Here is a 115,343-nt window from a genome sequence, read left to right on the forward strand (position 1 = left end):
GTCGACGAACGGAATGACCGAACACAACGTGTTTATTGGCGACATCTACCGCTGGGGCGAGGCGTTGATCCAGGTCACTCAGCCGCGCTCTCCATGCTTTAAACTTAATTTCCACTTTGCCATCAGCGACATGGCCCTCCTTATGCAGAACAGCGGAAAAACCGGCTGGCTGTATCGGGTCATTGCGCCAGGTAAGGTCTCCAGCGATGCGCCGCTGGAACTGGCGTCGCGTCTGAGCGATGTCTCGGTTCATGAAGCGGGTGTTATCGCCTGGTCTATGCCGTTTGATGACGAACAATATCACCGGCTGTTGAGCGCCGCCGGGCTGTCGGCGAGCTGGAGCCGCACCATGCAAAAGCGTCGTTTGAGCGGCAAAATTGAAGATAGCGCCAGACGACTGTGGGGGGATAAAACTCCGCCAAAATGAAAGGAAGGATTATGACTGAAGCTGAAAATGCGGTGGCGATCGTAAAAGAATTTTTGGTGGCCTCGATGATTCCCGATGCTGAACGCGCCGCAACGTATATGCACCCGGAGGTGAAAATTACCTTCACCGGAGGCCGGGCGATGGCGGGCGCGGCAGATATCGCGCAGTTTAACGGCGCTCGCTACAAGTGGGTGAAGAAGGCGCTGGGCGAGTTTGATGCGGTGCAGCATGATCATTACGTTGTGATTTATTCCAACGGTACGCTGTATGGGGAATGGCCCGACGGTCGCCCGTTTGCCGGTAATCGCTTTATCGATCGTTTCGAAGTGCGCGATGGCAAAATTACCCGGATGGACGTGTGGAACGACAGCGCCGAGTGGATTCTGGCGCCGGAAATCTCCCGGTAAATCTCGACGGCGAGATAAAAAATCGGCCTGCATTCGCAGGCCGATGGTTTTTAGGTTCGCTTGTACAGCGGTAGCCACAGCGTGAGCCGCAACCCACCCAGCGGGCTATCGTCAGCCTTAACCCAGCCGCGGTGCTGCTGCATGGCGCTTTCGACAATCGCCAGCCCCAGTCCGGTGCCGCCAGACTCGCGGTCGCGCGCCTCATCAGTGCGATAGAACGGACGGAAGATCTGCTCGCGGTCTTCAGGGCTGACGCCCGGCCCGTCGTCATCGACCGTGATCGTAATACCGTCTTTATCCACCGAGAAGCCGACTTTAATCTTCGTATGTGAATAGCGCAGCGCATTACGAACTATATTTTCCAGCGCGCTTTCCAGCGCGTTTGGGTTGCCATAGAGCGGCCACGGCCCTGGCGGATAATTTACCGTTAACGACTTGCCCATCTGTTCGGCTTCAAAGGCGGCGTTATCCAGCACTTCGCCCCATAGCTGATTGGCTTTCATCGTTTCGCTGACCAGCGCGTTTTTCTGTTGGTTACGCGACATCACCAGCAGGTCATTGATCATGCTGTCCAGACGCTGCGCTTCGGTTTCAATACGCTCCAGCTCTTTGCTTTCGCCGCCACGACGACGCAGCAGCGCGGTACCCAGTTGCAGGCGCGTAAGGGGCGTTCGCAGCTCATGGGAGATGTCTGACAGCAAACGCTGCTGCGAGGTCATCATCCGTTCCAGCGCCGTCACCATCTGGTTAAAACTGGCGCCAGCGGCGAGGAACTCCTGCGGACCCGCCTCCAGCTCCGGATGCTGACGCAGGTTGCCTTGCGCCACTTCATCAGCCGCGTTTTTCAACTTACGCGCCGGTTTCGCCAGACTCCATGCCAGCCATAGCAAGAGCGGCGAACTGACCAGCATCGTGACAATGAGCAACAGAAGCGGGCGGTCAAACAGCAGATTAATAAAATCGGATTGCGAACTGCTGGCCGGTCGAATCAGGTAAAGCTGGTAATTATCCTCTCCGTCGCGAACGGAGAACGGCCCCACCATCTCTACGCGGCCATATTTTTTCTTCTGCGGATGATCGGCGTTATCCGCCTGACCAATGAAGTTACGAATGATCTGCATTTCGCTGCGTTCAGCGCCGATCACGCGTCCTTCAGAGGTCACCAGTAATAACCGCTGTCCAGGCGGCGCCCACTTATCGATCGCGCGGAACAGGCGACGCCACCACATCAGGTCGTTGGGCGGATCGTTCGCAAGTTCAGCTTCTACATGTTGCTCTATCATCAATCCCTGGCGCTGCTCGCTGTCCAGCAGCTCGGTCATCTGGCGTGAATCGAGCTTGGGCAACATCAGTACCAGCATTAGCACCAGCGCCAGCGTCAACCAGAAGATGGCGAAGATGCGCGCGGTTAAACTTCCTATCATGAAGCGGAAACCATCAGATAGCCGCGACCACGCAATGTTTTAAACCACGGGTGACCGTCTTTGCGTTCCGGCAGTTTGCGGCGCAGGTTAGAAATATGCATATCAATGGCGCGATCGAACGGCGTCAGGCGCTTACCCAGCACTTCCTGGCTTAAATGTTCACGGGAAACCACCTGGCCGAGGTGTTGCGCCAGCAAATAGAGCAGGGTGAATTCCGTACCGGTCAGCTCCAGCGTTTGGCCATCGAAACTGGCTTCCTGGCGGCCCGGATTAAGGCTTAGCGCATCGACTTCCAGCGTCGGCGAGCCGTTGTCGCTGCTCTGCTGCTGTTCGCTCCAGTGGGAACGGCGCAAAATAGCCCTGATGCGCGCTACCAGCTCGCGGTCGTTAAACGGTTTGGGCAAATAGTCGTCCGCGCCCAGCTCAAGGCCGAGAACGCGATCCAGCTCGCTGCCGCGCGCGGTCAGCATAATGACAGGCGTCTGGTGTGTCTGGCGAAGCGCTTTCAACGTATCGATACCGTTTTTCTTCGGCATCATGACGTCAAGCAAAAGTAAATCGATGCTGTCATCCAAAAGCTCAAGCGCCTGCTCGCCGTCGTGGGCCACCAGGACATTAAAACCTTCCATTTCGAGGAGCTCTTTTAACAGGGAAGTCAGCTCTCGGTCATCATCAACTAACAGGATTTTATTCATTGTTTACGTACCTCCGAGGCAGAAATTACGTCATCAGGCGTCGCTAATCCATGACTTTACGTTGTTTTACACCCCCTGACGCATGTTTGCAGCCCGAATCGTAAACTGTCTCTCGTTGAATCGCGACAGAAAAGATTTTGGGAGCAAGCGATGCGCAAAGTTACCGCTGCTGTTATGGCCTCAACGCTGGCATTCAGTTTTTTAAGCCACGCAGCTGAAGTTGTTACAAGCGATAACTGGCACCCCGGTGACGGGGCCACGCAGCGTAGCGCGCAAAATCATATGTTTGACGGCATAAGTTTAACCGAACATCAGCGTCAGCAGATGCGAGATCTTATGCAACAGGCAAGGCACGAACAGCCTCCTGTTAATGTTAGCGAAATGGAGACAATGCATCGGCTTGTCACCGCAGAAAAATTTGATGAAAGCGCTGTGCGCGCTCAGGCAGAAAAAATGGCGCAAGAGCAGGTTGCCCGCCAGGTCGAAATGGCCCGCGTGCGTAACCAGATGTATCGCCTGTTAACGCCGGAGCAGCAAGCGGTTTTGAATGAAAAGCATCAGCAACGAATGGAGCAACTGCGCGACGTGGCGCAATGGCAAAAAAGTTCATCGTTGAAATTATTGAGTAGTAGCAACTCACGTTCCCAGTAACAACCCTGTTTTCCTTGCCATAGACACCATCCCTGTCTTCCCCCACATGATGTGGGGGTTTTTTTTATCTCCAGTTTGTCATTCTGTTATTAGCTTACTGTTTTAAACCATCCGTTATACTACCGGCAGAAGATAGCGGGAGTATTTATGAATCAAACCTATGGACGGCTGGTTAGCCGGGCGGCTATCGCGGCAACAGCGATGGCATCAGCGTTACTTTTGATCAAAATTTTTGCGTGGTGGTATACGGGATCGGTGAGTATTCTGGCGGCGTTGGTGGACTCGCTGGTGGATATTGCCGCGTCATTGACGAATTTGTTGGTCGTGCGTTATTCGCTGCAACCCGCAGATGATGAACACACGTTTGGGCACGGTAAAGCGGAGTCGCTGGCGGCGCTGGCGCAAAGTATGTTTATTTCCGGTTCGGCGTTGTTTCTGTTTTTGACCAGTATTCAGAATCTGATTAAGCCGACGCCAATGAACGACCCCGGCGTGGGGATTGGCGTTACCGTCATCGCTCTGATATGCACTATTATACTGGTCACGTTTCAGCGCTGGGTGGTACGCAAGACCCAAAGTCAGGCGGTACGGGCGGATATGCTTCATTATCAGTCTGATGTTATGATGAACGGAGCGATTCTTATCGCGCTGGGGTTATCCTGGTACGGTTGGCATCGTGCGGATGCCCTGTTTGCGTTAGGTATCGGCATCTATATTTTGTATAGCGCGTTACGTATGGGGTATGAGGCGGTGCAGTCATTATTGGATCGCGCGCTGCCCGATGCGGAACGACAGGAAATTATTGATATCGTGACGTCATGGCCGGGAGTCAGCGGCGCGCACGATCTCCGCACGCGGCAGTCAGGGCCGACTCGCTTTATTCAGATTCATTTGGAAATGGAAGATAATCTGCCGCTCGTTCAGGCGCATTTTGTGGCTGACCAGGTAGAGCAGGCGATTTTACAGCGTTTTCCGGGTTCAGATGTCATTATTCATCAGGATCCCTGTTCAGTCGTTCCCAGGGAAGGCAGGAAGTTCGAGCTTGTATAATTGATTGTTAAAAAGTGAGCCAGGCCAGCATTTTGTGTATAAATTACCGCCATTTGGCCTGACCTGAATCAATTCAGCAGGAAGGGATTGTTATACTATCTGTATATTCGTTGGATCGTTTCGAAGTGCGAAATCGGCTTCCGGCAATAGATTTCATTTTGCATTCCAAAGTTCAGAGGTAGTCATGATTAAGAAAATCGGTGTGTTGACAAGCGGCGGTGATGCGCCGGGCATGAACGCGGCAATCCGCGGTGTTGTGCGCGCAGCGTTGACGGAAGGGCTGGAAGTCATGGGCATTTATGACGGCTATCTGGGCCTGTATGAAGATCGTATGGTTCAGCTTGACCGTTACAGCGTATCTGACATGATCAACCGTGGCGGTACTTTCCTCGGTTCTGCCCGTTTCCCGGAATTCCGTGACGAAAATATTCGCGCTGTCGCGATCGAAAACCTGAAAAAACGCGGTATCGATGCGCTGGTAGTTATTGGCGGCGACGGTTCTTATATGGGTGCAAAACGTCTGACTGAAATGGGCTTCCCGTGCATCGGTCTGCCAGGCACTATCGATAACGACATCAAAGGCACCGACTACACTATCGGCTATTTCACTGCTCTCGGCACTGTAGTGGAAGCGATTGACCGTCTGCGTGACACCTCCTCTTCTCACCAGCGTATCTCTATCGTTGAGGTGATGGGCCGTTATTGCGGCGACCTGACGTTGGCGGCGGCTATTGCTGGCGGCTGTGAGTTTATCGTGGTGCCGGAAGTTGAATTTAATCGCGAAGATCTGGTGGCCGAAATCAAAGCCGGGATCGCGAAAGGGAAAAAACACGCTATCGTCGCTATTACTGAGCATATGTGCGATGTTGACGAACTGGCGCACTTTATTGAAAAAGAAACGGGCCGTGAGACGCGTGCGACGGTGCTCGGCCACATTCAGCGCGGTGGTTCCCCGGTACCTTACGATCGCATTCTGGCTTCCCGTATGGGCGCGTATGCTATTGACCTGCTGCTGGAAGGCCATGGCGGTCGTTGTGTCGGTATCCAGAACGAGCAGCTTGTTCATCATGACATCATCGATGCGATTGAAAACATGAAGCGTCCGTTCAAAAGCGACTGGATGGAGTGCGCGAAAAAACTGTACTGATTGTTTTTGCGCGCCTGATGGCGCTACGCTTATCAGGCCTACAGGTTGCAGAAACGTGTAGGCCGGATTAGGCGCTAGCCGCCATCCGGCAATCCCTCAGATTTATTCCTCGAAGTTATAGCCAATCTTTTTTTATTCTTTAATGTTTGGATCTCTTTCTGGCACGCTTTGCTCATCACAACACAACATAAGCGAGTCGGGCGATGAAAAAGTGGGGCGTGGGGTTCACATTATTGCTGGCGTCAACCAGCATTCTGGCAAGGGATATTCAGTTACTTAACGTATCATACGATCCAACGCGTGAGCTGTACGAGCAGTACAACAAAGCGTTTAGCGCGCACTGGAAGCAGGAAACCGGCGACAACGTCGTGATCCGTCAATCGCACGGCGGTTCGGGTAAACAGGCGACTTCCGTTATTAACGGCATTGAAGCCGATGTCGTGACGCTGGCGCTGGCTTACGATGTGGACGCTATTGCGGAACGTGGTCGTATCGATAAAAACTGGATCAAGCGTCTGCCGGATAACTCAGCACCTTACACCTCCACCATCGTTTTCCTGGTCCGCAAAGGCAATCCAAAACAAATTCATGACTGGAATGATCTGATTAAACCCGGTGTGTCGGTGATTACGCCAAACCCGAAAAGCTCCGGCGGCGCACGCTGGAACTATCTGGCGGCATGGGGCTACGCCCTGCACCACAACAATAACGATCAGGCCAAAGCGCAGGACTTTGTCAAAGCCCTGTTTAAAAACGTTGAAGTGCTGGACTCCGGCGCGCGCGGCTCAACCAATACTTTCGTTGAACGCGGTATCGGTGATGTGCTGATTGCCTGGGAAAACGAAGCGCTACTGGCGACGAATGAACTGGGTAAAGATAAATTCGAGATAGTGACCCCGAGTGAATCTATTCTCGCAGAGCCGACCGTGTCCGTGGTGGATAAAGTCGTTGAGAAGAAAGGGACGAATGCGGTGGCGGAAGCGTATCTGAAGTATCTCTACTCGCCGGAAGGGCAGGAGATAGCAGCGAAAAACTTCTACCGTCCGCGCGATGCTGACGTGGCGAAAAAATACGACGATGCGTTTCCGAAGCTGAAGCTGTTCACCATTGACGAGGTGTTTGGCGGCTGGGCGAAGGCGCAAAAAGATCACTTCGCTAATGGCGGTACGTTCGACCAAATTAGCAAACGCTAAACCGTTTATAAACCCGGTAACGTATTATGTTACCGGGTTTTTTCTTTGCCACAATTTTGCGTTACTCTTCCCCGTCTATGGGTCACAGGGAACGCATATCATGAAAAAAACAGGCTACTTTTTACTGGCGGTGATAGTGATTGTCGCCGCGGCGGGCGTCGGTTACTGGAAATTTTCCGGCAATCCTGATGCATTACGGGAAATCGTGCTTGAACAATGCCTGCCCGATCAGTTACAGCATCAAAACCCAGCGCCTTGCGCGGAAGTCAAACCTCGCGCCGGCTATGTCGTCTTTAAAGATCGTCACGGTCCGTTGCAATATTTATTGATGCCCACCTACCGTATCAACGGTACAGAAAGCCCGCTATTGCTGGAACCCGCTACGCCCAACTTTTTCTGGCTGGCCTGGCAGGCTCGCGGCTATATGAGTAAAAAATACGGGCATGATATTCCGGATAGCGCGGTCTCGCTGGCGATTAATTCGCGGCTTGGTCGTTCACAGGACCATTTGCATATCCATATTTCTTGCATCCGTCCTGACGTTCGGGAACAACTGGATAACGATCTCACGCGCATCAGCACTCGCTGGCTTCCGCTGCCGGGTGGCCTGATGGGGCATGAATACCTGGCGCGCCGGGTAACTGAGAGCGAACTGGCGCAGCGTAGTCCGTTTATGATGCTGGCGGAAGAGGTGCCGGAAGCGCGCGATCATATGGGACGCTATGCGCTGGCGGTGGTACGCCAAAGCGACGACTCTTTTGTCCTGCTGGCGACCGAGCGTAACCTGCTGACGCTTAATCGCGCATCGGCGGAAGAGATTCAGGACCATAGTTGCGCCATTTTGTCTTCCCGCTGATTTTCGTTACACCCCCCTGCTCATTATCTTATTGATTCTTATCCCGGTTTAAAACTGGGGTAAGATCGTGTCTATAAAAATATGTGAAACCCATCAAAAGATATAAAGGTATACCTTTATATCTTTTGATGGTTCGTTACACTCTCTTCATAGCCTCCATAGATTGTCTGGTGGATGGCTTATATAAAAACGTTTTTATTTCATGTAGTGACATCATTAATTGTTCACCAGATTTGCGCTGCTAAGCGTAAAGGAATATCAACATGAAACTTTCTATTGTGGAAAAAATCGGCTTCGGCGCGGGAGATATGGCGATAAACGTTGTGATTATCGCCATGCAGCTGCTCCTCGCCTATTTCTATACCGATATCTACGGCCTGAGCGCCGCTGATGTTGGCGTACTGTTTGTGGTTGTGCGGATGATTGATGCCATTATCGATCCGGCCATGGGGGTTCTTACCGATAAACTGAACACGCGCTGGGGGCGTTATCGCCCGTGGCTGCTGTGGTTTGCTATTCCTTTTGGTTTCGCCGTGTATTTGATGTTTATTACGCCTGACATGGCTTATATGGCCAAGCTGGCGTGGGCCTATGGCACCTATATTCTTATGACCCTGGTCTATACTGCGATCACCATTCCCTATATTTCGATGATTGGCGTCATTACCAGCGACCCCGTCGAACGGTTAAGCGCCAACGGCTATCGTTTTGTGATGACCAAGATTGCCGCTTTCCTGGTGACTATCGTCGTACCGATGCTTGCCGTCTGGCTGGGGCAGGGCAACAAGGCGCTGGGTTACCAGTTTTCGATGGGGCTGATGGGGGCGATGGGCGCCTTGCTGTTTATCTTCTGTTTTCTTACCACGCGTGAACGCAGCGAGCCGGAAATTACGTCGTTATCGGTGGGGAAACAGTTTAAATATCTGTTACGCAACGATCAGTGGATTATTCTCGGCGTTGTTATTCTGCTGCTGATGTGCGGTTATGTTATTCGCGGTTCCGTTGCCGCTTATTACGCCAAGTATTATCTGAACGGCGGAGATAGTCTGATTTCACCCTTCCTGACTACCGGCGTCGTTGCCTCTATTTTAGCGATGATCGCTACCACCTGGATAACCAAGTTCTGGGACAAAATTAAGATGTTCCGCTACACCCAGATTATTACCTTTATCCTGAGCGCGCTGATGTATTTCTCCGTCGGGCGTGAAAATCTTATCCTGGCGTTTGCGTTCTATTTTCTTATTAATTTCTTCTGCGATATGCAAATGCCGGTGTTCTGGTCCTCTATCGCCGAAGCGGTGGATTACGGAGAAAAGAAAACCGGTCTGCGCGTTTCCGGGTTGGCGTTTGGCGGCATCCTCTTCTTCCAGAAGTTTGGGATGGGGATCGCGGGCGGGATACTCGGATTCCTGCTGAGCCACTTTGGCTATCAGGCCGATGTTGAACAGACCGCACGTTCGCTCACCGGTATTGCGCTGATGATGACGCTCATTCCTGCTCTGTTCCACCTTGCGGTTGGGCTGCTTATGAAAAAGTATCTGATTAACAACGAATATTATCGTGATATTCAGCTCGCCCTGGCGCAGAAACAGGCATAAGGAGGCGCAAATGAAGGCCATGAATAAGGTTTGGGTTATCGGCGATGCCTCCGTTGATCTGGTGCCGGAAAAACAGAACAGCTATCTGAAATGCCCCGGCGGAGCGTCGGCGAACGTGGGGGTATGCGTTGCCAGGCTGGGCGGAGAGTGCGGTTTTATTGGCTGTCTTGGCGACGATGACGCCGGTCGCTTCCTGCGCCAGGTTTTTCAGGATAACGGCGTGGATGTCACGTTTCTACGCATGGATCCGGCCCTGACCAGCGCGGTGCTGATCGTCAACCTGACGGCTGATGGGGAGCGCAGCTTTACCTATCTGGTACATCCGGGGGCTGATATCTACGTTTCGCCGCAGGACCTGCCGCCGTTCAGGCAGTACGAATGGTTTTACTTCAGTTCAATTGGCCTCACCGACAGTCCCGCTCGCGAAGCATGTCTGGAAGGGGCGAGACGCATGCGAGAAGCCGGTGGCTACGTGTTATTCGACGTCAACTTACGCAGCAAGATGTGGCGCAATACCGATGAAATCCCTGACCTGATCGCCCGGTCCGCCGCACTGGCTTCTATCTGCAAAGTCTCGGCAGATGAGCTGTGCCAGCTCAGCGGGGCCAGTCACTGGCAGGATGCGCGTTATTACCTGCGCGATCTAGGCTGTGACACCACGATCATTTCGCTGGGGGCCGATGGCGCGCTGTTGATTACCGCCGAGGGGGAGTTCCATTTTCCCGCATCACGCGTCGATGTCGTCGATACCACTGGGGCAGGCGATGCTTTTGTCGGCGGCCTGCTGTTCACCCTTTCCCGCGCAAATTGCTGGAACCATGCCCTGCTGGCGGAGGCTATCAGCAATGCCAACGCCTGCGGCGCCATGGCGGTAACGGCAAAGGGCGCAATGACCGCTTTACCGTTTCCCGACCAGCTAAACACTTTTCTTTCCAGCCATTCGCTGGCACAAGCCATGACCGTGAAATAAGGAGTCATCATGCACGTTGATCAAAACAAAATACTGGGATGCCTGGTGGGCGCCGCCGCCGCGGACGCGATGGGAGCCGCGACGGAAGTACGCACCCAGCAGCAAATAAAAGACTATTTTGGCGGCTGGGTGACGACCTTTCAAAAACCGCCAGCGGACACGTTTGGCCGCTGCAACGAAGCGGGGATGTGCACGGATGATTTTATTCAGGCGAAGTACATCATGGATGCGCTGCTGCGCCATCAACGCCAGGTCAGCGACGAGGCGATGCGCGAGGCTTTTCAGCAGTGGCTGGATTACCCGTACTACGCCAACTTTACCGGCCCGACGACGCGTGCGGCAATGAAGGCAATATTCAATGATAACCGCGCCTCTTTACAGGGTGAGCTGGAAGGCGAGAAACAGTCGGTACAGATTATTAATAAGGGTAACGCGGAGGCAACGAACGGCGCCGCCATGAAGATTTGGCCAGCGGCGGTGCTGCACCCGGGTGATATTGACGCGGCGATTGACTGCGCGCTGCAGATTTGCCGTTTTACGCATAATAACGTGCTGGCGATGTCCGGCGCAGCGGCGATGGCGGCGGCAACCAGCGAGGCGTTAAGAGCGCAGACCAATGCAGACAGCATTATTGCCGCCGGTATTTACGGTGCGCAAAGGGGCTATCTGCTGGCGCAGGAGCAAGGGGCGATGATGGTGGCAGGTCCTTCCGTTGCCCGACGCATTGAACTGGCCGTAGATATCGGTAAACGTCATCGCCATTGGGAAACGGCGGTGGTGGAACTTGCTGATATTATTGGCTCCGGGCTGCACGTGAGTGAAGCGGTGCCGGCGGCCTTTGGCCTGTTCGCGTGTTGTCCGAATTCTGCCGTAGATGCTATTATCTCCGGCGTTAATATCGGCAATGATACTGATACTGTCGCCACCATGGTCGGGGCGATTTCCGGCGCATTCCATGGCGTGGAGGCTTTTCCCGCCGATTATTTAACGACTTTGGATCGTATGAATCATTTCGATTTGGCAGAACTGGCCAGGCAAATCGCAGGGTAGCGACTTCACCCTGCCGGGGACGGTAAAACGTCCCCTGCTGGCGAAGACGTGAGGTGCGCAGCTTGCAGGTTGATAAAACGAGCTTTACTCCGCTTTATAAGCAACTATTTTTTATCATCTGTCAGCAGATCCAAAATGGATCCCTGCCTTTAGGCAGCCAGCTGCCGACGCAAAAAGAGATTGCCAGAGCCTACAACGTCTCGCTGATTGTGGTTAAACAGGCCTGGAGCGAATTAATCAATGCGGGTATTATTTCCTCCCAGCGCGGGAGTGGTTCGGTGGTGTGCTCGGTACCGGAAGGCGTGAGCTACGGGCACACGTTTCGCGGTATTACCCGCGATCTCCAGGACGCCAGCGTGGCGATTGAGAACCGTATTCTGGAAATCGCGCCGCGCCGCGCGCGCGACGCTCAGGCAGACGGCTTGAGCCTGCCCGCACAGCATCACTATCTCTATATTTCGCGTATTCGTTGCCTGAATAACCGTCCGTTTAACCATGAAAAGATCTATCTCGATCTTAGCTTCTTTCCCGATCTGCAACTTACACCGCAGGCGCTGGAGCATACGTCGCTTTATTCGTTATTAAACGTCACAAGCGACTCGGCGATAGAAAAAGTTGAGGCGATTTTACCTTCCGCTGACCTGTGCGAAAAATTGCAAATCGCCGCCAATAAACCGCTGTTATCCGTCGCCAGACAGACGTTTCAGGCCGGGAAGGACAGCCCTTTTGAGTATTGCCGCTATTACGTGCTGTCTGAATACTTTGGTGAAATTCATTATCACTGATCTGTCCACTTAATCCTGCGATAACCCCACTATATCTGGCGTTTACCTGCCTGACTGTCCGTCGTATTCTTGCTGAAAAAATCGTCAGGAGACAGGTATGTCGCTCTGGTTGTCCCATCCTCTGTTCCTCCCGTCCATCATCGTTGGCGTTACTATCCTTCTGTGGGCGACTTCGCTACTGCCGGAGTTTATGACCGCACTGCTATTTTTTGCTGCTGTGGTGGCGATGGGACCAGGGAAAGTTCCTGCGCGGGCGGGGATGCTGTGATGTATCGCGCTGGCGGTGGTACGCCAAAGCGATGGCTCTTTTGTCTTGCTGGCGACCGAGCGTAATTTACTGATCTTCAATCGCGCTTCTGCCGAGGAAATTCAGGATCATCAGTGTGATATCTTGAACCAACAGGTCATCAAATGACAGCTTGATATTGCATTAACGAATGCCGTTTGGAGGCCGGACAAGGCTCTTGTGGCGCTATCCGGCAAAATCTGGCGATGGCGCGGGCGTTACCAGGCCGGTGGATCTGCGGGGTGGCTGTCATTTTCCAGATGCGGCGATTTAATAAACACGCCTTTCCAGGGTTTATCGCCGTTATTAATGAGATAATGCGCCTCCCCAGGTTCGCACTGTAAAACATCTCCAGTTTGCAGGATATGAGGTGTTCCTTCCAGATACAGGCACACTTCACCGCTTAGGGTATAAAAAACCTCACAAGCGGTATTATGGCGATGGTTAGGGAATGACTGCCCTGGTTGTAGTATGACGACGCCCATATCGCAGCCCGGCCCACGGATTAAGTATTTAGGGCCATTATCGCCAAAGCGGTATTCATGATTCTTCTCATTCGTTTTTTGCATGCTTATTCTCCTGTTACAGGCCTGGCGCTTTCCAGAGGGATGTCGTTAAGCCACCATCGACCAGCGCGCGTTGATCCTGATAAACGGCCTGCCATTTTTCTCTGGCCTGCTGGTAGACAGCGAAATTTTCAGGATTAGGTTTATGCTCCCGATCCCAGCGCACTAGCTTTTCTCCCGTTTCCGCCAGCGATGGCCAGACACCCACGCCAACGCCTGCGGCAATAGCGCACCCTAGCGCGGTAGCTTCTTTGACGACAGGTACGTGAACGGTGAGTCCCGTAACGTCGGCAAGGATTTGGCTCCATAATTTGCCTTTAGATCCTCCGCCGGCAAAAACCAGCGAGTCGGCCTGTACGCCGGAAAACGCGGCAATTTGCTGTAAATTGCAGGCGGAAACAATGGCGGCATTCTCTTCCAGCGCGCGAAATAGGGTCGCTTTATTACACTTTTCAGGATCGATAGACAGATTGATAAACGACGGCGCGGCATGGTACCAGCGTTTAAAACGCATAACGTCAGAGAAGATGGGCATCACACCGTACGCGCCGGGAGGCACCCGGCTGGCCATATCTTCCAGCAGGGAATACGCATCAATACCTAACCTTTCAGCGATTAGTTTTTCCTCGGCGCAAAAGGCGTCGCGGAACCAACGCATCGTTAACCCAGTAAAAAAGCTAATAGACTCGGTTTGTACCATACCGGGGATCACATGAGGATTGATGCGAACGTTCATGTTTGGGTCGGTGACCGGCGCGGGAAGATTGACGACCTGTTGCCAGAAGGTTCCGCCCAGCACGGCCGTTTGCGCCGGGCGTACGACGCCCAGCCCCAGACAGCCTAACTGCACATCGCCGCCGCCAACGATGACCGGCGTACCCGCTTGCAGGTCGCACTGTTCAGCCGCTTTCTGTGAAATGTGACCGAGCAGCGTCCCGGTTTCTTTTACCGGCGAGAGAATGTCAGAACGCAGGCCCGCCATCTGTAACAGACTACGTTTCCAGTTGCGGGTCACCAGATCCAATAACCCCGTCGTGCCTGCGTTGGAGGGATCGACCGCCAGTTCGCCGCTGAGCATAAAGGCCATCCAGTCGCTGATCATAGTGACGGTTGACGCGCGATGATAAATATCCGGACGATGGTGGGCAAGCCAGAGCAGACGCGGAATAGCGCTGAGCGCCAGCGTTTGCCCGGAGCAACGATAAACTTCCTCCTCAAAGGTGTTATCGTGCAGCTCTTTTAATTCACTGACTTCGTGCGCCGCGCGGGCGTCAACATTAGCGCAGGCCCAAATTGGTTCGCCGTTACTGTCATAAATAACAATGCCTTCACGCATCGAGCAGGCCGATACGGCAGCGATAGCCGTTGCAGGGATGGCGGCTTTCTGTAGTGCCTGACGGATACACTGGCAAGCCAGTTGCCAGTTTTTGGCAAGATCAAACTCCATCGAACCAGGCACATCCGGCACGGCCAGATGCTGCCATTCCGCTTGACCGACAGCTATTTGCTTTCCTTGTAGATCAAAAATTACTGCTCTGACGCTACCGGTACCGGCGTCAAGAGCCATCAGGTAATGTCCTGATTCAGTATGGGTACAGAGTCGAGCCATTTTTTTACCCTCGGCTATTTTTACATCGTTACATAAAATCCTGTCAGTTATTGTTTATTGAATTGAGGTAAGTGTTATTTTATTTGTTATTTTTCAATAAGTTGAATTATTTTCCCTGCGGTTTTCTGATCGGTAACCAGCGCATTGATATAGTTACCGCGCATAGCGGCAATAATAGCTTCTGCTTTTTGTTCGCCGCCGGCGACGCCAATCACGGTTGGGATCGTGGAAAGTGAATTTAACTTCAGGCCAATTAATTCGTTATGGATTTTGATGTCTGGAATAATTTCGCCATGAGCATCAAAAAAATAGCCCAGAATATCGCCTACTGCGCCTTTGCGGCCAATCATGAGTTGTTCACCCTGAGTGATATAACCGGATTTTAAGATACTGGCTTGATCTTTCTGGTTAATTGCCCCAATCCCCACGATGGCGGCATCGGCAGCTTGCGCTGTGAGCATCACATCCCGCACGCTATTTTCATTGCGCAGCGTGCAGGCAATTTCCTGCGATGATGCGCGCAGCGGCGCGGGCATAATACTTACGCTACAAGCGGCATCAAGCTGGCCTATTCCGGTCATATACGGCCCCACGCCGCCGGATAACGTGACCAGTCGGGTTTGTTGCGCCGAGATAAATCCGCTGAGGCGTTTTAATGTGGTCATCGTGGCTTCGCCAAAGCCGACGGCCAGCAGTTGCTGTGGCCGCAGAGACTCCATCAACATATGGGCGGCGCCGATTCCTAAGCGCAGACCAATATCGGCATCGGGTAATGCCGGCAGCACGCGGATATTCTGCAATGCGAAGTGGTTGCGCAAGGCATTTTCATACTCAAGACACCCTTCAAAGCGGGAGTTGATTTGTACGCGAATAATACCGGACTGATGCCCTTTCTCCAGCAGACGAGAAACCTTTAGCCGGGTTAGCCCCAGACGCTCGCTGATTTCACTCTGCGTCAATCCATCGTGATAGTAGAACCAGGCAATACGCGCCACCTGCTCTTCTTCGCACATTCCATAATCAGATACCAACGTATTATCGCTCATTGTCATAACCTGGCTTTTACTTTGAACATTTCTAAATCATTAACACAATTGTTCAGTTATCACTCCGAAATAACCGTGATTAACGCCACAAAAACGCGCCAAATCTGAACATTTATCATCTAAAAATTCATTTATTCATAAAACGTGATCTGGATGAGAGTTTTTTAACCAAATAACTACTACCGTTTTGAACAATTTCTTTTTCAAAAAACATTTGTTCAGTCCCGTCAGTCAACATTGAGGGAGCGGAGGCAACATGCAAATCAGTCACAATACTGCATCCCCTCTGATTTGTGTGCAGAACATTTATAAAAGTTATTCCGGCGTCGAAGTACTAAAGGGAATTGACTTTACTCTGCATGCGGGAGAGGTGCACGCATTGCTTGGCGGCAATGGTGCGGGTAAATCAACATTAATGAAGATTATTGCCGGTATAGTCCCGCCAGATGGAGGGACTATCGATATTGCTGGTGTGCGTTGCAGTCATTTAACGCCTCTGAAGGCGCACCAGTATGGCATTTACCTGGTTCCCCAGGAGCCTCTGTTATTTCCGAGTTTATCTGTGCGGGAAAATATCTTGTTTGGCTTGCAGGGACGTCAGGCCTCCACGGAAAAAATGCAGCAGCTATTAAAGGCGATGGGATGCCAACTCGATCCGGCGAGCGCTGCGGGTACGCTTGATGTTGCAGACCGCCAGATCGTTGAAATTATGCGCGGCTTGATGCGCGACTCGCGAATCTTAATTCTTGATGAGCCCACGGCGTCGTTAACGCCAGCCGAAACTGACCGGTTATTTACGCGTCTGCAAGAGTTGCTGAAAAAGGGTGTCGGAATTGTATTTATTTCTCATAAGCTACCAGAAATTAGACAGTTAGCTCACTGCGTTAGCGTGATGCGTGACGGTAAAATCGCATTATTCGGAAAAACGCATGACCTTTCTACCGACGAGATTATTCAAGCTATCACCCCGGCAACGCAGGGCGTCAGTCTTTCCGCGAATCAAAAGTTGTGGCTGGAATTGCCTGGCAGCCGCCCGCAGAACGAACGTGGTGCGACGGTATTAGCGCTGGAGTCACTGACGGGCGAAGGTTTTATGAATATCAACCTTGAGGTGCGGGCAGGCGAAATCCTTGGTCTGGCCGGGTTGGTCGGCGCGGGACGCACAGAACTGGCTGAAACGCTGTACGGTATTAGACCGGTCAATGCGGGGCGGATGCTGTTCAATGGCGAAGAAATTAACGCCCTGACAACCCAACAGCGGTTGCAGCTCGGCCTGGTCTATTTGCCGGAAGATCGGCAGTCATCCGGGCTGTATCTTGACGCTTCCCTGGCATGGAATGTCTGTTCGCTGACCCACAACCAAAAAGGATTTTGGATAAAGCCCCAGCGGGATAACGCCACCCTTGAACGTTACCACCGCGCGTTAAATATCAAACTCAATAATGCCGAACAGGCGGCGCGTACTTTATCCGGCGGTAACCAGCAAAAAGTATTGATTGCCAAATGCCTGGAAGCCTCTCCGCAATTACTGATTGTCGATGAACCGACCCGCGGTGTCGATGTCTCCGCCCGCAGCGATATTTATCAGCTGTTGCGCAGTATCGCGCAACAAAATGTCGCGGTGCTGTTTATTTCCTCCGATCTGGAAGAGATAGAGCAGATGGCCGATCGCGTATATGTCATGCACCAGGGGGAACTGGGGGGGCCTGCGTTATGCGGCGAGGAAATTAACGTTGATACCATCATGCACGTTGCGTTTGGCGAACATGGTGCGTCGGAGGCAACATGTTGAAATTCATCCAAAATAACCGGGAAGCGACGGCACTGCTGGCAATAGTCTGTTTATTCGTGTTTCCTGGCGCGCTGGATAGCCAGTATTTGAGCGTGCAAACGCTGACAATGGTTTTCAGTAGCGCGCAAATTTTGATGCTGTTGGCGATTGGCGCGACGATGGTAATGCTCACCCGCAATATTGATGTATCGGTGGGCTCGACGACAGGCATGTGCGCGGTATTGCTGGGAGTGATGTTAAACGCCGGCTATAGCCTGCCGGTCGCCTGCCTGGCCACACTAATATTAGGAATTGTCGCCGGATTTTTTAATGGCGTACTGGTTGCCTGGTTGAAGATACCCGCCATTGTCGCCACGCTGGGAACGCTGGGCTTGTATCGTGGGATCATGCTGCTATGGACAGGGGGGAAATGGATTGAAGGATTACCCGCAGGCTTAAAGCAACTCTCTGCTCCGGTGTTTCTGGGAATTTCCGCAATCGGCTGGTTTACCCTGGTGTTAGCGCTGCTTATGGCCTGGCTCCTGGCGAAAACCGCCTTTGGCCGCAATTTTTACGCCACCGGCGATAACCTGCAGGGCGCCCGGCAATTGGGTGTCCGTACCGAGATGGTACGCATCATGGCATTTTCACTTAATGGCGGTATGGCGGCATTGGCTGGAATCGTGTTTGCCTCGCAGATTGGCTTCATTCCCAATCAAACCGGCACGGGGCTGGAAATGAAAGCCATCGCGGCCTGCGTATTGGGGGGAATTAGCCTGTTAGGCGGGTCAGGCACGGTCATCGGCGCTATTCTCGGCGCTTATTTTCTTACGCAAATCGATAGTGTGTTAGTGCTGCTGCGCATCCCCGCCTGGTGGAACGATTTTATTGCTGGCCTGGTATTGTTGGGCGTACTGGTATTCGATGGGCGGCTGCGTTGCGCATTACAACGCAATCTGCGCCGCCAGAAATATGCCCGTTTTATATCACCACCCACTCCACTACAGACGGAAGCAAAAACGCACGCACAACAGAATAAAAACAAAGAGGTGGCATGATGAATCCATGGCGACGCTATAGCTGGGAAATTGCGCTGGCAGCCTTATTGATCTTTGAAATTCTGGCTTTCGGTGTGATTAATCCACGTTTATTAGATATTAATGTCTTACTTTTTAGCACTAGCGATTTTATTTGTATCGGTATTGTCGCTTTGCCGCTAACAATGGTTATTGTCAGCGGTGGTATGGATATTTCATTTGGTTCTACAATCGGGCTATGCGCGATTACCCTAGGTGTGCTGTTTCAGCTCGGTATGCCGCTACCTTTAGCGATTATTATTACCCTACTACTCGGCGCAATATGTGGGCTGATAAATGCCGGACTTATTATTTATACCGGCGTAAACCCGTTGGTGATTACCCTGGGAACCATGTATTTATTTGGTGGTAGCGCATTATTGTTATCTGGTATGGCTGGCGCCACAGGTTATGAAGGTATTGGTGGATTTCCCACAGCGTTCACTGATTTTGCCAATATTTCATTTCTTGGTATTCCCATGCCGCTTATTTTTTTTCTTGTGTGCTGTCTGTTTTTCTGGCTGCTCATGCATCGCACGCATATGGGACGCAACGTTTTCCTGATTGGCCAGAGCGCCCGTGTCGCGCAGTACAGCGCGATCCCGGTGAATCGCACGTTGTATACCGTGTATGCCATGACCGGATGCGCCTCCGCTATCGCCGCCGTATTACTGGTTTCTTACTTTGGCTCCGCACGTTCGGATCTGGGCGCCTCTTTCCTGATGCCGGCCATTACGGCGGTTGTGCTGGGAGGCGCCAATATTTATGGCGGCTCCGGGTCGATTATGGGGTCCGCGTTGGCGGCGCTGCTGGTGGGATTTTTACAGCAGGGGCTACAGATGGCCGGAGTGCCGAATCAAATTTCCAGCGCATTGTCCGGTGCGCTTCTCATTGTTGTTGTCGTTGGTCGTTCCGTCAGTTTGCATCGTCACCAAATCCTTGAATGGTACTCACGCCGTCGCAATGCGCATCAGGCATGATTTCCTTTTGAAATTTATGGAGAAAAAAATGGCAAGACACAGCATTAAAATGATCGCCTTACTCACTGCGTTTGGTCTGACATCTGCGGTAATGACCGTACAGGCGGCAGAGCGGATTGCTTTTATTCCCAAACTGGTTGGCGTGGGCTTTTTTACCAGCGGCGGCAATGGCGCGCAGGAAGCGGGAAAAGCGCTGGGCATTGACGTAACTTACGATGGCCCTACAGAGCCCAGCGTCTCAGGCCAGGTTCAACTGGTGAATAACTTTGTCAATCAGGGGTATGACGCCATTATCGTTTCTGCCGTTTCGCCTGATGGCCTGTGCCCGGCGTTGAAGCGGGCAATGCAAAGAGGCGTGAAAATATTAACCTGGGATTCCGATACCAAGCCGGAGTGCCGTTCTTACTATATCAATCAAGGGACGCCAAAACAGCTCGGCAGCATGCTGGTAGAGATGGTCGCTCATCAGGTGGACAAAGAGAAAGCGAAAGTCGCTTTCTTCTATTCCAGTCCAACGGTGACCGACCAGAACCAGTGGGTAAAAGAAGCTAAAGCCAAAATTAGCCAGGAACATCCGGGGTGGGAGATAGTCACTACCCAGTTTGGCTATAACGATGCCACGAAATCGCTCCAGACGGCGGAAGGTATCATCAAAGCGTATCCCGATCTGGATGCCATCATCGCGCCTGACGCTAACGCTTTACCTGCTGCGGCACAGGCGGCGGAGAACCTTAAACGTAATAATCTCGCGATTGTTGGTTTTAGTACGCCGAATGTGATGCGCCCTTATGTTCAGCGCGGCACTGTTAAAGAGTTTGGCCTGTGGGATGTCGTCCAACAGGGAAAAATTTCCGTATATGTCGCCAACGCGTTGCTGAAAAATATGCCAATGAATGTCGGTGACTCACTGGATATTCCCGGCATCGGCAAAGTCACCGTTTCACCTAATAGTGAGCAGGGATATCACTATGAGGCAAAAGGTAACGGCATTGTGTTATTGCCGGAGCGTGTCATTTTCAACAAAGACAATATCGACAAATATGATTTCTGATAACTGTTATGTATCGACGGAGTAAAGAATGGCTGATTTAGATGATATTAAAGATGGCAAAGATTTTCACACCGATAAACCACAAACTAACACTTTGTTCGCATTAAAAGGCTGTGGCGCGCTGGATTGGGGAATGCAGTCCAGACTGGCGAGGATTTTTAACCCCAAAACCAGAAAAACGGTCATGCTGGCCTTTGACCATGGATATTTCCAGGGGCCGACAACCGGACTTGAGCGTATTGATATTAATATTGCGCCGCTCTTTGAATATGCTGATGTCTTAATGTGTACTCGCGGCATATTACGCAGTGTGGTACCTCCGGCAATCAATAAACCAGTCGTTTTACGTGCGTCCGGGGCGAATTCTATTCTCACTGAATTAAGCAATGAGGCGGTTGCGGTGGCGATGGATGACGCTGTGCGGTTGAATAGCTGTGCTGCTGCCGCACAGGTTTATATTGGTAGTGAGCATGAACATCAGTCGATTAAAAATATTATTCAACTGATTGATGCCGGGTTACGCGTCGGGATGCCAATAATGGCAGTGACCGGAGTGGGTAAAGATATGGCTCGCGACCAGCGTTATTTTTCACTGGCAACGCGTATCGCTGCGGAAATGGGGGCGCAAATTATCAAAACGTATTATGTCGATAAAGGTTTTGAGCGTATTGCGGCAGGTTGTCCGGTGCCGATTGTCATCGCCGGCGGTAAAAAACTGCCTGAACGTGAAGCATTGGAAATGTGCTATCAGGCGATTGACCAGGGGGCTTCTGGCGTAGATATGGGGCGTAATATATTCCAGTCAGAAGATCCGGTAGCCATGATTAAAGCGGTACATGCTGTCGTTCATCATAACGAAACAGCAGAGCGTGCTTATGAGCTGTTTTTGAGTGAGAAAGGTTAAATGAGATCGCTTCCCCATCTTTTACCGATGCGAGGAGATGGGGATGACTGTTATTTTATTTGGAATAATCAGGGGGGTAATGATGCATGTTACGCTGGTTGAAATTAACGTTCATGATGACAAGGTTGAACAATTTATCGATGTTTTTCGGCAGAATCATCTGGGCTCAATTAAAGAGCCGGGTAACTTGCGTTTTGATGTTCTGCAGGATCCGCAGGTGCCTACGCGATTTTATATTTATGAAGCCTACGTTGATGAACAGGCCGTCGCTTTTCACAAGACAACGCCACACTATAAAACTTGCGTGGAGCAGCTTGAACCGTTGATGACCGGTCCGCGGACAAAAAAAGTTTTTATGGGTTTGATGCCTTAAGGAGTGCTCATGAACAGCCAGTTTGCCGGATTAACGCGCGAAGCATGTGTGGCATTGTTAGCGTCATATCCGCTTAGTGTGGGTATTCTGGCAGGGCAGTGGATTGCGTTGCATCGCTATCTGCAACAGTTGGAAGCGTTAAACCAGCCGCTGTTGCATTTGGATTTGATGGATGGTCAATTTTGCCCGCAGTTTACCGTTGGGCCATGGGCAGTTGGGCAACTGCCGCAAACTTTTATCAAAGATGTTCATTTGATGGTAGCGGACCAATGGACGGCGGCGCAAGCCTGCGTGAAGGCGGGCGCACACTGCATCACGCTTCAGGCAGAAGGCGATATTCATCTGCATCATACGCTAAGCTGGCTTGGTCAGCAGACCGTGCCCGTTATTGGCGGTGAAATGCCGGTGATCCGGGGGATTAGTTTATGCCCGGCAACGCCTCTGGATGTCATTATCCCCATTCTGAGCGACGTTGAGGTTATTCAACTACTGGCAGTGAACCCTGGATACGGCAGTAAAATGCGCTCCAGTGATTTGCACGAGCGCGTGGCGCAGCTTCTCTGTCTACTTGGTGATAAACGCGAAGGTAAAATTATCGTTATTGATGGGTCGTTAACGCAGGATCAGTTGCCTTCGCTGATTGCACAGGGCATCAATCGTGTTGTTTCTGGTAGTGCGTTATTTCGTGATGATCGGCTGGTTGAGAATACGCGGAGCTGGAGGGCGATGTTTAAGGTTGCCGGGGATACTACTTTCTTACCCTCCACAGCATAAATGCCGGATGGCGGCTTTACCTTATCAGGCCTACATAAGCACTCGGCTGGTAGGCCTGATAAGCGCAGCGCCATCAGACATAGATTGGCAATTAAGCCTGTTTAGCAGCTTCTGCTGCTTTCACGATCACGGCGAAGGCGTCAGCTTTCAGAGAAGCGCCGCCTACCAGCGCGCCGTCGATGTCCGGCTGCGCGAACAGTTCGGCTGCGTTGGAGGCATTAACAGAACCGCCGTACTGGATAATGACCTGTTCAGCGATTTTCGCGTCAGCTTTAGCAATGTGGTCACGGATGAATTTGTGCACTGCCTGCGCCTGCGCAGGCGTTGCAGATTTACCGGTACCGATCGCCCATACGGGTTCGTAAGCGATAACCGCGCCTTCAAAGGCTGCCGCGCCCTGCGTTTTCAGTACCGCGTCGATCTGGCGTGCGCATACTTCTTCTGTTTTGCCCGCTTCGTTTTCCGCTTCGGTTTCACCGATGCACAGTACCGGCGTCAGACCTTGTTCTTTCAGTACGGCGAATTTTTTGGCGATCAGTTCGTCAGATTCTTTGTGATAAGTACGACGCTCGGAGTGGCCGATAATAATGTACTGCGCGCCGATATCTTTCAGCATTTCAGCCGAAGTTTCACCGGTGAATGCGCCAGACAGATTCAGATCAACGTTCTGCGCGCCCAGCATGATGTGGCTGCCGGCAGCAGCGCGTTTCGCCAGATCGATATACATTTCCGGCGGAGCGATTGCCACGTCGCAGCCTGCTACGCCCGCCAGTTCTTTACGCAGGTTAGCCACCAGTTCGTTTACCATGTGGCGGCTGCCGTTCAGTTTCCAGTTACCCATCACTAAAGGATGTCGCATTTCATTTCTCCACGCTTAGTCAGCGAATTAAGGAAGATGGCCGCTCGTCAGAGCAGCATGGTCTGTGAAACAGTATAGAGATTCATCCCCGGAAAGGCTTTGCTTTTTGTCATCAATTCGCCCCTTCCAGATTTTCAGATAACGCCAGCTTAATCGGTTCAACCGCGAAGGTCAGCCCCTTTTCGCCGTTATCTGCGACAACATAACGTACCGCGCCTTCTGTCTCGGCGTAATAGTGTTTACCTTTACCGGCGATAAGCATCTTTTGCAGTTTTTTCTGGCTTTGCTCTTTTGTCAGCAACGGGGCGACAGTACGAATAATGGCGGCCATATATTCCAGCGCTTTCGCTTTCGCCGCTTTCTGTTCCGGCCCCTGAATGGGCAGCCAGGTAATCTGCATACTTTTCACTTTGAGCGTACCGCGCTCCAACGCCGTGGAGGCATACAGATTTTCGTTAATCTTACTGGCGGCGCGGGTCAGATTCGCCTTATCGCGGCTATTCTCAATGGCGCGAAATTCATTGAGCGGCAGATCGGGATTCTGGCGGTTAAAGTTCTCACGAAACTGGCTAATAGAAAGATCAAAGGTTGGCGAGCCCGCCAGCAGATAGGGCGCTGTCGTGGTCGATGAAGAGAGCTGCGCGTGCGCCGTTATGCTGGCGGTGAGAGCAGAAAACAACAGTAAAAACAGAGTACATCCTGGCTTCATCAATCTTACCTTTCGTTAGGACTGCTCACGATTAAAACGATAACTGTCGGGCTTGTCAAAAGGGTAAACTGTAGCGGAAGGCAAAATATAAGGAACTTACATGACCATACAGCAATGGTTATTCTCATTTAAAGGGCGTATCGGACGCCGTGATTTCTGGATTTGGATCGGCCTCTGGTTTGCCGGGATGCTGGCGCTATTTTCGCTGGCGGGGAAAAATCTGCTTGATATCCAAACGGCGGCATTTTGCCTGGTGTGCCTGCTGTGGCCGACCGCCGCCGTCATGGTCAAACGTCTGCATGACCGGGGACGCTCCGGCGCGTGGGCGTTGCTGATGATTCTGGCGTGGATGCTGCTGGCCGGAAACTGGGCGATGCTGCCGGGGATGTGGCAGTGGGTCGTCGGGCGATTTATTCCGACGCTGATCCTGGTGATGATGCTTATCGATCTGGGCGCGTTTGTCGGTGTTCAGGGGGAAAATAAGTTTGGGAAAGCGACACAGGACGTGAAGTTTAAAGCAGAGCTGTAGCGGGCGGTAAACCGTAATTTGCCCGGTGGCGCTGACGCTTGCCGGGCCTACAGATTGGTGATGATTTGCAGGCCGGATAAGCCCCAGCCGCCATTCGGTAAAACATCACCAGTAATGTTCAGCCGTCATATGCCCCGGTCGGCGGCGCAGATGTTTAGTCATCTGTCGGGTCTCTTTCAGCAGTTGCTGCGTATCGCGCACCATCTGCGGGTTCCCGCACAGCATGACGTGGCTGGTCTCTTTATCCATCGGTAATCCAACGGCTTTTTCCAGCTCGCCGTTTTCAATGAGCGCTGGCACGCGTCCGGTGAGCGAGCCTGGCACGCTCTCCCGGCTGACCACCGTTTGGATGCGCAGCTTGCCTTCATAACGCTGTTGCAGTTCCAGCATTAGCGGCAGATAGCTTAAATCGGCGGCGAAGCGTGCGGCGTGGACCAAGACCAGATTTTTAAAGCGCGCGACATCCTGCCCATATTGCAGAATAGACAAATACGGGCCAATAGCGGTTCCGGTCGCCAGCATCCATAGCGTCTCGCAGTCAGGCACTTCATCCAGTACAAAGAAACCCGACGCGTCGCTGACCACTTGCACCTCATCGCCAGGTTTTAGCGCCGCCAGCCGCGGGCTGAGCTTTCCTTGCGGCACCGTCACCAGATAAAACTCTAAATTCGGATTGTCAGGCGCATTGACATAGGAATACGCGCGCTGAACGCGCTCGCCATCGATCTCCAGTCCGAGTTTGGTAAATTGGCCTGCAGTAAAAGGATTAATGGGGGCGTGAACGGTCAGGCTGAACAGTGCGTCAGTCCAGTTTTGCACCTTAGTGACTTTACCTGTTACCCAATCGGCCATGGTTTTCTCCTGTTCTGAATCGCTAACCTTATCTTCGTTCGTCAGGAGAAAGATTTCCAGCCCCGCGAGGCTGGAAGGCTCTAACTAACAAATGCGCTAGAGGATATGCGCCTGTACATCCGGATCTTTACGATCAAGATAGTGGATAGACTGAATGCGGCGGATGGTGCGTGATTTGCCGCGGATCAGCAGCGTTTCCGTCGTGGCAATATGGCCTTTCCGGCTAATTCCTTCCAGCAGATCGCCTTTCGTGATGCCGGTCGCGGAGAAAATAACGTTATCGCTACGCGCCATGTCGCCCAGGCATAACGCCTTGCCCGCTTCAATGCCCATTGCTTTGCAGCGCGCCAGTTCCTGTTCGCCAATGCGGCGGTTTTCTTCGCTGTCGCCTTTCACATCATGGCGCGCCAGCAGACGACCCTGCATATCGCCGTCCAGCGCGCGGATCACCGCTGCGGATACCACGCCTTCTGGTGCGCCGCCAATCCCGTACAGCACGTCGACTTCGCTATCTGGCATACAGGTCAGAATTGAGGCCGCGACGTCGCCGTCAGGAATGGCAAACACGCGTACGCCCAGTTTGGCCATCTCTGCGATGACCTCGTCATGACGCGGTTTTGCCAGAATGGTCACGGTCAGATCGCCAAGCGGTTTACCCAGCGCATCCGCGATGTTGCGTAGGTTATCCGCCAGCGGCAGATTGAGATCGATCGCCCCTTTGGCGCCCGGACCGACAATCAGTTTTTCCATATACATATCGGGCGCATTCAGGAAGCAGCCTTTATCGCCGACCGCCAGCACCGCCAGCGCGTTCGCCTGACCCATCGCCGTCATGCGCGTGCCCTCAATCGGATCGACGGCGATATCTACCGCATCGCCGTGGCCGGTACCGACTTTCTCGCCGATATAGAGCATCGGGGCTTCGTCGATTTCGCCTTCGCCAATCACGATGGTGCCGTCAATGTTGACCAGGTTGAGCATGATACGCATGGCGTTGACCGCCGCGCCGTCCGCGGTATTTTTATCGCCGCGTCCCAGCCATTTGTAGCCAGCCAGCGCCGCCGCTTCGGTCACACGGGAAAATTCGATGGCAAGTTCTCGTCTCATAACAAACTCGTAGCAAAAAGGAGTGGCGCGCAGTGTAGCACAGGGGAAGGAGGGAATAATTGATGTGTGTGCGGAGTTGCCTCCGCACAAAGATTTTGCCGGATGGCGACCTTACTTGTCGTGCTCTTCCCACGCCATTGCGCGTTTAACCGCTTTCTTCCAGCCGCTGTAACGGTAGTTACGCTCGGTGGTTTCAATGCCGGGGCGGAATTCTCGCTCAATGACGGCTTTTTCCTGCAGCTCGTCCAGGTTCTGCCAGTAACCGACGGCCAGGCCAGCCAGATAGGCGGCGCCCAGCGCGGTCACTTCGCGCACTTCCGGGCGTTCCACCCGCGTGCCGAGAATATCTGACTGGAACTGCATCAGGAAGTTGTTGGCCACTGCGCCGCCGTCCACACGCAGAGCGTGCAGGCGGATACCGGAGTCGGCCTGCATCGCTTCCAGTACGTCGCGGGTCTGGTAAGCGATGGATTCGAGCGTCGCGCGGATAATGTGATTAGAGTTCACGCCGCGGGTCAGGCCAAAAATGGCGCCGCGGGCATACGGGTCCCAGTACGGCGCGCCCAGACCGGTGAAGGCCGGAACCACGTAGACACCGTTGGTATCTTTCACTTTCGTGGCGAAATATTCGGAGTCGAACGCGTCGCTGATGAGCTTCATTTCATCACGCAGCCATTGAATGGACGCTCCCGCCATAAACACCGCGCCTTCCAGCGCATAGTTGACTTCGCCGCTTGGGCCGCAGGCGATGGTGGTCAGCAGGCCGTTTTCCGATTTTACCGCTTTCTCGCCGGTGTTCATCAGCATAAAGCAGCCGGTGCCGTAGGTATTCTTTGCCATTCCTTCCTTTACGCACAGTTGGCCGAATAGCGCGGCCTGCTGATCCCCGGCAATCCCGGCGATAGGAATACGTGTACCGCCTTTACCGCCAATATTGGTCTGGCCGTAGACTTCGGAGGACTTACGTACCTGGGGCAGCATCGCGCGTGGGATATCCAGCACGTCCAGCATCTTATCGTCCCAGTCCAAATCATGGATGTTGAACAGCATGGTTCGTGAGGCGTTGGTGTAATCCGTAACGTGGACGCGGCCCTGCGTCATCTTCCAGATAAGCCAGGTATCCACCGTACCGAACAGCAGCTCGCCACGCTTCGCGCGTTCGCGCGAACCTTCCACATGGTCAAGGATCCATTTCACTTTAGTGCCAGAGAAGTACGGGTCGACGACCAGACCGGTATTGTCGCGGATGTAATCTTCCAGGCCGTCGCGTTTAAGCTGTTCGCAAATATCGGCGGTACGACGGCACTGCCAGACAATAGCGTTGTATATCGGTTTGCCGGTTTCACGTTCCCAGACGATCGCGGTTTCACGTTGGTTGGTGATACCGATAGCGGCAATCTGATCGGAACTGATATCGGCCTTAGCCAGCACTTCTACCAGCGTTGAGCTTTGGGACGCCCAAATTTCCATCGGGTCGTGTTCTACCCAGCCTGGCTTAGGATAAATTTGCTCAAATTCACGCTGTGATACGCTGACGATATTCGCGTCATGATCCATAACGACCGCGCGGGAGCTGGTGGTACCCTGGTCGAGCGCAACGATATATTTTTTTTCAGTCATAATTTTGTCCCGTAATCAGATTACAGCGAAGCATTTTGTTGTGTGGTCGCGGTGGAGTCCTTCTCTTCCACGACGCAGGTATCGCACGGCAAATGACGGCCAATAAATTTGCGATAAGCAAACGCGCCCAGAATGGCGCCGACGATGGGGCCAAACAGTGGCACCAGGAAGTAAGGAATGTCTCTACCGCCGGTAAACGCAATTTCACCCCAGCCGGCAAGCCCGGCGAACATTTTGGGGCCAAAGTCACGCGCCGGATTCATCGCAAACCCGGTCAACGGCCCCATAGAGGCACCGATAACGGCGATCAGTAAACCAATGAGCAGTGGCGCAAGCGGACCGCGAGGTACGCCGTTTCCGTCGTCGGTCAGCGCCAGAATCAGCCCCATCAGAATAGCGGTAATCACCATTTCAACCGCGAAGGCCTGCACAAAATTGATATGAGGATTCGGGTAAGTTGAGAAAATGCCTGCGAGATCGAGACTTTCAACGCTGCCACGGACGATATGGTGGGTTTGTTCGAAGTCCACAAAAAGATTGTAATAAAGCCCGTAAACTAACGCCGCTGCGCAAAAGGCGCCGGCAACTTGAGAAATAATAAAAGGAACAACTTTACGTTTGTCGAAACAGGCAAATAGCCAGAGTGCGATGGTCACTGCCGGGTTCAGGTGTGCGCCAGAAACACCTGCCGTCAGGTAAATAGCCATCGCTACTCCCAGACCCCAGATGACGCTGATTTCCCACTGTCCAAAAGTAGCTCCGGCAACTTTAAGCGCAGCGACACAACCCACACCGAAAAAAATCAACAACCCGGTACCGAGGAATTCAGCAATGCACTGGCCTTTTAAGGTTGATGTTTGACTCATAATCGGATCCTGAAGAGTATGTAATGATTATTGGTATGCGAGGAGGTCATGGACATCCACGATGCCCTGTAGGCACACTGTTAATTTATCGTTAACGAGCAAAAACGAGAAATATCGAATTCAAAATGTGTGTACTGCGTCAATAAAATGAGCGTTATCGCGCCATGAGGCGCATTTTGAGACAGCAGAAGAGAGTGAATTGAATCATTTCATTAACCAATATGTTAACACTTTTAAGTTATTGAATGAATGTTACCAGGAGATGGATGAAAATTGCTGCAAACCGCGATCTACGCGGTATGTCGCTGGACAGCGAGAGCGGGGCTTCATACAATCGACACTATATATTGTGCGCGTTTACGTGAAGCGTCGCCTTGCAATTCAGGAGAGGTAAGATCATGTCTTTAGAAGTGTTTGAGAAACTGGAAGCAAAAGTACAGCAGGCGATTGACACCATCACCCTGTTACAGATGGAAATTGAAGAGCTGAAAGAAAAGAACAACAGCCTGACGCAGGAAGTGCAGTCTGCACAGCATCAGCGTGAAGAACTCGAGCGTGAAAATAATTCTCTGAAGGAACAGCAGAGCGGCTGGCAGGAACGTTTGCAGGCGCTGCTTGGTCGTATGGAAGAAGTCTAATCCTCGTCATATTTCACGTTATGGCGGCGTTGGCTGCGTGCGTTCACCCCAGTCACATAGTGGCCTATGCTCCTGGGGATTCACTTACTTGCCGCCTTGCCCTGACGCGAAATCTATAGAGGATTTAGAATGCGGATACCGGTGGGCCGGATAAGGCGTAAGCTGCCATCCGGCAATCAGCGACAACGCATAAAAAAGGCGCCTTACGGCGCCTTTTTTGATCACTCGATATCAAGCGGGTCTTCGGAAAGGATAATCCCGGTGTTGTCGGCATAGAGATGATCGCCGGAGAAGAACGTCACGCCGCCGAAATTGACGCGCACATCGCTTTCCCCAATGCCTTCACCTGCGGCGCCAACCGGAATGGCGGCGATCGCCTGAATGCCGATATCCAGCTCTTCCAGATCGTCCACCTGACGCACCGCGCCATAGATAACCAGCCCTTCCCATTCATTTTGCGTGGCCAGACGCGCCAGCTCCGCATCGACTAATGCACGACGGACAGAACCGCCGCCATCGACCAGCAGAACCCGACCACGGCCATTTTGTTCGAGCAGATCGTACAGCAACCCGTTGTCCTCGAAACATTTTACCGTGATGATTTGTCCGCCAAACGACGACCGCCCTCCAAAATTAGAGAACAGCGGTTCCACGACGTTGACATCTTCCTGATAGATGTCACAAAGCTCGGAAGTATCGTATTTCATAGGCTTAACGTTCAGTTGCTGCGAGAATTTTTAGTATATCGCGCTAAGTATACTGTTGGCAAAATCATCAATTGTTAATTGATATTTGTCAGTTAAACGGCCCACTGACTTAAGAGTATCCCAATCACAAATAACAGGTTGGTTAACAACGCGCCTTTAACGGTACGTTCAAGCATCGGGCGCATTGCCGCAGGCTCCCTTTCGCGCATTACGTAGCGCGCTTGTTTAATGAGCAAGGGCGCGGCCAGAATAAACAACCATCCCCACGGACTGTGTAGCGAGAGCAGATTAAACAGCGCCAGACAGAGCAGCGCGCCTAGCAACAGGCAGGCGTGATAACGACGCGCGTTGACATCGCCCAGTCGTACTACAAGGGTGTTTTTGCCGTTCTCTCTGTCGCTATTAATATCGCGCAGGTTATTAATATTCAGCACTGCCGTCGCCAGTAAACCGCAGGCGGTGGCCGGGAGAATCAGCGCCGGAATCAGCGTATGCGCCTGGAGATACCAGCTCCCCATGACACTTAGCCAGCCAAAGAATACCAGAACAGAGATATCACCCAGCCCGATATAGCCGTAGGGCCGATTACCCACGGTGTAGGTGATGGCGGCGATAATCGACAGCCCGCCCAAAATCAGGAAGCCGATAAAATCGGTTAACGTATGGCACGCGACCGCCACCAGCGCCAGTCCGGAGATACAGATCAGCACGACGGTAATGATTAACGCCCGCTTCATCTCCTGCCGGGTGATGACGCCTTTTTGCATCCCCCGCAGCGGCCCGATGCGATCCGGTTTATCGCTGCCTTTGACAGCGTCGCCATAATCGTTGGCGAGGTTGGATAAAATTTGCAGCAGCCCGGCGGTGATAAGGGCCAGCAGCGCGACCAGAGGATCGAAATAGCCTTGCCACCATGCCAGGGCCGTACCGACGATAATCGCTGCGAAGGCGAGGGGTAAGGTTTTGGGTCGTAAGCTTTCCAGCCAGGCCTGGGTGCGGCTAATTTGTTGTTGTTCAGTCATATTTAGCGCCAATAAAAATGGGGCTTTTCAGCCCCATCAACAGTGATGAAAATGCATTGGACGCGATTATAAGATAAAACGGCTTAGATCTTCATCTGCGACCAGCGCATCCAGATGTTTGCTCACATATTCCGCATCAATTGTGATGTTTTGGCCGTGCAGATCGCTGGCGTTATAGGAAATTTCTTCCATCAGACGCTCCAGTACGGTATGCAGACGGCGCGCGCCGATGTTTTCGGTGGTTTCGTTAACCTGCCAGGCGGCTTCGGCAATACGTTTAATACCGGAATCGGTGAACTCGATATTGACGCCTTCAGTTGCCATCAGCGCTTTATACTGCACGGTGACGGACGCGTTTGGCTCGGTCAAAATGCGTTCGAAATCGCTGGTGGTCAGCGCCTGAAGTTCAACGCGAATCGGCAGACGGCCCTGCAGTTCCGGGATCAGATCAGACGGCTTCGCCACCTGGAACGCGCCAGAGGCGATAAACAGAATATGATCCGTTTTGACCATCCCGTGTTTGGTCGAAACCGTGCAGCCTTCTACCAGCGGCAGTAAGTCGCGCTGTACGCCTTCGCGTGAAACATCCGGGCCGGAGGTTTCGCCACGCTTACAAATTTTGTCAATTTCATCGATAAACACGATGCCGTGCTGTTCAACCGCGTCGATAGCGTCCTGTTTCAGCTCTTCCGGGTTGACCAGCTTAGCAGCCTCTTCTTCAACCAACAGTTTCATCGCGTCTTTAATTTTCAGCTTACGCGGTTTCTGTTTCTGACCGCCCAGGTTCTGGAACATAGACTGCAACTGGCTGGTCATCTCTTCCATGCCCGGAGGCGCCATAATCTCTACGCCCATCGGTGCGGCGGCGAGGTTAATCTCGATCTCTTTATCGTCGAGCTGGCCTTCGCGCAGTTTTTTGCGGAACGTTTGGCGGGCGGCAGAAGGCTCCTGCTGCTGTTCGGCCTGGCCCCAGTTATTTTTTGCGGGTGGGATCAGTACGTCGAGAATACGTTCTTCCGCCAACTCTTCCGCACGATAGCGGTTTTTCTCGATAGCCTGTACGCGAACCATTTTCACAGCGGCATCGGTCAGATCGCGGATGATAGAGTCCACTTCTTTCCCGACGTAGCCCACTTCGGTGAATTTGGTGGCTTCGACTTTAATGAACGGTGCGTTGGCGAGTTTTGCCAGACGACGGGCGATTTCGGTTTTACCGACGCCGGTCGGGCCAATCATCAGAATATTTTTCGGCGTTACTTCGTGGCGCAGCTCTTCATCAAGCTGCATACGACGCCAGCGGTTACGCAATGCAATCGCCACGGAACGCTTTGCGTTATCCTGGCCGATAATGTGTTTGTTCAGTTCGCTGACAATTTCGCGTGGGGTCATTTCAGACATGAGGGGTCCTTACGCTTTGGCGGTCAATTCTTCAATGGTGTGGAAATGGTTGGTGTAAATGCAGATATCGCCTGCAATATCCAACGCCTTTTCAGCAATTTCGCGCGCGCCGAGCTCGGTATTTTCCAACAGAGCGCGAGCGGCAGCCTGGGCATAAGGACCGCCGGAGCCGATAGCAATTAAATCGTTTTCAGGTTGCACGACATCGCCGTTACCCGTGATGATGAGCGAAGCGGTTTCATCCGCGACGGCCAGCAACGCTTCCAGTTTGCGTAGCATGCGGTCGGTACGCCAGTCTTTCGCCAGTTCAACGGCGGCTTTGACCAGGTGCCCCTGATGCATTTCCAGTTTACGTTCAAACAGCTCGAACAGCGTGAATGCATCCGCAGTACCGCCCGCAAAGCCCGCAATGACCTTGTCGTTGTAGAGGCGGCGGACTTTCTTCACGTTGCCTTTCATTACTGTGTTACCCAGTGTGGCCTGACCATCACCGGCGATTACCACGTGGCCGTTACGGCGTACGCTTACTATTGTTGTCACGAGCAGACCCCTTGGTTACTAATGCTGAATTGCGGCCCCGTACGGCGTACGGGGCATAATGCAAGTATAGATGGGGGAGATTTTGAGGGTTTCAACCCCCGGTGGCGAGTCGAATGCAGTTTGTATGGCCCGCCATCTTCAGACGGTTAATGGTGCTGTCGGCATTTTCTTTACCTTTCACCGGCCCGATAACCACGCGATTCCAGCCGTTATTGGTGGTAATTTTGGAGTCAAAGCCTTCAAACGCCAGCTGAGCGCGGACGCTTTCTGCCTGCTCGGCGCCTTTGAATGAACCACATTGCACCATCCAGCGACGTTCATCTTTTTTCTCTGCTGTCGCCTTCGGCGCTTCAGGCGCGCGCGTAATGGGCGCGGCTTTTGGCGCTGCCGCGCTGGTATGCGCCGGCGTTTGCAGCAAATCCTGATAAGGTTGCTGCGAGGCCGTCTGCTTCGGCGGCTGACTTTGGCGCGCGGGTTGCGCCGGGGCGGACTGTACCGTGCGCGTTTGCGACTGTTCGTTTACCCGCGGCTGCGTACGTGGTTGCTGAACAGGCTGCGTTTGAGCCCACTGCTGCTGCTGCGCCTGACGCTGGCGCTGTAGCGTTTGCTGGCGTCGTTCTGGCGTCTGCTCGTTCCACGGCACTTCGTTAAGTTGCGTTGGCTGCTGACGCATATCCGCCTGCATCTGCTCCAGAAGTTGACGCTGCTCGCTGGTGAGCTGATTCGGGTTCATGACTTCACCGCCGGCGGACGGTTCCGTTGGCGTACGCACGCCTGGCTGGCGACTTTCCAGCTCTTTGATGTAACGCCAGCGCTCTTCCGGTTTTGGCGGAAGCCCATTGCCGGTGACTTTCTGGTTTTGTAGCGTTTCGGACTCTTCTTTCTTATGGTGAGTAATGAAGTACAGACCGCCGATAAAGGTCACAAGGACGGCTGCCGCAATCGCGACCATTGCCGGCGAGACGGCAGGCATGTTGCTTTGCTTCTTCCGTGAGTTCCGTGAGGTGCTCTTTTTGCGCCGCGAAGGAGCCGGTTGGCCGCGACGTACATAATCTCGTTGTGCCACTATCGTTTCGCTGTATTTATTCGTTCGTCAGCCCGTCATGTTACTGAAGCGGCGGGCCTTTGACCAGACAGGTGAGTCTTAAAGCTATTTACTTTAGGGTAAAGCGCGCGTAGAACCGCGAATAATCAGCTCGCAATCCATTAAACGCGAGCCGCTGCTCACATTTTGCCCCTGCATCTGATCGAGCAACAGCAGCATCGCTTCGCGACCAATGTCAAAACGCGGCTGCGCCACGGTTGTCAACGGAGGGTCGCAAAACTCGGCCAGCGCGATATTGTCAAAGCCGATAATCGACAGATCGTCAGGTACTTTCAGACCCTGGCGCTTGGCCCAGGAGAGGGCGCCCAGCGCCATTACGTCGCTATGACAAAAGACGGCGGTAGGCGGCAACGGTTGCTCAAGCAACTGCTTTAATGCGTTTGCCCCGGCTTCAAAGGTAAAGTCGCCACGGGCGATGTAATGCGGATCGACCACAATGCCACTGCGTCTTAATGCCTGTACGTAACCTTGTAAGCGATAGTGACAGAGCGGCATATCTTCCGGCCCCGCAATACAACCAATCCGCTTGTGGCCCAAATCTAACAGGTAATTCATGGCGTTGAACGCGGCGGTCAGGTTATCGATATGTACCGTCGGCAATTCAAGCTCCGGCGCGAACTCATTCGACATCACCATCGGAGGCAAATTGCGCTGCTCCTCAACGCTGGCGTCAAAGGGCAGTCGGGAACTGAGAAGTACCATGCCGTCGATCTGTTTGGTGATGATGAGATTAAGAAAGGTTTTTTCTTTCTGGTTTTGATGGGCGCAATCGCCAATCAGCACCAGATACCCCTGTTCTGCCGCGGTCACTTCGATACCGCGGATAATTTCACTGAAGAAGGGATCGCAAATATCCGGGACAATCACCAAAATCGTACGGGATTCATTGCGTTTTACATTTCGCCCCATCGACTGCGGGAAATAACCCACTTCAAGCGCGGCCTGTTCAACCCGGCTACGGGTCGACTGGGAGACTTTATCGGGGTTCATTAACGCGCGGGATACGGTTGCCGTAGAGACTTTCGCCTTCAACGCAACATCCTTCATCGTAGCGGCAGTAACCTGCTTGTTCGATTTCACTCTTTCTCCTCGCCTGGGAACTGCTGGCGCAGATCTATCCCTGGTAACACTCATCGAAAACATTTTTATCAGATAGTGCGTGGAAGCGGTTACAGAATTTTCATAAAAAGTGTGATGGATCTTTAATTTTACGATCCGCCTCGCATCGTGAGGACTATCCTTCAATCGGATCGACGTCCAGAACCCATTTAACTTTCCGCGCTTCCGGGAGCGTATTGATCAACGCCAGCGTGCCGCTGATGATGTGTTGCAGGCGAATCCGTGAAGGATGCTGAAGTAAAATTTGCCAGCGATAGCGGCCGCCGCGTTTTGGCGCGAGGGCCGGAACCGGACCTAAGATCCACAGCTTATCGTCTGATAGCGGGCTGGCCTGAATCAGATTACGCAACTGTTGGAGAAAGACGGGCGCCTGCTGATTGTTATGATCCTCTGCGCGAATAATGACGTGGCTGGTCCACGGCGGAAGCTGGAGCGTTTGCCGTTCCGCCAGCGCCTGCTCCGCAAACGCATCATAGCCTTTATACAGTAACGTTTGCAGCAGGGGATGCTCAGGATGGTGCGTTTGGAGCACCACTTCGCCCTGTTTGCCCGCGCGCCCGGCGCGGCCGGAAACCTGAGTGTAGAGCTGGGCGAAGCGTTCCGCCGAACGAAAATCTGCGGAAAAAAGCGCGCCATCGACATCCAGCAACGCCACCAGCGTGACATCCGGAAAGTGATGGCCTTTCGCCAGCATTTGTGTGCCTATCAGGATGCGTGCTCCGCCGCGGTGAACTTCCGCCAGATGCTGCTCCAGCGCGCCTTTACGACTGGTGGTATCACGGTCGATTCGTGAGATCGGCACGCCGGAGAAGAAGGGCGCCAGCACCTGCTCCAGCTGTTCCGTCCCTAACCCAACCGGTAACATATGTGTGGAGCCGCAGGAGGGGCACTGACGCGGTACCGGACGCTGGCTGTCGCAGTGATGACAGCGTAAATGATGCTGCGCCTGGTGCAGCGTGTAGTAGTGATCGCAACGCGGGCACTCTGCAATCCAGCCGCAGTCGTGGCAAAGCAGCGCGGGCGCGAATCCCCGGCGGTTAAGAAATAAAATTACCTGATTGTCGGCCTGGAGATGTTGGCGCATACGGGCGATAAGGGCGGGCGCCAGTCCCGCCTGAAGACGCTGGCCTTTTAAATCCAGCACATGCTGCAGGGCTGGGCGGGCGTTGCCTGCGCGCCGCGTCAGACGCAGCATCCGGTATTTTTTCTGCCGCACGTTGCATAGCGTTTCCAGGGCTGGGGTGGCGGAGCCGAGAATAATCGGGATCTGCTCGCTATGGGCGCGATACACTGCCAAATCGCGGGCATGGTAGCGCCACCCTTCCTGCTGTTTATAAGAGCTGTCGTGCTCTTCGTCGATGACAATCACGCCAAGATTTTTAAACGGCGTAAACAGCGAGGAGCGCGTGCCGATGACAATCGCCGCTTCGCCGTTTTTCGCTTTCAGCCATGCCGAAAGACGCTCGCTGTCGTTTAGCCCGGAATGCAGCACTTCCACCGGCGCGTTAAAACGTTCGCGAAAACGGGCGATCGTTTGCGGCGTCAGGCCGATTTCCGGCACCATCACCAGCGCCTGTTTGCCCTGGGCGAGGACGTTTTCCAGCACGCTCAGATACACTTCGGTCTTGCCGGAACCGGTTACGCCTGCCAGCAACCAGGCGGAGAAACCGTCCGACGCGCTGTGAATTGCGCCGACTGCTGTCGCCTGTTCGGTATTCAGCCGCAGGCGCTCTCCTGCGATGGCATAATGCTCCCGCCAGTCGGTAAACGCGGGCGCTTCACTGGCAAGCTCACAAAGCCCCTTACGCCGCAGCGTTTGCAGCGTGGCGTCAGTAAAATCAAGCTCGGCTACCTGATAGCGCCAGATCTTTCCTTGCCGTAGCGCCGCCAGCGCCTGTTGTTGTTTGGCGGAGCGTTTCAGGCTGTTGATGTCGACGGCTTGCCCCTCTTCGGTGGCGAACCAATACCATAGGGGCGCGTTGCTGGCTGGTTTTCCCTGACGCAGTAAAACCGGCAGAGCGTGAAACAGAACGTCGCCGAGGGGGTGGTGGTAGTAATCCGCCGCCCAGAGGAGTAAGCGCCAGATGGAGGGAGAAAAGATTGGTTCGTTATCCAGGATGTCAATGACCGATTTTAATTCATCGAGCGGCAATTCGCTGTGGTCGCTAACCGAGACGACAATGCCCACGCGCTCTTGCTGCTTGCCGAACGGCACACGCACGCGGCACCCGGCTTTGGCGACCCCGCCTTCCGGCAGCAGGTAATCAAAGGTTCGGGGAAGCGGAACGGGCAAGGCAACGTGCGCGACGGACATAGCATCTTCCTGACTTGAAATTTCGTCGGGTAGTATACACATTACGATAAGGGAGCGCGGATCAGTTTGCATACGGTGGTCAAATTCTGTATGATTCGCCGCCTTTGGTGCGTGTTGTGAGCATCAAACCCTTTACTATTAACTTCGCGTGGTGTCTGGCGTTAGGGCTGGAAGAGCGACGCGGCCTTACACTGAGGTTCCCCATGAAAAAAGGTATTCACCCGAATTACGTAGAAATTACTGCAACCTGTTCTTGCGGTAATGTTATCAAAACCCACTCTACCGTGGGGCACGACCTGAACCTGGACGTGTGCGGCAAATGCCACCCGTTCTTCACTGGTAAGCAGCGTGTTGTTGATACCGGTGGTCGTGTTGAGCGCTTCAACAAGCGCTTCAGCATCCCTGGCAGCAAATAAGTTACCGCCAGAAAAAAAGCGCCGCAGGGCGCTTTTTTTGTTTTCTAGGGATAACAGTATTTGTTCAGACACATTCTGTGATCCGTAATCGCTTTCATTACGCTTCCTGCCGTGAGTTTTAACGAAGGATTTATAGTTAGTCCCGCGCTTTCCAGCCCCTTCGCTGTCCATTTATTGCAGGTATTGAGTATGCCGTAGCGGCCATTCGCGGCGTAAAACTGGCTATCGCCGTAAATTCCTTGTTTTAACGGAATCAGATTACCCTCTTCGTCACGCGCAAAGCTGCGGCCCAGATAGCGCATCAGACTGTTACGCTGGTTTGTGTGCAGGAGCAGTGATTTTATCTCGCTACCGGCGAAATAGCGTTCTGGTTTACCGGAAAAGGCGACGATGTGCATAACCGCGCCGGATGACCAGAACATGGCCTGGAGCGTAAGCGCGGTGGTTATTTCTTGTGACTGATAAAAGCCCTTATCGCCCCAGCCGATTTCATACCACTGCGTCTCCTGAGCGAACCGTTTTTTAAGCTGTGGCAGAACGGTATTAACATCATGGGCCGGCGCAATAATTCCCGTGTGCCAGCCATGACTGACGATATAGATTTCCGTCGGGTAGGGCTGTCCGCCTGTCGTAGGTTTTACGGCTTGTGGAAAGGTTGTGCAGCCATATAGCAATAAACTTAACCAGGCGATAAAGAGATTTTTCATGACATATCACCAGCAAAGGCGCGATATGTTGTGGCGTTTGTCTAATGACGCTGCGCTTATCGGGTCGGTGCCGGATTGGTAATTCATTGATATTTTTGCATTCCTCTTCGAGGGCAATAAGGCGAATGTCATAACTACAATACGTTTTAACCATTCAGGCGGAAGTTAGCTTCCGCCTGTTTTACTTTTACTATCTCGCTTTATTTTTTAAACATCTGCTCTGGATCGATAATCAGCGCCCGATAACCCAGCATACCGGCACGGTTACTGTGTACTTTTAGCTCCAGCATCACATCCTGAGTACCGTCTTTGACTTCATCCAGAACGGAAACGATCGGTTTTGTACCGCTCATTCCCGCTGTGGCCGAGTACATGAACATCGTTTTGGTTTCCGGGCGATATTCCGTGACGGAAGTAATGGCGCTGTACCAGTCAAAACCGCGCTCTTTACCATATTCCCACATTTGGGAAACCGTCATATTTTTTTCGTCAATCTGATATTCCACGCCGCGGGAATATTTCATTGACGGCATGGCCGGTTGTTCCATGCCGCGCGCATCGCCGTTATCAAAGGCGGTCACGACGGTTTTACCTCCGGTGCTTTTGGATGGCACTAACCAACCGGTATGTTGTGTCCATGTCCAGTCAAATCCACCGTCGCAGTGGTGAGCTTCGCAGGTTAGCGGTTTACCGTTGCTGTCTACGGGTTTCAGCACTTTTTTCGCCAGTTCGCCTTTCCAGCCGGATGGATCGGAAAGTATCCATTTCACTTTTTTATCGCGGCCAATTTTGATGATGGCAGACTGGTGGCGCGAGCTAATGATAATGCTGTCGTCGCGAGGATCGTAGCTGACGGAGTTAACATGCGCCCAGTTGCGGCCCGGGCCGGAGCCCGCGATATCGCCGAAGGGTTGTTTTGCAAGCTGCTCTTTGGTCATGACCTGACCGGAATGTTCGGCATCGACGCTCAAACATACCGCTCCCTGATCCATCGCCAGAATAACGTCGTCACGATAGGGGTCGAGGATTTTTGGCAGATCCCAGTAATCGACGGTATCGCCGTTCTGGTCAACTTCAAGAATATGATCACGCACAGTATTGATGGTGTATTTACCATTTAATGGATAATTTTCTTTTGCGACACGCAGCAGGTAGGTGCCTTTCGGCGTTTCGGTAATGGCGTGCGAAAAATCAATAAATCCTTTTGGCAGTCGTTTATCAGAAATAACGCGGCCTAAGAAATCATATTTAAAGTAACGTTGACCCTGGCCAAAAATAAGATTGCCATCGTTAACCTGATGGAAGCTCATCATGGAACCAAAACGCGTTATATCATCCTGGTTACGGAATTTATCAATATTCATATAGCCACGAACATCGCCATTCGTATCGCTAATCCAGTTGATACCGGTATAATCCCAGTTCGCCGCGCCGCCTGCGACATGCATAATGTGGCCGGCTCTTGGCATCCCCGTTATATGGTTAAAAAGATATAAGCGATTTTTAAGCGAGCTATCGACTTTAACCGGTTCTACCGTAGGAAGAACGGCAGTTTGCCCGGTAGTAGAGGGTAATGATACCGGTGCGGCGTAAATGGACCACGTATAAGTTTGTTTTTTACCTTCTTCAGTCCAGTCAACTTTAACCTTATTGACATAATCTGGATACAAGCCAAATACAGGTATGCCGTCATGGGTATTTATAGCCTGCGGGCCGACATCATAACTGATCGGGATACCTTTTTCCCCTTTCCCTAAAACGGTAACCTTCACGTCCTGTACATTATGATTGGCTTTATTAATGATTGCTGTTAATGGGAAAACGCCGCCGTAGGGAGCGACATCGACCATACCTAATGGCCCCTCATGGACTGGAATGACATCTGCTGATGCGACCATTGGCCTGTTTGGGTCTAAAACGCCTGAGGCCAAAACGCTGCCGCTCAAACACAGGCAGCATAATACAGGTAAGACTTTCCTTGTAAATAACATATTTATTTCCCCATTCGATATTATCGATAAAATGAATATATATTAACCTTCTTATTTATCGGAGATGAAAAAACATTTAAAAAAGTAAAACAATCCGCGGAGGGGAATAATGATGTTGGTCACAAATATGAGGTGTCCATGGTCTTTTTAACAATACTCATCGTTATACTATTTGTTCAGTAAATATATGGCGCTGTATTATTATTCATATGCGCTTTGCTACGTGAAACATTAAATAAATATTAGAAGTTTAAATATAATAAAATTATATCGGTTATAACATGCCGGGAATTTTTTCCAGGAAAATAACGAAGAGAAACTTATCATGTCTGACAAATTTATCCACCGAGGGCTATTCGGGAAGATGAACATTTAGAACAATGTCGGAGATAGCCGTGTACAAGGGGAATCGTTAAAAAAGCGCGGCCAGAGGCGTTCTGACCGCATGCTTTGCTATCAGTATTCCCACGTTTCCGGATCAATCCCCATCTCACGCATGATCTCTTTTGCCGCTTCCGGGATTTCATCGCTGCGCTCTTTTCGCAGATCGGCATCATCCGGCAAGGGTTGCCCGGTAAAGGCGTGCAGAAATGCTTCACACAACAGCTCGCTGTTGGTGGCGTGGCGCAGGTTGTTCACCTGACGACGCGTACGTTCATCGGTGAGGATTTTTAACACCTTCAGAGGAATGGAAACCGTAATTTTTTTGACTTGCTCACTCTTCTTACCGTGCTCAGCGTATGGGCTGATATATTCGCCGCTCCATTCAGCCATGAGATACTTAATCCTCTTCGTCATTAATATTGAGGTCTGAACCTGAGCCCGGACCATAATCGCGCGTAGTTTACCGTAGTGGCGCGGCCCTGACACGAAGTTAGCGGTCGCAGATGTGCGCTAATGCATATAATTTTAACGGCTATTTGCGGTTTGCTCAATCTATACGCAAAGAAGTTTAGATGTCCAGATGTATTGACGTCTATTGTGGTAGTGGTTAATCTGTGGCCTGACTTTCACCGACTCAGCCAGGAATATCTTCATATGACGCGTAAACAGGCCACTATCGCAGTGCGTAGCGGATTAAACGATGACGAACAATACGGCTGCGTTGTGCCGCCAATCCATCTCTCCAGTACCTATAACTTTACCGGTTTCAATGAGCCGCGCGCGCATGATTATTCCCGCCGCGGTAATCCCACGCGTGATGTTGTTCAGCGCGCATTAGCGGAACTGGAAGGCGGCGCGGGCGCGGTATTGACGAATACCGGCATGTCGGCGATTCATCTGGTCACCACCGTTTTCCTCAAGCCGGGCGATCTGCTGGTCGCGCCGCATGATTGCTATGGCGGCAGTTATCGTCTGTTTGACAGTCTGGCGACACGCGGCTGTTATCGTGTGCGGTTTGTCGATCAGGGCGATGAACGCGCCTTACAGGCGGCGCTGGAAGAAAAACCGAAGCTGGTACTGGTAGAAAGTCCAAGTAATCCATTGTTACGCGTGGTGGATATTGCGAAAATCTGTCGGCTGGCGCGCGAGGCGGGCGCAGTGAGCGTCGTTGATAACACGTTTTTAAGCCCGGCGCTGCAAAATCCGCTGGCGTTGGGTGCCGATCTGGTGTTGCATTCATGCACGAAATATCTCAACGGTCATTCGGATGTCGTGGCCGGCGTGGTGATTGCGAAAGATCCGGAAGTGGTCACTGAACTGGCGTGGTGGGCGAATAATATTGGCGTGACCGGCGGGGCGTTTGATAGCTATCTGCTGCTGCGCGGTTTGCGAACTCTGGTGCCGCGTATGGAGCTGGCGCAGCGCAACGCGCAGGCGATTGTGAAATATCTGCAAACCCAGCCGTTGGTGAAAAAGCTGTATCACCCGTCGCTGCCGGAAAATCAGGGGCATGAAATTGCCGCGCGCCAGCAAAAAGGCTTTGGCGCAATGTTGAGTTTTGAACTGGATGGGGATGAGGAGACGCTGCGTCGTTTTCTGGGCGGGCTGTCGCTGTTTACGCTGGCGGAATCTTTAGGGGGAGTGGAAAGTTTGATCTCTCACGCCGCCACCATGACGCATGCCGGTATGTCGCCGCAGGCGCGTGCCGCCGCCGGGATCTCCGAAACGCTACTGCGTATCTCCACCGGTATTGAAGATGGCGAAGATTTAATTGCCGACCTGGAAAATGGCTTCCGGGCTGCAAACAAGGGGTAAACATGAGTGTGATTGCGCAGGCAGGGGCGAAAGGTCGTCAACTGCATAAATTTGGCGGCAGTAGTCTGGCGGATGTGAAGTGTTACCTGCGTGTCGCAGGCATTATGGCGGAGTATTCGCAGCCTGACGATATGATGGTAGTGTCCGCCGCAGGCAGTACCACCAACCAGTTGATTAGCTGGCTCAAGTTAAGCCAGACCGATCGCCTTTCTGCGCATCAGGTATTACAGACGTTACGCCGCTACCAGTGCGATCTGATTAGCGGGCTGCTTCCCGCCGACGCGGCAGATGACTTAACCAGCGCTTTTATCAGCGATCTGGAACGTCTTGCCGCCTTGCTCGACGGCGGCGTAACGGATGCCGTCTATGCTGAGATTGTCGGACACGGCGAAATTTGGTCGGCGAGATTGATGTCCGCCGTCCTGAATCAGCAGGGGCTGGATGCCGCCTGGCTGGACGCGCGCGCATTTTTACGCGCCGAACGCGCCGCACAGCCGCAGGTTGATGAAGGGCTATCTTATCCTTTATTGCAACAGCTACTGGCGCAGCATCCGGGCAAACGTCTGGTCGTGACCGGCTTTATCAGCCGCAATCATGACGGCGAAACGGTCCTGTTAGGCCGGAACGGTTCCGACTATTCCGCCACGCAAATCGGCGCGCTGGCGGGCGTTTCCCGCGTGACCATCTGGAGCGATGTCGCGGGCGTTTATAGTGCCGACCCGCGCAAAGTGAAAGATGCCTGCCTGCTGCCGTTGCTGCGTCTGGACGAAGCCAGCGAGCTGGCGCGTCTGGCGGCGCCTGTTCTGCACGCCCGTACGCTACAGCCAGTGTCCGGCAGCGATATCGATTTGCAGTTGCGCTGTAGCTACACGCCGGATCAAGGGTCAACCCGAATTGAACGAGTGCTGGCTTCCGGGACGGGCGCGCGTATCGTGACCAGTCACGATGATATCTGTCTGATTGAGTTTCAGGTGCCCGCCAGCCAGGATTTCAGGCTGGCGCATAAAGAGCTCGACCAAATTTTAAAACGGGCGCAGGCGCGTCCGCTGGCAGTGGGCGTGCATCGCGATCGCCAGCTATTGCAGTTCTGCTATACCGCCGAGGTAGCGGATAGCGTACTGAAACTCCTCGACGATGTCGGGCTGCCGGGCGAATTGCGCCTGCGGCAGGGGCTGGCGCTGGTGGCGATGGTCGGTGCGGGCGTTACTCGCAATCCGCTACACTGCCATCGCTTCTGGCAGCAGCTTAAAGGTCAGCCAGTGGAATTTACCTGGCAGTCGGAGGAGGGCATCAGTCTGGTGGCGGTGCTGCGTACCGGCCCAACTGAGAGCCTGATTCAGGGGCTGCATCAGTCGGTTTTCCGCGCCGAAAAACGCATTGGCCTGATGCTGTTCGGTAAGGGGAACATCGGCTCCCGTTGGCTGGAACTGTTTGCCCGTGAACAAAGCACGCTTTCCGCGCGTACTGGCTTTGAATTTGTGCTGGCGGGCGTGGTGGATAGCCGCCGTAGCCTGCTGAATTATGAAGGGCTGGATGCCAGCCGCGCGCTGGCATTCTTTGATGATGAAGCCGTTGAGCAGGACGAAGAGTCGCTATTCCTGTGGATGCGTGCGCATCCGTATGATGATTTAGTGGTGCTGGATGTGACAGCAAGCGAGCAACTGGCCGATCAGTATCTTGATTTCGCCAGCCACGGTTTTCATGTGATTAGCGCCAATAAACTGGCGGGCGCAAGCGCCAGCGATAAGTATCGCCAGATTCATGACGCGTTTGAAAAAACCGGGCGTTACTGGCTGTATAACGCCACCGTGGGCGCGGGATTGCCGATCAACCACACGGTGCGGGATCTGATTGACAGCGGCGATACGATTCTCTCGATCAGCGGGATCTTCTCCGGGACGCTATCCTGGCTGTTCCTGCAATTTGACGGCACGGTGCCGTTTACCGATCTGGTGGATCAGGCCTGGCAGCAGGGGCTGACCGAACCCGATCCGCGCGTCGATCTTTCCGGAAAAGATGTCATGCGTAAGCTGGTGATTCTGGCGCGCGAGGCGGGATACGACATCGAGCCGGATCAGGTGCGTGTAGAATCGTTGGTGCCGGCGCACTGTGAAGAAGGGTCTATCGATCACTTTTTCGAAAACGGCGACGCGCTGAATGAACAGATGGTGCAGCGTCTGGAGGCAGCCCGCGAACTGGGGCTGGTGTTGCGTTACGTGGCGCGTTTCGACGCCAATGGCAAAGCGCGCGTCGGCGTTGAAGCGGTGCGTCCGGAACATCCGCTGGCGGCGCTGCTGCCGTGCGATAATGTCTTTGCTATTGAAAGCCGCTGGTATCGCGATAACCCGCTGGTGATCCGTGGGCCGGGCGCGGGCCGCGATGTGACCGCCGGGGCGATTCAGTCGGATATCAACCGCCTGGCGCAGTTGCTGTAATAAAGGCAAGTTCGTGAGCGAAGCGCCGGGTTGCGCTTCGCTCCCTCATCAATACGTTATGCAGTCATTCTGTAGATACTGATATACGAAGCGCCATCCGATTGCTGACGAAACATTATGGCGTGATGCTTTTTACATTCTCAACCCGGACATCCATCCGGGGGTAAGGAATATTGATGCCGTTTTCATCCATCGCTTCCTTGATATTTTCCAGAAGATCGTAGTAAGTACTCCAGTACTGAGCGTTGGGCACCCATACGCGAACATAGAAATTCAGGCTAGAGGGCGCAAGTTCGCCCAGGCGGACCGCAATATCGCGGGTTTTATCAATGCGATGATCTTGTTCAATAATACGATGTATCACGCTTTTTACGTCAGCAATACGGCTTTGGTAATCCACGCCAATAATCAGATCAATACGTCGATAGGGGTGTCGTGAATAGTTGATAATATTATCAGCAATAATTTTACCATTCGGGATGACAACTTCTTTGCTATCCGCAGTGAGCAGAGTGGTGGAGAAAATATGGACCTTTTCTACTGTGCCGATAACCAGGCCAATTTGTACAATTTCCCCGGCGCGGAAAGGACGCAGGGAGACAAGCAGTACGCCTGCGGCAAAGTTGGAAAGTGCCCCTTGCAGCGCCAGACCAATGGCTAAACCCGCCGCGCCGATAACGGCAATAATTGAGGAGGTTTCTATACCGACACGGCCAAGAGCGGCTACTGCCGTGAAAGCTATCGTGATGTAGCGAACCAGCGCGGAGAAAAAGTGGACAATAGTGGCATCCACTTGCCGCCTGAGAAGTAATTTTTCCAGCCCCCTCGATAGTAAGCGAGCTATTAACTTACCGATGAAAAGTAGAATGATGGCGGCAACAACATTCCAGCCAAAATGAATTACCGAGTCACTGTGCTCGGCCATCCATTTGATCGCGCCTTTAATTTTTGGAAATAACTCAAAACCTTCCATGTTTATCCTCTGTCAGCAGTATCCGCGGTATTAGCGGTAATAAAACGGTTCATTTTTGCCTGGATAATCGCCGCGCCGACGGGTGGCAGCAGTAACGCCCAGAATAGTGTCCAGCCGGTTCGTATTCCGCCATCTTCGTTTTTATTCGCCAGCAGAGCGCGGATTTCGTCGCTAAGCGTCAGACACAATATGGCTGTGCCAAACGGCATAATGGCTGACAGCCATCCCGCGCCACATGCGGTCATGAGTCGGGGCGAAGGCGCCACAAATTGTATTTCCCGGTGAATTCTGAAGAACCAATAAATAATATAAAATGGAATGAAAAAGGCCAATAATGCGACGACAACGGGTTCTGCGCACTCAGGTCGCTGGGTTGATGAGAACCTTTTGGGCGGTGCAATATAGAAAAGTTCTTTTTTGAGCGGTAATAGTAGCAAAAGCGCGATAACCGCTAAAGTAATTACGGTTATTCCTATATAAGGAATTGAGTATATAAATATAGACAGATAGCCAGCGATGATAAATTTGAACAGTAAGCAGAGGCTAAATAAAATAACAAATGTCTGAGCACTGCCGATAGCGCTGAAAAGCAGCATGGGGACTAACAGCGTTACGATCCCCATACCCAGATTAATTAAAAACTGCGCTATGATAAGCCTGACTACGTCAGACGGGCCATTTATGCAGAAGGAACAGACCACGCCAATGATTAACAGGAGCGCAACAAAGTAGAAGGGGTAACAATTTTTTATACGGCAGACAAACCAGCTGGCAACCATACCCAGGAGGTATCCCAGTTGGCCGCAAACGAGAATAACACCAATACGATCGGCTGGAATAGACAGTGATTTACTCCAAAAATAAACACCATACGACGATCCCAGCGAACTGATAAAAGAGAGCACCAAAAAGAAAAAAGTGATCCCCCAGAATCGATAGCTACTCAGGAGATCGGCGCAGGTCCATTTTTTATCTGACATTGACGGTAAAGTAATTTCCATATTTATCCCTTGTTTTCCATAGAAAATAAGAATGTATAGAACTATTTAAATTGATAATAAATATTGATTATGTGAATAACGTTTATAGCCAATTTTAACTTAAAACGAAGGGCCATTTTATCAAATAGTTCTATTCTTTTTCAGCGTATAAAAGTAGGATGTGAGGTGATTAAATCTATAGCGCCTTCTGAATGATAATCTGTGATTTTTTATGCGTGGCATTACATCATTGGGTTAAATGTGATTCCATTGTGAGTTATATTTTTCCGTCAGCAAATACAGAATTTGCGTGACGCGTTTGGCGGAATAGTGGGCGCTTTGCTGGAATTCAGGCTGTTGCCATAGCCAGGTAACAAAGCGGCGACTAGCCGCCAGATTAACGGCGACACCTTGTTCTAAGTGGGAACCGGTTAACGAACAGACCATTTTGCGGTTGTGACCTTGCCCCCAGAGCTGCCACTGATTTTGCCACCATCCCTGCCATGTTTTGCCTAACAGTTGCCACTCTGCGCGGCAATCGTCATCGTTTATCTCTTCCTCAACGAACCACAGCGAGGAGAGACGCTGGCGAAACCGCTCCGCCCATGCCGTAATGACCGCGCCGCGCAAAAAACACTCATGGGCAATGATGTGTGTCGTGACATCAGGAAAACGGTTTTTCAGCACCCGAAAATGACCATGCGCCGTAATGACCGGGCGAAGTATTGTTCCTTGCGCGTTCCGTTTAAGCGCCGCCGGGCCATACTGAATCTCATCGAACTGGCTGCGCTGTAAAAATTGCCGTTCTTTAATGGCGATACGGTGAATAATATCGCCCTTCTAGCCCTCGGGCGGCGCAATTCCTTTCCAGTGGTAATGCAAACTTTTTCCGGCAGACAGTAACGTGAAATTGCTGGAAAGGTGAAGAATATTGCCGCGAACAGCGTCAAAACTGAATAAAAAGTACAATTGCTGGAAGGCATTCGCTCCCTGAAACGGTACGAGCAGCGGAATACTGCAAATCTGTTCCGGCGTTTCGGCGACATTCAGCGCGTGCTGTTTTGGCGTCCAGACTTTCTTACAGTACTGGCACTGAAGTCGCTGCGTTCCGCCGGGATTACGTCCATAACGAATCCATGTTTTTTGATAGCAATCGGGGCAAAAGTGACCATGCTCTTTGGCATATTGCGCGATATAAGCAGACGCCCAGCGGCGAAATTCCCCCTCGTTGAAGAGCGGCGGATAACTGCCGCAGGCTCGACAATGCAATGCCGGATAACCCAGGCGATAGTCCGGCCACACATAATCCGGCGAGTCAGGCAGCCCAAGATTGCGACAACCAGCGCTTTTGCAGGCATTAATGGTGAACAGAGGCGGCATTCATTTTACCAACGATTTTGGCAGGTCGTTGATTCTGCCTTCATAAAGCGGTACGCGGGTGTGAGGACTCTCACATAAAAAAACCTTTCAGAACGTAACGTAGCGAATCTTTATATGACTGAAAGGGACTTATTTATGAAAGTAAAACTGCTTGCTGCCGGTATTTTGTTCACGCTGCCGTTCTGGGCCTGCGCCAAAGATGTCACCATTATTTACACCAACGATCTACACGCCCATGTGGAGCCTTATAAAGTACCGTGGATTGCTGACGGTAAACGCGATATTGGCGGTTGGGCCAATATCACTACGCTGGTGAAGCAGGAAAAAGCCAAAAATAAGGCGACGTGGTTTTTTGATGCCGGAGATTACTTTACCGGACCGTATATCAGCAGCCTGACGAAGGGTAAAGCGATTATCGATATTTTGAATACCATGCAGTATGACGCTGCCACTATCGGTAATCATGAGTTCGATCATGGCTGGGACAATACATTGTTGCAACTGAGCCGAGCAAAATTCCCTATCGTGCAGGGCAATATTTTTTATGAGGACAGCAGTAAATCCTTCTGGGATAAGCCGTACACCATTGTTGAAAAAGATGGCGTCAAGATTGGCGTAATCGGCTTACACGGTGTCTTTGCTTTTAATGATACGGTATCCGCCGCGACGCGCGTGGGCATTGAGGCACGCGATGAGATTAAGTGGCTGCAACGTTACATTGATGAACTTAAAGGTAAAGTCGATCTGACCGTCGCGCTGATCCACGAAGGCACCCCGGCCCGCCAGTCCAGCATGGGGGATACCGATGTGCGACGCGCGCTGGATAAAGATATTCAGACCGCAAGTCAGGTAAAAGGGCTGGATATTTTGATTACCGGCCACGCGCATGTCGGTACGCCGGAACCGATTAAAGTCGGTAATACGCTGATTCTTTCAACGGACAGCGGCGGCATTGATGTCGGCAAATTGGTGCTGGACTACCAGGAAAAGCCGCATCAGTTTACCGTGAAGAACTTCGAGCTGAAGACCATTTTTGCTGATGAGTGGAAGCCAGATCCGCAAACGAAACAGGTGATCGACGGCTGGAACAAAAAGCTCGATAAAGTCGTGCAGCAAACGGTGGCGCAGTCGCCGGTTGAGCTGACCCGCGCGTATGGCGAATCGTCGTCGCTGGGGAATCTGGCGGCGGATGCGCTGCTTTTTACGGCGGGGAAAGACACCCAGTTAGCGCTTACTAACTCTGGCGGTATCCGCAACGAAATCCCGGCTGGCGCGGTGACGATGGGGGCGGTAATCAGTACCTTCCCGTTCCCTAATGAACTGGTCACGATGGATTTAACCGGTAAACAATTGCGCAGCCTGATGGAGCATGGCGCTGGCTTAAGCAACGGCGTATTGCAGGTGTCTAAAGGGCTGGAGATGAAGTATGACAGCAGCAAACCTGTCGGCCAGCGGGTTACCGTGCTGACGCTCAATGGCAAGCCGATTGATGATGCGGCGGTTTATCACATCGCTACCAACAGCTTCCTTGCCGACGGCGGCGACGGTTTTGCGGCATTCACGGAAGGCCAGGCGCGGAATACCTCCGGCGGCTACTATGTGTCGAATGCGATAGTCGATTACTTTAAGGCGGGCAACACCATCACGGATGAGCAGCTCAAAGGAATGCGCGTTGCGGATGTGAAGAAGTAAGGGGTTACTTGCCTGTGCGCAATGGCCTTTAGCGCATTCAGGCCGGACGGCGGTATGTCTGGCCTGGATCATTCGTGGACCGCGGATATCAACCGTCTGGCGTAGCGCCTGCAATTTTGCCGGGTTACGCGCTGTGTTCCCGGCATGTTCCTGCTGAAATTTACCCCTCTATCCGGTGGTCTGCGTCCTGCGTAAAAAGTGGCGGGGTGCGGGGGAAACTTTCCCTGCGAAAATCATCGCATGATGAATTTTCGGGGGAACTGCATGATAAACAACGATCCGCTTTTTGATCTGCTTAACAAAGAGCAACAGCGCCAGCAGCACTCGCTGGAACTGATTGCCTCGGAGAATTTCGCCAGCCCTGCCGTTCTTGCGGCACAAGAGTCGGTGTTAACCAATAAATACGCCGAAGGCTATTACCAGCACCGCTACTACGGCGGCTGTAAGTTCATTGATGAGGTTGAGATGCTGGCGATAACCCGCGCGCAGCAACTTTTCGGCGCGCGTTACGTTAACGTGCAGCCTCACTCCGGCAGCCAGGCGAATCAGGCGGTATATCTGGCGCTGCTGAAACCCGGCGACAAAATTCTGGGCATGAGCCTGCAATGCGGCGGCCATCTCACTCACGGTTCGCCGGTCAATCAATCCGGTAAATGGTTTAACGCCTTTCATTATGGCGTCGATGCGCATAGCGGTCTTATTGATATGGATGAGGTTGAGACGATCGCGAAGCGTGAGCGCCCGCGGCTGATTATCGCCGGGGGATCGGCCTACCCACGACACTATGATTTTGCCCGCTTTCGCCGCATTGCCGATGCCGTCGGCGCGATACTGCTGGTGGATATGGCGCATTTTGCCGGGCTGGTGGCGGGCGGCTGTTTCCCCTCGCCGCTGGCGTATGCCGATGTGATTACCACCACCACGCATAAAACGTTGCGCGGGCCGCGTGGCGGCATGATTCTGGCCAACGACGCCCGGCTGGCGAAAAAAATCGACAGCGCCATCTTTCCCGGCTTGCAGGGCGGGCCGTTGATGCACGTTATCGCGGCTAAAGCGGTGGCGCTTGGCGAAGCGCTACAGCCTGAATTTAAACGTTACGCCGGGCAGGTAATCGAAAATGCGCAAGCGATGTGTCAGCAACTGGCGCAGCGCGGCCTGACGCTGTTAACGGGCGGTACCGACTGCCATCTGGGCATTATCGACCTGCGCCCGCAGGGGTTAACCGGCGCCCAGGTGGAATACTTTCTCGAACTGGCGGGGATCACGGTCAATAAAAACACGCTGCCAGGCGATCCGCAGCCGCCGTCGATTACCTCCGGGATTCGCATTGGCAGCGCAGCCTGCGCCACCCGCGGAATGAATGCCGATGATTTTACGCTGATCGCGGACTGGATCAGTGAAATTATTTTTGCCATCAAGACGCCGAATATTACAGATATTTGCGCCGATATTCGGCAAAAAGTGACTAAATTAACCACCAACTATCCGTTGCCTTACCAATGATGAAACTTGCTGAAATTCAGGCGGCGTGCGGCGTTCTTTGTGTAGATCTCGCCGCTGTCGTTGACAATTATCAAACGCTGGCGCGCCATGTCGCCCCCGCGCAATGCGGCGCAGTACTGAAAGCCAATGGCTATGGTCTGGGGGCGGAGGCGATTGCGCCAGCCCTGTATGCGGCCAATTGCCGGATCTTTTTTGTCGCGCAACTTTCTGAAGGGGTGGCGCTACGTAAAATCCTGTCGGCTGACGCGATGGTGGTGTTGCTTAATGGCGTCATGCCGCAGGCGATGCCGCTTTGTTGCGCGCAACAGATCACGCCGTTGCTGAATTCTGTTGACCAGGTGATGGCGTGGCTGGCACTACAGGAGGCGCGGTCGCAGCGGCGTCCGGTTTTGATCCAGCTTGATTCCGGCATGTCGCGGCTGGGGGTGACGCCGGAGCAACTGGCGCGGCTGGCCGCGATTTTTCGCCAGCGTGGCTGGGCTGCGCCAGACTATATCATCAGCCATCTGGCGAACGCCGACAGGCCGGATCATGCGTTAAATGTCTATCAGCATACGCTACTCCAGCAGGCAAAAGAGGCATTCCCAACCAGCCGTTATTCGCTGGCAAATTCCTGCGGTATGTTTCTGCATCCGGCCTGGCGGGAAGATCTCTGCCGTCCGGGCGTTGCGCTGTTCGGCGTCGCCCAGCCGTGGTTTTCAACGCCGTTAAAACCGGCATTTACGCTGACGCTGAGCATTCTGCGTGTGCAAGACGTGCCAGTTGGGACGCCGATTGGCTACGGCAGTACGGTTACTACTACTCGCCCGCTGCGTATCGCCACGGTATCCGCCGGATACGCTGATGGGATTCCACGTAATTTGCGTCCTCCGGCGGGCGTGTGCTGGCGCGGGGTTCGGTTACCGGTATTGGGGCGGGTTTGCATGGACAGCTTTATGGTGGACGCCAGCGCCATCATGCCAACGCCTGGCGATGTTGTGGAGTTTATTGGCGTGAGCCAGACGCTGGAAGAGGTTGCCGCCGCCTGCGATACCATCCCTTATGAGATTATGACCCGGCTTGGCGGGCGTTTTCGGCGCATAATGCAGCCCGCAGAAGCTTGACTCCATTTTCAATCTCGTAGGGGGTAAACGCGGCGAATCCCAGCAGCCAGCCCGTGGGCGCGGGGTGCGTCAGCCAGAACTGGCGCATCCCGGCGATGTTTAACCCGGCCCGCCGCGCGGCGTTAAGGGTCTGTTGTTCGTCAATACCTTCATGCAGCCAGCAGGGCATTTGTAATCCTCCGGGCGTCACGACCGGCGTCACCCAGTCACTAAGATGCTGATTGATGGCCTGCGCCAGGCACGCCTGCCGCACCGCGTACATACTGCGCATGGTGCGGATATGGGCGGCAAAATGGCCGGATGCGATAAATCGCGCCAGCGTCAATTGGGTCAACGCGGGCGTTGCGCCATCAAGCAAATTGCGCGCAGCGGCAAAATGCGCGGCCAGCGACGCAGGCACCACCAGATAACCAATGCGCAGACCGGGGTAGAGCGTTTTGCTGAAGGTGCCGACATACAGGGTGCGCTGCTCGCGATCTAACCCCTGCATACAGGCGACGGGCGCGCCGTTGTAGTGAAATTCACTGTCGTAGTCATCTTCGATAATCCAGGTATTATGCGTCCGCGCCCAGTCAATCAGGGCATGACGCCGCGCCAGAGAGAGCAAATGACCGGAGGGAAACTGGTGCGACGGCGTAACGTAAACCAGCGGCGCAGGCGGCAGTTTATCCACCCGAATACCGTCTCTATCGACTTCAATGGGAAGAAGGTTGAGCTGTGCGGCAGAGAATGCCTGACGTGCGCCGGGATAGCCTGGATTTTCCATCACCACCGACTGTCCGGCCTCTGCCAGCAGTTGCCCGCATAGCCAGAATGCCTGACGCGCGCCACTGACAATCACAATCTGCTGCGCGTCGACCTTCGCGCCGCGTTCAAAATTGAGATAATGAGCAATTTGCTGGCGCAGTTCCGGCTCTCCCTGCGGATCGCCATGCAGCATTAGCGTATGCGCCCGCTCGCGCTGGATCTGGCGGGCAAAATTCTGCCAAATGATTTGCGGGAAGTTTCGCGTTTCCGCAAGGCCGAGCGTAAACGTCTGCACTCGGCGGGCATCGAAAGATACGGCGCGATCGGCAATCGTCTGCCAGCGGGCGCTAAGTGTGGGCGTCTGGCGAGGCGATGGCGGCAGGCTGTGCTGCCCCTGAATATGCGGAATCCCCTGGCGGCTGGCGAAACTCCCGGCCCCTTGCCTGCGGGTCATAAAGCCGTCGCGCTGAAGCTGGGAATAGGCATTTTCAACCGTATCTCTGGACAGGCGAAGCTGCTGCGCCAGCGCGCGAGCGGACGGCAGTTTTGCGCCATCGACCAGCGCGCCGGAAATGACCAACTGACGAAAAGCGTGGTACAGGCGCAGATGCAGCGGCAGGTTACGCCACACTTGCGCGTCGATCATGATATGTATCGACTCGAAATTCGCTGTGTTCATCTTCTGGTTCCCCCGTCCCTGCGTCGCCAAAGCCGTTGAATCATATCATTTACGCCTTATTTTTTATGTGTTGAAGAACACCCGGAACCGTATGAAGAAGGTATTGCTCAAGATGATGGAGAATGAAGTTTTTTCAACTTTGCTGAATATTCCTCATTCTTTAGCGTGATTTTTCAGTTGACGTCCTTCTGCTTTTCCGTCATTTTTACATCCGGACGTCTAAACGGATAGATGTTTACAACACAACAAATAATAACATGCGATTGATGAGGTAAGGTATGAGCTTTTTTCACGCCAACCAGCGGGAAGCCCTGAATCAGAGCCTGGCGGAAGTACAGGGTCAGATTAACGTTTCGTTTGAATTTTTCCCGCCGCGCACCAGTGAAATGGAGCAAACCCTGTGGAACTCCATCGATCGCCTGAGCAGTCTGAAACCGAAGTTTGTTTCGGTAACGTATGGCGCCAACTCCGGGGAGCGCGACCGCACTCATAGCGTTATTAAAGGCATTAAAGAGCGTACTGGGCTTGAGGCCGCGCCGCACCTTACCTGTATTGACGCCACCCGCGATGAACTGCGCACCATCGCCCGCGACTACTGGAATAACGGTATCCGCCACATTGTCGCTTTGCGCGGCGATTTGCCGCCGGACAGCGGTAAGCCGGAGATGTACGCCGCCGATCTGGTTGGTTTGCTCAAAGAGGTGGCCGATTTCGATATTTCAGTAGCAGCCTATCCGGAGGTACATCCGGAAGCGAAAAGCGCGCAGGCCGATCTGCTTAATCTGAAGCGTAAAGTGGATGCTGGCGCTAACCGCGCGATAACCCAATTTTTCTTCGATGTGGAAAGCTACCTGCGTTTTCGCGACCGCTGTGTTTCTGCCGGTATCGACGTAGAGATTATTCCCGGCATTTTACCGGTGTCTAACTTTAAACAGGCGAAAAAATTTGCCGATATGACCAATGTCCGCATTCCGTCCTGGATGTCACTGATGTTTGAGGGGCTGGATAATGACGCAGAAACCCGCAAGCTGGTGGGCGCTAACATTGCGATGGACATGGTGAAAATTTTAAGCCGTGAAGGAGTGAAGGATTTCCACTTCTACACGTTGAATCGTGCGGAAATGAGTTATGCCATTTGCCACACACTGGGCGTAAGACCGGGTTTATAACCTCCAGCTCCCTGCCGGGAGCTTTATTACACCTCATATTGATCTACATCTCTGTAACTAAAAATATAAAAGGTATTAGCTATCGAATCTGTGGATTAATTCAACTATATCTATTTGCTCCTGGTGTATATTGTAACGGTAACACTTTAAAAGGGAGCTGAGATATGAGCACGACCGACGATACCCATAACACGTTATCCACTGGAAAATGTCCTTTCCATCAGGGGGGGCATGACCGAAGCGCAGGCGCAGGGACTGCCAGCCGCGACTGGTGGCCGAACCAGCTTCGCGTGGATCTTTTGAATCAACATTCCAACCGTTCTAACCCGCTGGGTGAAGACTTTGACTACCGCAAAGAGTTTAGCAAGTTAGACTACTCCGCCCTGAAAGGGGATCTCAAGGCGCTGCTGACCGATTCACAACCGTGGTGGCCCGCCGACTGGGGCAGCTATGTCGGTTTGTTTATTCGTATGGCCTGGCATGGCGCTGGCACCTACCGTTCTATTGATGGTCGTGGCGGCGCGGGTCGTGGTCAACAGCGTTTTGCGCCGCTTAACTCCTGGCCGGATAACGTCAGCCTGGATAAGGCGCGTCGTTTGTTGTGGCCGATTAAGCAGAAATATGGCCAGAAAATTTCCTGGGCCGACCTGTTTATTCTGGCGGGTAACGTGGCGCTGGAAAACTCCGGCTTCCGTACCTTCGGTTTTGGCGCCGGGCGTGAAGATGTCTGGGAACCGGATCTGGATGTGAACTGGGGCGATGAAAAAGCCTGGTTGACTCACCGACACCCTGAAGCGCTGGCAAAAGCGCCGCTGGGCGCGACCGAGATGGGCCTTATCTACGTTAACCCGGAAGGGCCGGATCACAGCGGCGAACCACTTTCTGCCGCCGCCGCCATTCGCGCTACCTTTGGCAATATGGGGATGAACGACGAAGAAACCGTGGCGTTGATCGCTGGCGGGCATACCCTCGGTAAAACCCACGGCGCGGCAGCGGCATCCCATGTAGGGGCCGATCCGGAAGCCGCGCCGATTGAAGCGCAGGGCTTAGGTTGGGCCAGCAGCTATGGTAGCGGCGTTGGCGCGGATGCTATCACCTCCGGGCTGGAAGTGGTCTGGACGCAGACGCCGACCCAGTGGAGCAACTATTTCTTCGAGAACCTGTTCAAATATGAGTGGGTACAAACCCGTAGTCCGGCTGGCGCTATCCAGTTTGAAGCGGTAGACGCGCCGGATATCATCCCGGACCCGTTCGATCCGTCGAAAAAACGTAAGCCAACCATGCTGGTCACCGACCTGACGCTGCGTTTTGATCCGGAGTTCGAGAAGATTTCCCGCCGTTTCCTTAACGATCCGCAGGCCTTTAATGAAGCCTTTGCTCGTGCCTGGTTCAAACTGACGCACAGAGATATGGGACCAAAAGCGCGTTACATCGGACCGGAAGTGCCGAAAGAAGATCTGATCTGGCAGGACCCGTTGCCGCAACCGCTCTATCAGCCAACGCAGGAAGACATTATCAACCTGAAAGCGGCGATCGCTGCATCCGGGCTTTCTATTAGCGAGATGGTTTCGGTTGCCTGGGCATCCGCGTCTACTTTCCGCGGCGGCGATAAGCGTGGCGGCGCTAACGGCGCGCGTCTGGCATTGGCGCCTCAGCGCGACTGGGATGTCAACGCCGTTGCGGCTCGCGTTCTGCCGGTATTAGAAGAGATCCAGAAAACGACGAATAAAGCCTCGCTGGCCGATATTATTGTGCTGGCGGGCGTGGTCGGTATCGAGCAGGCGGCCGCTGCTGCGGGTGTCAGCATCAGCGTACCTTTTGCGCCGGGCCGGGTGGATGCGCGTCAGGATCAGACCGACATCGAGATGTTCTCGCTGCTTGAACCGATTGCCGATGGATTCCGTAACTATCGTGCGCGTCTGGATGTGTCGACGACCGAATCGCTGTTGATTGATAAAGCGCAGCAGTTAACGTTGACCGCGCCGGAAATGACGGTACTGGTTGGCGGGATGCGTGTGCTGGGAACCAACTTTGACGGCAGCCAGAACGGTGTCTTTACCGACAGACCGGGCGTGCTCAGCACAGACTTCTTCGCTAATCTGCTGGATATGCGTTACGAGTGGAAACCGACCGACGAATCTAATGAGCTGTTCGAAGGCCGGGATCGTCTGACTGGCGAGGTGAAATACACGGCGACCCGCGCCGATCTGGTGTTTGGTTCCAACTCCGTACTGCGCGCGCTGGCGGAAGTTTACGCGTGTAGCGATGCGCACGAGAAGTTTGTGAAGGACTTCGTCGCGGCATGGGTGAAAGTGATGAACCTGGACCGTTTCGATCTGCAATAATCTGATAGGTTAATTCGTCAGCGGCTGCTATTCGGTAGTCGCTGACGTTTTCCGCGTTTAATGCGAAAAATAACGAAAATGCCCCGTTACTTTCCAGTTAAATAATACATCTTCCTCCTGTGCTCCCGCGCCTATGTTATGCACAACCAGCGGCACCCCTTCAGGCGTGACGTTCAGGGACACCACGCCAATATGCGCAAGGCCGTTATCCAGCCGCCAGGAGACAATATCTCCCGGTTGATAATCGCTATATTTATCTGTCACCGGCAACGCTTTGTTTTGACGCTGGAACCAGGTTTCCAGATTCGGAACGCGGCGATGGTCGATATTGCTGTCCGGGCGTTTCAGCTTCCAGTTATTCGGGTAGGCAGAGAAATGCGCCTGCATGTCTTCATGTACCCGTTTCTGTAAATCAACCTGCTGACTGCGTAGCGCGCGGATGACGACATCTGCACATACTCCACGCTCCAGCGGAAGATCGCCATTCGGATAATCCAGACGAACATAGGCAGCATCATAAAATAGCGTCTTACCTATTTGTGTCCCGGCACTTTGGGCGATTGCAGCATTAGTTTGCGCCTGAACGGTTATTGGTCTGGTATCAGAGCGTGGCGAATGATGAGAGATATGGCTAATAAAAAAAGCAGCAAGAATACCGATAAGCGCCTGTGCGAATTTCATCTTCTTCGTCCGTGAAGTGTGTCAGTACGTCATTTGACTTTCCGCGGAGAGAATGGTGCGTGATAAAAAAGTCTATTTCAGGACAAAATGGACTGATTCCAGGCTATGGAATACCTGATGATAGCGCTTCGCTTACCCGGCCTGGATGATTGGATAACAAGGCCAGATAAGGTGCCTGTGTCGATATTCGGCAACTGAATTCTGTTGGGTCAGCAAGCTGAAATACTCCTGACTATCGTCAGGAGTATTGCTCAGACCTTATTCCCATTCCTGCAAAAAGCGTTGACCGTACTGGTCGGCGACCAGCAGCGCGGCGTACACTTCATCCGGCGTTGCGCCGCCAGGCATGTTATGAATAGTTTCACCTTCTGCGCAGGAGGCTTCCGCGACGGTGCGCATTTTTGCCGGAATATCCTGTTTAATATCCAGTTGCGCCAGCGTAATCGGCAGGCCAACGGAATGGCACAGCGCCGCAACGGTTTCGATTTCTTCGACCGGCGCGTTTTCCAGCACCAGTTGCGTCAGCGTACCGAAAGCGACCTTCTCACCGTGATAATAGTGGTGCGCATCCGGAATCGCCGTTAAACCGTTATGAATCGCGTGCGCTGCGGCCAGACCGCCGCTTTCAAAACCGACCCCGCTCAGGTAGGTGTTGGCTTCGATGACGCGTTCCAGCGCTGGCGTGACGACGTGCTGTTCGGCGGCCAACATGGCTTTTTCGCCTTCTTCGATCAGCGTGTTATAGCATAGCTCCGCCAGCGCCAGCGCGGCCTGTGTACACTTGCCGCCCGCCATTGTGGTGGCGCCGCTGCGTGAGCAGGCGCGCGCTTCAAACCAGGTCGCCAGCGCATCGCCGATACCGGCTGCCAGCAGACGCGCCGGCGCGCCCGCCACTATCTGCGTATCGACAATGACCATATTCGGGTTATGCGGCAGCAGCAGATAACGGTCAAACTCACCGGCATCGGTATAAATAACCAAGAGTGCGCTGCACGGTGCGTCGGTAGAGGCGATGGTCGGCGCGATAGCGACCGGGACATTCATAAAGTGCGCCAGCGCTTTGGCGGTATCCAGCGTTTTACCGCCGCCGATACCCAGTACGGCGCCACACTGACTTTTTTCGGCGACGGCGCGCAGCCTGTCGATCTCATTTTGCGAACATTCGCCGCCAAACGGGGCGATTTCTACTGACAAACCGGCATCCGTCAGGCTTTTGCGCAGCGTCTCTTCGGCAAATCCCAGCACGAATTTATCGCCCACAACCAGCCAGTTGTTCGCCATTGGTTTTAAATAATCGCCAAGACGCGCGATGACGTTTGCACCCTGAATATACTTACCTGGTGACTGAATAATGCGATCCATACATTTCTCTCCTACAGGTTCAGATTACCAAAAGCGTTTTTCCAGTCTTGCTCAAACTTCTCTATTGCTGACTCTACCGCAGGCGTATTGAGCATTTGTTGCGCTACATCTAAAGGAAGGGTAATCGCCTGGCAACCTGCCAGTAAGCAATCCAGCGCCTGCCGCGGTGTTTTAAAGCTGGCCGCCAGTACCATGCTGTCGGGAGCGTGATGTTCCAGTAGCGTTTGCAGCTCCTGAACCATACGAATGCCATCGCCGCCCTGCGCATCAACGCGGTTGACGTAGGGAGCGACATATTTTGCGCCCGCCAGCGCCGCCAGCAGGCCCTGCGACGCGCTGTAGACGGCGGTGCCCAGCGTCACGATGCCTTCTTTTTTCAGCAATTTAATCGCTGCAAGACCTTCGGCGGTCACCGGAATTTTAACCACAATGCCGGGGATGGCGTTATTCAGTCGTTTGGCTTCTTCCACCATCCCTTTCGCGTCGCGGCTCATGGTCTGCGCAAATAAAGTGCCTTCTTCGCCGATGGCGTTTTGCAGCCTGGGCAGCACATCCCAGATAGATTCTTTGCTGGCTGCCACAATGCTTGGATTGGTGGTGACGCCGGCAATCGGGAAAATGCGCGCCAGACGTTCAACTTCCGCCACGTTAGCGGTATCCAGATAGAGTTCCATAGTCTTTCCTTTACAGTTCAAGTTCATGTTGCAGCAGGCTGGCGATAGCGTCGGCGGAAGCGGCGTTAACCAGCGTGTTGCGGAATTCTTCGTGCATGATGCGGCGGGCCAGGCGCGAGAAAATACGCATATGCTGGTCGCCCGCGGCGTGTTTGTTAAGCGTCAGCATAATGATGAACTGCGCCTCGTCATCTCCCCAGCGTACCGGCGCGTTCAGGCGCGCCACGCTGATGGTGGACTGTTCGATATGTTCCGATTTGCTGTGCGGAATGGCAAAGCTAAAGCCCAGTCCGGTGGAGAATACCGCCTCGCGCGCCCATAGATCGGCTTCCAGTTTGCGCGGGTAGCGGCAGCGGCCCGCCAGCAGCAGATTGTCGGTCATGCCTTTAATCACCTCCTCTTTGCTGCGCCAGTCGCTATCAAGCGTTATGCATTGGGCGGTAACCAGCGGGGCATCCTGCTGCGACATGCGGAACTGCGCCAGCAGATGCTCCACCTCCAGCGAGGTGCGGCAGGCCATCGCCTGATTCAACAACTGGCGGCAGGCTCGGCTGTCGAGTTGTGCCATCCGCGCTTTGGCGGCGGGAATCGACGGCGCGCCCATGCTGATCTCGTCCAGCCCCAGACCTACCAGCAATGGCAGAACCGAACCTTTGGCCCCCAGTTCGCCGCACAGACCAATCCATTTGCCCTGACGATGTACCGCCTGCACCGCGAAATCCAACGCGCGCAGGAAGGCGGGATTCAGGCTGTTGTAGTGACGAGTGACTTTGGCGTTATCACGGTCTACCGCCAGCAGGTATTGTGTTAGATCGTTACTACCAATACTAAAGAAATCAATCTCTTCACAGCATTGATCGATGATGAACATCACCGACGGCACTTCCAGCATAATGCCGAGTGGGATCTTCTCATCGAACGGGATATGTTCATTACGCAGCTGCTGTTTGGCTTCCGCCAGCTTCTCTTTGACCCACAGAATCTCTTCCATAGAGGAGATCATCGGGATCATGATTTTCAGGTTGCCGTGGGCGGACGCGCGGAGGATCGAGCGTAGCTGGGTGGTAAACAGAGAAGCGTACTCTTCATAAATACGGACGGCGCGATAGCCGAGGAATGGGTTGGCTTCGGCAGGAATATTCAGATAATCAACGGGCTTATCGCCGCCTATATCCATTGTGCGCACAATAATGCTGCGTCCCTTTGCGGACTCCAGCGCCTGGCAAAAAATATTGTACAGCTCGTTTTCGTCCGGCGCGCAGGCGCGGTCCATATACAGCATTTCTGTGCGGAACAGGCCAACCGCTTCCGCGCCGTTACTAAAGGCCGCTTGCGCCTCGACGGAGTGCGCGATGTTGGCGGCGACCTCCATGCGGATGCCGTCAGCGGTGCGCGCTTCCTGGGTCAGCCAGATGCGCTGCTGTTCGCGCAGGGCGTCTTGCACGCGGGCTTCCTGCTGATAGTAACGAGTGACAGGCTCGTCAGGCGCAACGACAATCGCGCCTGCGTTGCCGTCAATATAAACCGTCTGCTGACGCCACGGTGTTAAGGCCTCAATCTCCACGCCAACCAGGGTGGGAATGTTGAATGAGCGGGCGAGAATCACCGTGTGCGAAGTGGTGCCGCCGCTTTTTAACAGCAGACCTTTGAGAAAGGTTTTATCCAGTTCGAGGAACTGGCTTGGCGTCAACTCTTCCGCCATACAGATAGATGGCCGGGTCAACTGGCCCGGCGCCGGAAAGCGCTGCTCACCGTAAATGTGTTGCAGTAACTGGAAGCAAACGTCACGAACATCCAGCGCGCGTTCCTGTAAATAGCTGCTGCTGGCGCGAGCGAACTCATTGCAGAAATGGTTCGCGCTTTCCACGATTGCCTGCGCGCAGCTTAAACCGCGCAGAACGCCGTCCAGTAAATGCTGACGCAGTGAAGCGTCGCCTGCCAGCGAACGATGGGCTTCCAGAATCGCGCTGGCGGCACCGTCACTGTCGAGCTGACGAAACTCAATATGCTTTATCAACATCGCTAAGCCATTGTCCAGCGCGGCTTGTTCCGTCTCTGTGTCGTTGGCGGTCGGGAGTTCGCCGAGCGCATTGAGATCCAGGGAAGAGAGTGGCGTCAGTACGCCGCCCGCGCTGCCGCTACACACGCTACGGGCGCGGTAAATCTGCGGATTCAGCTGGGTCAACGACGCCGGAAGCGGCTCCAGTTCGCTGTTTTTAATCTCCGCCAGCGGCGCGTCGCAGAGTGGGAATTCATCGCGCAGCCATTGACTCAGACGCTGACAGGCAACCTGTTCATCGGCACCGGAAATCACCAGCTGACAGTGGTCGCCAGCCAGCGTGTCGGTGCCAATCAGCGCCAGCGCGCTTTTGGCGCTGCCTTTGCGATCGGTGCGCAGGTTGTGCCACTCAATTTGCGACGTGAAGGTATTACACAGCGTTTCTACGTGGCTTGCCGGGCGCGCATGTACGCCATTCGGCAGTTCACAGGTAAATTCCACAATCAGGGGCATTGCCTCTCTCCCATAACGATTCTCTCGCTACAGCATAAAAGGAGGTAGCCGGAATACGCCATGTGACAAATCTGTCAAAAGCTGGATAAATGTAATGTAGCGCAAAAAGTGCGAGTTGTCTCACAACTTAGCGTGGTAGCGCAGGTTTTACCTTTTTCAGAAGTTATGAAGCGGATCGCATTTTTATACTGATATTACAAAAATCCAGTAAATGGCCTTTTTATCCACTGTCTGCGCGACAATGGATTGCCTATTGTTTTCCGCAGTAACTTTATGGACATGGGCTTTATCCAGCCCGGGAGCGACTTATGAAAGAGTTGGTACAGATCCTGAAAAATACCCGCCAGCACCTGATGACCGGTGTTTCGCATATGATCCCCTTTGTGGTGGCTGGCGGAATTTTGCTGGCAGTCTCCGTCATGCTATATGGCAAGGGCGCCGTACCCGATGCCGCCACCGATCCGAATCTTAAAAAACTGTTTGATATCGGTGTCGCCGGGCTGACGCTGATGGTGCCTTTCCTCGCCGCATACATTGGCTACTCCATTGCCGAACGCTCCGCGCTGGCTCCTTGCGCGATTGGTGCCTGGGTGGGTAACAGCTTCGGCGCGGGCTTTTTCGGGGCACTTATCGCCGGACTTATCGGCGGGATCGTGGTGCATTACTTGAAGAAAATCCCGGTGCATAAGGTGCTGCGTTCTGTGATGCCTATTTTTGTGATTCCCATCGTTGGCACTTTTATCACCGCGGGCATCATGATGTGGGGGCTGGGCGAACCGATCGGTGCGCTGACAAGCAGCCTGACCCAATGGCTGCAAGGGATGCAGCAGGGCAGCATCGTGCTGCTGGCGGTGATCATGGGGCTGATGCTGGCTTTTGATATGGGCGGCCCGGTTAATAAAGTCGCTTATGCGTTCATGCTGATTTGCGTGGCGCAGGGCGTATATACCGTGGTGGCTATCGCCGCGGTGAGCATCTGCGTACCGCCGCTGGGACTGGGGCTGGCGACGCTGATTGGCCGCAAGAATTTTTCTGTTGAAGAGCGCGAAGCCGGTAAAGCCGCGCTGGTCATGGGCTGCGTGGGCGTAACGGAAGGGGCGATTCCTTTCGCCGCTGCCGATCCGCTGCGCGTGATCCCATCCATTATGGTGGGCTCCGCTTGCGGTGCGGTAATGGCCGCGCTGTTTGGCGCGCAGTGTTATGCCGGTTGGGGCGGTTTAATTGTTCTGCCAGTCGTGGAAGGCAAGCTGGGTTATGTCGCGGCAGTCGCCGTGGGCGCGGTGGTAACGGCAGTCTGCGTTAACGTGCTGAAAAGCCTGACGCGTAAGAATGTGTCGCAAGTTGACGAAAAAGAAGACGACCTGGATTTAGATTTTGAGATGAATTAAGCGAGGAATAAGCCATGACTAAAATTATTGCAGTAACCGCGTGTCCTTCTGGTGTTGCGCATACCTATATGGCGGCTGAAGCGCTGGAAAGCGCAGCCAAAGCGAAAGGTTGGGATGTGAAAGTGGAGACTCAGGGCTCGATTGGGCTGGAAAATGAACTGACGGCAGAGGATGTGGCGAGCGCCGATATGGTGATTTTGACTAAAGATATCGGCATCAAGTTCGAAGAGCGGTTTGCGGGTAAAACTATCGTTCGCGTCAATATCAGCGACGCGGTAAAACGCGCCGACGCCATTATGAACAAGATTGACGCCCATCTTTCGCAAACCGCGTAACGTTAAAATGCCCGATGGCGCAAGTTTATCGGGCCTGCTCACAGGCCCGATAAGAGATTTATGCCGCCATCCGGCGCTCGTGTCCACAGGAGCTCCTCATGACCCATCGTATTCAACGCCTCAAAGCCGCTCTGTTTCAGAATCACCGTGAAATTTCTCTGGAGCGCGCGCTGCTTTATACCGCCAGCCATCAGCAGACGGAGGGCGAACCGGTCATTTTGCGCCGCGCCAAAGCGACGGCGTATATCCTTGAACATGTTGAAATTTCGATTCGTGACGAGGAGCTGATTGCCGGAAACCGAACCGTTAAGCCGCGCGCGGGTATTATGTCGCCGGAAATGGACCCGTATTGGCTGCTTAACGAGCTGGATCGGTTCCCGACGCGTCCGCAGGACCGTTTTGATATCAGCGAAGAGGATAAGCGCCTCTATCGTGAGGTTCTATTCCCGTACTGGGAAAAACGGTCGATGAAAGATTTTATTAACGGGCAGATGACCGATGAGGTGAAAGCCGCCGTCAGCACCCAGATTTTTAGCATTAACCAGACGGATAAAGGGCAGGGGCATATCATTATTGATTATCCACGCTTGCTCAATAACGGGCTGGGTGAACTGGCGGCGCAGATGCGCGCGCGCTGCGAGCAACAGCCGGAAAACGACTTTTATCAGGCCGCTCTGTTGTTACTTGAGGCATCGCAACGCCACATCCTGCGTTATGCCGTACTGGCGGAACACCAGGCGGAGCGCTGCCCGGACGCTCGTCGTCGTCAGGAACTGCTCACCATTGCCGCCAATTCGCGGCATAACGCGCAGCACAAACCACAGACGTTCTGGCAAGCATGTCAGCTGTTCTGGTACATGAACATTATTTTGCAGTACGAGTCCAACGCCAGTTCGCTGTCGCTCGGGCGCTTCGACCAGTACATGCTGCCGTTTTATCAGACTTCGCTCACTCAGGGCGACGATCCGGCGTTCCTGAAAGAGTTGCTCGAGTCGCTGTGGGTGAAATGCAACGATATCGTGCTGCTGCGCTCCACCAGTAGCGCGTGCTATTTTGCCGGTTTCCCGACGGGTTACACCGCGCTGCTGGGCGGATTGACGGAAAGCGGACGCAGCGCGGTAAACGTGCTCTCTTTTCTCTGCCTGGATGCCTACCAGAGCGTGCAGTTGCCGCAGCCGAATCTCGGCGTGCGCACTAACGCGCTGATTGATACGCCGTTCCTGCTCAAGACCGCCGAGACCATTCGCCTCGGTACCGGCATTCCACAGATTTTCAATGACGAAGTGGTGGTTCCCGCGTTCCTTAACCGTGGCGTGTCGTTGGAGGATGCGCGCGATTATGCGGTGGTGGGATGTGTTGAGCTGTCGATTCCGGGCAGAACCTACGGGCTGCATGACATCGCCATGTTTAATCTGCTGAAAGTGATGGAAATCAGCTTGTATGAAAATGAGGGCAACGACACTCTTACTTATGAGGCGTTGCTGGCGCATATTCGCGCCAAAATCAGTCACTACATTACACTAATGGTAGAAGGCAGCAATATTTGCGATATCGGCCATCGTGACTGGGCGCCGGTGCCGCTGCTCTCTTCGTTTATCAGCGACTGCCTGGAGAAAGGGCGAGACATCACCGACGGCGGCGCGCGCTATAACTTTTCGGGCGTACAGGGCATCGGTATCGCCAACCTGAGTGATTCCCTTCATGCGCTCAATGGGCTGGTATTCGATCAGCAGCGCCTGAGTTTTGATGCGCTGCTGTCGATCCTGAAAAACAACTTCGCCACGCCAGAAGGGGAAAAGATCCGCGCCAGGCTTATCAACCGCTTCGAAAAATATGGCAACGACATTGATAATGTCGATAACATCAGCGCCGAACTGCTGCGGTATTACTGCAAAGAGGTGGAAAAATACCAGAATCCGCGCGGCGGCCAGTTTACGCCGGGTTCATACACGGTTTCCGCGCATGTGCCGCTGGGAGCGGTGGTCGGCGCGACACCGGACGGGCGTTTTGCCGGAGAACAGCTGGCGGATGGCGGCCTGTCGCCGATGCTCGGACAGGATATGCAAGGGCCGACGGCGGTACTAAAATCAGTAAGTAAGTTGGATAACACGCTGCTGTCGAACGGTACGTTGCTGAACGTGAAGTTTACTCCTGCGACTCTGGAAGGAGAGGCGGGACTGCGCAAGCTGGCGGATTTCCTGCGCGCGTTTACCCAGCTCAAACTGCAGCACATCCAGTTTAATGTGGTGAATGCCGACACATTGCGCGAAGCGCAGCTACGGCCTCAGGATTTCGCTGGGCTGGTGGTGCGCGTGGCGGGCTACAGCGCCTTCTTTGTCGAGCTGTCGAAGGAGATTCAGGATGACATTATTCGCCGCACCGCGCATCAGTTGTGAGGTTGTGGGGGCGCGCGATGAGGAGACCGCGCGTATCTTCAATATCCAGCGCTATTCGCTGAATGACGGGCAGGGGATTCGTACGGTGGTCTTTTTTAAGGGCTGTCCGCATACCTGTCCGTGGTGCGCTAATCCGGAATCTATCTCGCCGCGCATTGAAACGGTGCGCCGGGAAAATAAATGCCTGCGTTGCACGCCGTGTCTGCGGGATGCCGACGAATGTCCTTCCGGCGCGTTTGAGCGTATTGGGCGTGATATTACGCTGGATGAACTGGAACGCGAAGTGCTGAAAGACGACATCTTCTTTCGTACTTCCGGCGGCGGGGTGACGCTTTCTGGCGGCGAAGTGCTGATGCAGGCGCCGTTCGCCACGCGCTTCTTACAGCGATTGCGGCGTTGGGGCGTTCCTTGTGCTATTGAAACGGCTGGCGATACGTCGGCCAGCCGTCTACTGCCGTTGGCAAGGGCGTGTGATGAGGTATTGTTTGATCTGAAAATTATGGATGCGGAGCGGGCGCGCGAGGTGATCAACATGAATCTGCCGCGCGTACTGGAGAATTTACGGTTACTGGTTAGCGAGGGAATCACGGTGATCCCTCGTTTGCCGTTGATTCCTGGCTTTACGCTTAACGCAGAGAATCTGCAGTGCGCGTTAACATTGTTGAGATCATTAGGAATAAAGCAGGTTCACCTGCTACCGTTTCATCAGTACGGCGAGCCGAAATACCGGCTGCTTGGAAAATCATGGATGATGAAAGATATTCCCGCGCCGTCGGTGCAAGAGATCGCTCTGTTTCGGGAGATGGCGGAGCAAGCAGGATTTCAGGTCACCACAGGAGGTTAATATGGCAGTACCTGTACGGCATCTGGTGGCAGTGACCGCCTGCGTGAGCGGTGTAGCGCATACCTATATGGCTGCTGAACGGCTGGAAAAACTTTGCCAGCAGGAGAAGTGGAGCATCAAGATTGAAACCCAGGGGGCACTCGGTACAGAGAACCGCTTAACGGAAGAGGATATCCGCCGTGCCGATGTCGTGTTGCTCATTACCGATATCGAGCTGGCGGGCGTGGAGCGATTTACCCGGAGTCGCTATGTCCAGTCGGGGATCAGCGCTTTTTTGCGGGAGCCACAGCGGGTAATGAGCGCTGTGCGTAAACTCCTTTCCGCGCCGCAACATACCCACCTTATCCTGGAGTAATCTGCTTTTCCGTTAGCTGGCTGTGATACTGGCGGCGATACTCCGACGGCGAGCGTTCCGTATTTTTGCGAAACAGGCGGCAGAAATAGTTACTGTCGACAAAGCCGCAACGGTGCGCCACCTCTTTCACTTTCAGGTCATAGCCCTTCAGCAACGTTTTGGCGTGTTCCAGTCGCGTATGGTTCAGGTATTCGTTAAAGCCGATGGCCCCCGTTTTCTGGAACAGGTGCGAGAGGTAATTTGGCGAGATATAAAACGCTTGTGCTACCGATTCGCGCGTCAACGGCGCGGCGTAGCGTTCATCAATATACTCCCGAATGGCTTCAAAAAGCGCGCGGCTGCGGGAGGCGGTCTGGATTTGGCTGCCGAGCAGATCGCGGCAATGGCTTAGCAGGCTGGCGACAATCAATCTGGCCGTTTGCTGCTCTTGCGGCTGCATCTGCATCTCATTAAGCGTTTGTAACAGGAACGAGCCGATACGCGGGCCGCGGCGCGCAACGTGCTGTTTCGTGAGGTTTTGATGCTGCTGACCATCCCAGTGGACTACGCTGAAACCTAACTGCTGTTTGCCAAACAGAATGCTCAGGGTGGTGACGGGCGTTTGCCATTGCGGGATGTTCCAGCCGCCAGCCGGAACGTAGAGAACATCGCAAGGAATGAGCGGGGCGGTAATGCTCATGTCAGTAAGCTCGCCCTCCAGCACAATCTCCAGCCGCGGAAAATCCACCTGGTACGCCAGTTCCGGCGCTGGGCCGCTGGCGCTGGCAAAATAAATCTGGCGCAGCGGCAGCGGGCCGTTGATGAGACGGGAGAGAAGGTGGCTGACGTCGTGATACATGATAATCCCCTGCCGATCGCAAACAGAGGAAACAGTAACGTCGAAAACCGATGTCCTCAAGCGATTATTGCCGGATAGCGGCGCTTTGCGCCTTATCCGGACTACGGGAGAGAAGCACGCCAGGCCCGATAAGCGTTAGCGTTATCGGGCAACATACAGGCTATTGATTACCGACCTGATCGCCATACGGCAACGTATCATAATCAATCAGCGCGTTTTTCTTATACGGGTTGCCAATCCAGCGCGTGGTCTCTTTGAACTGCGGGTTGGTGATGGAGCGCGTCGGGTCGTAGCCATCATAGGTCAGGCCCGCTAAGTCAGACCAGGTATGGATAAGCTCGGAACTGCTGTACTTACGATCGACATCCTGTGAGAAGTCGCGCGGATGCGCTGCCTGCCATTTCTCTGAGGTCCACAGCAGGAACGGCACCGTATACATATGACGGGTTGGCGAATCTTCGTTTCGTCCCTGCGTCTTATGCGGCGGCGTGTCATACACTTCTTCACCGTGATCGGAGAAGTAGAGCAGGAAACCGTTCGGATCGGTCGCTTTATAGTCCTTAATCAGGCTGGCGACAACATAGTCATTATACAGGTTCGCGTTGTCGTAATCGTTATACGATTCCAGTTCGTCGCTGCTTAATCCCGGCGGAACATGGTCGGTTTTGCCATCAAACTTGCCCTGGTTTTCTGGATAGCGGAACTTGTATTTAATGTGCGTTCCCAGCAGATGCACAATAATGAATTTTTTCGGCGCCGGGTCGGCTAACACCGCTTTAAACGGCTCCAGCACGTTGCTGTCATATTCGCGTGCGCTTTGAGTGCGCTGCTGGTTCATATAGAACTGCTTATCAGTCTGCTTAGAGAACACGGTCAGCATGGTATTACGCGCCGTCATCGTCTGCTGGTTAGTGATCCAGAAGGTTTTATACCCGGCCTGTTTCATCATATTCATCAGCGATGGCTTCGTCAGATACCAGTCCGGGTTCTTTTCGTCCGCGAACGTTAGCGCCTGTTGCAGGATCTCAATGGTGTACGGTCGCGAAGTTACCACATTATTAAACACGGTCAGCCCGGGGTCGGTTTTATGCAGCGCGTCCAGTTCCGGCGTGGTTTCGCGCGGATAACCGTACAGACTCATACGGCCACGCTGGGTCGATTCGCCAATCACCAGTACCAGTGTGCGCGGCGCATCGCCGGAGTGGTCCTGGAAGTTAGCCAGCGGCGGCAGGGCATCGTTTTCATTCAGCAGTTTATTCAGCGAGGCGAGCTGTAAACGGTACTGATAGTAGCCAGTAATAAATTGCCACGGCGCGGCGGGTTCCATTCGTGACGCCAGGCTATCCAGCGTTTTCTCCATCGACTTATGCTTGATAAAGGTATTCATCGCGATGGGATGGAGGATCAGCCCGTACAGCAGGGCAAACGACACCAGATAACGCCAGGGCGATGGAATATAAACCGGGCGCAGACGTGTCCACAGCAAAATCGCCGCCACCGTATAAGCCAGCGCGACAAGAACAATTTTCAGACTGAAATATTGGCTTAAATATTCGCTGGCTTCATTGGCGTTGGTTTCAAACATCACAAACAGCACGCTTTGCGAGAACTCCTGCCCGTAGATTACGTAATAGCTCAGCGCCGCCAGCGAGGCGGCCCAGAGTACGACGCCAATAACGGCCGCAATAACCCGGATGCGGCCTGGAAACAGAAAGACCGGGATCAGCCACAGTGAGCTGTACAGTAGCGAATCCCGCAGACCGTTTGTCCCGCTGTATCCGGTGAGATAAATAATGGCCTGCAGGAGGGTGGAAAAGAACCAAAAGTAGAGCAGTGCCCAGCCCAGGGCTTTCCAGCTAAACGCGGGTTTAGTCTGGAGTAATGTGGATTGCATAATGAGAGCCTGTCTTTAATCGTAGCGCCAAACGTAACGCCTGAACCTTAAAAGAATCTGAAGCAAACCTGCTTTATGCCGCACGTTTTGCTAAGAAAGATTTACAAATGCATAAAATGCAGACAGGAATATATTGAAAAAATGACGAGGATGACAGCAGTATTTCATGCCGCCCCCACATAACTGCGTGAGAGCGGCTCTCTTTTTGCGTTAGCCGGTGTTGCGCATACCGGCGGCGACGCCCGCAATCGTGACCATCAACGCCTGTTCGACGCGAGGATCGGGCGATTTGCCCTGCTCTTCAGTCAGACGGGAACGATACAGCAACTCGGCCTGCAACACGTTTAATGGATCGGTATAAACGTTTCTTAACTGAATGGACTCCGCAATCCACGGTAAGTCGGCCATCAGGTGCGAATCGTTGGCAATCGCCAGCACCACTTTAATGTCTTCTTCCAGCAGGTCTCGTAGCTCTTTGCCCAGCGGCCATAGCGTTTTCGCCACCAGACGCTGATCGTAATAGTCGGCCAGCCACAGGTCGGCTTTCGAGAACACCATTTCCAGCATCCCAAGACGCGTGGAGAAGAACGGCCAGTCGCGGCACATGGCTTCCAGTTCGCTTTGTTTACCGTCTTCCACCACTTTTTGCAGCGCAGTACCCGCGCCCAGCCAGGCTGGCAGCATCAGGCGGTTTTGCGTCCAGGCGAAGATCCACGGAATCGCGCGCAGCGATTCGACGCCGCCAGTTGGACGACGTTTCGCCGGACGTGAGCCGAGCGGCAATTTGCCCAACTCTTGCTCCGGCGTCGCGGAGCGGAAGTACGGTACAAAGTCTTTATTTTCGCGCACGTAGCCGCGGTAGGTTTCACAGGAGATGACGGAAAGCTCATCCATAATATGACGCCAGCTGTCTTTCGGTTCCGGCGGCGGCAGCAGGTTTGCTTCCAGAATTGCGCTGGTGTAGAGCGAGAGGCTGCTGACGGTGACTTCCGGCAGGCCGTATTTGAAGCGGATCATCTCGCCCTGCTCGGTCACGCGCAGACCGCCTTTCAGACTGCCTGGCGGTTGCGAAAGCAGCGCCGCGTGGGCTGGCGCGCCGCCACGGCCAATAGAACCGCCGCGGCCGTGGAAGAGGGTAAGCTCGATGCCGGCTTTTTCACAGGTTTTGATCAGGGCGTCCTGCGCCTGATACTGCGCCCATGACGCGGCCATGACGCCGGCGTCTTTCGCCGAGTCGGAGTAGCCGATCATGACCATCTGCTTACCCTGAATCAGTCCGCGATACCAGTCGATATTCAACAACTGGGTCATCACGTCGTCGGCATTGTTCAGGTCGTCGAGGGTTTCAAACAGCGGCGCGACCGGCATGGCAAAGCCGATACCTGCCTCTTTCAGCAGCAGATGCACAGCCAGCACATCAGACGGCGTTTTCGCCATTGAAATTACGTAGGCGGCGATCGATCCTTTTGGCGCTTCGGCAATAACCTTGCAGGTTTCAAGCACTTCGCGGGTATCGTTGCTCGGCTCCCAGTTACGCGGCAGCAGCGGACGTTTGGAGTTCAGCTCGCGGATCAGGAAGGCCTGCTTGTCGGCTTCCGACCAGCTTTCGTAGTCGCCAATACCGAGGTAGCGGGTAATTTCGCCCAGCGCTTCGGTATGGCGGGTGCTCTCCTGACGGATATCAATACGCACCAGCGGTACGCCGAAACACTTCACGCGGCGGAGCGTGTCGAGTAACTCGCCGTTGGCGATAATGCCCATGCCGCAGGCCTGTAACGACTGGTAGCAGGCGTACAGAGGTTCCCAGAGCTGCTCGTTTTGCGTCAGCAGGCCAGCCGGTTTGGGCAGCTTCTCGCCTTTCAGACGCGCTTCCAGCCAGGACTGGGTCGCCATCAGACGGGCGCGCAATTTTTTCATCAGGTAGCGATACGGCTCAGACGCGCCTTCTTCGCCCACTAACGCCAGCAGCTCCGGCGTGGCGTCGACCATCGACAGTTCTGATACCAGAACATGAATGTCTTTCAGGAACAGATCGGTGGCTTTCCAGCGGCTTAACAAGAGCACGTGGCGGGTGATATCCGCCGTCACGTTCGGGTTGCCGTCACGGTCGCCGCCCATCCAGGAGGTAAAACGTACCGGCACAAAATCCACCGGCAATTTGTAGCCGAGATTTTCTTCCAGCTGTTCGTTCAGTTCACGCAGATAGTTAGGTACGCCCTGCCACAGGCTGTTCTCAACCACGGCGAAGCCCCATTTGGCTTCATCCACCGGGCTTGGGCGCTGCTTGCGGATCTCATCCGTATGCCAGGATTGGGCAATCAACTGGCGCAGGCGACGCATCACCTGGTGACGTTCGTAGTCGGCGATATCGGTATTATCAAGCTGTTTCAGACAGTTATTGATTTCACCCATCTTGTGAATAAGCGTACGGCGGGTAATTTCTGTCGGATGGGCGGTTAGCACCAACTCCAGCGACAGCGACTCTACCGCTTTTTTGATGGTTGCGTCGTTGAGGTCCGGTTGGTTTTTCAGTTTGCGCAGAGTGCGGGCAATCACTTCCGGGTTGCTGGCGGCTTCGCCTTTTGGCGAAATGCTGTGGTATTGCTCGGCAGTATTGGCCAGGTTCAGGAACTGACTAAACGCGCGCGCAACTGGCAGCAGCTCGTCATTAGACAAATTTTGTAGCGTGGTGAGCAGCTCCTGGCGATTAGCTTCATTGCCGGCGCGTGAAGATTTGGATAGCTTACGGATTGTTTCTACGCGATCAAGAATGTGTTCTCCCAGCGCATCCTTGATGGTTTCTCCCAGCACCTTGCCGAGCATACTGACATTACTACGCAACGCGGAATATTGTTCGTTCATATGACCCCAGACACCCCATCTTTAATGTAATTGCCCTGTCTCTTTCATGCCACAGCGGCAGTGGCTGCGTTCGCCCGTATGCCAGTTCTGCGGAATGGGCTCGTTTGCCGCCTTGCTGTGACGTAAAATTTTTCGGACTTTGCTTTTTAGCCGTCTTTTATAAAGCCACGTAAAACCCGTGGCGTCAATTACTGCGAAATCGGTTCAGCAAACGAAAAAATGGCGGTAATTTATTAAAGTTAATTCGCATCGTGCCAAATAAGAAATGCTTATGAACATGTGGCGTAGAGACGCCGGATGGCGCTGCGCTTATCCGGCCTACAAGACGGGGTAGGCCCGGTAAACATCACGTCACCGGGCAATATGCATTAATGCCAGCAAAAATGGTGTACTACCTGGGTAATCAATTCCCGGGTTGGCTTAATAAAACGCGTTTCGAGATATTCATCCGGCTGATGCGCCTGATTAATTGAGCCCGGACCAAGCACCAGCGTTGGGCATAATGTCTGCATAAACGGCGCTTCAGTACAGTAGTTCACCACGTCGGTTTTTGTTCCCAACAGTTTTTCTACTACTTCAACCAGTTGGTGGTCCGGTGGACACTCGTAACCTGGAATCGGCGGATGTAATTCCGCCACCGTCAGGCGGCCCGGCCAGCGTTCGCTTACCGGGGCCAGCGCGTCGTTAAGCAGTCCATTAAGGTCGTTTAACGTCATGCCCGGCAGTGGACGAATATCCATATGCAATTCGCAGCAGGCGCAGATACGGTTTGAGGCATCGCCGCCGTGGATATGGCCCAGATTCAGCGTTGGATACGGAACGGTAAACGCCTCGTAGTGATACCGCGCTTTCAGCGAGTCACGCAGTTGCATGATATGGCCAATCGCATCGTGCATCAGTTCAATGGCGTTAACCCCACGCGCCGGGTCGCTGGAATGACCGGACTGCCCCAGGACGCGAACGACATTAGAGATATGCCCTTTGTGCGCGCGTATCGGTTGCAACGACGTCGGTTCGCCAATGATCGCGCAGTCCGGACGTAATGCCGTGGTTTCGGAAAAATAACGCGCCCCCGCCATGCTGGTCTCTTCATCGGCGGTCGCCAGAATGTAGAGCGGCTTTTTCAACTTTGTGACGTCAACGTCACGTAGCGCGTCCAGAATAAAAGCGAAGAAGCCTTTCATATCCGCAGTGCCCAGGCCATAGAGCTTATTGTCATGCTCGGTCAGCGTGAACGGGTCGCGCGTCCAGCGTCCGTCATCAAAGGGAACCGTGTCGGTATGGCCGGTCAGCAGCAAACCGCCCGCGCCATGTCCGGTGCTGGCGAGCATATTAAATTTGTTTCGCGTTCCTGGAACCGGTTGAACCTCTACGTTGAAACCAAGATCGCTGAACCAGCCTGCAAGCAAAGTGATTAAAGACGCATTACTTTGATCCAGGGATTCTTCGGTTGCGCTTATCGACGGTGTGGCAATCAAAGCGCGGTAAATCTCGATAAATGGCGGTAAAACGTTTTTCATTGTTGACACACCTCAGGTCATGATAGTATCAATATTCATGCATTAATTATGAATAAAAATACATTAACGTTGAGCATAAAGGAACCCGATGTTGAATACGCTGATTGTAGGCGCTAGCGGTTATGCGGGCGCAGAGCTTGTAAGCTACGTAAATCGCCACCCACATATGACCATAACCGCTTTGACCGTCTCAGCGCAAAGCAATGATGCAGGAAAGTTAATTTCTGATTTACATCCGCAGTTAAAAGGGATTGTCGACCTGCCATTGCAACCGATGTCGGATGTACGTGATTTTAGTGCAGATGTTGATGTGGTGTTCCTGGCGACAGCGCATGAAGTGAGCCACGATCTGGCGCCGCAATTTTTACAGGCCGGATGCGTCGTATTCGATCTTTCCGGCGCGTTTCGGGTAAACGATCGCGCCTTCTATGAAAAGTACTACGGATTTACTCATCAATATCCTGAGCTGCTGGAGCAGGCGGTGTACGGTCTGGCGGAGTGGAATGCCGATAAACTGAACACGGCGAATCTGATTGCGGTTCCTGGTTGCTATCCAACCGCAGCGCAGTTGTCGCTAAAACCGCTGATTGACGGCGGGCTTCTCGATCTGACGCAGTGGCCGGTAATTAATGCCACCAGCGGGGTGAGCGGCGCGGGGCGCAAGGCGGCAATATCGAACAGTTTCTGTGAAGTGAGTTTGCAACCGTATGGCGTGTTTACGCATCGTCATCAGCCGGAAATCGCTGCCCATCTGGGCGCGGAGGTCATCTTCACCCCGCATCTGGGGAATTTCCCGCGCGGGATTCTGGAAACCATTACCTGCCGCCTGAAAGCGGGAGTAACCCATGCGCAGGTCGCCGACGTGTTGCAAAAAGCCTATGGCGACAAACCGCTGGTGCGCCTGTATGACAAAGGCGTTCCGGCGTTAAAGAACGTCGTCGGGCTGCCGTTCTGCGATATTGGTTTTGCCGTCCAGGGCGAACATCTAATTGTGGTGGCAACCGAAGACAACTTGTTGAAAGGCGCAGCGGCGCAGGCGGTGCAGTGCGCTAATATTCGTTTTGGCTTCGCTGAAACGCAGTCTCTTATTTAAGGGTGAAATGATGAATCCATTAATTATCAAGCTGGGTGGCGTATTACTGGATAGCGAAGAGGCTCTGGAACGTCTTTTTACCGCGCTGGTCAACTATCGTGAGTCCCATCAGCGTCCGCTGGTGATTGTTCACGGCGGCGGTTGCGTGGTGGATGAGCTGATGAAAGGGCTTAATTTGCCAGTGAAAAAGAAAGACGGCCTGCGCGTGACGCCTGCCGATCAGATTGGCATCATTACCGGCGCGCTGGCGGGAACCGCTAACAAAACTCTGCTGGCCTGGGCGAAGAAACACCATATCGCCTCTGTTGGTCTGTTTCTGGGCGATGGCGACAGCGTAAACGTGACCCAACTCGATGAAGCGTTAGGCCACGTCGGGCTGGCGCAACCGGGGTCGCCGAAGCTGATTAACATGCTGCTGGAAAACGGCTTTCTGCCGGTGGTCAGCTCCATTGGCGTAACAGACGACGGCCAACTGATGAACGTCAACGCCGATCAGGCGGCAACCGCGCTGGCGGCGACGCTGGGGGCCGATCTGATCCTGCTTTCTGACGTGAGCGGTATTCTGGACGGCAAAGGCCAGCGTATCGCCGAAATGACGGCGTCCAAAGCCGAGCAGCTTATCGACCAGGGCATTATTACCGACGGGATGATTGTGAAAGTGAATGCGGCTCTCGATGCTGCGCGGGCGCTGGGTCGCCCGGTGGATATCGCTTCCTGGCGTCATGCGGAGCAACTGCCGGCGCTGTTTAACGGTACGCCGATTGGCACGCGTATTCTGGCTTAACTATTTGTTCGCCCGATGGCGGCTGCGCCTTATCGGGCCTGCGTGAACAGAAATTATAGGCCGGATAAGCGTAGCGCCATCCGGCAGTGAAATTCGAAGAATTTAAGGAAGTCTATTATGGCACTTTGGGGTGGGCGTTTTACACAGGCGGCAGACCAGCGGTTTAAACAATTCAATGATTCGTTGCGCTTCGATTACCGTCTGGCGGAGCAGGATATTGTCGGTTCTGTGGCCTGGTCCAAAGCATTGGTCACGGTAGGCGTACTGACTGCCGATGAGCAACGACAGTTGGAAGAAGCGCTGAACGTGCTGCTGGAAGAGGTTCGCGTGAATCCGCAGCAAATCCTGCAAAGCGATGCGGAAGATATCCATAGCTGGGTGGAAGGTAAGCTCATCGACAAAGTGGGTCAGTTGGGTAAAAAGCTGCACACCGGGCGCAGCCGTAACGATCAGGTGGCGACGGACCTGAAACTGTGGTGCAAAGAGACGGTGAGGGAACTGCTTACCGCTAACCGCCAGCTACAGAGCGCGCTGGTGGAAACCGCGCAGGCGAACCAGGACGCGGTAATGCCGGGATATACCCATCTGCAACGCGCGCAGCCAGTGACTTTCGCCCACTGGTGTCTCGCGTATGTCGAAATGCTGGCGCGCGATGAAAGCCGCCTGCAGGACACGCTTAAACGTCTGGACGTGAGTCCGCTAGGTTGCGGCGCGTTGGCGGGAACGGCCTATGAAATTGACCGTGAACAATTGGCAGGCTGGCTGGGCTTTGCGTCTGCGACCCGCAACAGCCTGGACAGCGTGTCCGATCGTGACCACGTACTGGAACTGCTTTCTGATGCGGCTATCGGCATGGTGCATCTGTCACGCTTCGCGGAAGATCTGATTTTCTTTAATTCTGGTGAAGCGGGTTTTGTAGAGCTTTCTGACCGCGTGACTTCCGGTTCATCGTTAATGCCGCAGAAGAAAAACCCGGACGCGCTGGAGCTGATTCGCGGTAAGTGCGGTCGCGTACAAGGGGCGCTAACCGGCATGATGATGACTTTAAAAGGTCTGCCGCTGGCGTATAACAAAGATATGCAGGAAGACAAAGAAGGGCTGTTCGATGCGCTCGATACCTGGCTTGACTGCCTGCATATGGCGGCGTTGGTGCTGGACGGTATTCAGGTGAAACGCCCACGTTGTCAGGACGCGGCGCAACAGGGGTATGCCAACGCCACGGAGCTGGCGGATTACCTGGTCGCGAAAGGCGTGCCGTTCCGCGAAGCGCACCATATTGTCGGCGAAGCGGTGGTAGAAGCCATTCGCCAGGGTAAGCCGCTGGAAGCGTTGCCGCTGGCCGATTTACAGAAATTCAGCCACGTGATTGGCGACGATGTGTATCCGATGTTGTCTTTGCAGTCGTGTCTGGATAAACGGGCGGCAAAAGGCGGCGTTTCTCCGCAGCAGGTGGCGCAGGCCATCGACGATGCCAGGGCGCGCCTCGCGTTGTAGGCCTTATAAGCGTAACGCTATCAGGTAATACTGCCCGGCCGAGCATCAGCGACGCCGGGCTTTTTTACGCAAAAAAAAGCGGACCAGAGGTCCGCAAAAGTTCACGTTGGCTTTAGTTATTTCGGGTTCGAGAGATACCCTCTGAACGGGCGGTGTCTTCAAGGGTTAAACGAGAAACCGCTCCGTTCTGTGATGTATTATTAATCAGAAAGGTTGATAGGGATAATCGTTCGTTGCTATGCTACCTATCGCCATGAACTATCGTGGCGACGGAGGATGAATAATGAATATTCGTGATCTTGAATATCTGGTGGCGTTAGCCGAACATCGCCATTTCCGGCGAGCGGCGGACTCCTGTCACGTCAGCCAGCCAACCCTTAGTGGGCAAATACGTAAGCTGGAAGATGAGCTGGGCGTTATGCTGCTGGAGCGTACGAGCCGTAAAGTGCTGTTTACCCAGGCGGGCTTACTGCTGGTGGATCAGGCGCGTACCGTACTGCGTGAGGTCAAGGTGCTCAAGGAGATGGCAAGCCAACAAGGCGAGACGATGTCCGGCCCGCTGCATATTGGTTTAATCCCAACAATTGGTCCCTATTTGCTGCCGCTTATCATTCCAATGTTGCACCAGACTTTCCCGAAGCTGGAAATGTATCTGCATGAGGCGCAAACGCATCAGCTGTTAGCGCAACTCGATAGCGGCAAGCTTGACTGCGCTATTCTGGCGCTGGTGAAAGAGAGCGAGGCGTTTATCGAAGTGCCGCTGTTTGATGAGCCCATGATGCTGGCTATTTATGAGGATCATCCGTGGGCGAATCGCGATCGCGTGCCGATGTCCGATCTGGCGGGCGAGAAATTGCTGATGCTGGAAGATGGCCACTGTCTGCGCGATCAGGCGATGGGGTTCTGTTTTGAAGCGGGAGCGGATGAAGATACCCATTTCCGGGCGACCAGTCTGGAAACGCTGCGCAACATGGTGGCGGCGGGCAGTGGTATTACACTACTCCCCGCGCTGGCCGTACCGCAGGAGCGTAAGCGCGACGGCGTGGTTTATCTGCCATGCATTAAGCCGGAGCCGCGTCGTACCGTGGGGCTGGTTTATCGCCCGGGATCGCCGCTGCGTAGCCGTTATGAGCAACTGGCAGAGGCCATCCGTGGCGCAATGGATGGCCATTTCGACAAGGCGTTAAAACAGGCGGTTTAAGCCGTTCAACGCCGCAACCCGATAAGCTTCCGCCATGGTTGGGTAGTTAAAGGTGGTGTTAACGAAGTATTCGATGGTGTTACCGCCACCTTTCTGCTCCATGATCGCCTGGCCGATATGAATAATTTCGGCGGCGCGTTCGCCAAAGCAGTGAATCCCCAGAATTTCTTTGGTTTCGCGGTGGAAGAGAATTTTTAGCGTGCCGACGTTCATGCCGACGATTTGCGCTCGCGCCAGATGCTTAAATTGCGCGCGGCCCACTTCGTAAGGCACTTTCATTGCCGTTAACTGCTGCTCGGTTTTGCCGACAGAACTGATTTCCGGAATGGTATAAATCCCGGTGGGGATATCTTCGATGAGATGCGCGCTCGCTTCGCCTTTCACCAGCGCCTGCGCTGCAATACGCCCCTGATCGTAGGCGGCGGAGGCCAGACTGGGATAGCCAATCACGTCGCCCACCGCATAGACGTGCGGCAGGGCGGTCTGGTACATACTGTTGACTTTGAGCTGTCCACGGCTGTCTGTTTCCAAACCAATATTCTCCAGCGCCAGCGAATCGGTGTTACCGGTACGGCCATTAGCATAGAGCAGGCAGTCAGCCTTCAGTTTTTTGCCGGATTTCAGGTGCATGATGACGCCATCATCGCAGCCTTCGATTTTCTCATACTCTTCATTGTGGCGAATAACCACGCCGCTATTCCAGAAATGGTAAGAGAGAGAGTCGGACATCTCCTGATCGAGAAAGGCCAGCAGGCGATCGCGGGTGTTGATCAGATCCACTTTCACATCCATACCGCGGAAGATGGACGCATATTCGCAGCCGATAACGCCGGCGCCGTAAATAATAACGTGGCGCGGTTCATGGTGGAGACTCAGGATTGAGTCGCTGTCATAAATGCGCGGATGCGAGAAATCCACATCATTGGGATGGTAAGGACGCGAACCACAGGCAATAACAAATTTTTCTGCCGTCAGGGTTTCAACCGTGCCGTCATGGCATTCCAGCGCCAGGGTATGTTCGTCAATAAAATGGGCGTTGCCCTGCAATATTTCACAGTGGTTACGCTCATAAAACCCCTGACGCATACGCGTTTGTTGATTAATCACGTTATCGGCATGATTAAGGATGTCGGCGAAAGAAGAACGAAGGAGACGGGAGTGGTCGCTATAGAGCGGGTTTTGATTAAATTCAATAATGCGGCTGACGGCGTGGCGAAGGGCTTTGGATGGGATGGTGCCCCAGTGGGTACATCCGCCGCCAACGTTATGATAACGCTCAATCACCGCGACGCGTGCTCCTTGCTTAACCAGACCCATTGCAGCGCCTTCACCGCCGGGGCCTGACCCTATGACGACTGCATCATAATCCCAGGAATGTGGCATGGTATTACTCACCTGTTTTTATACATAAAATAAACACGATGATAACATTTGCCCAGCTTTAACCCAATTATCGTTGTGCTTTTTTGCGAAGCCGGAGCACAAACTGTCTGTAAACAATCATTCACAATCCAGTGTGAACCCGTTACTTTTATTCTCTGGTATAGTGCCGAATAAGGCATATGGAAGGATTCAGACATTGTGATGGGTGTTAGAGCGCAACAAAAAGAAAAAACCCGGCGTTCGCTGGTGGAAGCCGCATTCAGCCAACTGAGCGCTGAGCGGAGTTTTGCCAGCCTGAGTTTGCGTGAGGTGGCGCGTGAAGCGGGCATTGCGCCAACGTCGTTTTACCGTCATTTTCGCGATGTCGATGAACTCGGTCTGACGATGGTGGATGAAAGCGGTCTGATGCTGCGTCAGTTGATGCGTCAGGCGCGACAGCGCATCGCGAAAGGCGGCAGCGTCATTCGCACGTCGGTCTCCACATTTATGGAGTTTATCGGCAACAACCCCAACGCCTTCCGTCTGTTGTTGCGCGAGCGTTCCGGCACTTCAGCGGCGTTTCGTGCCGCCGTCGCGCGGGAGATTCAGCATTTTATTGCGGAACTTGCCGACTATCTGGAACTCGAAAACCATATGCCGCGCGCGTTTACTGAAGCCCAGGCCGAAGCGATGGTGACTATTGTCTTTAGCGCGGGCGCAGAGGCGTTGGACATCGGTGCTGAACAGCGTCGGCAATTAGAAGAGCGGCTGGTATTGCAACTGCGCATGATTGCGAAAGGGGCGTATTACTGGTATCGCCGTGAGCAAGAGAAAATAGCACATCATTCCGAATAACGTGAAGGACGAGTAATGAAACAGTCAGGTCAAGATAAAGGTACGCTGTTGCTGGCGCTCATCGCTGGCTTATCGATTAACGGCACATTCGCGGCGCTGTTTAGCGCTATTGTGCCGTTCTCCGTATTCCCGGTTATCTCGCTGGTGCTGACGGTATATTGCCTGCATCAGCGCTACCAAAATCGTACTATGCCGGTAGGTTTGCCGGGGTTGGCCGCCGCTTGTTTCATTCTTGGCGTTTTACTGTATAGCACCGTCGTGCGTGCAGAATATCCGGATATTGGCTCTAATTTCTTCCCGGCGGTGCTGTCGGTGATTCTGGTATTCTGGATTGGCTTTAAACTGCGTAACCGCAAGCAGGACACCGCGGAATAGTGTGCGAATGCCGGATGGCGGTATAACCGGCCATCCGACGTACATTTTACCTTGCGGTGAGTAATACCCCGCATTCCATATGATGCGTATACGGGAACTGATCGAATAGCGCCAGGCGAGACACCGTGTGCGTCTGGCTTAACGTTTCCAGGTTTTTGCACAACGTTTCCGGATTGCAGGAAATGTACAGAATACGTGGATAAGCCTGCACCATTTTTTCCGTTTCGCTGTCCAGACCGCTGCGCGGCGGATCGACAAAAATGGTTTCGCACTGATAGCGCTTCAGGTCGATCCCCTGCAGGCGGTTAAACTCACGAACGCCATTCATCGCCTGGGTAAACTCTTCCGCCGCCATGCGAATAATTTGCACATTATCAATATGATTAGCGGCAATATTGTACTGTGCGGCAGCGACGGACGGTTTGGCGATTTCGGTTGCCAGCACGCGGTTAAAATTGCGCGCCAGCGCTAAAGAAAAATTGCCGTTGCCGCAATACAACTCAAGCAGATCGCCTTTTGAGTCTTTCGTCACCTCCAGCGCCCACTCTAACATCTGAATATTCATGGCGGCGTTTGGCTGCGTAAAGCTGTTTTCGACCTGGCGGTAGATCATCTCTTTACCTGCCACAGGCAGACGCTCATCAATATAATCCTGATCCAATTCGATTTTAGTTTTAGTGGCCCGGCCAATCAGGTGTACGTTCAGACCTTGCGCGCGTAAAGCATCGCGTAACGCAGTGGCGGCTTCACGCCACTCTTCGTCCAGCTTCTTATGGTACAGCAACGACACTACCGCCTGGTTGCTCAAGGTCGTGAGATAATCGATCTGGAACAGCTTATGCCGCAGTGCATGATTATCGCGCACGCCGGCAATCATCGCCTTCATTAAGGTATTAATCAGTTGGCTGGCCGCCGGGAAGGTGTCAACGCGAATCCGGCTTTTGGTCTGCTGATCAAACATAATGTGGTACAGGTCATCGCCGTCATGCCACAGGCGAAATTCCGCACGCATACGATAGTGACTGACCGGCGAGCGAAATACTTCCGGAACCAGGCCAGAAAACGGCGCCATCATACTCTGCAAGCGCGCCACTTTTTCGGCCAGCTGCGCCTCATACTGTTCTGTCGGAAGATGTTCGGGGGTCATATCGCATCCTGAATAATAAAAGTACGCGGGGATTGTAGGGATTGCTCAGTGGATGTCCAGCTATTGATGATTTCTGATTTGTGATGCGTGGTCTGGACAGGGTGTTGTGACAGACGGTAGCATCCGTGGGCCGGTCCTGTGAGTTAATAGGGAATCCAGTGAAAATCTGGAGCTGACGCGCAGCGGTAAGGAAAGGTGAGATGAGAGCGTAAGCAGACACTGCCTCCGGCGGGAAGTCATCATTTCTGCTATCCAGTCAACGGATAACCCTCCAAGCCCGAAGACCTGCCGGCTAACGTCGCATCTGGTTTTTCATCATCGCGTACTATCGATGAAGCCTGCGGCATCCTTCTTATATTGTGGATGCTTTACAATGATTAAAAAAGCTACGCTGCTGACGGCGTTCTCCGTCACGGCCTTTTCCGCTTGGGCGCAGGACACTAGCCCGGATACCCTGGTTGTCACCGCCAACCGTTTTCAGCAGCCGCGCAGCGCGGTTCTGGCGCCCGTTACCATCGTGACGCGTCAGGATATTGAACGCTGGCAATCGACCTCCGTAAATGATGTTCTGCGCCGTTTGCCTGGCGTCGATATTGCGCAGAGCGGCGGCGCCGGACAAAACTCCTCCATTTTCATTCGCGGCACCAACTCCAGCCATGTACTGGTATTGATTGACGGCGTGCGTCTGAATTTAGCAGGCGTGAGCGGGTCCGCCGATCTCAGCCAGTTCCCGGTGTCGCTGGTACAGCGCATTGAATATATTCGCGGTCCGCGCTCCGCTATTTATGGTTCCGATGCTATCGGCGGCGTAGTGAATATCATTACGACGCGCGATAACCCAGGCACAGAATTAACCGCTGGATGGGGAAGAAATAGCTACCAGAATTACGACATCTCGACGCAACAGCAACTTGGCGAAAACACGCGGGCGACGTTGATCGGCGATTACGAATACACCAAAGGGTTTGACGTGGTAGCGAAAGGCGGTACCGGGATGCAGGCGCAGCCTGACCGGGACGGCTTTTTGAGTAAAACGCTTTATGGCGCGTTAGAGCATACCTTTTCTGATCGCTGGAGCGGATTCGTGCGTGGTTATGGCTACGATAACCGTACCGATTACGACGCCTATTACTCGCCGGGCTCGCCGCTGATTGATACACGCAAACTTTATAGCCAAAGCTGGGACGCCGGGCTGCGCTTTAATGGCGAACGTATTCAGTCTCAGCTGGTTTCAAGCTATAGCCACAGTAAAGATTACAACTATGATCCGCACTATGGCCGGTATGATACCTCCGCCACGCTGGATGAGATGAAACAGTACAATGTTCAATGGACCAACAGTGTGGTCGTGGGGCACGGTAATGTTGGGGCGGGCGTAGACTGGCAGAAACAGACTACCACGCCAGGTACCGGCTATGTGCCCGAGGGATATGACCAGCGTAATACCGGGGTTTACCTGACAGGATTACAACAGTTGGGTGACTTCACTCTGGAAGCGGCGGCGCGCAGTGATGACAACTCCCAGTTTGGTCGTCATGGTACATGGCAAACCAGCGCGGGATGGGAGTTTATAGAAGGTTATCGCTTTATTGCCTCCTACGGAGCCTCCTACAAAGCGCCTAATTTGGGCCAGCTGTATGGGTATTACGGTAATCCGAACCTGAATCCTGAAAAGAGTAAACAGTGGGAAGGCGCATTTGAAGGGCTAACCGCTGGCGTCAGCTGGCGTATTTCAGGTTATCGTAACGATATTAATGACATGATCGATTATGACGATCATCTGCAAAAATATTACAACGAAGGTAAGGCGCGCATTAAAGGTATTGAGGCGACGGCGAATTTCGATACCGGACCGTTAACGCATACGGTCAGTTACGATTACGTTGATGCGCGTAATGCGGTTACCGATACGCCATTACCGCGGCGTTCCAAACAGATGGCAAAATATCAACTTGACTGGGACGTTTACGATTTTGACTGGGGGGTGACATATCAATACCTTGGTTCCCGCTATGATTCGGATTACTCCGCTTACCCATACCGGACAGTAAAAATGGGCGGCGTCAGTTTATGGGATCTTACGGTTGCATATCCGGTCACCTCACATCTGACAGTTCGTGGTAAAATAGCCAACCTGTTCGACAAAGATTACGAGACAGTTTATGGCTACCAAACTGCAGGACGAGAATACACCTTGTCTGGCAGCTACACCTTCTGAACCACGTCCCACCGTGCTGGTATTTGATTCCGGCGTCGGTGGATTGTCGGTCTATGATGAGATTCGGCGGCTCCTGCCGGATCTCCACTATATATATGCTTTCGATAACGTGGCTTTCCCCTACGGGGAAAAGAGTGAAACGTTTATCGTCGAGCGCGTTGTCGAGATTGTGACTGCGGTACAGCAGCGCTATCCCCTTTCACTGGCGGTGATTGCCTGTAATACCGCCAGTACGGTCTCACTTCCCGCATTACGTGAAAAGTTTGCCTTCCCGGTGGTGGGCGTTGTGCCTGCGATTAAACCAGCGGCGCGGCTGACCGCCAATGGCGTCGTCGGGCTACTGGCGACGAGAGCCACGGTCAAACGTCCTTATACTCACGAGCTGATTGCGCGCTTCGCTAATGAATGTCAGATAGCGATGTTGGGGTCGGCAGAACTGGTGGAACTGGCGGAAGCTAAACTACATGGCGACTCGGTATCGCTGGAAGAGCTGCGCCGCATATTACGCCCATGGCTACGAATGCCGGAGCCGCCTGACACGGTCGTTCTGGGGTGTACGCATTTCCCTCTATTACGGGACGAGCTTTTGCAAGTCCTGCCCGAAGGGACGCGGTTAGTGGATTCCGGCGCGGCGATAGCGCGTCGTACAGCCTGGCTGTTGGAACATGAAGCGCCGGATGCGAAATCAACCGATGCCAATATTGCTTATTGCATGGCAATGACGCCAGGAGCTGAACAATTATTACCCGTTTTACAGCGTTATGGCTTTGAAACGCTCGAAAAACTGCCGGTTTAATGGCGTTTTGGGTAAATACCAGGCACTTGAGAAATTATTTTAAATTTCCTCTTGTCAGGCAGAAATAACTCCCTATAATGCGCCACCACTGACACGGAACAACGGCACACAGGCCGCCGGGTCAGCGGGGTTCAGACCAGAACCTCACGGAGAAAAGCGAAAATAAACGCTTGACTCTGAAGCGGGAAAGCGTAATATGCACAACCCGCGCCGCTGAGAAAAAGCGAAGCGGCACTGCTCTTTAACAATTTATCAGACAATCTGTGTGGGCACTCGAAGATACGGATTCTTAACGTCCTCGGACGAAAAACGAATACCAAGTCTCAAGAGTGAACACGTAATTCATTACGAAGTTTAATTCTTTGAGCATCAAACTTTTAAATTGAAGAGTTTGATCATGGCTCAGATTGAACGCTGGCGGCAGGCCTAACACATGCAAGTCGAACGGTAACAGGAAGCAGCTTGCTGCTTTGCTGACGAGTGGCGGACGGGTGAGTAATGTCTGGGAAACTGCCTGATGGAGGGGGATAACTACTGGAAACGGTGGCTAATACCGCATAACGTCGCAAGACCAAAGAGGGGGACCTTCGGGCCTCTTGCCATCAGATGTGCCCAGATGGGATTAGCTTGTTGGTGAGGTAACGGCTCACCAAGGCGACGATCCCTAGCTGGTCTGAGAGGATGACCAGCCACACTGGAACTGAGACACGGTCCAGACTCCTACGGGAGGCAGCAGTGGGGAATATTGCACAATGGGCGCAAGCCTGATGCAGCCATGCCGCGTGTATGAAGAAGGCCTTCGGGTTGTAAAGTACTTTCAGCGGGGAGGAAGGTGTTGTGGTTAATAACCACAGCAATTGACGTTACCCGCAGAAGAAGCACCGGCTAACTCCGTGCCAGCAGCCGCGGTAATACGGAGGGTGCAAGCGTTAATCGGAATTACTGGGCGTAAAGCGCACGCAGGCGGTCTGTCAAGTCGGATGTGAAATCCCCGGGCTCAACCTGGGAACTGCATTCGAAACTGGCAGGCTTGAGTCTTGTAGAGGGGGGTAGAATTCCAGGTGTAGCGGTGAAATGCGTAGAGATCTGGAGGAATACCGGTGGCGAAGGCGGCCCCCTGGACAAAGACTGACGCTCAGGTGCGAAAGCGTGGGGAGCAAACAGGATTAGATACCCTGGTAGTCCACGCCGTAAACGATGTCTACTTGGAGGTTGTGCCCTTGAGGCGTGGCTTCCGGAGCTAACGCGTTAAGTAGACCGCCTGGGGAGTACGGCCGCAAGGTTAAAACTCAAATGAATTGACGGGGGCCCGCACAAGCGGTGGAGCATGTGGTTTAATTCGATGCAACGCGAAGAACCTTACCTGGTCTTGACATCCACAGAAGAATCCAGAGATGGATTTGTGCCTTCGGGAACTGTGAGACAGGTGCTGCATGGCTGTCGTCAGCTCGTGTTGTGAAATGTTGGGTTAAGTCCCGCAACGAGCGCAACCCTTATCCTTTGTTGCCAGCGATTAGGTCGGGAACTCAAAGGAGACTGCCAGTGATAAACTGGAGGAAGGTGGGGATGACGTCAAGTCATCATGGCCCTTACGACCAGGGCTACACACGTGCTACAATGGCGCATACAAAGAGAAGCGACCTCGCGAGAGCAAGCGGACCTCATAAAGTGCGTCGTAGTCCGGATTGGAGTCTGCAACTCGACTCCATGAAGTCGGAATCGCTAGTAATCGTGGATCAGAATGCCACGGTGAATACGTTCCCGGGCCTTGTACACACCGCCCGTCACACCATGGGAGTGGGTTGCAAAAGAAGTAGGTAGCTTAACCTTCGGGAGGGCGCTTACCACTTTGTGATTCATGACTGGGGTGAAGTCGTAACAAGGTAACCGTAGGGGAACCTGCGGTTGGATCACCTCCTTACCTTAAAGAAGCGTACTTTGCAGTGCTCACACAGATTGTCTGATGAAAAACGAGCAGTAAAACCTCTACAGGCTTGTAGCTCAGGTGGTTAGAGCGCACCCCTGATAAGGGTGAGGTCGGTGGTTCAAGTCCACTCAGGCCTACCAGATTCGCTCCCGTGCTTTGTTGTGGCAAAGCTCGCATACTTCAGTATGCTTCGCTTCACCACGCCGCGCCCGGAAACGAATCAAAGGTAAGAGGTTCTGACTACACGATGGGGCTATAGCTCAGCTGGGAGAGCGCCTGCTTTGCACGCAGGAGGTCTGCGGTTCGATCCCGCATAGCTCCACCATATCGTGAGTGTTTACGAAAAAATACTTCAGAGTGTACCTGAAAGGGTTCACTGCGAAGTTTTGCTCTTTAAAAATCTGGATCAAGCTGAAAATTGAAACACAGAACAACGAAAGTTGTTCGTGAGTCTCTCAAATTTTCGCAACACGATGATGAATCGTAAGAAACATCTTCGGGTTGTGAGGTTAAGCGACTAAGCGTACACGGTGGATGCCCTGGCAGTCAGAGGCGATGAAGGGCGTGCTAATCTGCGATAAGCGCCGGTAAGGTGATATGAACCGTTATAACCGGCGATACCCGAATGGGGAAACCCAGTGTGATTCGTCACACTATCATTAACTGAATCCATAGGTTAATGAGGCGAACCGGGGGAACTGAAACATCTAAGTACCCCGAGGAAAAGAAATCAACCGAGATTCCCCCAGTAGCGGCGAGCGAACGGGGAGGAGCCCAGAGCCTGAATCAGCATGTGTGTTAGTGGAAGCGTCTGGAAAGGCGCGCGATACAGGGTGACAGCCCCGTACACAAAAGCGCATGTGCTGTGAGCTCGATGAGTAGGGCGGGACACGTGGTATCCTGTCTGAATATGGGGGGACCATCCTCCAAGGCTAAATACTCCTGACTGACCGATAGTGAACCAGTACCGTGAGGGAAAGGCGAAAAGAACCCCGGCGAGGGGAGTGAAAAAGAACCTGAAACCGTGTACGTACAAGCAGTGGGAGCACAGGTTTACCTGTGTGACTGCGTACCTTTTGTATAATGGGTCAGCGACTTATATTCTGTAGCAAGGTTAACCGAATAGGGGAGCCGGAGGGAAACCGAGTCTTAATTGGGCGTTAAGTTGCAGGGTATAGACCCGAAACCCGGTGATCTAGCCATGGGCAGGTTGAAGGTTGGGTAACACTAACTGGAGGACCGAACCGACTAATGTTGAAAAATTAGCGGATGACCTGTGGCTGGGGGTGAAAGGCCAATCAAACCGGGAGATAGCTGGTTCTCCCCGAAAGCTATTTAGGTAGCGCCTCGTGAATTCATCTCCGGGGGTAGAGCACTGTTTCGGCTAGGGGGCCATCCCGGCTTACCAACCCGATGCAAACTGCGAATACCGGAGAATGTTATCACGGGAGACACACGGCGGGTGCTAACGTCCGTCGTGAAGAGGGAAACAACCCAGACCGCCAGCTAAGGTCCCAAAGTCATGGTTAAGTGGGAAACGATGTGGGAAGGCCCAGACAGCCAGGATGTTGGCTTAGAAGCAGCCATCATTTAAAGAAAGCGTAATAGCTCACTGGTCGAGTCGGCCTGCGCGGAAGATGTAACGGGGCTAAACCATGCACCGAAGCTGCGGCAGCGACGCTTATGCGTTGTTGGGTAGGGGAGCGTTCTGTAAGCCTGTGAAGGTGGCCTGTGAGGGTTGCTGGAGGTATCAGAAGTGCGAATGCTGACATAAGTAACGATAAAGCGGGTGAAAAGCCCGCTCGCCGGAAGACCAAGGGTTCCTGTCCAACGTTAATCGGGGCAGGGTGAGTCGACCCCTAAGGCGAGGCCGAAAGGCGTAGTCGATGGGAAACGGGTTAATATTCCCGTACTTGGTGTTACTGCGAAGGGGGGACGGAGAAGGCTATGTTGGCCGGGCGACGGTTGTCCCGGTTTAAGCGTGTAGGTGTGTGTTCCAGGTAAATCCGGTTCACTTTAACACTGAGGCGTGATGACGAGGCACTACGGTGCTGAAGTAACAAATGCCCTGCTTCCAGGAAAAGCCTCTAAGCATCAGGTAACATCAAATCGTACCCCAAACCGACACAGGTGGTCAGGTAGAGAATACCAAGGCGCTTGAGAGAACTCGGGTGAAGGAACTAGGCAAAATGGTGCCGTAACTTCGGGAGAAGGCACGCTGACACGTAGGTGAAGTGATTTACTCACGGAGCTGAAGTCAGTCGAAGATACCAGCTGGCTGCAACTGTTTATTAAAAACACAGCACTGTGCAAACACGAAAGTGGACGTATACGGTGTGACGCCTGCCCGGTGCCGGAAGGTTAATTGATGGGGTCAGCGCAAGCGAAGCTCCTGATCGAAGCCCCGGTAAACGGCGGCCGTAACTATAACGGTCCTAAGGTAGCGAAATTCCTTGTCGGGTAAGTTCCGACCTGCACGAATGGCGTAATGATGGCCAGGCTGTCTCCACCCGAGACTCAGTGAAATTGAACTCGCTGTGAAGATGCAGTGTACCCGCGGCAAGACGGAAAGACCCCGTGAACCTTTACTATAGCTTGACACTGAACATTGAGCCTTGATGTGTAGGATAGGTGGGAGGCTTTGAAGTGTGGACGCCAGTCTGCATGGAGCCGACCTTGAAATACCACCCTTTAATGTTTGATGTTCTAACGTGGACCCGTTACCCGGGTTGCGGACAGTGTCTGGTGGGTAGTTTGACTGGGGCGGTCTCCTCCTAAAGAGTAACGGAGGAGCACGAAGGTTGGCTAATCCTGGTCGGACATCAGGAGGTTAGTGCAATGGCATAAGCCAGCTTGACTGCGAGCGTGACGGCGCGAGCAGGTGCGAAAGCAGGTCATAGTGATCCGGTGGTTCTGAATGGAAGGGCCATCGCTCAACGGATAAAAGGTACTCCGGGGATAACAGGCTGATACCGCCCAAGAGTTCATATCGACGGCGGTGTTTGGCACCTCGATGTCGGCTCATCACATCCTGGGGCTGAAGTAGGTCCCAAGGGTATGGCTGTTCGCCATTTAAAGTGGTACGCGAGCTGGGTTTAGAACGTCGTGAGACAGTTCGGTCCCTATCTGCCGTGGGCGCTGGAGAACTGAGGGGGGCTGCTCCTAGTACGAGAGGACCGGAGTGGACGCATCACTGGTGTTCGGGTTGTCATGCCAATGGCACTGCCCGGTAGCTAAATGCGGAAGAGATAAGTGCTGAAAGCATCTAAGCACGAAACTTGCCCCGAGATGAGTTCTCCCTGAGACTTAAAGTCTCCTGAAGGAACGTTGAAGACGACGACGTTGATAGGCCGGGTGTGTAAGCGCAGCGATGCGTTGAGCTAACCGGTACTAATGAACCGTGAGGCTTAACCCTACAACGCCGAAGATGTTTTGGCGGATGAGAAGACGATTTTCAGCAGTGATTCAGAGTTGAGTACGCAATACTTTGCGCAGCAGCAAGGCGGCAAGCGAAGGAAAGGAAGGAGCATACAGAAGTATGTGACTGAGTTTACGAGCGCAGGCAACGCCGCTGATGCGATAAAGAATTGCGTACAGAGCACAAAGAATTTGCCTGGCGGCACTAGCGCGGTGGTCCCACCTGACCCCATGCCGAACTCAGAAGTGAAACGCCGTAGCGCCGATGGTAGTGTGGGGTCTCCCCATGCGAGAGTAGGGAACTGCCAGGCATCAAATAAAACGAAGGGCCCTGTCGGAAGACAGGGCCTTTTGTTTTTGTCTGTTTCTGCCGGATGGCGGCTCCGCCTTATCCAGCCTACAGGGACGCGCCGATCCACCCTCAATATAACCACAAGCCTTCCCAACACAGATACGGTAAACTATTGCCGATTGAGTATCAGGAAAGCAGCCATGACCCACTCCCTAAAACCCTGGAATACCTTCGGCATTGATCATTGTGCAAAGCACATCGCATGCGCTGAAAACGAACAACAACTACTGAGCGCCTGGCAGCAAGCAACTCGTGAGGGACTGCCGGTTATGATCCTGGGTGAAGGAAGCAATGTCCTGTTTCTGGAAAATTACGCCGGCACCGTGATCCTTAACCGCCTGAAAGGCATTGAGGTCAATGAAACCGCGGACGCCTGGCACCTACACGTCGGCGCAGGCGAAAACTGGCATCAGCTGGTTCGCTACGCGCTGGACAACAACATGCCCGGCCTGGAGAATCTGGCGCTCATCCCAGGCTGCGTTGGTTCCTCGCCTATACAGAATATTGGCGCGTATGGCGTAGAACTACAGCGTGTCTGCGACTACGTTGACTGCGTTGAACTGGATACGGGAAAACGTCTGCGTTTGTCCGCGGCGGAATGCCGTTTCGGCTATCGTGACAGTATCTTCAAAAATGAATATCAGGATCGCGTTGCGATCGTCGCGGTGGGTCTGCGTTTGTCAAAGCAATGGCAGCCGGTGTTGACCTATGGCGATCTTACTTGTCTGGACCCGAAAACGGTCACCGCGCAACAGGTGTTTGATGCTGTATGCCATATGCGCACCACAAAATTGCCGGACCCTAAAGTGAATGGCAATGCGGGCAGCTTTTTTAAAAATCCCGTTGTCGCAGCCGATATCGCTATGGAACTGTTAGAACGATTTCCCAACGCGCCGCATTACCCTCAGGCAGACGGCTCAGTGAAGCTGGCGGCAGGCTGGCTGATAGATCAATGTCAGTTGAAAGGCGTCACCATTGGCGGCGCTGCGGTGCATCGCCAACAGGCGCTGGTATTGATTAATGCGAATGATGCGACAAGTAAAGATGTGGTGGCGCTGGCGCATCATGTCCGGCAAAAAGTGGGTGAAAAATTTAATGTCTGGCTGGAGCCTGAGGTTCGCTTTATTGGTCGGTCCGGAGAGGTGAACGCTGTGGAGAGCATTGCATGAAAGATACTACCGTTCCCCTGACGCTGATCTCACTACTTGCCGACGGAGAGTTTCACTCAGGCGAGCAGTTGGGTGAACGGCTGGGAATGAGCCGCGCGGCTATTAATAAACATATCCAGACATTACGCGACTGGGGAGTAGATGTATTTACCGTTCCCGGGAAAGGATATAGCTTACCGGAACCCATCCAGTTACTGGATGCTGACCGTATACATAGCCAACTGGATAGCGGAAACGTGGCGGTATTGCCCGTTATCGATTCAACCAATCAGTATTTACTTGATCGAATTGGCGAGCTGCGTTCAGGTGATGCCTGTGTAGCAGAATACCAACAGGCGGGGCGTGGTCGTCGCGGGCGTAAATGGTTCTCACCGTTTGGTGCGAATCTATATCTTTCAATGTACTGGCGTCTGGAGCAGGGGCCTGCGGCGGCAATAGGCTTGAGTCTGGTCATTGGAATTGTGATGGCGGAAGTGCTGCGTGAACTGGGCGCAGATAAAGTTCGTGTGAAGTGGCCTAACGACCTTTACCTATTGGACCGCAAACTGGCGGGTATTCTGGTCGAGTTAACCGGTAAAACGGGCGATGCCGCACAAATAGTGATTGGCGCTGGTATTAACATGGCAATGCGTCGCGTAGAAGAGGACGTGATAAATCAGGGATGGATCACACTACAAGAGGCCGGAATTACGCTCGACCGCAATATGCTGGCCGCAAAGCTGATTTATAAGTTACGTGCTGCGCTTGAGCTTTTTGAGCAAGAAGGACTTTCTCCTTATCTTTCGCGCTGGAAAAAACTGGATAATTTTATTGATCGTCCGGTAAAACTAATTATTGGCGACAAAGAAATATTTGGTATTTCTCGCGGCATTGATACTCAAGGCGCATTATTGCTTGAACAGGATGGCGTGATTAAACCCTGGATGGGCGGAGAAATATCGCTGCGAAGCGCCGAATAGTAAAAAAGGGGAGTCGGTGCTCCCCTTTTTTCTGTTATTTCCGCAATCTTACCTGTTCCACCGCATGGTTAGCGCTCTTAGTCATAATAAGGCTGGCACGTTCTCGCGTGGGTAAAATATTTTGTTTTAAATTCAACCAGTTAATTTCTTTCCAAAGCGAAGTCGCTGTATTAACAGCTTCTTCTTTAGATAATTTCGCATAATTGTGAAAATAAGAGTCAGGATCGGTAAACGCCCCTTCGCGGAATTTCAGGAAGCGATTGATATACCACGTCTGAAGAAGTTCTTCTGGCGCATCAACGTAAATAGAGAAATCAACGAAATCAGAGACAAATACATGATGCGGATCGTGAGGATAATCCATACCGCTTTGTAAAACATTCAAACCTTCAAGAATCAATATATCAGGTTGAGCGACGGTTTTATCCCCTTCAGGAATAACATCGTAAATCAAATGAGAATAGACTGGCGCCGTCACGTTCGGTACGCCCGACTTGAGGTCAGAAACGAATTTCACCAGTCGGTGCATATCATACGATTCGGGGAACCCCTTTTTCTTCATTAACCCGCGTTCTTTCAACACCTGGTTTGGGTGGAGGAAGCCGTCAGTGGTAATCAATTCAACACGGCGGTGTTCCGGCCAGCGACTCAGCAACGCTTGCAGAACGCGTGCTGTCGTGCTTTTACCCACTGCGACGCTGCCCGCGATACTGATGATGTAAGGGATTCGCTGGCCGTTAGTGCCCAGAAACTGTTCCAGGACAGCCTGACGACGCAGATTTGAACTGATATAGAAATTTAGCAAACGGGAGAGAGGTAAATATATTTCTGCAACTTCTTCCAGCGATAAATCTTCATTAATGCCTTTTAACTGCGCGATCTCATCCTCGGTCAGGGTCATCGGCACAGAATCGCGAAGCGCAGCCCACTGGCTGCGATCAAACTGTAGGTAAGGCGTCATTAACGATTGCTCTTTTATACTCATAAGCATGTTTCTGGCTGCTATTGCTACATCAGTTCAGCGATGAACGAGGGCCATCCCTGACATGCAACGGCACGTCACATTTAAGTTAATTTGGACAATGGGCAGGAGGGTAACACCAGATGGGGAGGAATAATAAGAAAAAATCTCGCTGTGAAAGCTATCCCTGAGAAGCAATGTGACGAATATACCAGATACAGAAGATTGCTTTCTATCGACGGAGCGTTGAAATGCCGCGTCGTATTCTGGTCAGACGGTCAGTAAAATGCCGAAAATTTATGCTCTCTTGTTTGAAATTAGAGCATTTTTGTCTCTTATAGCGCAAAATGTGAGCGATAGAACATTTTATGCAATTTTTTAGTTGCATGAGCACGCAGGTCTCCATAGAATGCGCGCTACTTGATGCCGACTTAGCTCAGTAGGTAGAGCAACTGACTTGTAATCAGTAGGTCACCAGTTCGATTCCGGTAGTCGGCACCATCAAGTCCGGTGGGGTTCCCGAGCGGCCAAAGGGAGCAGACTGTAAATCTGCCGTCACAGACTTCGAAGGTTCGAATCCTTCCCCCACCACCATTTTCGGCCGCGCGATGGCGCAGCCCGAGACGATAAGTTCGCTTACCGGCTCGAATAAAGAGAGTTTCTCTCGATATTCAGTGCAGAATGAAAATCAGGTAGCCGAGTTCTAGGATGCGGGCATCGTATAATGGCTATTACCTCAGCCTTCCAAGCTGATGATGCGGGTTCGATTCCCGCTGCCCGCTCCAAGATGTGCTGATATAGCTCAGTTGGTAGAGCGCACCCTTGGTAAGGGTGAGGTCGGCAGTTCGAATCTGCCTATCAGCACCACTTCTTTTCTCCTTCCTGTTTTTCTCTTCTGTTTATTAGCATTCAACAAGTCGGGCGTGTTGCCTGGTTGATGTGGTGATATCACCGATTTATCCGTGTCTTAGAGGGACAATCGATGTCTAAAGAAAAGTTTGAACGTACAAAACCGCACGTTAACGTCGGTACTATCGGCCACGTTGACCATGGTAAAACAACGCTGACCGCTGCCATTACTACCGTACTGGCTAAAACCTACGGCGGTGCCGCTCGCGCATTCGACCAGATCGATAACGCGCCGGAAGAAAAAGCGCGTGGTATCACCATCAACACTTCTCACGTTGAATACGATACCCCGACCCGCCACTACGCACACGTAGACTGCCCGGGGCACGCCGACTATGTTAAAAACATGATCACCGGTGCTGCTCAGATGGACGGCGCGATCCTGGTTGTTGCTGCGACTGACGGTCCGATGCCGCAGACCCGTGAGCATATCCTGCTGGGTCGTCAGGTAGGCGTTCCGTACATCATCGTGTTCCTGAACAAATGCGACATGGTTGATGACGAAGAGCTGCTGGAACTGGTTGAAATGGAAGTTCGTGAACTTCTGTCTCAGTACGACTTCCCGGGCGACGACACGCCGATCGTTCGTGGTTCTGCTCTGAAAGCGCTGGAAGGCGACGCAGAGTGGGAAGCGAAAATCATCGAACTGGCTGGCTTCCTGGATTCTTACATCCCGGAACCAGAGCGTGCGATTGACAAGCCGTTCCTGCTGCCGATCGAAGACGTATTCTCCATCTCCGGTCGTGGTACCGTTGTTACCGGTCGTGTAGAACGCGGTATCATCAAAGTGGGCGAAGAAGTTGAAATCGTTGGTATCAAAGAGACTCAGAAGTCTACCTGTACTGGCGTTGAAATGTTCCGCAAACTGCTGGACGAAGGCCGTGCCGGTGAGAACGTAGGTGTTCTGCTGCGTGGTATCAAACGTGAAGAAATCGAACGTGGTCAGGTACTGGCTAAGCCGGGCACCATCAAGCCGCACACCAAGTTCGAATCTGAAGTGTACATTCTGTCCAAAGATGAAGGCGGCCGTCATACTCCGTTCTTCAAAGGCTACCGTCCGCAGTTCTACTTCCGTACTACTGACGTGACTGGCACCATCGAACTGCCGGAAGGCGTAGAGATGGTAATGCCGGGCGACAACATCAAAATGGTTGTTACCCTGATCCACCCGATCGCGATGGACGACGGTCTGCGTTTCGCAATCCGTGAAGGCGGCCGTACCGTTGGCGCGGGCGTTGTTGCTAAAGTTCTCGGCTAATCGCTGATAACATTTGACGCAATGCGCAATAAAAGGGCATCATTTGATGCCCTTTTTGCACGCTTTCACACCAGAACCTGGCTCATCAGTGATTTTATTTGTCATAATCATTGCTGAGACAGGCTCTGTAGAGGGCGTATAATCCGAAAGGCGAATAAGCGTTTCGATTTGGATTGCCTCGCGATTGCGGGGTGAAAATGTTTGTAGAATACTTCTGACAGGTTGGTTTATGAGTGCGAATACCGAAGCTCAAGGGAGCGGGCGCGGCCTGGAAGCGATGAAGTGGATAGTTGTTGCCATATTGCTGATCGTCGCAATCGTCGGCAACTACCTCTATCGCGACATGATGCTGCCGCTGCGTGCGCTGGCCGTAGTAATTCTGATTGCTGCAGCGGGTGGTGTCGCGCTGTTGACGACAAAAGGTAAAGCAACCGTTGCTTTTGCCCGTGAAGCGAGAACCGAAGTCCGTAAGGTCATTTGGCCGACTCGCCAGGAAACGCTGCACACCACGCTGATCGTCGCTGCGGTTACCGCAGTTATGTCACTGATCCTGTGGGGACTGGATGGTATTCTGGTTCGCCTGGTATCCTTTATCACTGGCCTGAGGTTCTGAGATGTCTGAAGCACCTAAAAAGCGCTGGTACGTCGTTCAGGCGTTTTCCGGTTTTGAAGGCCGCGTAGCCACATCGCTGCGCGAGCATATCAAATTACACAATATGGAAGAGCTGTTTGGCGAAGTCATGGTGCCGACTGAAGAAGTCGTTGAGATCCGTGGTGGCCAGCGTCGCAAAAGCGAACGCAAATTCTTCCCGGGTTACGTTCTGGTCCAGATGGTCATGAACGACGCAAGCTGGCACCTGGTGCGCAGCGTGCCGCGTGTGATGGGCTTTATCGGCGGTACGTCTGACCGTCCGGCGCCGATCAGCGACAAAGAAGTCGATGCGATCATGAACCGCCTGCAGCAGGTTGGCGATAAGCCGCGGCCGAAAACTCTGTTTGAACCGGGTGAAATGGTTCGTGTTAACGACGGTCCGTTCGCAGACTTTAACGGCGTTGTCGAAGAAGTCGATTATGAGAAGTCTCGCCTGAAAGTGTCTGTTTCTATCTTCGGTCGTGCGACCCCGGTAGAGCTGGACTTCAGCCAGGTTGAGAAAGCGTAAGGCTGCGATCAAAAAAGCAGCGATCTAATCGTTGCATAGGGCGCGAAATTGACATACAATTTCGCGCCTTTTGTTTTTATGGGCCTTATGCCCATAAAGCGATATTTATCACGGGGAGCTTCTTTGAAGCGATACTACCCAATTCGAGGAATTTAGAATGGCTAAGAAAGTACAAGCCTACGTCAAGCTGCAGGTTGCAGCTGGTATGGCGAACCCGAGTCCGCCGGTTGGTCCAGCACTGGGTCAGCAGGGTGTGAACATCATGGAATTCTGCAAAGCGTTCAACGCAAAAACGGATTCCATCGAAAAAGGTCTGCCGATTCCGGTTGTTATTACCGTTTACGCTGACCGTTCTTTCACCTTCGTTACCAAAACGCCTCCGGCAGCTGTTCTGCTGAAAAAAGCGGCTGGTATCAAGTCTGGTTCCGGCAAGCCGAACAAAGACAAAGTAGGTAAAATTTCCCGCGCTCAGCTGCAGGAAATCGCGCAGACCAAAGCTGCCGACATGACTGGTGCCGACATTGAAGCGATGACTCGCTCCATCGAAGGTACTGCACGTTCCATGGGCCTGGTAGTGGAGGACTAAGAAATGGCTAAACTGACCAAGCGTATGCGCGTGATCCGTGAAAAAGTTGATGCGACCAAACAGTACGACATCAACGAAGCTATTGCCCTGCTGAAAGAGCTGGCCACTGCTAAATTCAACGAAAGCGTTGACGTTGCCGTTAACCTCGGCATCGACGCTCGTAAATCTGACCAGAACGTTCGTGGCGCGACTGTACTGCCGCACGGTACTGGCCGTTCTGTTCGCGTTGCCGTATTTACCCAGGGCCCGAACGCTGAAGCAGCTAAAGCTGCTGGCGCTGAGCTGGTAGGTATGGAAGATCTGGCTGACCAGATCAAGAAAGGCGAAATGAACTTCGACGTTGTTATCGCATCCCCGGATGCAATGCGCGTTGTTGGCCAGCTGGGCCAGGTTCTGGGTCCGCGCGGCCTGATGCCAAACCCGAAAGTCGGTACCGTAACTCCGAACGTTGCTGAAGCGGTTAAGAACGCTAAAGCAGGTCAGGTTCGTTACCGTAACGACAAAAACGGCATCATCCACACCACCATCGGTAAAGTGGACTTTGACGCTGACAAACTGAAAGAAAACCTGGAAGCTCTGCTGGTTGCGCTGAAAAAAGCAAAACCGAGCCAGGCGAAAGGCGTGTACATCAAGAAAGTTAGCATCTCCACCACCATGGGTGCTGGCGTTGCCGTTGATCAGGCTGGTCTGAGCGCATCTGCGAACTAAGATTAGTCTTTACGTGGGCGGTGATTTTGTCTACAATCTTACCCCCACGATTCTGTTGAAATATAACAGAGCACTATGCGAGTCATTTGAATTGCAGCAAGGCAGCAAGTGAGTGAATCGCCAGGAGCATAGTTAACTATGTGACTGGTGTGAACGAGCGCAGCTAACACAGGTGCGGTTCAAAGGACGAAGTCATAGAAAGAATTTGTTCGTTGGAGCCTGGCCTATCCAGGCCTCCGTCGAAGACCGCAGGCGTCTCGCAAGAGGCTTAATCCCCTGCGTAGACGGTGACAGAACGCTAAGATTATTTTTGATACTCTGGCTTGTTTCTGCTCACCGTATTAAGACGCTCTTCTCGTTGAGATGAGTGAAGTGAGTTCCGGAACATGAGTTCCGGCAAACATCCAGGAGCAAAGCTAATGGCTTTAAATCTTCAAGACAAACAAGCGATTGTTGCTGAAGTCAGCGAAGTAGCCAAAGGCGCGCTGTCTGCAGTAGTTGCGGATTCCCGTGGCGTAACTGTAGATAAAATGACTGAACTGCGTAAAGCAGGTCGTGAAGCTGGCGTATACATGCGTGTTGTTCGTAACACCCTGCTGCGCCGCGTCGTTGAAGGTACTCAGTTCGAGTGCCTGAAAGACACGTTTGTTGGTCCGACCCTGATTGCATACTCTATGGAACACCCGGGTGCTGCTGCTCGTCTGTTCAAAGAGTTCGCGAAAGCGAATGCAAAATTTGAGGTCAAAGCTGCAGCCTTTGAAGGTGAGCTGATCCCGGCGTCTCAGATCGACCGCCTGGCAACTCTGCCGACCTACGAAGAAGCAATTGCACGCCTGATGGCAACCATGAAAGAAGCTTCGGCTGGCAAACTGGTTCGCACACTGGCTGCTGTACGCGATGCAAAAGAAGCTGCGTAATCGCAGTTGTCTTTATCAAGCATTTGCTTACGTATAAACTTATTCTGATATTCAGGAACAATTTAAATGTCTATCACTAAAGATCAAATCATTGAAGCAGTATCCGCTATGTCCGTAATGGACGTTGTAGAACTGATTTCTGCAATGGAAGAAAAATTCGGTGTTTCCGCTGCTGCTGCTGTAGCTGTAGCTGCTGGCCCGGCTGAAGCTGCTGAAGAAAAAACTGAATTCGACGTAATTCTGAAAGCTGCTGGCGCTAACAAAGTTGCTGTTATCAAAGCAGTACGTGGCGCAACTGGCCTGGGTCTGAAAGAAGCTAAAGACCTGGTAGAATCTGCTCCGGCCGCTCTGAAAGAAGGCGTGAGCAAAGATGACGCTGAAGCACTGAAAAAATCTCTGGAAGAAGCTGGCGCTGAAGTTGAAGTTAAATAAGCCAACCCTTCCGGTTGCAGCCTGAGAAATCAGGCTGATGGCTGGTGACTTTTTAGTCACCAGCCTTTTTGCGCTGTAAGGCGCCAGTAGCGTTTCACACTGTTTGACTACTGCTGTGCCTTTCAATGCTTGTTTCTATCGACGACTTAATATACTGCGACAGAGCGTACGTTCTGTGTAAATCGCAATGAAATGGTTTAAGCGTGATAGCAACAGGCATTGCGGAAAGTATCCATTTTCCGGTCAACAAAATAGTGTTGCACAAACTGTCCCCCGCAGGACAGATGGGTCGACTTGTCAGCGAGCTGAGGAACCCTATGGTTTACTCCTATACCGAGAAAAAACGTATTCGTAAGGATTTTGGTAAACGTCCACAAGTTCTGGATGTACCTTATCTCCTTTCTATCCAGCTTGACTCGTTTCAGAAGTTTATCGAGCAAGATCCTGAAGGGCAGTACGGCCTGGAAGCAGCCTTCCGTTCCGTGTTCCCGATTCAGAGCTACAGCGGTAATTCCGAGCTGCAGTACGTCAGCTACCGCCTTGGCGAACCGGTGTTTGACGTTCAGGAATGTCAGATCCGTGGCGTGACCTATTCCGCACCGCTGCGCGTAAAACTGCGTCTGGTGATCTACGAGCGCGAAGCGCCGGAAGGCACCGTTAAAGACATTAAAGAACAAGAAGTCTACATGGGCGAAATTCCGCTCATGACCGACAACGGTACCTTTGTTATCAACGGTACTGAGCGTGTTATCGTTTCTCAGCTGCACCGTAGTCCGGGCGTCTTCTTTGACTCCGACAAAGGTAAAACCCACTCTTCGGGTAAAGTGCTGTATAACGCGCGCATCATTCCTTACCGTGGTTCCTGGCTGGACTTCGAATTCGATCCGAAGGACAACCTGTTCGTGCGTATCGACCGTCGCCGTAAACTGCCTGCGACCATCATCCTGCGTGCGCTGAACTACACCACTGAGCAGATCCTTGACCTGTTCTTTGAGAAAGTCGTCTTCGAAATTCGCGACAACAAGCTGCAGATGGAGCTGATTCCAGAACGTCTGCGCGGCGAAACTGCGTCGTTCGATATCGAAGCTAACGGCAAGGTGTACGTTGAAAAAGGCCGTCGCATTACCGCGCGTCATATCCGTCAGCTGGAAAAAGACGATATCAAGCATATCGAAGTTCCGGTTGAGTACATCGCAGGTAAAGTCGTCTCTAAAGACTACGTTGACGAATCCACTGGCGAGCTGATCTGCGCGGCGAACATGGAGCTGAGCCTGGATCTGCTGGCTAAGCTGAGCCAGTCCGGCCACAAGCGTATCGAAACGCTGTTTACCAACGATCTGGACCACGGCCCGTACATTTCTGAAACGGTACGCGTCGACCCAACTAACGATCGTCTGAGCGCGCTGGTAGAAATCTACCGCATGATGCGCCCTGGTGAGCCGCCGACTCGCGAAGCGGCTGAAAGCCTGTTCGAGAACCTGTTCTTCTCCGAAGACCGCTATGACCTGTCTGCGGTGGGTCGTATGAAGTTCAACCGTTCTCTGCTGCGCGACGAAATCGAAGGTTCCGGTATCCTGAGCAAAGACGACATCATTGATGTCATGAAGAAGCTCATCGATATCCGTAACGGTAAAGGCGAAGTGGATGATATCGACCACCTCGGCAACCGTCGTATCCGTTCCGTCGGCGAAATGGCGGAAAACCAGTTCCGCGTTGGCCTGGTGCGTGTAGAGCGTGCGGTGAAAGAGCGTCTGTCTCTGGGCGATCTGGATACCCTGATGCCTCAGGATATGATCAACGCCAAGCCGATTTCCGCCGCAGTGAAAGAGTTCTTTGGTTCCAGCCAGCTGTCTCAGTTTATGGACCAGAACAACCCGCTGTCTGAGATTACGCACAAACGTCGTATCTCCGCACTCGGCCCAGGCGGTCTGACCCGCGAACGCGCAGGCTTCGAAGTTCGAGACGTACACCCGACGCACTACGGTCGCGTATGTCCTATCGAAACGCCGGAAGGTCCGAACATCGGTCTGATCAACTCCCTGTCCGTGTACGCACAGACTAACGAATATGGCTTCCTTGAGACGCCGTACCGTCGTGTGGTTGATGGCGTGGTCACTGACGAAATTCATTACCTGTCTGCTATCGAAGAAGGCAACTACGTTATCGCTCAGGCGAACTCCAACCTGGATGACGAAGGCCACTTTGTAGAAGATCTGGTGACCTGCCGTAGCAAAGGCGAATCCAGCTTGTTCAGCCGCGACCAGGTTGACTACATGGACGTTTCCACCCAGCAGGTGGTCTCCGTCGGTGCGTCCCTGATCCCGTTCCTGGAACACGATGACGCCAACCGTGCATTGATGGGTGCGAACATGCAACGTCAGGCGGTTCCGACTCTGCGCGCTGACAAGCCGCTGGTGGGTACCGGTATGGAACGTGCTGTCGCCGTCGACTCCGGTGTTACTGCAGTAGCTAAACGTGGCGGTACTGTTCAGTACGTGGATGCGTCCCGTATCGTTATCAAAGTTAACGAAGACGAGATGTACCCGGGTGAAGCAGGTATCGACATCTATAACCTGACCAAATACACCCGTTCTAACCAGAACACCTGTATCAACCAGATGCCATGTGTGTCTCTGGGCGAGCCGGTTGAGCGCGGCGACGTGCTGGCAGACGGTCCGTCCACCGACCTCGGTGAACTGGCGCTCGGTCAGAACATGCGCGTGGCGTTCATGCCGTGGAACGGCTACAACTTCGAAGACTCCATCCTCGTATCCGAGCGTGTTGTCCAGGAAGACCGTTTCACCACCATCCACATTCAGGAACTGGCGTGCGTGTCCCGTGACACCAAGCTGGGGCCGGAAGAGATCACCGCTGATATCCCGAACGTGGGTGAAGCTGCGCTCTCCAAACTGGATGAATCCGGTATCGTTTACATCGGCGCGGAAGTGACCGGCGGTGACATTCTGGTCGGTAAGGTGACGCCGAAAGGTGAAACCCAGCTGACGCCGGAAGAGAAACTGCTGCGTGCGATCTTCGGTGAGAAAGCGTCTGACGTTAAAGACTCTTCTCTGCGCGTACCTAACGGTGTCTCCGGTACGGTTATCGACGTTCAGGTCTTTACTCGCGATGGCGTAGAAAAAGACAAACGTGCTCTGGAAATCGAAGAGATGCAGCTCAAGCAGGCGAAAAAAGACCTGTCTGAAGAACTGCAGATCCTCGAAGCGGGCCTGTTTAGCCGTATCCGTGCGGTGCTGGTGTCCGGCGGCGTTGAAGCTGAGAAGCTCGACAAACTGCCGCGCGACCGCTGGCTGGAACTCGGTCTGACCGACGAAGAGAAACAAAATCAGCTGGAACAACTGGCTGAGCAGTATGACGAACTGAAACACGAGTTCGAGAAAAAACTTGAAGCGAAGCGCCGTAAAATCACCCAGGGCGACGATCTGGCGCCGGGCGTGCTGAAGATCGTGAAGGTCTATCTGGCCGTTAAACGCCGTATCCAGCCGGGTGATAAGATGGCAGGTCGTCACGGTAACAAGGGTGTTATCTCTAAGATCAACCCGATCGAAGACATGCCTTACGATGAAAACGGCACGCCGGTAGACATCGTACTGAACCCGCTGGGCGTACCGTCTCGTATGAACATCGGTCAGATTCTGGAAACCCACCTGGGTATGGCTGCGAAAGGTATTGGCGACAAGATTAACGCCATGCTGAAACAGCAGCAGGAAGTCGCGAAACTGCGCGAATTCATCCAGCGTGCCTACGATCTGGGCGCCGACGTTCGTCAGAAAGTCGACCTGAGCACCTTCAGCGATGATGAAGTGCTGCGTCTGGCAGAAAACCTGCGTAAAGGTATGCCGATTGCCACACCAGTGTTTGACGGTGCGAAAGAAGCGGAAATCAAAGAGCTGCTGAAACTGGGCGACCTGCCGACCTCCGGTCAGATCACCCTGTTCGATGGCCGTACGGGTGAACAGTTCGAACGTCCGGTAACCGTCGGTTACATGTACATGCTGAAACTGAACCACCTGGTTGATGACAAGATGCATGCGCGTTCTACCGGTTCTTACAGCCTGGTTACTCAGCAGCCGCTGGGTGGTAAGGCGCAGTTCGGTGGTCAGCGCTTCGGGGAGATGGAAGTGTGGGCGCTGGAAGCTTACGGCGCCGCCTACACCCTGCAAGAAATGCTCACCGTTAAGTCTGATGACGTGAACGGTCGTACCAAGATGTATAAGAACATCGTGGACGGCAACCATCAGATGGAACCGGGTATGCCGGAATCCTTCAACGTTCTGTTGAAAGAGATCCGCTCGCTGGGCATCAACATCGAACTGGAAGACGAGTAATTCTCGCTCAAACAGGTCACTGGTGTCGGGGTAAAACCCGACACCAGATTGTGCTAACTCCGACGGGAGCAAATCCGTGAAAGATTTATTAAAGTTTCTGAAAGCGCAGACTAAAACCGAAGAGTTTGATGCGATCAAAATTGCTCTGGCTTCGCCAGACATGATCCGTTCATGGTCTTTCGGTGAAGTTAAAAAGCCGGAAACCATCAACTACCGTACGTTCAAACCTGAGCGTGACGGCCTTTTCTGCGCCCGTATCTTTGGGCCGGTAAAAGACTACGAGTGCCTGTGCGGTAAGTACAAGCGCCTGAAACATCGTGGTGTTATTTGTGAGAAGTGCGGCGTTGAAGTGACCCAGACCAAAGTACGCCGTGAGCGTATGGGCCACATCGAGCTAGCGTCCCCGACTGCTCACATCTGGTTCCTGAAATCGCTGCCGTCCCGTATCGGTCTGCTGCTCGATATGCCGCTGCGCGATATCGAACGCGTACTGTACTTCGAATCTTATGTGGTTATCGAAGGCGGTATGACCAACCTGGAACGTCAACAGATCCTGACTGAAGAGCAGTATCTGGACGCGCTGGAAGAGTTCGGTGACGAATTCGACGCGAAGATGGGTGCGGAAGCTATCCAGGCCCTGCTGAAGAGCATGGATCTGGAGCAAGAGTGTGAAACTCTGCGCGAAGAGCTGAACGAAACCAACTCCGAAACCAAGCGTAAAAAGCTGACCAAGCGTATCAAACTGCTGGAAGCCTTCGTTCAGTCTGGCAACAAGCCAGAGTGGATGATCCTGACCGTTCTGCCGGTTCTGCCGCCAGATCTGCGTCCGCTGGTTCCGCTGGATGGTGGTCGTTTCGCCACGTCAGATCTGAACGATCTGTATCGTCGCGTCATTAACCGTAACAACCGTCTGAAGCGTCTGCTGGATCTGGCTGCGCCGGACATCATCGTACGCAACGAAAAACGTATGCTGCAGGAAGCGGTTGACGCCCTGTTGGATAACGGTCGTCGCGGTCGTGCGATCACCGGTTCTAACAAGCGTCCTCTGAAATCTTTGGCCGACATGATCAAAGGTAAGCAGGGTCGTTTCCGTCAGAACCTGCTCGGTAAGCGTGTTGACTACTCCGGTCGTTCTGTAATCACCGTAGGTCCATACCTGCGTCTGCACCAGTGCGGTCTGCCGAAGAAAATGGCGCTGGAGCTGTTCAAACCGTTCATCTACGGCAAGCTGGAACTGCGTGGCCTTGCCACCACCATCAAAGCCGCGAAGAAAATGGTTGAGCGTGAAGAAGCTGTCGTTTGGGATATCCTTGACGAAGTTATCCGCGAACACCCGGTACTGCTGAACCGTGCACCGACTTTGCACCGTCTGGGTATCCAGGCATTTGAACCGGTACTGATCGAAGGTAAAGCTATCCAGCTGCACCCGCTGGTTTGTGCGGCATATAACGCCGACTTCGATGGTGACCAGATGGCTGTTCACGTACCGCTGACGCTGGAAGCCCAGCTTGAAGCGCGTGCGCTGATGATGTCCACCAACAACATCCTGTCTCCGGCGAACGGCGAACCTATCATCGTTCCGTCTCAGGACGTGGTACTGGGTCTGTACTACATGACCCGTGACTGTGTTAACGCCAAAGGCGAAGGCATGGTGCTGACTGGCCCGAAAGAAGCTGAGCGTATCTATCGCGCAGGTCTGGCCTCTCTGCATGCGCGCGTTAAAGTGCGTATCACTGAATATGAAAAAGATGAAAACGGCGAATTCGTTGCGCACACCAGCCTGAAAGACACGACCGTTGGTCGCGCCATTCTGTGGATGATCGTACCGAAAGGTCTGCCTTTCTCCATCGTCAACCAGGCGCTGGGCAAGAAAGCGATCTCCAAAATGCTGAACACTTGCTACCGTATTCTGGGCCTGAAACCGACCGTTATTTTTGCGGACCAGACGATGTACACCGGCTTTGCTTATGCAGCGCGTTCAGGTGCGTCCGTTGGTATTGATGACATGGTCATCCCGGAGAAAAAACACGAGATCATCTCTGAGGCGGAAGCTGAAGTTGCTGAGATCCAGGAGCAGTTCCAGTCTGGTCTGGTAACCGCTGGCGAACGCTATAACAAAGTTATCGATATCTGGGCTGCGGCGAACGATCGTGTATCTAAAGCGATGATGGATAACCTGCAAACCGAAACCGTGATTAACCGTGACGGCCAGGAAGAGCAGCAGGTCTCCTTCAACAGCATCTATATGATGGCCGACTCCGGTGCGCGTGGTTCTGCGGCACAGATTCGTCAGCTGGCAGGTATGCGTGGTCTGATGGCGAAGCCGGATGGCTCCATCATCGAAACGCCAATCACCGCGAACTTCCGTGAAGGTCTGAACGTACTCCAGTACTTCATATCCACGCACGGTGCGCGTAAAGGTCTGGCGGATACCGCACTGAAAACCGCGAACTCCGGTTATCTGACCCGTCGTCTGGTTGACGTCGCGCAGGATCTGGTAGTGACCGAAGATGACTGTGGTACGCACGAAGGTATCCTGATGACCCCGGTTATCGAGGGTGGCGACGTGAAAGAGCCGCTGCGTGACCGCGTTCTGGGCCGTGTGACAGCAGAAGATGTGCTGAAACCGGGTACCGCGGACATTCTGGTTCCACGCAACACGCTGCTGCACGAACAGTGGTGTGACCTGCTGGAAGCAAACTCCGTTGACGCCGTTAAAGTGCGTTCCGTTGTATCCTGCGACACCGACTTTGGTGTATGTGCGCACTGCTATGGTCGTGACCTGGCGCGTGGCCACATCATCAACAAAGGTGAAGCTATCGGCGTTATCGCGGCACAGTCCATCGGTGAACCGGGTACACAGCTGACGATGCGTACGTTCCACATCGGTGGTGCGGCATCGCGTGCGGCTGCTGAATCCAGCATCCAGGTGAAAAATAAAGGTAGCATCAAGCTCAGCAACGTGAAGTCGGTTGTGAACTCCAGCGGTAAACTGGTTATCACTTCTCGTAACACCGAACTGAAGCTGATCGACGAATTCGGTCGTACCAAAGAGAGCTATAAAGTGCCTTATGGCGCTGTCATGGCGAAAGGTGATGGCGAGCAGGTTGCCGGCGGCGAAACCGTGGCAAACTGGGACCCGCACACCATGCCGGTTATCACTGAAGTGAGTGGTTTCATCCGCTTCACTGACATGATCGACGGTCAGACCATTACGCGTCAGACCGACGAACTGACCGGTTTGTCTTCGCTGGTGGTTCTGGATTCGGCTGAACGTACTACCGGTGGTAAAGATCTGCGTCCGGCGCTGAAAATCGTTGATGCTCAGGGTAATGACGTTCTGATCCCGGGTACCGATATGCCTGCGCAGTACTTCCTGCCGGGTAAAGCGATTGTACAGCTGGAAGATGGCGTACAGATCAGTTCTGGTGACACCCTGGCGCGTATTCCGCAGGAATCCGGCGGTACCAAGGATATTACCGGTGGTCTGCCGCGCGTTGCGGATCTGTTCGAAGCGCGTCGTCCGAAAGAGCCAGCAATCCTTGCTGAAATCGCAGGTATCGTTTCCTTCGGTAAAGAAACCAAAGGCAAACGTCGTCTGGTGATCACGCCGGTTGATGGTAGCGATCCGTACGAAGAGATGATTCCGAAATGGCGTCAGCTCAACGTGTTCGAAGGGGAACGTGTAGAACGTGGTGATGTGATTTCCGATGGTCCGGAAGCGCCGCACGACATTCTGCGTCTGCGTGGCGTTCATGCTGTGACGCGTTACATTGTTAACGAAGTTCAGGATGTATACCGTCTGCAGGGCGTTAAGATTAACGATAAACACATCGAAGTTATCGTTCGTCAGATGCTGCGTAAAGCAACCATCGAAAGCGCCGGTAGTTCCGACTTCCTGGAAGGCGAACAGGTTGAATACTCTCGCGTCAAGATCGCTAACCGCGAGCTGGAAGCGAACGGCAAAGTGGGGGCTACCTTCTCCCGCGATCTGCTGGGTATCACCAAAGCGTCTCTGGCAACCGAGTCGTTCATCTCTGCCGCATCGTTCCAGGAGACTACACGTGTCCTGACCGAAGCAGCCGTTGCGGGTAAGCGCGACGAACTGCGCGGCCTGAAAGAGAACGTTATCGTGGGTCGTCTGATTCCGGCCGGTACCGGTTATGCGTACCACCAGGATCGTATGCGCCGTCGCGCCGCGGGCGAGCAGCCAGCAACACCGCAGGTCACTACGGAAGATGCATCTGCAAGCCTGGCAGAGCTGCTGAACGCAGGTCTGGGCGGTTCTGATCACGAGTAATCGTTAAATGGTGGAGGGGTGTTTATCCCTCCACCAGCATTGTGCTGGAGCTTGTACATCAAGTTGTTACAGGGAAGGGGAAATGCCAGCAATCATTTCATTATTTTATTTAGTGTTTGGTTTTTTTTTATTTACAAGAAAAATTAGGATCTCAAAACTTCTCTCTGGGTTTTTATTGTTTTTATCATTGAATATATTGCAACATAACCCTCTGCTGATATTTATCTATTGTCTTTTTATTATCATTGCCACTATTATTATTGGCAGAATAAATACCAGCAAAGCCAAAAAAGAAGTTTTTTATTTTTCAATGCCATGCTGGCTTTTGATTTTATCTGTAATTATAAATTTAATGAATAAATGAATTATTTTTTCATGTCTCTTGTTTCTCGCATTATTTGTAAAAACTCATTATCACTGGTTATATGAATAAATTGCCCAGTTTTTGCATTATATTTTGCCATCGCGCAGGGAAGACTATTACCGCCGTTAGCCATAACAAATTTTGCTTTTGTATTACGATAAAGATTGACGCCAGGAATGGGGTCTTGACCGAATGTATAAGGCGTTGGGACAATCACATTATGTTTGTTTGAGAGCCACTTTGCTAAAATCCCGCCAACGCCATCAACCGGCGTAATAAAAGTAGAGAATCCACAATACTCAAAATTGAATTTTTTTACCATTGGGTTTCTTTTTTCTGTAACATTAAATCCAAATGTGACTTTAAATTTATCCCATAAATCTAAGTTATTAAAGTCTATTGGCTCGCCATTATAAAATGCCTGCTGTTCATACATTAAATGATAAACCTGTTTTATTGGTTGTTTACGCGGGAAATTTTAAATCATTAAATGAAGCATTTAATTCCATTAAAGTCTTTGTTTTACCTTATTACAGGAATTATAAATATGATGTCATTTCTGGAATAAAAATAAAGTTAACAAGCTATTTATTTAATTGCTCACTAGTAGGGTATTTATGTATCCACCGGTTAATGCTTAATTTAGCATCTTTTAGCTGACAGCGATTGCAACGCTAAAAAACATGTGCTAATAATCATCATGTAAAATATGTAATGAAGTAAGCATGGAGCATTTAATTGTTATGATTCCACCATTAAATAGATATGTTCCCGCGCTTTCAAAAAATGAATTGGTTAAAACTGTTACCAACAGGGGCATTCAGTTTACAAGTTTTAATGGAAAAGATTATCCCTTGTGCTTTTTAGATGAGAAAACCCCTCTTCTTTTCCAGTGGTTTGAGCGGAATCCTGCTCGCTTTGGGAAAAATGATATACCTATAATTAACACAGAGAAAAACCCCTACCTTAACAATATCATTAAAGCAGCAACAATTGAAAAAGAACGTCTTATAGGTATTTTTGTAGATGGTGATTTTTTTCCAGGACAAAAGGATGCTTTTTCAAAACTTGAGTATGACTATGAAAACATAAAAGTCATATATAGAAATGATATTGACTTTAGCATGTACGATAAAAAATTATCAGAAATTTATATGGAAAATATTTCTAAGCAAGAGTCCATGCCAGAAGAAAAAAGGGATTATCATTTACTGCAGCTATTAAAAAAAGAATTGAGTGATATTCAAGAGGGTAATGATTCATTAATTAAATCTTACTTACTGGATAAAGGCCATGGATGGTTTGATTTTTACAGGAATATGGCTATGTTAAAGGCTGGTCAGTTATTTTTGGAGGCGGATAAGGTTGGGTGTTATGATTTATCAACAAATAGTGGGTGTATATATCTCGATGCTGATATGATTATCACGGAAAAACTGGGGGGTATATATATTCCGGATGGAATCGCTGTTCATGTAGAAAGGATAGATGGCCGTGCTTCTATGGAGAACGGGATAATAGCTGTTGATCGCAATAACCACCCGGCTTTACTTGCTGGATTGGAAATAATGCATACTAAATTTGATGCTGATCCCTATTCCGATGGTGTATGTAATGGAATTAGAAAACATTTTAATTATTCTTTAAATGAAGATTATAATTCTTTTTGCGATTTTATTGAGTTTAAGCATGATAACATTATAATGAATACCAGTCAGTTTACGCAAAGTTCATGGGCTAGGCATGTGCAGTAGTGGAAATGGCAATAATCATGCTATTGAATACATAAAATATTGGCATAAACTATCAAGTTTCGGCGAAAAAATATTTGATGCTCAGTTTTCTCTACTACAGCCAACTTTAAAATCGCAGTGCTGTTCAGAACGGACATAAAAAAACGGGAGGTCGATAACAATCTCCCGTTTTTCGCATTACGTACTCGTTCGTGAAATACTAATGCGTTTACATACGGGTTCACCGCGTTTGCGAAGCGCGCCCCAGCCAACTGTCCCAGTCTTTCCAGACGGGCTGCAATCCTTGCGCGCTTAACGCGCTTGCTACTGTTTCAGGCCGACGGGCATCGTGGGGAGAAAACTGCTCCAGTTCCGGATGATCGTCAGCGTAGCCGCCGGGCTGCGTTTTTGAGAAGGCGCTGACGTTGTTGATTGCCAGAGGAATCACATGGTCTCGAAACCACGGCGATTCGCGGGTGGAGAGTGATAATTCAATTTCCGGCGCCAATAACCGGAAAGCGCAAATCGTTTGCACCAGTTGCTTTTCATCCATCACAGATGCGGGTTCCACACCGCCAGTACACGGACGCAGACGCGGGAAGGAAACAGAATAGCGACTCTGCCAGTAGTGTTTCTGCATCCACAACAGATGCTCCGCCACCATATAGCAATCCACCCGCCAGTTGTCCGACAGACCAATTAGCGCGCCAAGACCGATTTTGTCGATACCTGCCCGGCCTAACCGATCCGGCGTTTCCAGCCGCCAGAAAAAGTCCTGTTTCTTTCCCTTCAGGTGATGCTGTGCATAGATTGCCTCATGGTAAGTTTCCTGATAAACCATCACGCCATCGATCCCCAGCGTTTTGAGCTCCGCGTAGTTTTCTTGCGACAAGGGCTGGACTTCCATCTGTAATGATGAAAATTGACGGCGGATAGCCGGTAAATGGCGGCGAAAATAGTTCATTCCTACTTTGGCCTGATGTTCGCCAGTCACCAGCAACAGATGCTCAAAGCCCAGTTTACGGATAGCATCGCACTCCCTTTGAATATCCACCTCATCCAGCGTCTTACGCTTGATGCGGTTGCTCATCGAAAAACCGCAGTAGGTGCAGTCGTTGGCACAGAGGTTTGAGAGATAAAGCGGCACATAGAAACTGACGGTGTTGCCAAAGCGTTGTCGGGTCAGCCTTTGTGCCCGCTGCGCCATCGGTTCCAGATAATTGGCGGCGGCGGGGGAGAGCAACGCCATCAAATCGTCCCGGCTAAGATGTGCGGTGTTCAGCGCGCGCTCCACGTCGGCGGCAGTTTTACCGTTGATGCGCAGGCGAATATCGTCCCACTCCAGTTGCCGCCAACGGTCGCTGAAGGTTTTCATGCTAACGCCTCCAGAAACCCGGTGAGCGGGCTGGTGGCGCTGGCCTGCGAACTTTTGCTTCCCGGCACAGCCTGCCGCGCCAGTAATCCGGCTTGCACCGCCAGACGAAAGGCGGTTGCCATCATCACCGGATCGTCCGCCACGGCAATCGCCGTGTTGACCAGCACCGCATCAGCGCCCATTTCCAGCGCTTGAGCGGCATGGCTGGGCACGCCAATGCCCGCATCAACCACCACCGGTACGGTGGACTGCTGGATAATAATCTCCAGCATCGCTTTGGTTTCCAGCCCCTGATTCGAACCGATAGGCGCACCAAGCGGCATCACCGCCGCGCAGCCGACCTCTTCCAGCCGCTTGCACAACACCGGATCCGCGCCGCAGTAGGGCAGCACCACAAAACCCTGCTTCACCAGCGCCTCGGCGGCTTTTAGCGTTTCGATCGGATCCGGCAATAGCCAGCGGGCGTCCGGGTGGATTTCTAATTTCAACCAGTTTGTGCCCAGCGCTTCACGCGCCAGCTGGGCGGCGAAGATCGCCTCTTCAGCGGTTTTCGCCCCGGAGGTATTGGGCAGCAGCGTGACGCCCGCTTCAATGAGCGGCGCCAGAATCGCATCGTTGTGCTGACGTAAATCCACGCGCTTCATCGCCAGCGTCACCAGTTGGCTGCCGGAAGCGCGAATTGCCTCGACCATCAGTTGCGATGAGGCAAATTTCCCGGTACCGGTGAACAGATGTGAATCAAACGTTTTGTCGGCAATACGTAACATCTCAACCCCCTGCAATAACCTGAAAAAGCAGGATCTGGTCGCCTTCCTGCACGATTTGCTGTTCCCACTGCTCGCGCGGCAGGATCTGCTGATTGAGCGCCAACGCTGCGCCCGGTTTGAGCTGGTTGAGCTGGATAAGCAGCCCGCTGACGGTTTGCCCTGCGGCGCACTGCATCGGCTCATCATTGAATTGAATTTGCATGCTGCCCTCCGCATACCGGACAGCCGCTGGCGCGACGCAGCGCGAGGCTGCGCCACTGGCTGGTTTTGCCGTCAAACAGACGTAGCTGCCCGTTCGGTGTTTCAATACCGCTGAGTAATTTA

General features: G+C 52.9%; 95 protein-coding genes, 6 tRNA genes, 3 rRNA genes, 3 pseudogenes and 1 riboswitch (2 of these 108 only partly in view). Of the genes and pseudogenes, 65 read left to right on the plus strand and 42 right to left on the minus strand.

Translation table 11 applies throughout. The annotated features are described in order from the left end of the window. Positions 1 to 427, plus strand: partial view of a 6-hydroxyaminopurine reductase gene (yiiM, locus tag N7E69_RS09345; protein WP_000559229.1) — the 3' portion only. 263 nt of this gene lie to the left of the window's left edge; the window shows 427 of its 690 coding nt (coding positions 264–690); the start codon falls outside the window, past its left edge; it ends in the stop codon at positions 425 to 427. Positions 428 to 438: 11 nt separating this feature from the next. Next, positions 439 to 834, plus strand: coding sequence for a nuclear transport factor 2 family protein (locus N7E69_RS09350; RefSeq protein ID WP_000133443.1), 396 nt, complete (start codon positions 439 to 441; stop codon positions 832 to 834). 50 nt (positions 835 to 884) lie between these two features. Here the strand turns inward: N7E69_RS09350 and cpxA are convergent, their stop codons facing one another. Together cpxA and cpxR are read right to left on the minus strand one after the other, a co-directional pair. Beyond that, on the minus strand, positions 885 to 2,258 hold the full coding sequence (gene cpxA / locus N7E69_RS09355; RefSeq protein ID WP_000580405.1) for an envelope stress sensor histidine kinase CpxA: 1,374 nt from the start codon (positions 2,256 to 2,258) through the stop codon (positions 885 to 887). Beyond that, positions 2,255 to 2,953: an envelope stress response regulator transcription factor CpxR gene (gene cpxR / locus N7E69_RS09360; RefSeq protein WP_001033731.1), complete on the minus strand. Its 699-nt coding sequence runs from the start codon at positions 2,951 to 2,953 to the stop codon at positions 2,255 to 2,257. Before cpxR ends, cpxA begins: the two co-directional genes overlap by 4 nt. Before the next feature lie 150 nt (positions 2,954 to 3,103). Between cpxR and cpxP the strand changes: the two genes are divergently transcribed. From cpxP to N7E69_RS09415, 11 genes and pseudogenes are all read left to right on the plus strand, one after another. Further along, positions 3,104 to 3,604, plus strand: coding sequence for a cell-envelope stress modulator CpxP (gene cpxP, locus N7E69_RS09365; RefSeq protein WP_001233463.1), 501 nt, complete (start codon positions 3,104 to 3,106; stop codon positions 3,602 to 3,604). 147 nt (positions 3,605 to 3,751) lie between these two features. Continuing rightward, a complete protein-coding gene (fieF, locus tag N7E69_RS09370; RefSeq protein ID WP_001077320.1) occupies positions 3,752 to 4,654 on the plus strand; it encodes a CDF family cation-efflux transporter FieF in 903 nt (300 codons plus the stop codon). Positions 4,655 to 4,838: 184 nt separating this feature from the next. Beyond that, positions 4,839 to 5,801, plus strand: coding sequence for a 6-phosphofructokinase (pfkA, locus tag N7E69_RS09375; RefSeq protein WP_000591793.1), 963 nt, complete (start codon positions 4,839 to 4,841; stop codon positions 5,799 to 5,801). Positions 5,802 to 6,004: 203 nt separating this feature from the next. Continuing rightward, on the plus strand, positions 6,005 to 6,994 hold the full coding sequence (locus tag N7E69_RS09380) for a sulfate ABC transporter substrate-binding protein (protein WP_000758718.1): 990 nt from the start codon (positions 6,005 to 6,007) through the stop codon (positions 6,992 to 6,994). A gap of 100 nt (positions 6,995 to 7,094) precedes the next feature. Further along, on the plus strand, positions 7,095 to 7,850 hold the full coding sequence (locus N7E69_RS09385; protein ID WP_000750762.1) for a CDP-diacylglycerol diphosphatase: 756 nt from the start codon (positions 7,095 to 7,097) through the stop codon (positions 7,848 to 7,850). A gap of 263 nt (positions 7,851 to 8,113) precedes the next feature. Continuing rightward, positions 8,114 to 9,448 carry an MFS transporter gene (locus N7E69_RS09390; protein WP_000777316.1) on the plus strand — a complete coding sequence of 445 codons (1,335 nt, stop codon included), beginning with the start codon at positions 8,114 to 8,116 and terminating at the stop codon, positions 9,446 to 9,448. Between the two features lie 10 nt (positions 9,449 to 9,458). Then, the gene (locus N7E69_RS09395) at positions 9,459 to 10,418 is read left to right on the plus strand and encodes an aminoimidazole riboside kinase (RefSeq protein ID WP_000646506.1); all 960 of its coding nucleotides are present in this window, start codon (positions 9,459 to 9,461) and stop codon (positions 10,416 to 10,418) included. 9 nt (positions 10,419 to 10,427) lie between these two features. Then, positions 10,428 to 11,468 carry an ADP-ribosylglycohydrolase family protein gene (locus N7E69_RS09400; RefSeq protein WP_000557882.1) on the plus strand — a complete coding sequence of 347 codons (1,041 nt, stop codon included), beginning with the start codon at positions 10,428 to 10,430 and terminating at the stop codon, positions 11,466 to 11,468. A 62-nt stretch (positions 11,469 to 11,530) separates the two neighbouring features. Next, positions 11,531 to 12,253 carry a GntR family transcriptional regulator gene (locus tag N7E69_RS09405; protein WP_001535809.1) on the plus strand — a complete coding sequence of 241 codons (723 nt, stop codon included), beginning with the start codon at positions 11,531 to 11,533 and terminating at the stop codon, positions 12,251 to 12,253. Positions 12,254 to 12,350: 97 nt separating this feature from the next. After that, positions 12,351 to 12,476 (plus strand): annotated as a pseudogene (locus N7E69_RS09410) (hypothetical protein); the annotation flags it as partial. A 51-nt stretch (positions 12,477 to 12,527) separates the two neighbouring features. Further along, positions 12,528 to 12,668: pseudogene (locus tag N7E69_RS09415) on the plus strand (CDP-diacylglycerol diphosphatase); the annotation flags it as partial. An 89-nt stretch (positions 12,669 to 12,757) separates the two neighbouring features. Here N7E69_RS09415 and N7E69_RS09420 read toward each other — a convergent pair. The 3 genes from N7E69_RS09420 to lsrR form a co-directional block, all read right to left on the minus strand. Continuing rightward, on the minus strand, positions 12,758 to 13,108 hold the full coding sequence (locus tag N7E69_RS09420) for a cupin domain-containing protein (RefSeq protein WP_001173083.1): 351 nt from the start codon (positions 13,106 to 13,108) through the stop codon (positions 12,758 to 12,760). A 13-nt stretch (positions 13,109 to 13,121) separates the two neighbouring features. Then, positions 13,122 to 14,714, minus strand: a complete 1,593-nt coding sequence (gene lsrK / locus N7E69_RS09425; RefSeq protein ID WP_000113085.1) for an autoinducer-2 kinase — start codon at positions 14,712 to 14,714, stop codon at positions 13,122 to 13,124. A gap of 86 nt (positions 14,715 to 14,800) precedes the next feature. Beyond that, the gene (gene lsrR, locus N7E69_RS09430; RefSeq protein WP_261743242.1) at positions 14,801 to 15,760 is read right to left on the minus strand and encodes a transcriptional regulator LsrR; all 960 of its coding nucleotides are present in this window, start codon (positions 15,758 to 15,760) and stop codon (positions 14,801 to 14,803) included. Between the two features lie 256 nt (positions 15,761 to 16,016). On the opposite strand from lsrR, the gene lsrA reads away from it, so the two are divergent. From lsrA to N7E69_RS09465, 7 genes are all read left to right on the plus strand, one after another. Then, complete coding sequence (gene lsrA / locus N7E69_RS09435) at positions 16,017 to 17,552, plus strand: autoinducer 2 ABC transporter ATP-binding protein LsrA (RefSeq protein WP_001167248.1); 1,536 nt, start codon at positions 16,017 to 16,019, stop codon at positions 17,550 to 17,552. After that, entirely contained in the window at positions 17,546 to 18,589 is a 1,044-nt protein-coding gene (lsrC, locus tag N7E69_RS09440) for an autoinducer 2 ABC transporter permease LsrC (protein WP_000911134.1), read from the plus strand. Before lsrA ends, lsrC begins: the two co-directional genes overlap by 7 nt. Next, a complete protein-coding gene (gene lsrD / locus N7E69_RS09445; RefSeq protein ID WP_000981831.1) occupies positions 18,586 to 19,587 on the plus strand; it encodes an autoinducer 2 ABC transporter permease LsrD in 1,002 nt (333 codons plus the stop codon). Before lsrC ends, lsrD begins: the two co-directional genes overlap by 4 nt. A gap of 28 nt (positions 19,588 to 19,615) precedes the next feature. After that, positions 19,616 to 20,638 (plus strand): autoinducer 2 ABC transporter substrate-binding protein LsrB, encoded by a 1,023-nt coding sequence (lsrB, locus tag N7E69_RS09450; protein WP_000090743.1) that lies wholly within the window; start codon positions 19,616 to 19,618, stop codon positions 20,636 to 20,638. Positions 20,639 to 20,666: 28 nt separating this feature from the next. Further along, positions 20,667 to 21,542 carry a 3-hydroxy-5-phosphonooxypentane-2,4-dione thiolase gene (gene lsrF / locus N7E69_RS09455; protein WP_000774146.1) on the plus strand — a complete coding sequence of 292 codons (876 nt, stop codon included), beginning with the start codon at positions 20,667 to 20,669 and terminating at the stop codon, positions 21,540 to 21,542. 82 nt (positions 21,543 to 21,624) lie between these two features. Further along, positions 21,625 to 21,915, plus strand: a complete 291-nt coding sequence (gene lsrG, locus N7E69_RS09460) for a (4S)-4-hydroxy-5-phosphonooxypentane-2,3-dione isomerase (RefSeq protein ID WP_001543603.1) — start codon at positions 21,625 to 21,627, stop codon at positions 21,913 to 21,915. Between the two features lie 9 nt (positions 21,916 to 21,924). Continuing rightward, positions 21,925 to 22,689: an epimerase gene (locus tag N7E69_RS09465; RefSeq protein WP_001088050.1), complete on the plus strand. Its 765-nt coding sequence runs from the start codon at positions 21,925 to 21,927 to the stop codon at positions 22,687 to 22,689. 91 nt (positions 22,690 to 22,780) lie between these two features. Here N7E69_RS09465 and tpiA read toward each other — a convergent pair whose 3' ends face one another. Beyond that, positions 22,781 to 23,548: a triose-phosphate isomerase gene (gene tpiA / locus N7E69_RS09470; RefSeq protein WP_001216335.1), complete on the minus strand. Its 768-nt coding sequence runs from the start codon at positions 23,546 to 23,548 to the stop codon at positions 22,781 to 22,783. A gap of 112 nt (positions 23,549 to 23,660) precedes the next feature. After that, positions 23,661 to 24,257 carry a YiiQ family protein gene (locus N7E69_RS09475; protein WP_000802241.1) on the minus strand — a complete coding sequence of 199 codons (597 nt, stop codon included), beginning with the start codon at positions 24,255 to 24,257 and terminating at the stop codon, positions 23,661 to 23,663. A gap of 100 nt (positions 24,258 to 24,357) precedes the next feature. Between N7E69_RS09475 and N7E69_RS09480 the strand changes: the two genes are divergently transcribed. Then, positions 24,358 to 24,786 (plus strand): DUF805 domain-containing protein, encoded by a 429-nt coding sequence (locus N7E69_RS09480; RefSeq protein ID WP_000155231.1) that lies wholly within the window; start codon positions 24,358 to 24,360, stop codon positions 24,784 to 24,786. Between the two features lie 105 nt (positions 24,787 to 24,891). On the opposite strand, the gene fpr is transcribed toward N7E69_RS09480, so the two are convergent. The 4 genes from fpr to N7E69_RS09500 all read right to left on the minus strand — a co-directional run bounded on the left by fpr (position 24,892) and on the right by N7E69_RS09500 (position 29,231). Next, positions 24,892 to 25,638, minus strand: coding sequence for a ferredoxin--NADP(+) reductase (gene fpr, locus N7E69_RS09485; RefSeq protein ID WP_000796303.1), 747 nt, complete (start codon positions 25,636 to 25,638; stop codon positions 24,892 to 24,894). A 96-nt stretch (positions 25,639 to 25,734) separates the two neighbouring features. Further along, positions 25,735 to 26,745: a class II fructose-bisphosphatase gene (gene glpX, locus N7E69_RS09490; protein ID WP_001250616.1), complete on the minus strand. Its 1,011-nt coding sequence runs from the start codon at positions 26,743 to 26,745 to the stop codon at positions 25,735 to 25,737. 111 nt (positions 26,746 to 26,856) lie between these two features. Next, positions 26,857 to 28,365: a glycerol kinase GlpK gene (gene glpK, locus N7E69_RS09495; protein WP_000136809.1), complete on the minus strand. Its 1,509-nt coding sequence runs from the start codon at positions 28,363 to 28,365 to the stop codon at positions 26,857 to 26,859. A gap of 20 nt (positions 28,366 to 28,385) precedes the next feature. Continuing rightward, positions 28,386 to 29,231 (minus strand): MIP/aquaporin family protein, encoded by an 846-nt coding sequence (locus tag N7E69_RS09500; RefSeq protein WP_000084285.1) that lies wholly within the window; start codon positions 29,229 to 29,231, stop codon positions 28,386 to 28,388. A gap of 398 nt (positions 29,232 to 29,629) precedes the next feature. Here N7E69_RS09500 and zapB point away from each other — a divergent pair, with 398 nt between their 5' ends. Further along, positions 29,630 to 29,869 (plus strand): septal ring assembly protein ZapB, encoded by a 240-nt coding sequence (gene zapB / locus N7E69_RS09505; protein ID WP_000051370.1) that lies wholly within the window; start codon positions 29,630 to 29,632, stop codon positions 29,867 to 29,869. Positions 29,870 to 30,090: 221 nt separating this feature from the next. Here zapB and rraA read toward each other — a convergent pair whose 3' ends face one another. The 7 genes from rraA to priA all read right to left on the minus strand — a co-directional run bounded on the left by rraA (position 30,091) and on the right by priA (position 38,074). Next, positions 30,091 to 30,576: a ribonuclease E activity regulator RraA gene (rraA, locus tag N7E69_RS09510; protein ID WP_000872918.1), complete on the minus strand. Its 486-nt coding sequence runs from the start codon at positions 30,574 to 30,576 to the stop codon at positions 30,091 to 30,093. A gap of 92 nt (positions 30,577 to 30,668) precedes the next feature. Continuing rightward, the gene (menA, locus tag N7E69_RS09515; RefSeq protein WP_000139637.1) at positions 30,669 to 31,598 is read right to left on the minus strand and encodes a 1,4-dihydroxy-2-naphthoate polyprenyltransferase; all 930 of its coding nucleotides are present in this window, start codon (positions 31,596 to 31,598) and stop codon (positions 30,669 to 30,671) included. Between the two features lie 66 nt (positions 31,599 to 31,664). Further along, a complete protein-coding gene (hslU, locus tag N7E69_RS09520) occupies positions 31,665 to 32,996 on the minus strand; it encodes an HslU--HslV peptidase ATPase subunit (protein ID WP_001293360.1) in 1,332 nt (443 codons plus the stop codon). Between the two features lie 9 nt (positions 32,997 to 33,005). Next, a complete protein-coding gene (hslV, locus tag N7E69_RS09525) occupies positions 33,006 to 33,536 on the minus strand; it encodes an ATP-dependent protease subunit HslV (protein WP_000208240.1) in 531 nt (176 codons plus the stop codon). Between the two features lie 91 nt (positions 33,537 to 33,627). Next, positions 33,628 to 34,602: a cell division protein FtsN gene (gene ftsN, locus N7E69_RS09530; protein ID WP_000068816.1), complete on the minus strand. Its 975-nt coding sequence runs from the start codon at positions 34,600 to 34,602 to the stop codon at positions 33,628 to 33,630. Positions 34,603 to 34,695: 93 nt separating this feature from the next. Beyond that, positions 34,696 to 35,721 carry a DNA-binding transcriptional regulator CytR gene (gene cytR / locus N7E69_RS09535; RefSeq protein WP_000841337.1) on the minus strand — a complete coding sequence of 342 codons (1,026 nt, stop codon included), beginning with the start codon at positions 35,719 to 35,721 and terminating at the stop codon, positions 34,696 to 34,698. 154 nt (positions 35,722 to 35,875) lie between these two features. Then, on the minus strand, positions 35,876 to 38,074 hold the full coding sequence (gene priA, locus N7E69_RS09540; protein WP_000109384.1) for a primosomal protein N': 2,199 nt from the start codon (positions 38,072 to 38,074) through the stop codon (positions 35,876 to 35,878). A gap of 203 nt (positions 38,075 to 38,277) precedes the next feature. Between priA and rpmE the strand changes: the two genes are divergently transcribed. Beyond that, positions 38,278 to 38,490 carry a 50S ribosomal protein L31 gene (rpmE, locus tag N7E69_RS09545; protein WP_000715284.1) on the plus strand — a complete coding sequence of 71 codons (213 nt, stop codon included), beginning with the start codon at positions 38,278 to 38,280 and terminating at the stop codon, positions 38,488 to 38,490. 44 nt (positions 38,491 to 38,534) lie between these two features. Here the strand turns inward: rpmE and N7E69_RS09550 are convergent, their stop codons facing one another. The 3 genes from N7E69_RS09550 to metJ form a co-directional block, all read right to left on the minus strand. Further along, positions 38,535 to 39,197 carry a TIGR02117 family protein gene (locus N7E69_RS09550; protein WP_000792803.1) on the minus strand — a complete coding sequence of 221 codons (663 nt, stop codon included), beginning with the start codon at positions 39,195 to 39,197 and terminating at the stop codon, positions 38,535 to 38,537. A gap of 200 nt (positions 39,198 to 39,397) precedes the next feature. Beyond that, positions 39,398 to 41,188 carry an aryl-sulfate sulfotransferase gene (locus N7E69_RS09555; protein WP_000899639.1) on the minus strand — a complete coding sequence of 597 codons (1,791 nt, stop codon included), beginning with the start codon at positions 41,186 to 41,188 and terminating at the stop codon, positions 39,398 to 39,400. A 456-nt stretch (positions 41,189 to 41,644) separates the two neighbouring features. Next, the gene (gene metJ, locus N7E69_RS09560) at positions 41,645 to 41,962 is read right to left on the minus strand and encodes a met regulon transcriptional regulator MetJ (protein WP_000852811.1); all 318 of its coding nucleotides are present in this window, start codon (positions 41,960 to 41,962) and stop codon (positions 41,645 to 41,647) included. Between the two features lie 264 nt (positions 41,963 to 42,226). On the opposite strand from metJ, the gene metB reads away from it, so the two are divergent. Both metB and metL read left to right on the plus strand, forming a co-directional pair. Next, positions 42,227 to 43,387: a cystathionine gamma-synthase gene (gene metB, locus N7E69_RS09565; RefSeq protein ID WP_000197216.1), complete on the plus strand. Its 1,161-nt coding sequence runs from the start codon at positions 42,227 to 42,229 to the stop codon at positions 43,385 to 43,387. A gap of 2 nt (positions 43,388 to 43,389) precedes the next feature. Then, the gene (gene metL / locus N7E69_RS09570; RefSeq protein ID WP_000110811.1) at positions 43,390 to 45,822 is read left to right on the plus strand and encodes a bifunctional aspartate kinase/homoserine dehydrogenase II; all 2,433 of its coding nucleotides are present in this window, start codon (positions 43,390 to 43,392) and stop codon (positions 45,820 to 45,822) included. Between the two features lie 115 nt (positions 45,823 to 45,937). Here metL and mscS read toward each other — a convergent pair whose 3' ends face one another. The 3 genes and pseudogenes from mscS to N7E69_RS09585 all read right to left on the minus strand — a co-directional run bounded on the left by mscS (position 45,938) and on the right by N7E69_RS09585 (position 49,155). Then, on the minus strand, positions 45,938 to 46,795 hold the full coding sequence (gene mscS, locus N7E69_RS09575) for a small-conductance mechanosensitive channel MscS (protein WP_000398246.1): 858 nt from the start codon (positions 46,793 to 46,795) through the stop codon (positions 45,938 to 45,940). Between the two features lie 2 nt (positions 46,796 to 46,797). Further along, positions 46,798 to 47,796: a hypothetical protein gene (locus tag N7E69_RS09580; RefSeq protein ID WP_000406824.1), complete on the minus strand. Its 999-nt coding sequence runs from the start codon at positions 47,794 to 47,796 to the stop codon at positions 46,798 to 46,800. A gap of 234 nt (positions 47,797 to 48,030) precedes the next feature. Further along, positions 48,031 to 49,155, minus strand: a pseudogene (locus tag N7E69_RS09585) (cytoplasmic protein). Between the two features lie 135 nt (positions 49,156 to 49,290). Between N7E69_RS09585 and N7E69_RS09590 the strand changes: the two are divergent. The 3 genes from N7E69_RS09590 to N7E69_RS09600 all read left to right on the plus strand — a co-directional run bounded on the left by N7E69_RS09590 (position 49,291) and on the right by N7E69_RS09600 (position 53,453). Further along, entirely contained in the window at positions 49,291 to 50,847 is a 1,557-nt protein-coding gene (locus N7E69_RS09590; protein WP_000865248.1) for a bifunctional metallophosphatase/5'-nucleotidase, read from the plus strand. A 264-nt stretch (positions 50,848 to 51,111) separates the two neighbouring features. Next, complete coding sequence (locus N7E69_RS09595; protein ID WP_000609326.1) at positions 51,112 to 52,350, plus strand: serine hydroxymethyltransferase; 1,239 nt, start codon at positions 51,112 to 51,114, stop codon at positions 52,348 to 52,350. Further along, the gene (locus N7E69_RS09600) at positions 52,347 to 53,453 is read left to right on the plus strand and encodes an alanine racemase (RefSeq protein WP_000976814.1); all 1,107 of its coding nucleotides are present in this window, start codon (positions 52,347 to 52,349) and stop codon (positions 53,451 to 53,453) included. Before N7E69_RS09595 ends, N7E69_RS09600 begins: the two co-directional genes overlap by 4 nt. Here N7E69_RS09600 and N7E69_RS09605 read toward each other — a convergent pair. Next, positions 53,398 to 54,879, minus strand: coding sequence for a PLP-dependent aminotransferase family protein (locus tag N7E69_RS09605; RefSeq protein WP_001090460.1), 1,482 nt, complete (start codon positions 54,877 to 54,879; stop codon positions 53,398 to 53,400). The two genes, N7E69_RS09600 and N7E69_RS09605, sit on opposite strands and share 56 nt — an antisense overlap. Positions 54,880 to 55,157: 278 nt before the next feature. Here N7E69_RS09605 and metF point away from each other — a divergent pair, with 278 nt between their 5' ends. Together metF and katG are read left to right on the plus strand one after the other, a co-directional pair. Continuing rightward, entirely contained in the window at positions 55,158 to 56,048 is an 891-nt protein-coding gene (gene metF, locus N7E69_RS09610; protein WP_000007505.1) for a methylenetetrahydrofolate reductase, read from the plus strand. A 164-nt stretch (positions 56,049 to 56,212) separates the two neighbouring features. Then, on the plus strand, positions 56,213 to 58,393 hold the full coding sequence (gene katG / locus N7E69_RS09615) for a catalase/peroxidase HPI (protein ID WP_000108105.1): 2,181 nt from the start codon (positions 56,213 to 56,215) through the stop codon (positions 58,391 to 58,393). A 57-nt stretch (positions 58,394 to 58,450) separates the two neighbouring features. On the opposite strand, the gene N7E69_RS09620 is transcribed toward katG, so the two are convergent. From N7E69_RS09620 to ptsP, 4 genes are all read right to left on the minus strand, one after another. Then, positions 58,451 to 59,074, minus strand: a complete 624-nt coding sequence (locus N7E69_RS09620; protein WP_000666689.1) for a DUF1287 domain-containing protein — start codon at positions 59,072 to 59,074, stop codon at positions 58,451 to 58,453. A gap of 258 nt (positions 59,075 to 59,332) precedes the next feature. Next, complete coding sequence (locus N7E69_RS09625; RefSeq protein WP_000374023.1) at positions 59,333 to 60,436, minus strand: glycerol dehydrogenase; 1,104 nt, start codon at positions 60,434 to 60,436, stop codon at positions 59,333 to 59,335. Positions 60,437 to 60,447: 11 nt separating this feature from the next. Beyond that, positions 60,448 to 61,110, minus strand: coding sequence for a fructose-6-phosphate aldolase (gene fsa / locus N7E69_RS09630; protein WP_000424866.1), 663 nt, complete (start codon positions 61,108 to 61,110; stop codon positions 60,448 to 60,450). A 10-nt stretch (positions 61,111 to 61,120) separates the two neighbouring features. Further along, positions 61,121 to 63,622, minus strand: coding sequence for a phosphoenolpyruvate--protein phosphotransferase (gene ptsP / locus N7E69_RS09635; protein WP_001128491.1), 2,502 nt, complete (start codon positions 63,620 to 63,622; stop codon positions 61,121 to 61,123). A gap of 308 nt (positions 63,623 to 63,930) precedes the next feature. Here ptsP and N7E69_RS09640 point away from each other — a divergent pair, with 308 nt between their 5' ends. The 5 genes from N7E69_RS09640 (at position 63,931) to N7E69_RS09660 (ending at position 68,940) form a co-directional block, all read left to right on the plus strand. Continuing rightward, on the plus strand, positions 63,931 to 65,010 hold the full coding sequence (locus N7E69_RS09640) for a PTS fructose transporter subunit EIIC (protein ID WP_000661597.1): 1,080 nt from the start codon (positions 63,931 to 63,933) through the stop codon (positions 65,008 to 65,010). Between the two features lie 14 nt (positions 65,011 to 65,024). Further along, the gene (locus N7E69_RS09645) at positions 65,025 to 65,345 is read left to right on the plus strand and encodes a PTS fructose-like transporter subunit IIB (RefSeq protein ID WP_000161258.1); all 321 of its coding nucleotides are present in this window, start codon (positions 65,025 to 65,027) and stop codon (positions 65,343 to 65,345) included. Positions 65,346 to 65,443: 98 nt separating this feature from the next. Then, on the plus strand, positions 65,444 to 67,741 hold the full coding sequence (locus N7E69_RS09650; RefSeq protein ID WP_108610929.1) for a formate C-acetyltransferase: 2,298 nt from the start codon (positions 65,444 to 65,446) through the stop codon (positions 67,739 to 67,741). Further along, positions 67,707 to 68,585 (plus strand): [formate-C-acetyltransferase]-activating enzyme, encoded by an 879-nt coding sequence (locus tag N7E69_RS09655; RefSeq protein WP_000171724.1) that lies wholly within the window; start codon positions 67,707 to 67,709, stop codon positions 68,583 to 68,585. The genes N7E69_RS09650 and N7E69_RS09655 overlap by 35 nt, the downstream gene beginning before the upstream one ends. Position 68,586: 1 nt before the next feature. Then, on the plus strand, positions 68,587 to 68,940 hold the full coding sequence (locus N7E69_RS09660; protein ID WP_000290522.1) for a PTS fructose-like transporter subunit IIB: 354 nt from the start codon (positions 68,587 to 68,589) through the stop codon (positions 68,938 to 68,940). Here the strand turns inward: N7E69_RS09660 and N7E69_RS09665 are convergent. The 4 genes from N7E69_RS09665 to argE form a co-directional block, all read right to left on the minus strand. After that, entirely contained in the window at positions 68,927 to 69,778 is an 852-nt protein-coding gene (locus N7E69_RS09665) for a helix-turn-helix transcriptional regulator (protein ID WP_000274596.1), read from the minus strand. The genes N7E69_RS09660 and N7E69_RS09665 overlap by 14 nt on opposite strands. Before the next feature lie 160 nt (positions 69,779 to 69,938). After that, on the minus strand, positions 69,939 to 71,672 hold the full coding sequence (locus tag N7E69_RS09670) for a phosphoethanolamine transferase CptA (protein WP_001192093.1): 1,734 nt from the start codon (positions 71,670 to 71,672) through the stop codon (positions 69,939 to 69,941). Between the two features lie 210 nt (positions 71,673 to 71,882). Beyond that, positions 71,883 to 74,534: a phosphoenolpyruvate carboxylase gene (ppc, locus tag N7E69_RS09675; protein WP_001005548.1), complete on the minus strand. Its 2,652-nt coding sequence runs from the start codon at positions 74,532 to 74,534 to the stop codon at positions 71,883 to 71,885. A gap of 368 nt (positions 74,535 to 74,902) precedes the next feature. Continuing rightward, a complete protein-coding gene (gene argE, locus N7E69_RS09680) occupies positions 74,903 to 76,054 on the minus strand; it encodes an acetylornithine deacetylase (protein ID WP_000800208.1) in 1,152 nt (383 codons plus the stop codon). A gap of 88 nt (positions 76,055 to 76,142) precedes the next feature. On the opposite strand from argE, the gene argC reads away from it, so the two are divergent. The 4 genes from argC to oxyR all read left to right on the plus strand — a co-directional run bounded on the left by argC (position 76,143) and on the right by oxyR (position 80,626). Continuing rightward, on the plus strand, positions 76,143 to 77,147 hold the full coding sequence (gene argC, locus N7E69_RS09685; protein ID WP_000935332.1) for an N-acetyl-gamma-glutamyl-phosphate reductase: 1,005 nt from the start codon (positions 76,143 to 76,145) through the stop codon (positions 77,145 to 77,147). A 7-nt stretch (positions 77,148 to 77,154) separates the two neighbouring features. Then, complete coding sequence (gene argB / locus N7E69_RS09690) at positions 77,155 to 77,931, plus strand: acetylglutamate kinase (protein ID WP_001575262.1); 777 nt, start codon at positions 77,155 to 77,157, stop codon at positions 77,929 to 77,931. A gap of 117 nt (positions 77,932 to 78,048) precedes the next feature. Further along, positions 78,049 to 79,425 (plus strand): argininosuccinate lyase, encoded by a 1,377-nt coding sequence (gene argH, locus N7E69_RS09695; protein ID WP_001230062.1) that lies wholly within the window; start codon positions 78,049 to 78,051, stop codon positions 79,423 to 79,425. 283 nt (positions 79,426 to 79,708) lie between these two features. Further along, on the plus strand, positions 79,709 to 80,626 hold the full coding sequence (gene oxyR / locus N7E69_RS09700; protein WP_001025919.1) for a DNA-binding transcriptional regulator OxyR: 918 nt from the start codon (positions 79,709 to 79,711) through the stop codon (positions 80,624 to 80,626). Here oxyR and sthA read toward each other — a convergent pair. After that, entirely contained in the window at positions 80,609 to 82,009 is a 1,401-nt protein-coding gene (gene sthA, locus N7E69_RS09705; protein WP_001120788.1) for a Si-specific NAD(P)(+) transhydrogenase, read from the minus strand. The two genes, oxyR and sthA, sit on opposite strands and share 18 nt — an antisense overlap. Before the next feature lie 198 nt (positions 82,010 to 82,207). On the opposite strand from sthA, the gene fabR reads away from it, so the two are divergent. Continuing rightward, positions 82,208 to 82,843 carry an HTH-type transcriptional repressor FabR gene (gene fabR, locus N7E69_RS09710; protein WP_000971958.1) on the plus strand — a complete coding sequence of 212 codons (636 nt, stop codon included), beginning with the start codon at positions 82,208 to 82,210 and terminating at the stop codon, positions 82,841 to 82,843. 15 nt (positions 82,844 to 82,858) lie between these two features. Next, positions 82,859 to 83,218: a YijD family membrane protein gene (locus N7E69_RS09715; protein ID WP_000813838.1), complete on the plus strand. Its 360-nt coding sequence runs from the start codon at positions 82,859 to 82,861 to the stop codon at positions 83,216 to 83,218. 46 nt (positions 83,219 to 83,264) lie between these two features. On the opposite strand, the gene trmA is transcribed toward N7E69_RS09715, so the two are convergent. Then, positions 83,265 to 84,365, minus strand: a complete 1,101-nt coding sequence (trmA, locus tag N7E69_RS09720; protein ID WP_000186981.1) for a tRNA (uridine(54)-C5)-methyltransferase TrmA — start codon at positions 84,363 to 84,365, stop codon at positions 83,265 to 83,267. A 114-nt stretch (positions 84,366 to 84,479) separates the two neighbouring features. Continuing rightward, positions 84,480 to 84,673, plus strand: a riboswitch (cobalamin riboswitch). A gap of 65 nt (positions 84,674 to 84,738) precedes the next feature. Between trmA and btuB the strand changes: the two genes are divergently transcribed. From btuB to birA, 9 genes are all read left to right on the plus strand, one after another. Beyond that, positions 84,739 to 86,583: a TonB-dependent vitamin B12 receptor BtuB gene (btuB, locus tag N7E69_RS09725; RefSeq protein WP_001752251.1), complete on the plus strand. Its 1,845-nt coding sequence runs from the start codon at positions 84,739 to 84,741 to the stop codon at positions 86,581 to 86,583. Then, a complete protein-coding gene (murI, locus tag N7E69_RS09730; protein ID WP_000201805.1) occupies positions 86,528 to 87,379 on the plus strand; it encodes a glutamate racemase in 852 nt (283 codons plus the stop codon). Before btuB ends, murI begins: the two co-directional genes overlap by 56 nt. 379 nt (positions 87,380 to 87,758) lie before the next feature. Beyond that, positions 87,759 to 89,300: ribosomal RNA gene (locus N7E69_RS09735) — 16S ribosomal RNA — on the plus strand. A gap of 69 nt (positions 89,301 to 89,369) precedes the next feature. After that, a tRNA-Ile gene (locus N7E69_RS09740) sits at positions 89,370 to 89,446 on the plus strand. A 109-nt stretch (positions 89,447 to 89,555) separates the two neighbouring features. Beyond that, a tRNA-Ala gene (locus N7E69_RS09745) sits at positions 89,556 to 89,631 on the plus strand. A 182-nt stretch (positions 89,632 to 89,813) separates the two neighbouring features. Further along, a 23S ribosomal RNA gene (locus tag N7E69_RS09750) occupies positions 89,814 to 92,721 on the plus strand. 197 nt (positions 92,722 to 92,918) lie between these two features. Continuing rightward, positions 92,919 to 93,034: ribosomal RNA gene (gene rrf / locus N7E69_RS09755) — 5S ribosomal RNA — on the plus strand. The 16S, 23S and 5S rRNA genes sit together here with 2 tRNA genes alongside, the layout of an rRNA operon. A 181-nt stretch (positions 93,035 to 93,215) precedes the next feature. Further along, entirely contained in the window at positions 93,216 to 94,244 is a 1,029-nt protein-coding gene (murB, locus tag N7E69_RS09760) for a UDP-N-acetylmuramate dehydrogenase (RefSeq protein ID WP_000149780.1), read from the plus strand. After that, positions 94,241 to 95,203, plus strand: coding sequence for a bifunctional biotin--[acetyl-CoA-carboxylase] ligase/biotin operon repressor BirA (gene birA, locus N7E69_RS09765; RefSeq protein ID WP_000655746.1), 963 nt, complete (start codon positions 94,241 to 94,243; stop codon positions 95,201 to 95,203). The genes murB and birA overlap by 4 nt, the downstream gene beginning before the upstream one ends. A gap of 34 nt (positions 95,204 to 95,237) precedes the next feature. Here the strand turns inward: birA and coaA are convergent, their stop codons facing one another. Together coaA and N7E69_RS09775 are read right to left on the minus strand one after the other, a co-directional pair. After that, positions 95,238 to 96,188: a type I pantothenate kinase gene (gene coaA / locus N7E69_RS09770; RefSeq protein ID WP_000023069.1), complete on the minus strand. Its 951-nt coding sequence runs from the start codon at positions 96,186 to 96,188 to the stop codon at positions 95,238 to 95,240. A 208-nt stretch (positions 96,189 to 96,396) separates the two neighbouring features. Beyond that, positions 96,397 to 96,570: a hypothetical protein gene (locus tag N7E69_RS09775; RefSeq protein ID WP_001541267.1), complete on the minus strand. Its 174-nt coding sequence runs from the start codon at positions 96,568 to 96,570 to the stop codon at positions 96,397 to 96,399. 19 nt (positions 96,571 to 96,589) lie between these two features. On the opposite strand from N7E69_RS09775, the gene N7E69_RS09780 reads away from it, so the two are divergent. From N7E69_RS09780 to N7E69_RS09845, 14 genes are all read left to right on the plus strand, one after another. Further along, positions 96,590 to 96,665: transfer RNA gene (locus N7E69_RS09780), tRNA-Thr, on the plus strand. An 8-nt stretch (positions 96,666 to 96,673) separates the two neighbouring features. Beyond that, positions 96,674 to 96,758, plus strand: a tRNA-Tyr gene (locus N7E69_RS09785). 116 nt (positions 96,759 to 96,874) lie between these two features. Then, a tRNA-Gly gene (locus N7E69_RS09790) sits at positions 96,875 to 96,949 on the plus strand. Positions 96,950 to 96,955: 6 nt separating this feature from the next. Further along, positions 96,956 to 97,031 (plus strand) — tRNA-Thr (locus tag N7E69_RS09795). A gap of 115 nt (positions 97,032 to 97,146) precedes the next feature. Next, positions 97,147 to 98,331, plus strand: a complete 1,185-nt coding sequence (gene tuf, locus N7E69_RS09800; RefSeq protein WP_000031748.1) for an elongation factor Tu — start codon at positions 97,147 to 97,149, stop codon at positions 98,329 to 98,331. A gap of 229 nt (positions 98,332 to 98,560) precedes the next feature. Continuing rightward, positions 98,561 to 98,944, plus strand: a complete 384-nt coding sequence (secE, locus tag N7E69_RS09805; protein ID WP_001275691.1) for a preprotein translocase subunit SecE — start codon at positions 98,561 to 98,563, stop codon at positions 98,942 to 98,944. Position 98,945: 1 nt separating this feature from the next. Beyond that, on the plus strand, positions 98,946 to 99,491 hold the full coding sequence (nusG, locus tag N7E69_RS09810) for a transcription termination/antitermination protein NusG (protein WP_001287521.1): 546 nt from the start codon (positions 98,946 to 98,948) through the stop codon (positions 99,489 to 99,491). A gap of 157 nt (positions 99,492 to 99,648) precedes the next feature. Then, the gene (rplK, locus tag N7E69_RS09815; RefSeq protein WP_001085926.1) at positions 99,649 to 100,077 is read left to right on the plus strand and encodes a 50S ribosomal protein L11; all 429 of its coding nucleotides are present in this window, start codon (positions 99,649 to 99,651) and stop codon (positions 100,075 to 100,077) included. A 3-nt stretch (positions 100,078 to 100,080) separates the two neighbouring features. Further along, entirely contained in the window at positions 100,081 to 100,785 is a 705-nt protein-coding gene (gene rplA, locus N7E69_RS09820) for a 50S ribosomal protein L1 (protein ID WP_001096676.1), read from the plus strand. A 419-nt stretch (positions 100,786 to 101,204) separates the two neighbouring features. After that, positions 101,205 to 101,702: a 50S ribosomal protein L10 gene (gene rplJ, locus N7E69_RS09825; protein ID WP_001207203.1), complete on the plus strand. Its 498-nt coding sequence runs from the start codon at positions 101,205 to 101,207 to the stop codon at positions 101,700 to 101,702. 66 nt (positions 101,703 to 101,768) lie between these two features. Then, the gene (gene rplL, locus N7E69_RS09830; protein ID WP_000028882.1) at positions 101,769 to 102,134 is read left to right on the plus strand and encodes a 50S ribosomal protein L7/L12; all 366 of its coding nucleotides are present in this window, start codon (positions 101,769 to 101,771) and stop codon (positions 102,132 to 102,134) included. A gap of 317 nt (positions 102,135 to 102,451) precedes the next feature. Further along, positions 102,452 to 106,480 carry a DNA-directed RNA polymerase subunit beta gene (rpoB, locus tag N7E69_RS09835; protein ID WP_000263105.1) on the plus strand — a complete coding sequence of 1,343 codons (4,029 nt, stop codon included), beginning with the start codon at positions 102,452 to 102,454 and terminating at the stop codon, positions 106,478 to 106,480. Positions 106,481 to 106,556: 76 nt separating this feature from the next. Continuing rightward, positions 106,557 to 110,780 (plus strand): DNA-directed RNA polymerase subunit beta', encoded by a 4,224-nt coding sequence (rpoC, locus tag N7E69_RS09840; RefSeq protein ID WP_000653967.1) that lies wholly within the window; start codon positions 106,557 to 106,559, stop codon positions 110,778 to 110,780. A gap of 82 nt (positions 110,781 to 110,862) precedes the next feature. Continuing rightward, a complete protein-coding gene (locus tag N7E69_RS09845; RefSeq protein WP_001110911.1) occupies positions 110,863 to 111,144 on the plus strand; it encodes a hypothetical protein in 282 nt (93 codons plus the stop codon). A gap of 1 nt (position 111,145) precedes the next feature. On the opposite strand, the gene N7E69_RS09850 is transcribed toward N7E69_RS09845, so the two are convergent. Continuing rightward, a complete protein-coding gene (locus tag N7E69_RS09850; RefSeq protein ID WP_077906655.1) occupies positions 111,146 to 111,466 on the minus strand; it encodes a cytoplasmic protein in 321 nt (106 codons plus the stop codon). Positions 111,467 to 111,869: 403 nt separating this feature from the next. On the opposite strand from N7E69_RS09850, the gene N7E69_RS09855 reads away from it, so the two are divergent. Further along, positions 111,870 to 112,898, plus strand: coding sequence for a type III secretion system effector arginine glycosyltransferase SseK1 (locus tag N7E69_RS09855; RefSeq protein ID WP_000400602.1), 1,029 nt, complete (start codon positions 111,870 to 111,872; stop codon positions 112,896 to 112,898). 220 nt (positions 112,899 to 113,118) lie between these two features. On the opposite strand, the gene thiH is transcribed toward N7E69_RS09855, so the two are convergent. The 4 genes in view from thiH to N7E69_RS09875 are tightly spaced (at most 1 nt apart) and all read right to left on the minus strand, a layout consistent with a single transcriptional unit that may run on beyond the window. Then, the gene (thiH, locus tag N7E69_RS09860; RefSeq protein ID WP_000847489.1) at positions 113,119 to 114,252 is read right to left on the minus strand and encodes a 2-iminoacetate synthase ThiH; all 1,134 of its coding nucleotides are present in this window, start codon (positions 114,250 to 114,252) and stop codon (positions 113,119 to 113,121) included. Next, positions 114,249 to 115,019, minus strand: a complete 771-nt coding sequence (gene thiG / locus N7E69_RS09865) for a thiazole synthase (RefSeq protein WP_000944080.1) — start codon at positions 115,017 to 115,019, stop codon at positions 114,249 to 114,251. Before thiG ends, thiH begins: the two co-directional genes overlap by 4 nt. 1 nt (position 115,020) lies before the next feature. Beyond that, the gene (gene thiS, locus N7E69_RS09870) at positions 115,021 to 115,221 is read right to left on the minus strand and encodes a sulfur carrier protein ThiS (RefSeq protein WP_001166833.1); all 201 of its coding nucleotides are present in this window, start codon (positions 115,219 to 115,221) and stop codon (positions 115,021 to 115,023) included. Further along, on the minus strand, positions 115,202 to 115,343 hold the 3' end of the coding sequence (locus N7E69_RS09875; protein ID WP_000999758.1) for a HesA/MoeB/ThiF family protein. Its footprint extends 617 nt past the window's final position; the window shows 142 of its 759 coding nt (coding positions 618–759); the start codon falls outside the window, past its right edge — the gene reads right to left on this strand; the stop codon is at positions 115,202 to 115,204. Before N7E69_RS09875 ends, thiS begins: the two co-directional genes overlap by 20 nt.

This window comes from Salmonella sp. 3C (assembly GCF_025426275.1).
GTDB classification, from domain to species: domain Bacteria; phylum Pseudomonadota; class Gammaproteobacteria; order Enterobacterales; family Enterobacteriaceae; genus Salmonella; species Salmonella enterica.

Excerpts from the sequence above, each read along its gene's own strand:
- N7E69_RS09380 (WP_000758718.1), top strand. The coding sequence starts at position 6,005 with ATGAAAAAGTGGGGCGTGGGGTTCACATTATTGCTGGCGTCAACCAGC.
- tpiA (WP_001216335.1), bottom strand. The coding sequence starts at position 23,548 with ATGCGACATCCTTTAGTGATGGGTAACTGGAAACTGAACGGCAGCCGC.
- N7E69_RS09420 (WP_001173083.1), bottom strand. The coding sequence starts at position 13,108 with ATGCAAAAAACGAATGAGAAGAATCATGAATACCGCTTTGGCGATAAT.
- N7E69_RS09580 (WP_000406824.1), bottom strand. The coding sequence starts at position 47,796 with ATGGAAATTACTTTACCGTCAATGTCAGATAAAAAATGGACCTGCGCC.
- katG (WP_000108105.1), top strand. The coding sequence starts at position 56,213 with ATGAGCACGACCGACGATACCCATAACACGTTATCCACTGGAAAATGT.
- N7E69_RS09775 (WP_001541267.1), bottom strand. The coding sequence starts at position 96,570 with ATGGAGACCTGCGTGCTCATGCAACTAAAAAATTGCATAAAATGTTCT.
- N7E69_RS09590 (WP_000865248.1), top strand. The coding sequence starts at position 49,291 with ATGAAAGTAAAACTGCTTGCTGCCGGTATTTTGTTCACGCTGCCGTTC.
- N7E69_RS09655 (WP_000171724.1), top strand. The coding sequence starts at position 67,707 with ATGACATTATTCGCCGCACCGCGCATCAGTTGTGAGGTTGTGGGGGCG.
- N7E69_RS09395 (WP_000646506.1), top strand. The coding sequence starts at position 9,459 with ATGAAGGCCATGAATAAGGTTTGGGTTATCGGCGATGCCTCCGTTGAT.
- N7E69_RS09600 (WP_000976814.1), top strand. The coding sequence starts at position 52,347 with ATGATGAAACTTGCTGAAATTCAGGCGGCGTGCGGCGTTCTTTGTGTA.
- thiS (WP_001166833.1), bottom strand. The coding sequence starts at position 115,221 with ATGCAAATTCAATTCAATGATGAGCCGATGCAGTGCGCCGCAGGGCAA.
- mscS (WP_000398246.1), bottom strand. The coding sequence starts at position 46,795 with ATGGAAGGTTTTGAGTTATTTCCAAAAATTAAAGGCGCGATCAAATGG.
- rpmE (WP_000715284.1), top strand. The coding sequence starts at position 38,278 with ATGAAAAAAGGTATTCACCCGAATTACGTAGAAATTACTGCAACCTGT.
- N7E69_RS09500 (WP_000084285.1), bottom strand. The coding sequence starts at position 29,231 with ATGAGTCAAACATCAACCTTAAAAGGCCAGTGCATTGCTGAATTCCTC.
- N7E69_RS09555 (WP_000899639.1), bottom strand. The coding sequence starts at position 41,188 with ATGTTATTTACAAGGAAAGTCTTACCTGTATTATGCTGCCTGTGTTTG.
- metB (WP_000197216.1), top strand. The coding sequence starts at position 42,227 with ATGACGCGTAAACAGGCCACTATCGCAGTGCGTAGCGGATTAAACGAT.
- rraA (WP_000872918.1), bottom strand. The coding sequence starts at position 30,576 with ATGAAATACGATACTTCCGAGCTTTGTGACATCTATCAGGAAGATGTC.
- metF (WP_000007505.1), top strand. The coding sequence starts at position 55,158 with ATGAGCTTTTTTCACGCCAACCAGCGGGAAGCCCTGAATCAGAGCCTG.
- cpxP (WP_001233463.1), top strand. The coding sequence starts at position 3,104 with ATGCGCAAAGTTACCGCTGCTGTTATGGCCTCAACGCTGGCATTCAGT.
- N7E69_RS09390 (WP_000777316.1), top strand. The coding sequence starts at position 8,114 with ATGAAACTTTCTATTGTGGAAAAAATCGGCTTCGGCGCGGGAGATATG.
- secE (WP_001275691.1), top strand. The coding sequence starts at position 98,561 with ATGAGTGCGAATACCGAAGCTCAAGGGAGCGGGCGCGGCCTGGAAGCG.
- N7E69_RS09855 (WP_000400602.1), top strand. The coding sequence starts at position 111,870 with ATGGAGCATTTAATTGTTATGATTCCACCATTAAATAGATATGTTCCC.
- thiH (WP_000847489.1), bottom strand. The coding sequence starts at position 114,252 with ATGAAAACCTTCAGCGACCGTTGGCGGCAACTGGAGTGGGACGATATT.
- N7E69_RS09350 (WP_000133443.1), top strand. The coding sequence starts at position 439 with ATGACTGAAGCTGAAAATGCGGTGGCGATCGTAAAAGAATTTTTGGTG.
- fsa (WP_000424866.1), bottom strand. The coding sequence starts at position 61,110 with ATGGAACTCTATCTGGATACCGCTAACGTGGCGGAAGTTGAACGTCTG.
- N7E69_RS09850 (WP_077906655.1), bottom strand. The coding sequence starts at position 111,466 with ATGGTAAAAAAATTCAATTTTGAGTATTGTGGATTCTCTACTTTTATT.
- lsrB (WP_000090743.1), top strand. The coding sequence starts at position 19,616 with ATGGCAAGACACAGCATTAAAATGATCGCCTTACTCACTGCGTTTGGT.
- N7E69_RS09595 (WP_000609326.1), top strand. The coding sequence starts at position 51,112 with ATGATAAACAACGATCCGCTTTTTGATCTGCTTAACAAAGAGCAACAG.
- rplJ (WP_001207203.1), top strand. The coding sequence starts at position 101,205 with ATGGCTTTAAATCTTCAAGACAAACAAGCGATTGTTGCTGAAGTCAGC.
- N7E69_RS09550 (WP_000792803.1), bottom strand. The coding sequence starts at position 39,197 with ATGAAAAATCTCTTTATCGCCTGGTTAAGTTTATTGCTATATGGCTGC.
- N7E69_RS09385 (WP_000750762.1), top strand. The coding sequence starts at position 7,095 with ATGAAAAAAACAGGCTACTTTTTACTGGCGGTGATAGTGATTGTCGCC.
- pfkA (WP_000591793.1), top strand. The coding sequence starts at position 4,839 with ATGATTAAGAAAATCGGTGTGTTGACAAGCGGCGGTGATGCGCCGGGC.
- tuf (WP_000031748.1), top strand. The coding sequence starts at position 97,147 with ATGTCTAAAGAAAAGTTTGAACGTACAAAACCGCACGTTAACGTCGGT.
- N7E69_RS09465 (WP_001088050.1), top strand. The coding sequence starts at position 21,925 with ATGAACAGCCAGTTTGCCGGATTAACGCGCGAAGCATGTGTGGCATTG.
- N7E69_RS09475 (WP_000802241.1), bottom strand. The coding sequence starts at position 24,257 with ATGAAGCCAGGATGTACTCTGTTTTTACTGTTGTTTTCTGCTCTCACC.
- metJ (WP_000852811.1), bottom strand. The coding sequence starts at position 41,962 with ATGGCTGAATGGAGCGGCGAATATATCAGCCCATACGCTGAGCACGGT.
- fieF (WP_001077320.1), top strand. The coding sequence starts at position 3,752 with ATGAATCAAACCTATGGACGGCTGGTTAGCCGGGCGGCTATCGCGGCA.
- N7E69_RS09845 (WP_001110911.1), top strand. The coding sequence starts at position 110,863 with ATGCCAGCAATCATTTCATTATTTTATTTAGTGTTTGGTTTTTTTTTA.
- N7E69_RS09640 (WP_000661597.1), top strand. The coding sequence starts at position 63,931 with ATGAAAGAGTTGGTACAGATCCTGAAAAATACCCGCCAGCACCTGATG.
- ppc (WP_001005548.1), bottom strand. The coding sequence starts at position 74,534 with ATGAACGAACAATATTCCGCGTTGCGTAGTAATGTCAGTATGCTCGGC.
- rplK (WP_001085926.1), top strand. The coding sequence starts at position 99,649 with ATGGCTAAGAAAGTACAAGCCTACGTCAAGCTGCAGGTTGCAGCTGGT.
- glpX (WP_001250616.1), bottom strand. The coding sequence starts at position 26,745 with ATGAGACGAGAACTTGCCATCGAATTTTCCCGTGTGACCGAAGCGGCG.
- glpK (WP_000136809.1), bottom strand. The coding sequence starts at position 28,365 with ATGACTGAAAAAAAATATATCGTTGCGCTCGACCAGGGTACCACCAGC.
- lsrR (WP_261743242.1), bottom strand. The coding sequence starts at position 15,760 with ATGAGCGATAATACGTTGGTATCTGATTATGGAATGTGCGAAGAAGAG.
- N7E69_RS09400 (WP_000557882.1), top strand. The coding sequence starts at position 10,428 with ATGCACGTTGATCAAAACAAAATACTGGGATGCCTGGTGGGCGCCGCC.
- cpxR (WP_001033731.1), bottom strand. The coding sequence starts at position 2,953 with ATGAATAAAATCCTGTTAGTTGATGATGACCGAGAGCTGACTTCCCTG.
- N7E69_RS09625 (WP_000374023.1), bottom strand. The coding sequence starts at position 60,436 with ATGGATCGCATTATTCAGTCACCAGGTAAGTATATTCAGGGTGCAAAC.
- zapB (WP_000051370.1), top strand. The coding sequence starts at position 29,630 with ATGTCTTTAGAAGTGTTTGAGAAACTGGAAGCAAAAGTACAGCAGGCG.
- N7E69_RS09670 (WP_001192093.1), bottom strand. The coding sequence starts at position 71,672 with ATGCAATCCACATTACTCCAGACTAAACCCGCGTTTAGCTGGAAAGCC.
- hslU (WP_001293360.1), bottom strand. The coding sequence starts at position 32,996 with ATGTCTGAAATGACCCCACGCGAAATTGTCAGCGAACTGAACAAACAC.
- btuB (WP_001752251.1), top strand. The coding sequence starts at position 84,739 with ATGATTAAAAAAGCTACGCTGCTGACGGCGTTCTCCGTCACGGCCTTT.
- lsrG (WP_001543603.1), top strand. The coding sequence starts at position 21,625 with ATGCATGTTACGCTGGTTGAAATTAACGTTCATGATGACAAGGTTGAA.
- N7E69_RS09480 (WP_000155231.1), top strand. The coding sequence starts at position 24,358 with ATGACCATACAGCAATGGTTATTCTCATTTAAAGGGCGTATCGGACGC.
- rpoB (WP_000263105.1), top strand. The coding sequence starts at position 102,452 with ATGGTTTACTCCTATACCGAGAAAAAACGTATTCGTAAGGATTTTGGT.
- argC (WP_000935332.1), top strand. The coding sequence starts at position 76,143 with ATGTTGAATACGCTGATTGTAGGCGCTAGCGGTTATGCGGGCGCAGAG.
- N7E69_RS09650 (WP_108610929.1), top strand. The coding sequence starts at position 65,444 with ATGACCCATCGTATTCAACGCCTCAAAGCCGCTCTGTTTCAGAATCAC.
- lsrD (WP_000981831.1), top strand. The coding sequence starts at position 18,586 with ATGATGAATCCATGGCGACGCTATAGCTGGGAAATTGCGCTGGCAGCC.
- nusG (WP_001287521.1), top strand. The coding sequence starts at position 98,946 with ATGTCTGAAGCACCTAAAAAGCGCTGGTACGTCGTTCAGGCGTTTTCC.
- N7E69_RS09665 (WP_000274596.1), bottom strand. The coding sequence starts at position 69,778 with ATGTATCACGACGTCAGCCACCTTCTCTCCCGTCTCATCAACGGCCCG.
- cpxA (WP_000580405.1), bottom strand. The coding sequence starts at position 2,258 with ATGATAGGAAGTTTAACCGCGCGCATCTTCGCCATCTTCTGGTTGACG.
- trmA (WP_000186981.1), bottom strand. The coding sequence starts at position 84,365 with ATGACCCCCGAACATCTTCCGACAGAACAGTATGAGGCGCAGCTGGCC.
- lsrK (WP_000113085.1), bottom strand. The coding sequence starts at position 14,714 with ATGGCTCGACTCTGTACCCATACTGAATCAGGACATTACCTGATGGCT.
- N7E69_RS09620 (WP_000666689.1), bottom strand. The coding sequence starts at position 59,074 with ATGAAATTCGCACAGGCGCTTATCGGTATTCTTGCTGCTTTTTTTATT.
- N7E69_RS09645 (WP_000161258.1), top strand. The coding sequence starts at position 65,025 with ATGACTAAAATTATTGCAGTAACCGCGTGTCCTTCTGGTGTTGCGCAT.
- lsrF (WP_000774146.1), top strand. The coding sequence starts at position 20,667 with ATGGCTGATTTAGATGATATTAAAGATGGCAAAGATTTTCACACCGAT.
- ptsP (WP_001128491.1), bottom strand. The coding sequence starts at position 63,622 with ATGCCCCTGATTGTGGAATTTACCTGTGAACTGCCGAATGGCGTACAT.
- birA (WP_000655746.1), top strand. The coding sequence starts at position 94,241 with ATGAAAGATACTACCGTTCCCCTGACGCTGATCTCACTACTTGCCGAC.
- murI (WP_000201805.1), top strand. The coding sequence starts at position 86,528 with ATGGCTACCAAACTGCAGGACGAGAATACACCTTGTCTGGCAGCTACA.
- menA (WP_000139637.1), bottom strand. The coding sequence starts at position 31,598 with ATGACTGAACAACAACAAATTAGCCGCACCCAGGCCTGGCTGGAAAGC.
- priA (WP_000109384.1), bottom strand. The coding sequence starts at position 38,074 with ATGTCCGTCGCGCACGTTGCCTTGCCCGTTCCGCTTCCCCGAACCTTT.
- N7E69_RS09605 (WP_001090460.1), bottom strand. The coding sequence starts at position 54,879 with ATGAACACAGCGAATTTCGAGTCGATACATATCATGATCGACGCGCAA.
- N7E69_RS09715 (WP_000813838.1), top strand. The coding sequence starts at position 82,859 with ATGAAACAGTCAGGTCAAGATAAAGGTACGCTGTTGCTGGCGCTCATC.
- metL (WP_000110811.1), top strand. The coding sequence starts at position 43,390 with ATGAGTGTGATTGCGCAGGCAGGGGCGAAAGGTCGTCAACTGCATAAA.
- murB (WP_000149780.1), top strand. The coding sequence starts at position 93,216 with ATGACCCACTCCCTAAAACCCTGGAATACCTTCGGCATTGATCATTGT.
- coaA (WP_000023069.1), bottom strand. The coding sequence starts at position 96,188 with ATGAGTATAAAAGAGCAATCGTTAATGACGCCTTACCTACAGTTTGAT.
- argE (WP_000800208.1), bottom strand. The coding sequence starts at position 76,054 with ATGAAAAACGTTTTACCGCCATTTATCGAGATTTACCGCGCTTTGATT.
- thiG (WP_000944080.1), bottom strand. The coding sequence starts at position 115,019 with ATGTTACGTATTGCCGACAAAACGTTTGATTCACATCTGTTCACCGGT.
- argB (WP_001575262.1), top strand. The coding sequence starts at position 77,155 with ATGATGAATCCATTAATTATCAAGCTGGGTGGCGTATTACTGGATAGC.
- lsrC (WP_000911134.1), top strand. The coding sequence starts at position 17,546 with ATGTTGAAATTCATCCAAAATAACCGGGAAGCGACGGCACTGCTGGCA.
- N7E69_RS09660 (WP_000290522.1), top strand. The coding sequence starts at position 68,587 with ATGGCAGTACCTGTACGGCATCTGGTGGCAGTGACCGCCTGCGTGAGC.
- rplL (WP_000028882.1), top strand. The coding sequence starts at position 101,769 with ATGTCTATCACTAAAGATCAAATCATTGAAGCAGTATCCGCTATGTCC.
- argH (WP_001230062.1), top strand. The coding sequence starts at position 78,049 with ATGGCACTTTGGGGTGGGCGTTTTACACAGGCGGCAGACCAGCGGTTT.
- oxyR (WP_001025919.1), top strand. The coding sequence starts at position 79,709 with ATGAATATTCGTGATCTTGAATATCTGGTGGCGTTAGCCGAACATCGC.
- fpr (WP_000796303.1), bottom strand. The coding sequence starts at position 25,638 with ATGGCCGATTGGGTAACAGGTAAAGTCACTAAGGTGCAAAACTGGACT.
- lsrA (WP_001167248.1), top strand. The coding sequence starts at position 16,017 with ATGCAAATCAGTCACAATACTGCATCCCCTCTGATTTGTGTGCAGAAC.
- sthA (WP_001120788.1), bottom strand. The coding sequence starts at position 82,009 with ATGCCACATTCCTGGGATTATGATGCAGTCGTCATAGGGTCAGGCCCC.
- rplA (WP_001096676.1), top strand. The coding sequence starts at position 100,081 with ATGGCTAAACTGACCAAGCGTATGCGCGTGATCCGTGAAAAAGTTGAT.